Source organism: Variovorax sp. MHTC-1, from assembly GCF_003984645.1.
GTDB lineage: Bacteria > Pseudomonadota > Gammaproteobacteria > Burkholderiales > Burkholderiaceae_C > Variovorax.
Genome location: NZ_RWKI01000005.1, coordinates 219831 through 332724 on the forward strand (window position 1 = coordinate 219831; position 112894 = coordinate 332724).

Consider the following 112894-nt stretch of genomic DNA (forward strand, 5'->3'; position numbering starts at 1 on the left):
GAAGTGCGCGAAGCCTGGGGGTGAGTCATCTACAGGCCGAGAATCATCTTGGAGATGATGTTCTTCTGGATTTCATTGGAACCGCCGAAGATCGACAGCTTGCGGTTGTTGAAGTACTTGGCTGCCGCGGGCGCCGCGTAGTCGGGGCCGATTGCTACGCCGTCGAAGCCTTCTTCGAGCGCCTCGGCGACGAAGGGCCGCGCATAGGGGCCCATTGCGCGCCGGATCAGCGACGAGATCTCCTGCCGGATCTCGGTGCCGCGGATCTTGAGCATCGAGCTCTCGGCGCCCGGCACGCCGCCGCCGGCCACGGCTGCGATCACGCGCAGGTTGGTGGTCAACATGTTCTCCAGGTCGATCTCGACGCGGGCCATGCGCGCGGCGAAGGCCGGGTCTTCGGCGAGCGGCCGGCCGTTCTTCGTTTGCTTCGCGGCAATGGCCTTGAGCTGTTCCAGCGCCGCCACCGAGAAGCCCACGCCTGCGATGTTGGTGCGCTCGTAGGTCAAGAGGTACTTGGCGCAGGTCCAGCCCTTGTCTTCCTCGCCCACCAGGTTCTCGGCCGGCACGCGCACGTCGGAGAAGAACACTTCGTTGACCTCATGCTCGCCGTCGAGCGTGATGATCGGCCGCACCTCGACGCCGGGCGACTTCATGTCGATCAGGAGGAAGCTGATGCCTTCCTGCTTCTTGGCCTCGCGGTTGGTGCGCACCAGGCAGAAGATCATGTTGGCATGCTGGCCCAGCGTGGTCCAGGTCTTCTGGCCGTTGACGATGTAGTGATCGCCCTGCGCATCGCTGCCGCGCACTGCGGAAGTCTTGACCGAAGCGAGGTCCGAGCCCGCGCCCGGCTCCGAGTAGCCCTGGCACCACCAGTCGGAGCCGTCGAGGATGCGCGGCAGCCAGTAGCGCTTCTGCGCCTCGCTGCCGTACTTGATCAGCACCGGCCCCAGCATGTTGACGCCGAAGGGCACGATGCGCGGCGCGTGGGCGAGCGCGCATTCGTTCTCGAAAATGAACTTCTCGACCGCGGTCCAGCCCGGGCCGCCGTACTCTTCGGGCCAGTGGTTGGCCAACCAGCCGCGCGCATTCAGGATGGCATGCCATTCCTCCATGTCGGCCTTGCCCAGGTGCTTGCCGCTCGCCACCTTGTCGGAGAGGCGCCGGGGCAGCTTCTCGGCGAGGAAGCTGCGTACCTCGTCGCGAAAGGCTTCTTCTTCGGAGGTGAAGTTGAGGTCCATGCTCATGCCTCCCGACGAGCCGCCTCTAGGGAGGCATGCGCCCCCTTGGGGGGCAGTGAACGAATGTGAACTTTGGGGGTCATGATCATCCTCAGAAGATTTCGAACAGCCCCGCGGCGCCCATGCCGCCGGCGATGCACATCGTGACCACGGCGTACTTCGCGCCGCGCCGCCTGCCTTCGATCAGCACATGGCCCGTGAGCCGCGCGCCCGTCATGCCGAAGGGGTGGCCGATCGAGATCGCGCCGCCGTCGACATTGAGCCGCTCGGCCGGAATGCCCAGCTTCTGCTGGCAGTAGATGGACTGCGAAGCAAAGGCTTCGTTGAGTTCCCAGAGATCGATATCGTCGACCTTCAGGCCGTTGCGCGCCAGCAGTTTCGGCACCGCGAACACCGGGCCGATGCCCATCTCGTCGGGCTCGCAGCCCGCGATCGCGAGGCCGCGGAAGGCGCCCAGCGGCTGCAGGTTGGCGCGCTCGGCCTCCTTGGCTTCCATCAGCACGCAGGCCGAGGCGCCGTCGGAGAGCTGGGAGGCATTGCCGGCGGTGACGAACTTGTCGGCGCCCATCACCGGCTGCAGCTTGGCCAGCGCCTCGTAGGTGGTGCCGCGGCGGTTGCAGGTGTCGACGTCGATCGTCACTTCGCGTTGGCTCACTTCCTTCGTGTCCTTGTCGGTCACGGCCATGGTCGTGGTGCAAGCCACGATCTCTTCCTTGTAGCGGCCGGCGAGCTGCGCCTCCTCGGTCTTGCGCTGGCTGTCGGCGGAGAAGCGGTCCTGCGCCTCGCGGCTGATGCCATAGCGCTTGGCGACGATGTCGGCGGTCTCGATCATCGCCATGTAGAGCGCGGGCTTGTGTTCGACGATCCACGGGTCCATGCCGCTGTCACCGCTGTCGGTGGCGCTGCGGGTGCGGATCTGCGAAATGCTCTCCACGCCGCCCGCGATCATGGCCGGCGCGCCTTCCACCACGATGCGGCCCGCGGCCATCGCGATCGCCTGCAGGCCCGAGGCGCAGAAGCGGTTGACCGTGGTGCCGGCGATGCTGATCGGGAGGCCTGCGCGCACGATGCTCTGGCGCGCGACGTTGCGGCCGGTCGTGCCCTCTGGGTAGCCGCAGCCGAGGATCGCGTCCTCGATCAGCGCCGGGTCCAGCCCCGAGCGCTCGACCGCGGCGCGCACCGCGAAGGCGGCTAGCGTCGGGCCGGGCGTGATGTTGAACTCGCCGCGGTGCGCCTTGGTGAGCGGCGTGCGGGCGGTGGAAACGATGACGGCTTCGCGCATGGCGTGTCTCCTTACTCGGATTGATTGAGGCTGGCGAAATCGGCGCCGCGTTCGACCAGCTCCACCAGGAGCGGCGAGGGCTGCCAGAACAGCGGGTCTTCCTTGGCGAATTCGCGGATATCGGCCAGCACTTTCGCGAGGCCCACCGTGTCGGCGTACTTCATCGGCCCGCCGCGATGGCGCGGGAAGCCGTAGCCGTAGAGAAAGGTCACGTCGACGTCGAGCGGGCGCAGCGCGATGCGCTGGTGCACGACGTTGGCGCCCTCGTTGATCATCGCGGCCATGTAGCGGCGCATGATTTCCTCGTCGCTGAACCTGCGCGGCGCGACGCCGGCGCGCCGGCGCTCGGCATCGATGATGGCCTCGACTTCCGGGTCCGGCGTGCCGGTACGCGCGCCCTCGGGATAGAGGTAGTAGCCGCGGCCGGTCTTCTGGCCGAACCAGCCGCGCTCGCAGATGCGGTCGGCGATCTGCACGTAGCGCGCCTTCGGGTCGCGGGTGGCGGCCTTGCGCTTGCGCGTGGCCCAGCCGATGTCGCCGCCGGCCAGGTCCGACGCCTGGAACGGGCCCATCGGGTAGCCGAAGTCGCGCACCGCCTTGTCGATCTGGTAGGGCGAGGCGCCGTCTTCCATCATGTGGTCGGCCGCCTGGCGGTAGACCGCGAGGATGCGGTTGCCGATGAAGCCGTCGCACACGCCCGCGCGCACCGGCGTCTTCTTCAGCTTCTTCGCGAGTTCGAAGCCGGTGGCGACCACGTCGGCGCCGACCTTCGCCGGCACCACGATCTCCAGGAGCTTCATGATGTTGGCCGGCGAGAAGAAGTGCAGGCCCAGCACGTCGGCCGGACGCGAGATGCTGGCAGCGATCTCGTCGATGTCGAGGTAGGAGGTGTTAGTGGCCAGCACCGCCCCCTTCTTGCAGACGCGGTCGAGCTCGGCGAAGACGGCCTTCTTGACCGCCATGTCCTCGAACACGGCCTCGACCACCAGGTCGACATCGGCGAGCGCGTCGTAGGCCGTCGAGGCCGAGAAGCGCGCCATCACCGCGGCCTTTGCCTCGGCCGTCATGCGGCCCTTGCCGATCAGGCCGTCGTACACCTTCTCGACGTGGGCGCGGCCGCGCGCGAGGCTCGGCTCGTCGCGCTCGATCATGGTCACCGGCAGGCCGGCATCGAGCATCGCCACCGCGATGCCGGCGCCCATGGTGCCGCCGCCGACGATGCCGCAGGATTCGATGGCGCGCGGTTTCGCGGCCTTGGTTTCGGGTGCCTTCAGCACTTCGCGCTCGGCGAAAAAGGCGTGGATCAGGCCGGCGCGCTGCGGGCTGTCGATGCACTGCAGGAAAAGCTTGCGTTCCAGCGCCAGGCCTTCGTCGAAGGGCTGCGTGAGCGCGGCCTCCACGGCTTCGACGATCTTCATCGGCGAGAAGAGGCCGCGGCTTTTCTTCGCGGTTTCTGCGCGCGCGGCTTCGAGCGCGGCGCGCTGCGTCTCCGGCTCGGCCAGCGCATTCGCGTCGCGCGTACGGCGTACCGGCGCCTTGGCCGAGACCAGTTCTTTCGCATAGGCCAGGCCTTCGGGCAGCGCGTCGGCGCCTTCGCCCAGGCGATCGATCAGGCCCAGGGCCAGCGCTTCCTTGGCTGCCGCATGGCGGCCGCTCAGCATCAGGTCCAGCGCGGCCTTGACGCCGACGAGACGCGGCGCGCGCTGCGTACCGCCCGAGCCGGGCATCAGGCCGAGCTGCACTTCCGGCAGGCCCAGCTTGGCGGAAGGCACGGCCAGGCGGTAGTGCGCCGACAGGGCGATCTCCAGGCCGCCGCCGAGTGCGGCGCCGTGGATCGCGGCCAGCACCGGCTTGCTGCAGTTCTCGATGCGGCTGCACACCTCGGGCAGCGAGGGCGGCAGCGGCGGCTTGCCGAATTCGCGGATGTCTGCGCCGGCAATGAAATTGCGGCCGGCGCCCACGATCAGCACCGCGGCCACGGCGCCATCGGCTTCGGCCGCATCGATCGCGGCGACCAGGCCGCGGCGCACATCCACGCCCAGGGCGTTGACCGGCGGGTTGGCGATGGTGACGACCAGCACATCGGCCTGGCGCCGGAAGCTGACGGGATCGGACGCAGGAAGGGTGTCGGTGGTGGCCATGGTCTTTGTCTCCGGGTGAACCCAGCATTCTTCGCCCGGCTCGCCGCTTTGACAATTGCATGGACGATTGACAGACTGTCAAAGAATATTTGACACAATGCGCGCCTCATCATGGATTTGCAATCGCTGACCCTGCTGGTCGAGATCCTCGATGCCGGCAACCTGAGCGCGGCCGCGCGCCGGCTCAAGATGAGCCGCGCCAACGTGAGCTACCACCTGAACCAGCTCGAGCGCTCGGTCGGCGCGCAGCTCGTGCGGCGCACCACGCGGCGCGCCGAAGCCACGGAGATCGGCCAGCGCCTCTACCAGCACGGCCTCGCGATCCAGAGCGAGCTGCAGGCCGCGCGCGAGTCTGCGTCCGCGCTGGGCCAGGGGCTGGTCGGCCGTGTGCGGCTCAGCGTGCCCAGCGGCTATGGGCAACTGGTCATGTCCGACTGGCTGATCGAGTTCAAGCGCCAGTACCCGGGCATCGTGCTCGACGTGCTGTTCGAGAACCGCATCGAGGACCTGCTGCGCGACGAGGTCGACATCGCGGTCCGCGTGATCCCCGAGCCGCCGCAGAACCTGGTGGCGCGCGAACTCGGGCCGGTGCGCTATGTCGCCTGTGCTTCGCGGGCATATGCCGAGGCGCATGCGCTGCCCACGCAGCTCGACGAGCTGGCGAGCGCGCCGGTGGTCACCGCGGCCGTGGTCGGCCGCCAACTGCGCATGTCGGCCTACCAGGGCGAGGAGCGGCGCGAGGTGATCCTGGAACCGACGCTGATCTCCGAGAACTTCCTGTTCCTGCGCCAGGCCATCCTGGCCGGCCTCGGCATCGGGCTGGTGCCCGACTACGTGGTGCAGGAAGACGTGCGGCGCGGCGAAGTCTTGACCGCGCTGGACGACTGGCGGCTCAGCATCTTCGGTACCAGGATGTTCATGCTCTACATGCCGAACCGGCAGCACACGCGGGCGACGCGGACCTTCATCGACTTCATCCTGGAGCGGGCGCGGGGCACGGCGGCCGCGCAGGCGCCGGACCCTCAGGCCTGACCGCGTGCGAAGCGCCTATCTCGAGGTTGCGTTGGCGGGCTGCGCGCTGAACACTTCGCGCAATGCTTGAGCCGCTTCGATAGCGCGCGGAAAGCCTGCCGTAACGGTCGTCAAGTAGACGATTTCCTTGAGTTCGTCCGGCTTGACGCCCAATTTCAGCGCGTAGCCAGCGTGAATCTTCAAGACTTGAATGTTGCCTGTGGCTGCGAATGCCGCCACTGCGGTGAGCTGTCGCGTGCGGTCGTCGAGGCCCGGCCTGGCCCACACATCTCCCAGGGAGTAGTCCACGATTGCGTCGGCGAGAAAGGGAAAGTCCTGGCGCATGGCATTCAGAACAGGCTGACCCGCGCCGCCGGACAGCTTTGACATCGTGGCCTCTCCCTGAGCGCGCCGCGGGCTCTTGTCGGCTTGGGCGTGAGACATCGAGCCGACAAGCGAAAGCGCGACGGCGAAAGAGAGAGATAAAGCATGCTTCATTCGAGGCTCCGGAAAGTTGGAAAAAAAGGCCTGAGCTGGTCGATCACTTGAATCGATGCCGCTGCGTCCTGAACGCCTGCGATCACTTTAGGGATCCGCTCACTCCGAGCGCTAACCCGTTTCCGCAAAGTTCTTGCCTATACGTCCAGAGGCATCCGCAGCGGCCGCGTGTCGGCCGGCGTTGGATCCCGGGCATGCTTTCTGCTGTACTCCCGGCATGAACGACTTTGCGACCTCACCCATGGCCCTTGCGGCCGGCAGCCCCGCCAAGCTCTCGATCGACTCGCAGCGCCTCTGGGATTCGCTGATGCAGCTCGCGCAGATCGGCGCCACCGACAAGGGCGGCGTGTGCCGGCTCGCGTTGACCGATCTCGACCGCCAGGGCCGCGAGCTCTTCGTGCGCTGGATGAAGGAAGCGGGCTGCAGCGTGCGCGTCGATGCCATCGGCAACCTGTTCGCGCGCCGCGAAGGGCAGGACGCGAGCCTGCCGGCCGTGGCCACCGGCAGCCACATCGACACCCAGCCGACCGGCGGCAAGTTCGACGGCAACTACGGCGTGCTCGCAGGCCTGGAAGTGCTGCGCACCTTGAACGATGCCGGCATCCGCACCGTGGCACCGCTCGAAGTCTGCGTCTGGACCAATGAGGAAGGGTCGCGCTTCGTGCCGGTGATGATGGGCTCGGGCGTCTATGCCGGCGCCTTCACCCTGGCGCACGCGCTCGCCGCCACCGACCGCGAAGGCGTGACGGTCGCGGACGCCCTGAACGCGATCGGCTTCGCGGGCGATGCGCCGGCCGCAGTGGACGACGGCGCGCCCCGCTTCGGCGCGTATTTCGAAGCCCACATCGAGCAGGGCCCGGTGCTGGAAGAGGCCGACATTCCGCTCGGCGTGGTCACCGGCGCGCTGGGCCAGCGCTGGTACGACGTGGTCGTGACCGGCCAGGAAGCGCATGCCGGCCCGACGCCGATGCAGCTGCGCCGCGACGCGCTGCAGGGCGCCACCGGCCTCATGCAGACCGTGCAGCAGATTGCGATGGGCGAGCAGCCCAACGCCCGCGGCACCGTCGGCTATGTGCAGGTGCATCCCAACTCGCGCAACGTGATTCCCGGCCGCGTGACCTTCACGGTCGACCTGCGCCATGCGGACGACGAGGGCCTCGCCCGCATGGACGCGCGCCTGCGCGCGGCTTGCGCGGCCGTGCAGGCGCAGGGCGGTCTCACGGTCGAGCTCGAGCAGACCGTCTACTTCCCGCCGGCCCGCTTCGCCGAGCCGCTGGTGCGCGCGGTACGCGACGGCGCCGAACGAGCCGGGCTCGCGCACCTCGACATCGTGAGCGGCGCCGGGCATGACGCGGTGTACGTCGCGCGTACCGCGCCGACCGCGATGATCTTCGTGCCCTGCAAGGACGGCATCTCGCACAACGAGATCGAGGATGCCAAGCCCGAGCACCTCGCGGCCGGCGCCAACGTGCTGCTGCACGCCATGCTGGACCGCGCAGGGATCGCGCAGTGATGCTGCTTGCGCAGCCGCTCACCGCAGAAGCCTTTGCGCCCTACGGCACCGTGCTCGCGGCACCTGCGGGCGCGGGGTGCCTCATCAACGGCGGCAACGCCGAGCGCTTCGATCTCGTCGACGACCTGCAGCTCGGCGCCGACGGCGGCCGGCCGATGTTGGCGCTGTTCCGCGCGCAGGCGCGCAGCTTTCCGCATGCAGTGACGGAGCTGGAGCGGCACGCGCTGGGCAGCCAAAGCTTCGTGCCGCTCGGCGAGCGCCGCTTCGTGATCGTGGTCGCGGCCGCAGGTGCCGCGCCTGCGGCCGAGTCGCTCGCCGCCTTCGTCACCGACGGCCGCCAGGGCGTGACGCTCGCGCCCGGCACCTGGCATCACGCCCTGCTGGCGGTGGACACGGGCGACTTCGTGGTGGTGGAGCGGGCCGGCGCAGCGGTCGACTGCGACACCGTGGCATTGGCAGCGCCGGCAGATATCGGGCTCATGCCACGTTGACTACCTCTGCGGCGAGGCGATCGAGGTTCTGCTCGTTCGCCTCGACCACGACCTTGGCAATGCGCTGCCGTTCAGCCTCGGTGTCCAGCACCTGGCGCCATCCGACCAGTGTCTTGGCTCCTCGCGCCTCGAACGTGATGGTCAACTGGAAGTGATGCTCGGATATGTGCTCGAAGACGATTCGCTCCGGCTCGACGACTTCGACGAAGACGCTTTCGTTCGGGTAGTTCGCTCCGTCGGGTCCGTGCATGACGAAGCGCCAGGCGCCACCGGGACGCAGGTCGAACTCGTCGAACGTGCTGCTGAATCCGTTCGGACCCCACCAGCGTGCCAGGTGAGCGGGATCGCTGAAGGCCTTGAAGACGCGCTCGCGCGGCGCGTCGATCAAGCGCGCGTGGACGAACGCTCGGTCCGCGGTGGATTCTTCATCGGCAGTGGGCTTTTCGCTCATGTGCAAATCCTCAGAAAGCGCGGCAACGTGTCGTCGATGCCCTCTTGTGCGCTGTTGCGTTCAAAATCCAGGGCCATTCCCCACATCGAGGTTTCCCATGACCCGCACTGTCGCCGAAAAACGCGCCATTTTTCGCGCCCTCCACACCGAAGGCTGCTTCGTGCTGCCGAATCCCTGGGATGTGGGCAGCGCGCGCTTCCTGCAAGGCCTGGGCTTCAAGGCGCTGGCCACCACGAGTTCGGGCTTCGCCTGGTCGCGGGGGCATGCCGACGGCGCCCTCTCGCGGGAGACGATCCTCGCTCATCTGCGCGAGATGGTGGTTGCGACCGATCTGCCGGTGAACGCGGACTTCGAGAGCGGCTTCGCGCCCGATCCGCAAGGCGTTGCAGAAAGCGTGCGGATGGCCATCGAGGCCGGGGTGGCGGGGCTGTCGATCGAGGATTCGACGGGCGACCCGGCGAATCCGCTGCATGCCATCGATGTCGCGGTCGCGCGGCTGCGTGCGGCACGCCGGGCGATCGACGAGGCGGGCGGCGACACCCTGCTGGTAGGACGCGCGGAGAACTTCTTTCAAGGCCGGCCGGACCTCGACGACACGATCGCCAGGCTCAAGGCCTATGCAGCGGCCGGCGCCGACTGCCTCTACGCGCCGGGCATCCGCACGCGCGAGCAGATCGCGGCCGTGGTGGCGGCCGTCGCGCCCAAGCCGGTCAACCTGCTTGTCGGATCGACCAGCGAGCTCACGCTGCAGGACATCGCCGAGCTCGGCGTGCGACGCGTCAGCGTCGGCGGCGCGCTGGCGCGCGCGGCCTGGGGCGGATTCATGCGTGCGGCCCGCACGCTGTCGGAACAGGGCCGTTTCGACGGCTTCGCGGACGCCGCCTCGGGCGTGGAACTCAACGCCTTTTTTGCAAGGTCGTCCTAGACATCATGGTCGCTCACTTGCCTAGCGAGCGACCATGATGTCTAGCCCGCTTGCTGCGCCCGTGTCAGGACCGTTCGCACGGCGTAGCCGTCGCGGTACACGCCCTCGATCGTTCCCATGACCGGGTCGTTCGGGGCCGCCGTCACGAACTTCTCGTCGTCGGTCCTGTAGACGACGATGGTGCGCGCCGAACGCGCACTCAGTGTGCGGGCGACGCCGGTGGCTTGATTCAACGTGCGATAGGTATTCATGCAAGTCCCCTTTGGCGCGCGAATGCTAACGCGAAGGTACTCATGCAGGGCTGTGCCGAAGATCGGGCGCGGTCCAATACGGCAAAAGGCCACACTTTTCGCGACTAAGTGAGCCGGACGCTACCTCGCCATGCCCTCCGCCAGCGCGATCAAGGACCGATCCGTCCCCGCCGGCCCCAGCAGCGAAATGCCCAGAGGCGCGCCACCGCGCTGCGCCAGCGGCATCGACAGCTGCGGAAAACCGCTGAGCCCGGCCACGCACAGCATGCGGATCGCGCGGTTGCGGTAGTCCTCGAGGCTGTCGTCGGCGGCATCGCGCCGCGGCGCGATGTCCGGCATGGTGGGCATCAGCAGGACGCCGTCGGTGCCGAGCAGTTCCGCGAGCTGCGTTCGGAAAGCGACGCGGAAGGCGCGCGCAGCGTTGACCTGATCGTCCGTCACGTCGCGCGACCAGGCGAAGCGCTCGGCGACGCCGGGGCCGAGCGGCGGCGCATGGCGCTCGATCAGCGGGCCGTCGGTGAGCCATGACTCGCGCCCCTGCAGGTAGCGGAAGTTCCAGTACATCGCGTCCCAGGATTCCAGCGCGACCTCGACCGGCGACGCCTTGCCGAGCAGCGACTGCACGCGCTCGGCCGCGCCGTCGAGCGCCTCCTTGACCGGCGCCTCCAGCATCGCCCACAGGTCCGTCGGCCACAAGAGCCGGGGCGTGGCCGGCAGCGGCAAGGCATCGGCTCCGAGCAGCACGTCGGCCACGCGCGCGAAGGTGCCGGCATCGCGCGCGAACCAGCCGCAGGTGTCGAGGCTGGGCGCGAGGTCGAGTGCGCCTTCGAGGCTGACGCGGCCGTGCGTGGGGCGCAGGCCGTACAGGCCGCAGTGGTTGGCCGGCGCGCGCACCGAGCCGCCGGTATCGGTGCCGAGCGCGAAGTCGCACAGGCCCGAGGACACGGCGGAGGCCGAGCCCGAGGACGATCCACCCGTGATCCGGTCCCTGGCCGCACCGTTGATCGGCGCGCCGAAGTGCGCGTTGTTGCCGTTCATCGAGAACGCGAGCTCGTCGGTCACGGTCTTGCCGGCGAAGCGGGCGCCGGCATCGAGCAGCTTCTGCACCGTCGGCGCGGTGTGCGTCTTGATGCCAGACATCGCGAGCACGATCGGACTGCCGCCGCCGGTCGGGTAGCCAGCCACGTCGAACAAGTCCTTGACGCCGAAGCGCAGGTCGGCCAGCGGTCCGGTCGGCGCGCTGCGGACGGGCACGTCGGGGTAGGGGACGAAGGCGTGGGCGGGATCGTGCAATGGCATGGTGAAGTGCTGAAGTGAGGTTCAGGCGACCACCACCGGCGCGATGGCCGCGGCGGCGCCGGTATGGATGCAGCGCGCGCGGTGGCCGGGTGCGAGTTCGACCACCGGCGGCTGCGCTGCGCGGCAGGCCTCGCTCGCGAGCGCGCAGCGCTCGGCAAAGGCGCAGCCCGGCGGCAGCGCCGACAGGTCGGGCGGCGCGCCGCCGATCGTTTCGAGGCGGCTGCCGCGCGCCAGCGCACCATGGGCTCGGCTCTTCAAGAGCGCGATCGTGTACGGATGGCGCGGCGAACGGATCAGCTCGCGCGCCGTGCCTTCCTCGACGATGCGCCCGGCATACATCACTGCGATGCGGTCGGCCACCTCGACGGCGGCGCCGATGTCGTGCGTGACGAAGACCACCGAGAGGCCCAGGTCGCGCTGCAGCTCGCGCAGGAGCAGCAGGATCTGGATCTGCACCGTGGCGTCGAGCGCGGTGGTGGGTTCGTCGGCCAGAAGCAGCTGCGGCCGGCAGGCCAGGGCCAGCGCGATCATCGCGCGCTGCCGCATGCCGCCCGACATCTCGTGCGGATAGGCCGCAAGACGGCGCTCGGGGCTCGGGATGCGCACGCGTTCGAACAGTTCCAGCGCGCGTTGCCGTGCCTCGGCCGCGGACACGGGCTCGTGCCGGCGGATCGATTCGACGATCTGCGCGCCGACCGAATAGACCGGGTCCAGCGCCAAGAGCGGCTCCTGGAAGATCATCGAGGCCACCTTGCCGCGGAAATCCACGAGCTCGGCCTGCGTCATCGCCAGCACGTCGCGGCCGGCGACGCGAACCTGGCCGCCGATGCGCGTGCGGCGCTCCGGATGCAGGCGCAGCAGGGTGCGCAGGGTCACGCTCTTGCCGGAGCCCGATTCGCCGATCAGCGCAACCACTTCACCGCGCTGCACCTCGAGGCTCACGCCGCTCACGGCATGCACGGGCTTGCGGCCGCCTGCGAAGCTGACGCTGAGCTCGCGCAGGCTCACCATGGGTTCGGGGTACGAGAGGGATGCATCCATTGCGTTCGATCAAGAGGAGGCCGGGTGCCCGCTGCCCGGCTCGTGGATCAGGCAGCTCACGGCCTGCTGGGCGCCGGCGGCCACGCGCGCAGGCACGCGCTGGCTGCACACCGGTGCGGCCAGCGCACAGCGCGGATGGAAGCGGCAACCCGAGGGTGGATCGATCGGGTTCGGCGGATCGCCGGCCAGCGCCGCTTCCTCGGTGCGGTGGTCGGGGTCCATCGAGGGCATCGACGACAGCAAGGCGCGCGTGTAGGGATGCGCCGGCGCCTCGTAGAGCGCGTTCGAGGGACCGATCTCGGCCACCTGGCCCAGGTACATCACCATCACGCGGTCGCTCATGTAGCGCACCACGTTCAGGTCGTGGCTGATGAAGAGGTAGGTGAGGCCGAACTCGGCCTTCAGATCCAGGAGCAGGTTGATGACCTGCGCCTCGACCGACTTGTCGAGCGCCGACACGGCCTCGTCGAGGATCACCATGCGCGGCTGCAGGGCCAGTGCGCGCGCGATGTTGACGCGCTGGCGCTGGCCGCCGGAGAGCTCGTGCGGGTAGCGCTCGGCGAAGCGCTGCGGCTCCAGGCCCACGCGCGCGAGCAGATCGCGCGCGCGGTGCACCGCCTCGCTGCGCGCCACGCCGTGCACCTGCGGCCCGAAGGCGACCGAGTCCTCGATCGTGAGGCGCGGGTTCAGCGAGGCATAGCTGTCCTGGAACACCATCTGCACCTGGCGGCGGAATTCCTTCAGCGGCAGGTCGCGGCTGCCCACGGCGCGGCCGTCGAAGATCACCTCGCCGGCGGTCGGCGCGATGAGCTGCATCAGGAGCCGCGCGGTGGTCGACTTGCCGCAGCCCGATTCGCCGACCACGCCGAGCGTCTCGCCCTTCAGCACCTCGAAATCCACGCCGTCGACCGCGCGCACCACGCCGCCGCCGCGGCCCAGCGGGTCTTTCTTGAGCGGGAAGTGCTTCTGCAGCCCGCGGATCGTGAGCAGGGGTTGCGCGGGGCCGCCGATGTCGTTGGTTGCGTCCATCGGATCAGCTCTTGTTGTCCATCGCCGAGCGCAGCCCGTCGGAGAGGAGGTTGAAGGAAATCGAGGTGATGAAGATCATCGCGCCCGGCAGGGCAGCCACCCAAGGCTGCACGTAGATCGCGGTGCGCAGGGTGTTGAGCATCAGGCCCCACTCGGGCTCCGGCGGCTTCACGCCCAGGCCCAGGAAGGAGAGGCCCGAGGCCAGGATCATCGAGACCGCGATCAGGCTGGTGGCGTAGACGAAGATGGGCCCCAGCACATTGCCCAGCACGTGCACGCGCACGATGGTGAAGGCGCTGGCCCCCGAGGCCCGTGCGGCCTCCACGTAGTCGCGGCCGCGCACCTGCGTGGTCACGCTCTCGGCCACGCGCGCGATCTGCGGGATGAACACGATGGTCAGCGAGATCAGCGAATTGACCACGCCCGCGCCGAGCACGCCCGACAGCGCGATCGCCAGCAGCACCGAGGGGAAGGCATAGAACACGTCGATGGTGCGCATGATCGCGGTGTTGACGATGCCGCCCGCGTAGCCCGCGAGGATGCCGATCGCCGCGCCGAGCACGAAGGCGCAGACGACCGGCGTGATGCCGATGAAGAGCGAGAGCCGCGCGCCGACGATCAGGCGCGAGAGCATGTCGCGCCCCAGCTCGTCGCTGCCCAGCGGCAGGCCCTCGGTGCCGATCGGCTTGAGCCGCTTCAGCATAGACGACTGGTACGGATCGGCCGGCGCGAGCCACGGGCCGAACACGGCCAGCGCGATCAAGAGCAGCACGACCAGCGCTGCGCCCATCGCGACCGGGTCGCGCGTGAAGCGCAGCATGGCAGAGGTCCAGTAGCCGCGCGAGCGCTGCATGGGCAGCGCTTGCGCCGCGGCGGAGGGAATGGCGGGAATGATGGCGGACATCGGTTCAATCGGCTGGGGCGCGGCGAGCGAAGCAAAGCCCGTTCGGGGAACACCGCGGAACCGGCTTTGCTGGGCCGCCGGTGTTGCCCCCTTGAGGGCGGATTCGGCTACACGAAGTGAGCAAGAAACGGGGGTGGGTCATCTCAGGCGCGCGCTATGCGGGGATCGAGCAGCGTTTGCAGCACGTCGACCACCAGGTTCAGCAGCACGAAGAACAGCGCCAGCACGAGAATCGTGCCCTGCAAGAGCGGCAGGTCGCGCTGGAAGATCGCAGAGTTCAAGAGGAAGCCGGTGCCGGGCCAGGAGAACACGGTCTCGATCAGGATCGAGCCGCCGAGCAGGTAGCCCAGCTGCAGGCCCATCACCGCCAGCGCGGTGGGCGCCGCGTTCTTCACCATGTGGCGGAACACGCCGAAGTGCGTGAGGCCCTTGGCGCGCAGTCCGACGATGAACTCCTGCTCGAGGATCTCGGCCACCAGCGCGCGCACCGTGCGCGCGATGATGCCCATCGGGATCACCGACATCGTGAGCGCAGGCAGCACGAGGAACTGCAGGTGTTCCCAGTCCCAGGCCCAATCGCTCGAGCCGCCGGGGCCGGCGCCGGTGGCGGGCAGCCACATGAGCTGCGAGGAGAACACGATCACCATCACCATGCCCAGCCAGTAGTGCGGCACGCTCACGCCCAGCACCGACAGCATGGAGGCCGCGCGGTCGAGCCAGGAGTTGCGGAAATAGCCGGCGACGAAGCCGAACAGGCAGCCGAGCACGAAGCCGATCGCGGTTGCCACCACCGCCAGGCGCAGCGTGTTGCCGACCGCGGTCAGCACCTCGCCCGCCACCGCGCGGTTGCTCGCGATGGAGACGCCCAGGTCGCCGTGCATCGCGCGCCACACCCACAGCGCGAACTGCTCGGGCAGCGTGCGGTTGAAGCCGTAGAGCTCGCGCAGCTGCGCCTGCAGGTCGGCCGAGGCATCGGGCGGCAGGATCGACACCAGCGGATCGCCCGGCGCCAGGTGCACGAGCGCGAAGCACACGAAGGCCACGCCGATCATGATCGGAATGGCGTAGAAGACGCGGCGCAACAGGTAGGCGAGCATGAAGCGGGCGGGGGATCAGTCCATGGACATGGTCGCGATATCGATGAACCAGCTCTTCGGCTGCACCACGTTCTTGACCTTGGCCGACAGCGCGCGCGGCCCGACGTCGTGCGCGATCCAGACGAAGGGCGCGTCGTCCACGATGTACGCATGCAGCTTGGCCAGCGCGGCGTCGCGCGCCTTGTCGTCGAAGCTGGTGCGGGCGTCGGCCACCAGCTTGTCGACCTCGGGGCTGCCGTAGTAGCCCCAGTTGTTCGACACCGGCGGAAACGCCTTGGTGCTCACGAAGCGCACCATCGCGAAGAAGGGGTCCATCGCGGCGAAGCTCACGTTGGTGGCGTTGGCGCCGTTGGCCGACGCGTCCTTGGCGCCCTTGCGCCAGTTGGTGAACAGCGTGTTCCATTCGATCACGTCGAACTGCACGTCGAAGAAGCATTGCTTCAGCGACTGCTGCACGAACTCGTTCATCGGCAGCGGCTGCATCTGGCCCGAGCCCGAGGCCGAGATCTGCACCTTGACCTTCACCGGCTTGGCGGCCGAGAAGCCGGCCTGCGTCATGAGCGCCTGCGCGGCCTTTACGTCGTACTTCATGTCGAACTTGGGATTGCCCCACCACGGATGGCCCGGCGCCACCGTGCCCTTGGGCTCGGCCATCATGCCGCCCAGCAATTGCTTCAGGCCGCCGCGGTCGACGCAGAGGTTGGCCGCCTGGCGCACGCGCTTGTCGAGCCAGGGCGAGCCTTCGACGAAGGACAGCTGCCAGGGCCACACGTGCGGCTGCGCGTTCGAGTAGATCTTGAAGCCGCGCTGCGTGATCTGCGGCATCGCATCCGGCGCGGGCGCCTCGATCCAGTCGACCTGGCCGCCCAGCAGCGCGGCCGTGCGCGCATTGGCCTCGGGCATCGGCAGCATCACGACCTTGTCGATCTTCGGCACGCGCTTGGCATCCCAGTAAGTCTTGTTGGCCGCCAGCTCCAGGCGCTCGCGCGCGACGAAGCGCGTGACCTTGAAGGGCCCCGAGCCCGCCGGGTCGGCCGCGAAGGCGGTCCATGCGGCCTTGGAGCGCTCGGCCGGCACCGTCACGCTGGCCGGCACTGCCTTCAGCTTGGCGTCCCACTGGGCCGGCGAGGCCATGAACAGGTTGGTGAGGTTGATCGGCAGGAAGGCGTCGGGCTCGCTGGTCGTGAGCTCGATCGTCAGGTCGTCGATCTTGCGGGCGCTCTTGAGCGTGGGCATGCGCGAGGCCGTCACGCCGACCTGGCTGGGGTCGAACTGGGGCGCTTCCTTGTCGAGCACCTTGGCCACGTTCCAGGCCACCGCGTCGGCGTTGAGGGCCGAGCCGTCATGGAACTTGACGCCGGGGCGCAGCTTGAAGACCCACTTGGTCTTGTCCTTCGCGTCCACCGCCCAGGAAGTGGCCAGCGCGGGGATCACCACGCTGGGCGCTTCGGCCTTGGAGAGGTCCCATTGCGTGAGCGAGTCGTAGATCGGGATGCCGGTGAATCGGTTGCCCTCGAAGCCCTGGTCGGGCTGGCCCAGCGTGCGTGGAATGTCGGCAGCGGTCATCGCGATGCGCAGCGTTTTTTCCTGCGCAGAGGCGGCGGGGTGCGCCAGAGCCAGCGTCAGCAGGGCGGCGCAGGCGGCCAGGGGTTTCAGGGGCAGTTGGACAATCGCACGCTTCACGTAGAACTCCTGTTGAGGGCAAAAACGAATTCATGAGGAGTCATGCACGAGCCGTGCCAGCGCGGGTTTCCGCGGGTGACAATCCCCCTCATGAAAAGCCCTGCCGATACCCTCACCATCACCCGCCCCGACGACTGGCATCTGCACGTGCGCGACGGCGCCGCGCTCGAGGCCGTGGTGCCGCATTCGGCGCGCCAGTTCGGGCGGGCGCTGATCATGCCCAATCTGCGGCCGCCGGTGACGAACGCCGACCAGGCCATCGCCTACCGCGACCGCATCCGCGCCGCCGTGCCGGAGGGCCTGAGCTTCGAGCCGGTCATGTCGCTGTACCTGACCGACAAGCTGCCGCCCGAGGAAATCGCACGCGCCGCCGCGGCCGGCGTGTGCGCCCTCAAGCTCTACCCGGCCGGCGCCACCACCAACAGCGATGCCGGCGTGACCGACATCCGCAACACCTACAAGACGCTCGAAGCGATGCAGAAGCACGACCTGCTGCTGCTGGTGCACGGCGAGGTGACGGACCCGGCGGTCGACCTTTTCGACCGCGAGGCCGTGTTCATCGACCGCGTCATGATTCCACTGCGCCGCGACTTCCCGGAGCTCAAGGTGGTGTTCGAGCACCTGACGACCAAGGAGGGCGCCCACTACGTGCGCGATGCCGGCCGCTTCACGGCCGCCACCATCACCGCCCACCACCTGCTCTACAACCGCAACGCCATCTTCACCGGCGGCATTCGGCCGCACTACTACTGCCTGCCGGTGCTCAAGCGCGAGACGCACCGCGTCGCGCTGGTCGAGGCCGCCACCAGCGGCAGCGACCGCTTCTTCCTCGGCACCGACAGCGCGCCGCATCCGGCGCACCTCAAGGAACATGCGCTGGGCTGCGCCGGCTGCTACACCGCGCTGACTGCGCTCGAGCTCTATGCCGAAGCCTTCGACCATGCCGGCGCGCTCGACAAGCTCGAAGGCTTCGCGAGCTTCCACGGCCCCGACTTCTACGGCCTGCCGCGCAACACCGACACCGTGACGCTGAAGCGCGAAAGCTGGACCGTGCCGGAAGCGGTGCCCTACGGCGATGCCACCTTGAAACCCTTGCGCGGCGGCGAAACCGTCGCCTGGAGACTCGCATGAACCCCTCGTCGCCGCGCGTGATGCTCCTGATCGACGCCGACAATGTTTCGTCCGACGTGATCGAGCAGGCCGTGCAGCGCACGATGGCCGAGCACGGCGCCATCCACGTGCGGCGCGCCTACTGCAACGCCGAGACTGCGCTCAAGCAGCAGGCGATGTTCAAGCGGCTCTCGGTGCGGCCGATGGTCAACCTGTCGGCCGGCAAGAACAGCACCGACATCGCGCTCGCGGTCGATGCCATGGATCTGGCGGTGGCCGAGCGTCCCGACATCGTGGTGCTGGTTTCCTCCGATTCCGACTTCGCGCCGCTGGTGATCCGGCTGCGCGAAAAAGGGTGCCGCGTCTGCGGCATCGGCCAGCAGGGCAAGACCGGCGACGAGACCGTCGCGGTCTACGACAGTTTCATCGACCTCCAGCACCATCAGTCCGACCGGGCTGCCGCCGCCAAGCCGGCGGCCAAGCGGGCGCCGCGCGCACCGCGCCGCGCCAAGGCAACGCCGGCGCCCGCGGTGGCGCGCGTGCCCGTGCTGCCGGAGGACGTGCTGCGCATCCTCGACGCCGTGCCCGAACTCGGTGCAGGCGGCAAGATCGAACTCAACCACGCGGCCGAGCGGCTGCGCGGCGCCAAGCTGCTGGGCAAGAGCGCGAGCTCGCCCAAGCTGTTCAAGAAATACCCCGAGCTGTTCGCGCTGACGCCGGAGAAGACGCCCAACAAGGTGCAGTACGTCGGCCCGCTGGCGTCGTGAACCCTGCCTGGCCGCTCGATATGGCGCGGCCATGGCTCGCGCCCTATGCACGGCGCGCGGCCGTTGCCGGCGCGGCGGTGGCCCAGGGCCTCGGCGTGGCAGAGGCGCTGTCGAGCGAACCCGCGCCCATCGAGCTGCCGGCCGGCCCCCTGCGCTTCGTGCCCGCACATGCGGCGCCGGACGACGAGGCCTACGAAGCCTTCATCTTCCGCACCGCGCAGGTGCCCACGCGCGACAACCTGCACGACTTCTTCAACGGCCTCGTGTGGCTGCATTTCCCCGCGGCCAAACGGCGCCTCAACGCGCTGCAAGCGGCCGAGATTGCGCGCGCCGGCGTCGGCGCCGTGCGCGGGCCGCTGCGCGATGCGCTCACGCTATTCGACGAGAACGGCGCCGTGCTCGATGCGCCGCCTGCCTTGTGGGAAGCCTTGCTCGCGCGCGACTGGCAGCGGCTCTTCGTGGCCGAGCGGGTCTTGTGGCGCGAGGCGCGGCTGCTGGTCTTCGGCCATGCGCTGCTCGAAAAACTGAGCTCGCCGCGCAAGCCGATGACGGCGCATGTGCTCTGTGCGCCGGGCGCCAGCCGATCGATCGCGATCGACGATGCGGCGATCGCAGCAGCGCTGGACGCTGCCCATCTCGCGAGCAAGCCCTTCGCTGCGCTGCCCGTGCTCGGCGTGCCCGGCTGGTGGGCGCCGAACGAGGCACCCGGTTTCTATGACGATACCGAGGTCTTCAGGCCACCGCGGCCGGCGGGCCGGCTTTACCCGGAGTGAGCGTGGTGGCGTGCACTTGACGCCGAACTTTTGCTCCTATCATCACTCTGTACGCCTGAGCCGCATGGGGCTCCACAACCAAGAACAACTGCCCGCCCCGACCGTCCACCGCTTGAAACCAGGGTGGCGGCCCTCATTTGCTCGCCACGGCGAGCCATCGTCTGCACCCACGGAGAAATCAACTTGAAACGCATCCTTCTGTTTGTCCTGACCAACGTCCTGGTGGTCGCGGTGCTCGGCGTCGTCGCCAGCCTGCTCGGCGTCAACCGCTACCTCACGGCCAACGGACTCAATCTCACCGCCCTGTTGGGCTTTTCGCTGGTCATCGGCTTCGGCGGCGCGATCATCTCGCTCTTGATCAGCAAGCCGATGGCCAAGTGGAGCGCCGGCGTGCGCATCATCAACGAGCCGCAGTCGCCCGACGAGGCCTGGATCGTGCAGACCGTGCGCAAGTTCGCCGACAAGGCCGGCATCGGCATGCCCGAGGTCGGCATCTTCGAGGGCGACCCCAATGCCTTCGCCACCGGCGCGTTCAAGAACTCCTCGCTGGTCGCGGTGTCGACGGGCCTCCTGGCCAACATGACGCGCGAAGAAGTCGAGGCCGTGATCGGCCACGAAGTGGCGCACGTGGCCAACGGCGACATGGTCACCATGACGCTGATCCAGGGCGTGATGAACACCTTCGTCGTGTTCCTCTCGCGCGTGATCGGCTATGTGGTCGACGGCTTCCTGCGCCGCGGCAGCGACAGCACCGGCCCGGGCATCGGCTACATGATCACCACGCTGGTGCTCGACATCGTGCTCGGTTTCGCCGCCGCGATCGTGGTGGCCTGGTTCTCGCGCCAGCGCGAATTCCGCGCCGACGCCGGCGCGGCCCAGTTGATGGGCCGCAAGCAGCCGATGATGAACGCGCTCGCGCGCCTCGGCGGCCTGCCGCCCGGCGAGTTGCCGAAGGCGGTCGAGGCCATGGGCATCACGGGCAGCATCGGCAAGCTCTTTGCGACGCACCCGCCGATCGAAGAGCGCATCGCGGCGCTGCAGAGCGCGCCGGGCTGATCCGCCGCGCGATCACTGAAAAAGCCGCCCTCAGGCGGCTTTTTTCATGGGCGCCGCGAGCTCGCGCGCGACCGCTTCCGCCACCTTGATGCCGTCGACGCCGGCCGAGAGGATGCCGCCCGCATAGCTCGCGCCTTCGCCGGCCGGATAGAGGCCGCGCACGTTGAGGCTCTGGAAATCGTCGCCGCGCGTGATCCTGATCGGCGAGGAGGTGCGCGTCTCGACGCCGGTCAGCACCGCGTCGTGCAGGTCGAAGCCCTTGATCTTTCGGCCGAAGGCTGGGAAGGCCTCGCGCATCGCCTCGATCGCATAGCCGGGCAGGGCGGCATGCAGGTCGCCCGGCGTCACGCCCGGCTTGTACGAGGGCTCGACGCTGCCCAGCGCGGCGGAGGGCTTGCCGGCCACGAAATCGCCGACCAGCTGGCCCGGCGCGCGGTAGTCGCCGCCGCCGAGCACGAAGGCATTGGATTCGAGTTCGCGCTGCAGCGCGATGCCCGCGAGCGCGTCGCCGGGGAAGTCGCGCGGGTCGATGCCCACCACGATGCCCGCGTTCGCGTTGCGCTCGTTGCGCGAGTACTGGCTCATGCCGTTGGTCACCACGCGGCCCGGCTCGCTGGTGGCGGCCACCACCGTGCCGCCCGGACACATGCAGAAGCTGTACACCGAGCGGCCGTTGCTCGCGTGGTGCACCAGCTTGTAGTCGGCCGCGCCCAGGAGCGGATGGCCGGCATGCCGGCCCCAGCGCGCGCGGTCGATCAAACCCTGCGGGTGCTCGACGCGAAATCCGATCGAGAAGGGCTTGGCCTCGATGTGCACGCCGCGCGCATGCAGCATCTCGAAGGTGTCGCGCGAACTGTGGCCGAGCGCCATCACCACGTGGTCGGCGCGCAGCTCGCTCTGCTCGCCGGTGCGCTGGTCGAGCACGCTCAGGCCGCGGAGCTGCCCGTCCTCGATCAGCACGTCGGTCACGCGCTGCTCGAAGCGGATCTCGCCGCCCAGGGCTGTGATCTGCTCGCGCATGTGCTCCACCACCTTCACCAGCTTGAAGGTGCCGATGTGCGGATGCGCGACGTAGAGGATCTCGGGCGGCGCGCCGGCCTTGACGAACTCCTCCATCACCTTGCGGCCGAGGAAGCGCGGGTCCTTGATCTGGCTGTAGAGCTTGCCGTCCGAGAAGGTGCCGGCGCCGCCCTCGCCGAACTGCACGTTCGACTCGGGGTTCAGCACGCTCTTGCGCCACAGGCCCCAGGTGTCCTTGGTGCGCTCGCGCACGGTCTTGCCGCGCTCCAGCACGATGGGTTTGAAGCCCATCTGCGCCAACATCAGCGCGCAGAAGATGCCGCAGGGGCCGAAGCCGACGACCACGGGGCGCAGCGGTAGTCCGGCCGGTGCCTGGACCGGTGCGCGCCACACCATGTCGGGCGAAGGGCCGATGTGGGGATGCCCGGCGAACTTCGCGAGCAGCGCGGCTTCGAGCGCCGGACCCGCGATCGTCGCGTCGACGATGTAGACCTGAAAGAGCTGCGGTTTGCGCGCATCGAAACTGCGCTTGAAGACCTTGAAGCCGGCGATCGCGGCCACAGGCGTGCCGAGGGCGGTTGCGACGGCTTGGGGAAGGGCCGCATCGTCGTGGTCGAGCGGCAGTTTGATTTCGGAGATTCTCAGCATGTCGTGGGCTTGTGTTTATCAAGCAGGAACACCGATTATCGACAATGCGCCGGTCTTGCCGGCGTGCACTCAGGCCGGCAGGAAGCCGTCGACCGACAGATAGCGCTCGCCGGTGTCGTAGTTGAAGCCCAGCACCACCGCATCGGGCGCCAGTTCCGGCAGTTTCTGCGCAATCGCGGTGAGCGTGGCGCCCGAGGAGATGCCGACCAGCATGCCCTCTTCGGCGGCGCAGCGGCGCGCCATCTCGCGCGCCGGTTCGGCATCGACCAGGATCACGCCGTCGAGCAGTTCGGTGTCGAGGTTCTTCGGAATGAAGCCGGCGCCGATGCCCTGGATCGGGTGCGGCGAAGGCGCGCCGCCCGAGATCACTGGCGAGGCCACGGGCTCGACCGCAAACACCTTGAGCTGGGGCCACTTCTTCTTGAGCACCCGTGCGCAGCCCGTGATGTGGCCGCCGGTGCCGACGCCGGTGATCAGCACATCCAGCCCATCGGGAAAGTCGGCCGCGATCTCCTCTGCCGTGGTGCGCGCATGCACCTCGACGTTGGCCGGGTTGTTGAACTGCTGCGGCATCCAGGCGCCGGGCGTGCCGGCGACGATCTCCTCGGCACGTGCGATCGATCCCTTCATGCCCTTCTCGCGCGGTGTCAGGTCGAAGATTGCGCCGTAAGCCAGCATGAGGCGGCGGCGCTCGAGCGACATGCTGTCGGGCATCACGAGAACGAGCTTGTAGCCCTTGACGGCTGCGACCATCGCGAGCCCGATGCCGGTATTGCCCGAAGTCGGCTCGACGATGGTGCCGCCGGGCTTGAGCGCGCCGGACTTCTCGGCATCCTCGACCATCGCGAGCGCGATGCGGTCCTTGATCGAGCCGCCGGGATTGGCGCGCTCGGACTTGATCCACACCTGCTGCGTCGCCCGGCCGAACAGCCGCTGGATGCGGATGTGCGGCGTGTTGCCGATGGTCTGCAGGATGTTCTGGGCTTTCATGCGGGATTCCTTCGTGTAGCGCCAAGGGGCCGCCATTGTCGCGATAATCGCCATGTGAAGCACGCCAGACCGCCGCTGGTGCAAGTCTCGAAAGAGCGCACTGGAGGAAGGTCCGGACTGCACAGGACAGCGCAGGAGCTAACGGCTCTCCACCGCGAGGTGAGGATCAGAGCAACAGAGACGAGTCGGCCGAGGGCAACTTCGGCCGGGTGAAACGGGCAATCTCTGCGCGCAGCAACACCAAGTAGGCCGACGTCGATGTGGTTCCGCAGAGTCGGCGGGTAGGTGGCACCGAGCCGTTTGGCGACAAACGGCCCAGAGTAATGGCGGTCACGTTGGGGGCAACCTCAATGCACAGAATCCGGCCTAACGGCGCGCTTCACACTTTTTTCGGCGTCGGCTTCTTGCGGCCGATCGCCACCAGCAGCGCGGCGACCAGCGAGAAGCCGATCAGCACGGCCACCGCATTGAGCGCGGTGCGGCCATAGCCCAGCGCACCCGCGTCGATGAATGGGTAGGGGTAGACGCCAGCGATCGCGCCGCGCACCAGTGCATAAGCCAGATAGCCCAACGGATAGATCCACCAGTGCGGGAGGTCGCGCCAGCGCAAGCCTCGCGCGGGCACCGCGATCCACCAATAGGCGAGAAAAAGCACCGGCATCAGGTAGTGCAGCAGCACGTCGGCCAGCCACAGCAGGCCCTCTGGATTCCAGATGTGGCGCAGCACGAAGAAGTAGACGAGGCCCACCACGGCGATGTTGGCGCCGATTGCGCTCGCCACGCCAGGCCTTCGGAAGAAACGCTGCAACGTGCCCTGCGCGGCGCTCGCCGCGGCCGTCAGCGCCAGCGCCGCAAGCAGGTTGGTCAGGATGGTGAAGTAGCCGAGGTACATGAAGACGCCCCAGCCGGCCGTTCGCCCGCCGGCCGTGGCCAGCCCGATCGACAGCGCCAGCTGCAGCGCGAGCGCGGCCCAACCGATGAGTGCAGCGGCGGCGGCAAACAGGCGCACGGGCGTCAGAAGCGCTCGTTGGGCAGCAGGTAGCGCCACTGTCCGGGCAGCAGGCCCGCCAGCGGCACGCGGCCGATGCGGATGCGCTTCATCGCGAGGATGCGCAGGCCCGCCTCGTCGCACAGGTGGGCGATCTGCCCCGGCCGCGGCCCTTTGATCGCAAAGCGCAGGCCGGTGTGGCCCTCGGCCTGCTGGCCGATGCTAACGCGTGCTGCGGAGGCGCGTTCGAGGCGCGCGAGCACGTCGGGCCCGACCGGGCCGGCGACGTCGACCATCACTTCGTTCTCGAGGATGCCCGCGTCTTCCTGCAGCTTGCGCTCGATGCGCCACTCCTGCGTGAAGACCACCAGCCCGCTGGCGCCGGTTTCGAGCGGCGTCATGCAGCGCTGCGCCGCCACGTGGCGCGGCAGGAAGCGCAGGCCCGCGCGCTCGGGCTCGTGGTGGTTGGCGGGCACCAGCAGGCGATGCGCGTTGTCGGTCGGGGTGCCGGCCGGCTTGTGCAGCAGCAGCGTGACCGGCACCACCGGCTCGGGCCGCGCGCCGGCTTCGATCTCGACCTGCTGGTGCGCCTGCACGCGCGTCTGCGGCAGCAGCGCCGGTTCGCCGTCGATGCGCACTGCGCCGTTCTCGATCAGCAGCTCGGCTTCGCGCCGCGAGCAGCCGGCCATCGCGGCCACGCGCTTGGCCAGGCGGATGCCTTCTTCGGTGTCGGTCATGGCGCCGCCTTTTGCCGGATGCGCTCCACGTGCGCGGCCAGCGAGCGTGCCGCCACCGGCCACATGCGTTCGGGTACGTCGTCGTAGGCGAGCGGCAGCCAGTCCTCGGGCGTGCCCTGCGGCAGGCGCTGCATCGCGGCGGCGATCCTGGCCTCGCGTTTCAGGCGGTGTGCCTTCAGGTAGGCGATCGCGGCGCGCGCCTCGCCGAGCACGTAGCCGTGCGCCGGCAGGATGAAGCGGACGTCGCCTTCGGCGCAGACCGCGTCGAGCCGGTCGAGCGAGTCGAGATACGCATTCATGTTGCCGTCCGGCGGGTCGACCACCGTGGTGCTGCCGTTGAGCACATGGTCGCCGGAGAACAAGAGGCCGTCCTCCTCCAGCACCAGGCAGAGGTGGTTGGCCGCGTGGCCGGGGGTGTGGACGGCGCGCAGCGTGTGCGTGGTGCCGTCCGGGCCTGCCAGCACGAGGCGCTCCTGGTCCTGCAGCGTGCGGTCGGGCGAGAAGCGCGCCGAGGCGCGCGCGGTCGGCGCCGAGGGCAGGCCGAGGATCGGCGGCCTCGATGCCGTGCACAGCGCCTGCAGCGGCGCCGCGCCCGGCGAATGATCGGCATGCGAATGGGTACACACGATCATGCGGATGTCGCCGCCGGTGGCGCGGTGCAGGCGCTCGAGGTGGCTCGCCTCGTTCGGCCCGGGATCGATCACGATGTAGCCGCTGGCCGCATCGCCCACGATGTAGCTGTTGGTGCCCGGCCCGGTCATTGCACCGGGGTTCGGCGCGGTCAGCCGGTGCACGTTCTTCAGGAGCGCCACCGGAGACTCGCTCTGCCAGTCGAGCGCATGCACGATCTGGCCGTCGGGGCAGACCAGCGCCAGCTCGCCGTAGGGCGAGTCGTGCTCCATGTAGCGCGCCTCCCGGCCGCGCAGCAGGCCGGCGCGCGGACAGCTGGTGAACAGCGGGCCTTCGCCGCCCGCGCGGTTCGCGCATGCATCGAGCAGGGCATCGACCGACTCGTAGGCGGCCATGCGCTCCAGCGTGCGCAGGGTCGGGAAGATCATGAAAAAGCCGCCCGCCTGGTGCCGCGCCAGCGCATCGGCCGGCCGCACCCAGCAGGGCTCGAACTGCTCGGTCTCGTCGGCGGTCGGCGTCTGGCCCACGGGCATGCGCGCCACCAGGAAGGGGACGTCGAAGCGCTTGGGCAGGTCGCGGTCGGTGATCCAGTGCGCGAAGGTGAAGACTTCGTCGGTCGCAAGCCGCAGTCCGCGCGCCGCGCACTGGTCGGCCAGGGCGACGGCGCTCGCGGCCGTGCTGCGGTCCATCGCGGCCACGTCTTCGGCGCTCACGGGGCGGCCGTCCTCGTGGCGCGCGAGCAGCACGCCGAGCTCCTCGAAGCTTTCACGCACCGCGGCCACGGCCTGCGTGAGCTGCACCTCGGCTTGCGTGGGCCGACGCAAAGCGATGCGGTGCGCGGCGCGGTCGCCTTCGTCGATGCGCCCGCCGGGAAACACATAGGCGCCGGGCGCAAAGCTCGCGCCGGAGGAGCGGCGCGTCATCAGGACTTCGATGCCTGCGGGCGTGTCGCGCAGCAGAAGCACGGTGGCGGCGGCGAAGAGCGGCGCCGGTTCGCGCGGGGGATGGATTTGTTGGGTGGGGCGGACCATGGGCGCAATGTAGAGGGATCGATTCAGCCGGCCGTCCGGCATAAGCTTCGACACGGTTTCGCATGAGCCTCGCGCCACAATCGGCGCTTGCTCCATCCGCTTCGAAGGACAGTCATGCCCGATTCTCTCTCCAGCCGCTCGCGCCGTCTGCTCGCCGCCGCCGGTCTTGCCCTCGGCGCCTGCGCCGCGCCTTCCGCCTTCGCGCAGGCCGAGTGGCCGCGGCAGCCCGTCACGCTGATCATGGGCTTCCCGGCCGGCTCGGGCGTCGACGTGGTGGCGCGCACGATCCAGGAACCCTTGCAGCAGAAGCTCGGCCAGACGGTGGTGATCGACTACAAGTCCGGCGCCGCCGGCAACATCGCGAGCGAGTACGTGGCGCGCGCCAGGCCCGACGGCTACACGCTCGCCTTCGGCACCGCCGCCACGCATGGCAGCAACGCGGCGCTCTACAAAAAGCTGCCCTTCGACGTGGAGGCCGACTTCGTGCCCGTGGCGCCGGTGCTCGACGTCTCCAACGTGCTCACCATCAATCCGGAGGTGATCAACGTCAAGACGCTCAAAGAGTTCGTCGAGCTGGTGAAGGCCAATCCCGGCAAGTACAACTACGCCTCTACCGGCAACGGCGCCGGCACCCACATGGCTTTTGCCGAGCTGAACTCGCGCCTCGGCCTGCAGATGGTGCATGTGCCCTACAAGGGCGGGCCGGAGGCCATCGCCTCGGTGGTGCGCGGAGAGACCTGCTGCATCATGAACCAAGTGCAGACCGTGCTGCCGCACTACAAGGCGGGCAAGGTGCGGCTCCTGGGCGTCACCACCGCCAAGCCGGTGGCGGCGGTGAAGGAAGTGCCGACCATCGCGTCCAGCGGCATCGCCGGCACCCAGGGCTTCGACAGCTCGATCTGGTTCGGCGTCTTCGCGCCCAAGGGCACGGATGCGCGCATCGTCGACAAGCTCAACGCGGCGATCAGGTCCGTGCTCGAGCAGTCCGAGATCCGCGAGAAGTTCGAAGGCCAGGGCAACACAGTGCGCATCGAGACGCCCGCGCAGTTCAAGGCCACCGTTCACGCCAACCGCGTGAAGTGGGCCGAGGTGGCGAAGGCGGCGAACATCAGTATCGACTGAGGGCGGCGGCCGCCCCGGGAGGGTCGCCGGGCCTTGCGGGTGCTCGGCGGTTGCGCAGTCGCGCGCTTTGCCGGCTGCGCAGCGGCCTGAAATTCGCTAGGCTTTGTCTTGCGAGCGATCCCATCGAGCGCGGAGACAACGCGATGAGCCAGGGCGCACCTCTTCGTCTGCATGTGCCGGAGCCCACCGGGCGTCCGGGCCGCGAGACCGATTTTTCCTACCTGCACATTTCGCGCGCCGGCGAGGTGCGGCGTCCCCCGCTGGAGGCCTCGCCGGCCGACACCGCCGACCTCGCCTACACGCTGGTGCGCGTGCTCGACGACGAGGGCCGTGCCGTCGGTCCGTGGGTGCCCGAGGCGGATGCGGCCTTGCTGCGCCGCGGCCTCGTCGCGATGATGAAGACGCGGGCCTTCGACGCCCGCATGCTGATCGCGCAGCGGCAGAAGAAGATCTCCTTCTACATGCAGTGCCTGGGCGAGGAGGCCATCGCCACCGGCCACGCGCTGGCGCTGCAGCAGGGCGACATGTGCTTTCCCACCTACCGCCAGCAGGGCCTGCTGCTGGCGCGCGACGACGTGTCGATGGTGGGCATGATCTGCGAGCTGATGTCCAACGAGCGCGACCCGCTCAAGGGGCGGCAGTTGCCCGTGTGCTATTCGATGAAGCGCGCCGGCTTCTTCTCGGTCTCGGGCAACCTGGCCACGCAATTCATCCAGGCCGTGGGCTGGGGCATGGCCTCGGCGATCAAGGGCGACACGCGCATCGCCTCGGGATGGATCGGCGACGGCGCCACCGCCGAATCCGACTTCCACACGGCGCTGACCTTCGCCCACGTGTACCGCGCGCCGGTGATCCTCAACGTGGTCAACAACCAGTGGGCGATCTCGACCTTCCAGGCCATCGCCGGCGGCGAGGCCACCACCTTCGCGGCGCGCGGCGTCGGGTGCGGCATCGCCTCGCTGCGCGTCGACGGCAACGACTTCCTTGCCGTGCTGGCCGCCTCGCGCTGGGCTGCTGCGCGCGCCCGCGGCAACCTCGGGCCGACGCTGATCGAATGGGTCACCTACCGCGCCGGCGCGCATTCGACCTCGGACGATCCCTCGCGCTACCGGCCGGCCGACGACTGGGCGCACTTTCCGCTCGGCGATCCGATCCCGCGGCTGGCGCAGCATCTCATCGGCATCGGCGCCTGGTCGCAGCAGGAGCACGAAGAGACGCAGGCGAAACTGGAGGCCGAGGTCAATGCCGCGCTGAAGGAAGCCGAGCGCTACGGCTCGCTGGCCGACGGCCATCTCGCGGGCGCGGCGACGATGTTCGAGGACGTCTACAAGGACATGCCGGCGCATTTGAAGCGGCAGCGCGAACAGATGCAGGCCGGAGTGGTTTCATGAGCGCCGCCCGGCCGCCCCGAAGGCGCTCGCACCGAAGTGCGCAGCACGGAGGTTGCTGAATGACCGCCATGACCATGATCCAGGCCCTGCGTTCGGCGATGGACGTGATGCTCGAGCGCGACGACAACGTCGTCATCTACGGCCAGGACGTCGGCTACTTCGGCGGCGTGTTCCGCTGCACCGAGGGCCTGCAGGCCAAGTACGGCCGCTCGCGCGTGTTCGACGCGCCGATCTCCGAAGGCGGCATCGTCGGCTCGGCCATCGGCATGGGCGCCTACGGCCTGCGCCCGGTGGTCGAGGTGCAGTTCGCCGACTACTTCTATCCCGCCTACGACCAGATCGTTTCCGAAGCGGCGCGGCTGCGCTTTCGCTCGGCCGGCGACTTCAGCGCGCCGATCACCATCCGCATGCCCTGCGGCGGCGGCATCTACGGCGGCCAGACGCACAGCCAGAGCCCGGAGGCGCTGTTCACGCACGTCTGCGGCGTGCGCACGGTGATGCCTTCCAATCCGCGCGACGCCAAGGGCCTCTTGATCGCCTCGATCGAGAACGACGATCCGGTGATCTTCCTGGAGCCCAAGCGCCTCTACAACGGCCCCTTCGACGGCCACCACGACCGGCCGCTAATCTCCTGGTCGGCCCATCCGCTGGGCGAGGTGCCCGAGGGCTACTACACGGTGCCGCTCGAATCGGCCAAGGTGTTCCGCCCTGGCGCCGACCTCACGGTTATCAGCTACGGCACCATGGTCTTCGTCTCGGAAGCGGCCGCGCAGGAGACCGGCATCGACGCCGAGATCATCGACCTGCGCAGCCTGTGGCCGCTGGACCTGGAGACGCTCGTCGCCTCGGTCAGGAAGACCGGCCGCTGCGTGATCGTGCACGAGGCCACGCGCACCAGCGGCTTCGGCGCCGAGCTGACGGCGCTGGTGCAGGAGCACTGCTTCCATCACCTCGAGGCGCCGATCGAGCGCGTGACCGGCTGGGACACGCCCTATCCGCACGCGCAGGAGTGGGCCTACTTTCCGGGCCCGGCGCGCGTGGGCGCGGCCTTCCGGCGCGTCATGGAGAACTGAATGGGCACGCATGCCATCAAGGTGCCGGACATCGGCGAAGGCATCGCCGAGGTGGAGCTGGTGGCATGGCGCGTGCAGCCCGGCGACTCGGTGGCCGAAGACCAGGTGCTGGCCGACGTGATGACCGACAAGGCGACGGTCGAGATCCCGTCGCCGGTCGCGGGCAAGGTGCTCGCGCTCGGCGGCGAGGTGGGGCAGCAGATCGCGGTGGGCGCGGAGCTGATCCGCATCGATGTGGGGGACGGCGGCGGCGAGGCGCAGGCGGTGTCGGCCGCGCCCGCACGCGCGGCGGCGCAGGTGGCGGCGCCTGCACCGACATCGGCACCGACGTCGACACCGGCACCGGCACCGGCACCGGCGGAGCACGCGCGCCCATCGGCCGGCAACAAGCCGCTCGCCTCGCCTGCGGTGCGCCATCGGGCCGCGGCCCTCGGCATCGATTTGCAGCAGGTGCCGGGCAGCGGCGCGGACGGCCGCATCCTGCACGAGGACCTCGACGCCTGGCTGGTCCGGCGGCCCGGTCCGCAGGCGCCTAGCGCGGCGCGCTACGCAGAGCGCAACGACGAGGAGGCCGTGCCCGTGACCGGCGTGCGCCGCCGCATCGCGCAACGCATGCAGGATGCGATGCGCCGCATCCCGCACTTCACCTACGTCGAGGAGATCGACGTGACCGACCTGGAGCTGCTGCGGGCGCGGCTCAACGAAAGCTGGGGCAGCGAGCGGGCGCACCTGACGCTGCTGCCGCTGCTGGTGCGTGCGGTCGTGCTGGCGGTGCCGCGCTTCCCGCAGATCAATGCCCGCTTCGACGACGAGGCTGGCGTGCTCACCCGTCACGGCGCGGTGCATGTCGGCATCGCGACCCAGACCGCGGCCGGCCTCATGGTGCCGGTGCTGCGCCACGCGGAAGCGCGCGACCTCTGGTCCAGCGCGACAGAGATCGCGCGCCTGGCCGATGCCGCGCGCGCGGGCCGGGCCACGCGCGACGAACTGAGCGGCTCGACCATCACCGTCACCAGCCTCGGCGCGCTGGGCGGCATCGCCTCCACGCCGATCATCAACGCGCCCGAGGTGGCGATCGTCGGCGTCAACCGCATCGTGCAGCGTCCGGTGCTGCAGGGCGGCGCGGTGGTCGCGCGCCGCATGATGAACCTGTCCTCCTCCTTCGACCACCGCGTGGTCGACGGCCAGCTCGCGGCCGAGTTCGTGCAGGCCCTGCGGGCTTCGCTCGAATGCCCGGCCCTGCTTTTCGTCGAGTAGCCCGTGTGTGACACGGACGCCCGCGACTCCTAGAATCATCCGCATCATGAGGTCCGCCGGAACATGGTTGATGGGACTGGTCCTCCTGGCTCATGCGGCAGCGGCGGCCAGCGCTGAAGCCGTGTCTGCCGCTGCACCCGCAAGCCCCGAGGCGCCCCGCATCGTGGTCCTCATGCAGATCGACGGCGCCATCGGGCCCGCTGCCGCAGACTATGTGCGCCGCGGCCTTGCACTGGCTGCCAAGAAGGAAGCGCGGCTCGCCGTGCTGCAGCTCGACACGCCCGGCGGGCTCGACGCCTCGATGCGCAACATCATCAAGGACATCCTCGCTTCGCCCGTGCCGGTGGCGACCTTCGTGGCACCCAGCGGCGCCCGCGCCGCGAGTGCGGGTACCTACATCCTCTACGCGAGCCATATCGCCGCCATGGCGCCGGCCTCCAACCTCGGCGCAGCGACGCCGGTGGCCATCGGCATGCCGGCGCCCGGCCGGCCGGAGCCGAAACCGCCGCCCTCTTCCGGGAAGCCCTCCGAGAAGGGTGCGGAGTCCGCTCCCGATGCGATGAACGCCAAGCGGCTGGCTGATGCGTCGGCCTACATCCGCAGCCTGGCGCAGCTGCGCAGTCGCAATGCCGATTGGGCCGAGCAGGCGGTGCGCGAATCCGTGAGCCTGTCGGCGCAGGACGCGCTGCAGAAGCGGGTGATCGACCTGGTCGCGCGCGACGTGGCCGACCTGCTGATGCAGGTGAACGGACGCGAGGTGGCCATGGAGGGCGGCACCGTGCGGCTCGCCACCCAGCGCGCGCAGTTGCTCGCCTTCGACGCCGATTGGCGGACCCGGCTGCTGTCGGTGATCACCGAGCCCAGCCTGGCGCTGATCCTGCTGATGGTCGGCATCTACGGCTTGTTGTTCGAGTTCTCCAACCCCGGCTTCGTGCTGCCCGGCGTGGTAGGGGCCATCTGCCTGACGCTGGCGATGTTCGGCCTGCAGATGCTGCCGGTCAACTACGCGGGGCTGGCGCTGATCCTGCTGGGCGTGGCTTTCCTCATCGCCGAGGCCTTTCTGCCGAGCTTCGGCGTGCTCGGGCTGGGCGGCATCGCGGCCTTCGCGATCGGCGCGGTGCTCCTGATCGACAACGACGCGCCGGGTTTCGGCGTGCCGCTGTGGGTGGTCGCAGCCACGAGCGCCGCCTCGGCCCTGTTCATCCTCGTGGTGGCCGGCATGGCCGCAAAGGCGCGCCGGCAGCCGGTGACCACCGGCATCTCGACCCTCGTGGGCACCACCGGCGAGCTGGTCGAGTTCGCAGACGGCGAGGGCTGGGCGCAAATCCAGGGCGACTACTGGCGCGTGACCGGCGTCGGCGACCTGCATGCGGGCCGCAAGGTCCGGGTGAGCGGCGTGCAAGGCGTCGTGCTGCAGGTGGCGCCGGACGGCCAGTGACCATGTTCTTCAATTTCAGCGTCACGCTCGTGGGCCTCTTGGTCGTGCTGGCGGTGATGCTCGCCGCGGCATCGCTGCGCATCCTGCGCGAGTACGAGCGCGGGGTGGTGTTCCAGCTCGGGCGCTTCTGGAAGGTCAAGGGGCCGGGGCTGGTGATCCTGATCCCCGGCATCCAGCAGATGGTGCGCGTGGGGCTGCGCGTGATGGTGCTCGACATCCCGAGCCAGGACGTGATCACGCGCGACAACGTGTCGGTGAAGGTGAACGCGGTGCTCTACTTCCGCGTGATCGATGCGGAGAAAGCGATCATCCAGGTCGAGAAATACCTCGAGGCCACCAGCCAGCTCGCCCAGACCACGCTGCGCGCCGTGCTCGGCAAGCACGAGCTCGACGACCTCTTGGCCGAGCGCGAGCGCCTCAACCTCGACATCCAGAAGACGCTGGAAGCGCAGACCGACACCTGGGGCATCAAGGTGACCAACGTCGAGATCAAGCACGTGGACCTCAACGACAACATGGTGCGCGCCATCGCGCGCCAGGCCGAGGCCGAGCGCGAACGGCGCGCCAAGGTGATCCATGCCGAAGGCGAGCTGCAGGCTTCGGTCAAGCTGGCCGAGGCGGCCGAGATCCTCGGCAAGCAGCCGCAGGCGCTGCAACTGCGCTATCTGGAGACGCTAACCGTGATTGCGGCCGACAAGAACTCGACCATCGTGTTTCCGCTGCCGCTGGACATCGTCGGGCCGCTGCTGCAGGCGCTGGGCAAGAAGCCCTGAGCGTTTCCCTTGGAGGCTTCACGCGCTTGCGACGCCGGCTCCGCGTGGCAAGATGCCCCGTCTTCTCCACTGACCCGGCGCCCGCATGCTCATCAACTGCGTTGTCTACGAAGACGGCACCAAGCTGGCCGACATTCCCGTTTCCGAGATCAGCGAGTACGCATCGCAGCCGCGTTGCTTCGTCTGGGTGGCGCTGCACGACGCCACGCCCCAGGAGCTGGCCGAAGTGCAGGCCGAGTTCGGCCTCCATCCGCTGGCCGTGGAGGATGCGCACAACGGCCATCAGCGGCCGAAGGTGGAGGAGTACGCCGATTCGCTTTTCGTCGTCATGCATCTGCTCGAAGCGGGCGCCGACGGGATCGCCACGCTTACCGTCGGCGAGCTCGATGTCTTCGTCGGGCGCAATTACGTGGTGTCGGTGCGCAACCGCAGCGATCACGGCTTCACCGAAGTGCGCGAGCGCTGCGAGCGCGAGCCCGAACTGCTCAGGAACGGACCGGGCTTCGTGCTCTACGCGCTGATGGATGCCGTGGTCGACCGCTACTTCCCCGTCATCGATGCCTTCGAGGTCGAGCTCGAAACCATCGAAGAGCGCATCTTCACCAAGGGCGCCGCGCGCGAGAGCATCAAGCGCCTCTACGAGCTGAAGCAGCGCCTGACGCTGCTCAAGCATGCCGTCGCACCCCTGCTCGAAGGCACCGGCAAGCTGCACGGCGGCCGCGTGCCCCAGATGTGCGCCGGCACGCAGGACTACTTCCGCGACGTGGTCGACCACCTCGGCCGCATCAACAACACCATCGATTCGATCCGCGACACCATCGGCACCGCGATCCACGTCAACCTCTCGATGGTCACGATCGAAGACGGCGAGGTGACCAAGCGCCTCGCGGCCTGGGCCGCCATCTTTGCGGTGTGCACCGCCTTCGCCGGCATCTGGGGCATGAACTTCGAGCACATGCCCGAGCTGAAATGGCGCTACGGCTATGCGGCCGCGCTGGCGCTCATCGCGAGCCTTTGCGCCTACCTGTACTACCGCTTCCGGCGCGCGGGCTGGGTGTGAGTGGAGCGGGTGCGAGCCCCACCGTGGGCCACCTGGGCATGGAACTGCTCAAGACCCGCACCAGCATCGGGCCGCAGCACGTGCCCTTCAACGGCAATCCGCAGGTCATCGCCGCCATGCTCGCGGGAAAGATCCAGATGGCGCTGCTGCCGCCAGGCCTCGCGAAGCCTCATGTGGCCTCGGGCAAGTTCAAGGCCCTCGGCGTCACCTCGCCCCTGCGCAGTCCGCTGTTCAGCGAGCTGCCCACGCTGCGCGAAGCCGACGTGCGCGGCGCCGACCTCGAGATCTGGACCGCGCTCGCCGCCCCGGCCAGCCTGCCGAAGCCGGCGGTGGCCAGGCTCAATGCGGCGCTGAGCGACGTGCTTCGTTCCGCCGAGGTGCAGCGGCAACTGCTGAAGGCGGGCTGGCAGGCGCAGGCCGGCACGCCGCAAGCGCTGGCCTATCGGATGCGCTCGGACACCTCGCAACTGGGTGGCGTCATCTTGATGCGGGGCATTCGTTCGGACGCTTAAGCTCTCCCCAGGCGCGCCCACTTCGCGTGGCCGCCCATCCCCTCACCGGGGGCAACGCCGACGGCCCGGCAACGCCGCTCCCGTGGTGTTCCTGGAAGGGATCTTGAGGACGGGCCCGGTCGACGGCAGCCGGCGCTCGAGCGCCGACCATCCAGCAAGCAGCGGCGAAGCGGACTTCGGCTCCGTGCACATAGGGATCGAAGGCGGTGCGGACGGTGTCGATGACTCGCGCGCGCGTCTGCTCGTCCGCCTCCTGAAGGATCAGACCGACGGGACCGAGCCGGGTGAAGTAGCCGACCAACTCCTTCTCGGGCAGCGTGCATTCGACATCGATCGGCCGGATGTCGATCTCGGCCCAGCCGCTCTCTTCCAGGATGGACGAGACGCGGTTCCGGTCTGCGAAGGCGAACTGTCCCGGCGCGCCCGGCTGGCGCGCGGGCAGGTTCGCCAGCAGCGGTGCCGCCGCGCGCTCGGCGGTCGTCATGAACGGGTTTTCCGCCCCACTCCGCCAGGCGATGAAGCGGAGCCTGGCATCGTCCCGCGCGGCGCGCCGCAGGTTCGCGAAGGCCGCGACCGGGTGGTCGAAGAACATGACGCCGAAGCGCGACATGATCACATCGAAGCTGGCGGGCTCGAAGGCGTGGACCTGTGCGTCGGCACGGATGAAGCTGGCCGGCGCATCTTCCCCTTCGGCGCGCGCCCGGGCGGCGGCGATCAGCGGATCCGAGATGTCGACGCCGACGCAGTGGCCCGTCGCGCCGAGCAGCCGCGCAACGGCGAGCGTCGTGCTCCCGGTGCCGCAGCCGACGTCGAGCACCCGCTGCCCAGGTCCGGCGCAGACCGCTTCGACGAGCAGGTCCTGGAACGGCTCGAGCACCTGATCGATCACCTCCTGGGCCTCGATCCAGGCACGGCCGGCGCGGCCGTTCCAAAGCGCCGTCTGCTCGCTGTTGTCGGTGTGTTGCGTGACATCCATGGTCGTTTTCCTTGACTTGCCCTCATCTAGACTGTGCAACTTCAAGTCGACTTGAGGTCAAGAGAATGATGCACCTGGACATCGCCGAGGTGGCGCAGCGATCCGGCGTTCCCGCATCGACGCTGCGCTTCTATGACGAAAAGGGGCTGATCGCCTCCACCGGCAGGCGCGGCCTGCGCCGCCTGTTCGATCACGGCGTGCTGGAACGGCTGGCGCTGATCGCGCTCGGGCGCTCGGCTGGCTTCTCGCTCGACGAGATCGCGCTTCTGTTCACGCGCGAGGCGCAGCCGCGCATCGACCGGCAGATGCTCGCGGCCAAGGCGCAGGAGCTGGACAAGACGATCCGCAAACTGAGCGCCATGCGCGACGGCCTGCTGCACGCCGCTGCCTGCCCCGCACCGAGCCACATGGAATGCCCCACCTTCCGTCGCATCCTGCAGGCCGCCGCGACCGGCGCTGTTGGAGCACGAAGGAGGAGAGCTTCGAAGCCACCGCGGAGCTAGGGCTCGTCATTCAGGCAACGCGCCAGGAACTCCACCGTCGCGCGCACGCCCGGGAGCTGGCCGCGGCGGTGCGGCATTAGGATCGTGGTGGTGACGCTGCCGGCATGCCAGTCCGGAAGCACCTGCGTCAACTGCTTCGCCTTCAGCGCGGCCCGGCAGAAGCGCTCGGGCAGGCAGGTGATGCCGAGGCCGGCGATCGCCGCGTTCAGCAGCACCATCGATTCGTTGGCCGTGAGCCGCGGAACGGGCGCGACCTCGGCCTTCTCGCCGGTCTTGCCGCAGAGCAGCCATGTTCTCGCCGCCATGCCGGTCAAGAGGCCGTCGTGGCGTTGCAGGGCCTCCGGCGACACCAGCGGACCGCGTTCTTTCAGGTAGCCGGGCGCGGCCACCAGGATGATCCGTTCGACCATGAGCTGCCGCTGGACCAACCCTGAATCGGGCAGGGGCGCGAAGTGGCTGCGCACGGCGATGTCGTAGCCCTCCTGGACCACGTCGACGAATCGATCGGATACGTCGAGCTGCACATGCAGCCGCGGATAGGTGCGCGCGAGCTCCGGCAGATGCGCGGAGAGATACAGCTGGGCGGTCGGGACGGAGGCCGTCATCCGCACCGCGCCGCTGGGCTCGGCGACGCGCCGGCGCACCACTTGCTCGGCGGATTCGGCTTCGATCAGCGCCGCGTGCGCGTGCTCGTAGAAATCGCGCCCGACCTCGGTGAGCGCGAAGCTGCGCGAGCTGCGCTGGATGAGCCGCACGTCGAGCTGGTTCTCGAGTTCGGCGACGCGCTTGCTGATCGTCGACTTGGGAAGACCCAGCTGGCGCGAGGCGGCCGAGAAGCCGCCGTGCTCCACCGCTGCGGCGAAGAAATGAAGGTCGTTGAGATTGAGCATGGTTGGCCCCCAGCGTGCACAAGTGTGGACGATAAGTCCAAATCTTGCCGACTATTCAATCAAAGTCCACGCCGATACATTGATCGCATGGACAAACACATGAACCCCACCCCCATCCTTTTCTACGGCGTGCCCTCCGGCTGCTCCTTCGGCTCCATCGTTGCGCTCGAATGGCTCGCGCAGCCCTACCGGCTCTGCCGCATCGAGATGCCGGCGGTCGTCTCGAGCGAGAGCTACAGGCGCATCAACCCGGTCGGCGAGACGCCGTCGCTGTTGACTGCCAAGGGCGAACTGCTCAGCGAGAGCATGGCCATCCTCAACCACCTCGGCGCCTTGGGCATCGACAGGAAGCTCGGCTTCACCCAGGGCAGCCGCGACTTCGACCGTCTGAACCAGATGCTGGGCTTTCTCAACACCACCTTCTTCAGCGCCTTCAGTCCGCTGTGGCACGCGCTGGAGCATGGCAGCGCGGGCGAGGAAAAAAAGGCGCTTACCGCTTTCGGCCGAGCCAATGTCCGGAAGGCGCATGCGCAGCTGGAGGCGCTGCTCGGCGGCCAGCCATGGCTGCTGGGCCAGGAGCGCAGCCTCGCGGACGCGTATTTCATCGGCATTGCGCGCTGGACGAAGTACCACGAGGTGGTCGACCGCCGCGACTATCCCGCGTTGCAGCGACTCTTCGAGAAGCTGGAGGCCGACCCGGCGGTGAAGTTCGCGCACGCGATCGAGGCGCAGCAACCGGCCCTGGGTGCCGGCGGCTTCGTCGGCCACATCGCGCTGGAGGAGGTGCTGGCGCTCCCATAAGTCGCGCTTATGTAAAAGCAACGCAGAACGGCGTTCTCTTCCGGACGGTGCGTGTCGATACTTGCCGCAGCAACGCTTGCGGCACCCTCACTACACGACCCGGAGACATCGCCATGCATCTTTCTTCCCGACTCGTCCTGCTCGCCGGACTGGCCGCAAGGCCGCGGGCATGAGGGACGAATGAAGACGAACATGCACCCAGGTACCCTGCTGCGGCAGAGGGTCGAAGCCAGGCGCGGCCTGCTGGTGCCCGGCGCGGGCAATGCGCTGGCTGCCCGCGTGATCGAGGAGCTCGGCTTCGAGGCCGTGTACCTGAGCGGCGCCGGGCTCACCAACACCCTCTACGGCATGCCCGACCTCGGCTTCGTCCATCTCGGCGATCTGGCGCAGCACACGGCCGCGTTGCGCGATGCGGTGAAGCTGCCCCTCATCGTCGACGCCGACACCGGCTTCGGCAGCGCGCTCAACGTGCAGCACACAGTCCGCACGCTGGAGCGCGCCGGCGCCAATGCGATCCAGCTCGAAGACCAGGTGAGCCCCAAGAAGTGCGGGCACTTCGAGGGCAAGGGCGTGATCGCGCGCGGCGAGATGCTGGGCAAGGTCAAGGCGGCGGTCGATGCCCGGCTGCATGCCGACTTCCTCGTGATCGCGCGCACCGACGCCGCCGCGGTCGAAGGCATCGATGCCGCGATCGCGCGCGCCGCGGCCTATGCCGAGGCCGGCGCCGACATCACCTTCGTCGAGGCGCCCGAGTCGCTGGAGGCGCTGCGCCGCATTCCGCGCGAGCTGGCCTGTCCGCAGGTGGTCAACGTGGTGATCGGCGGCAAGACGCCGACGCTCGACGCGGCCGACTTCGGCGCCATGGGCTTCGGCCTGGTGCTCTATGCCAACGCTGCGCTGCAGGGCGCGGTGCGCGGCATGACGCTGGCGCTGCAGGCCTTGCGCGACGGCGGCCGGCTGGACGAGGCAAGCGGCCTGGTCGCGACTTTTGCCGAGCGCCAGGCGCTGGTGCGCAAGAAGGAATTCGATGAGCTCGATGCGCGCTACGCCTGAGCCGATCACCGGGATCGACGGGCACGCCCACGTGTTCCAATGCGGCCTGCCGCTGGCGCCGGTGCATCGCCATGCGCCCGACTACGACGCGCTGCTGGCCGACTACCTCGCGCTGCTCGACGCGCATGCGGTGTCGCATGCGGTGCTGGTGCAGCCGAGCTTCCTGGGTACCGACAACCACTTCCTGCTCGACGCGCTGCGCGCGTGTCCAGAGCGGCTGCGCGGGGTCGTGATGGCAGAGCCGAGCATCGGCGAAGACGAACTGGCGGCGCTGGACCGGCAGGGCGTCTGCGGCATCCGGCTCAACCTCGTCGGGCTGGTCATTCCCGAATTCGCGCATGCCGAATGGCAGCGCCTGTTCGCTCGTGTGCGCGCGCTCGACTGGCATGTAGAGCTGCATCGCGAATCGCGCGACCTGCCGCTGGCGGGTCAGGCGGTCCTCGATGCCGGCTGCAAGCTGGTGGTGGACCACTTCGGCCGGCCCGGCCCGGCGCCCGGCGACGACGAAGGCTTCGCCTGGCTGTTGCGCAGCGCTTCGACGGGGCGCGTGTGGGTCAAGCTCTCCGCGGCCTACCGCAGCTGGCCCGACCAGCACGGCGATGCGCCCCGCACCGCCGCGCAGGCCCTGCTGCAGGCGCTCGGCGCCGGCCGCCTGCTGTGGGGCAGCGACTGGCCGCACACGCAGCACCAGGATCTGGCCGACTACGGATCAACCCAGGCGGCGCTGGCCGAGTGGGTGCCCGATGCGTCGGCGCGCCGGCGCATCCTGGTCGACACGCCCGCAGCGCTGTTCCGTTTCGCCTGATTCATCCACGGAAAAGAGGCGCCGGCATCGGCGCCAGAAGGAGACAAAGATGTTCCATCCCTCGCGCCTCGTGCGCGCCCTCATCCGTGCCGCCGGCGGCACGGCGCTGCTGCTCGCAGCCCTCGGCACCCAGGCGCAAGCCACTTCGACAGGCTCAGGACAGGCCTGGCCGGCCAAGCCCGTGCGCCTGGTCGTGACCTATCCGCCGGGCGGCACGGTCGATGCGGTGGCGCGCATCATCGCGCCCAAGCTCTCGGCCCGGCTCGGCCAGCCGGTGGTGATCGACAACCGCGGCGGCGCCGGCGGCGCGATCGGCGGCGACATCGTCGCCAAGAGCGCGGCCGACGGCTACACCGTGATGCTCGACGCCTCCAACCATGCGCAGAACCCGGCGCTGCGCAGCAAGATGCCCTTCGACACGCTGCGCGACTTCGCGCCGGTCTCCTTGCTGGTCAAGGTGCCCAACATCCTCGTGGTGCATCCGGGTGCGCCGATCGCGAGCGTCAAGGACCTGATCGCGAAGGCCTCGGCGCGGCCGGGCGAGATCAATTACGCCTCTTCGGGCAACGGCTCCTCGCCGCATCTGGCGGCCGAGCTCTTCGACTCGATGGCGAAGACGCGCATGACGCACGTCGCCTACAAGGGCGGCGGCCCGGCGCTCACCGACGTCATGGCGGGCCAGGTGCCGGTGTTCTTCGCCAGCCTGGGCTCGGGCATGCCCTACATCCAGAGCGGCAAGTTGCGGCCGCTCGCGATCGGCGGCAAGGCGCGCTCGCCGCTGCTGCCCGAGGTGCCGACCCTCGCGGAATCGGGCCTGCCGGGCTATGAGATGTACGAGTGGAACGCGGTGTTCGTACCGACGGGCACGCCGTCCGCCGTGATCGCCCGGCTGTCGAAGGAGATCGCCGCCACGCTCAAGGACGCGGAAGTGCGCCAGCGGCTGGAGGCCGTGGGCGCCGAGGTGATCGGCTCCGATCCGGTCGAGCTCGACGCGTTCCGCCGCGCCGAGCTCGCGAAGTGGAGCCGGATCGCGAAGGAGAACAAGCTTCAGCTCGATTGAGGTACGGGCGCCAGCAATTCCGCGAACGCATCGGCAAAGGTTGGCCGCGAACGCGCCAGCCACATCGCCGAGAGTTCGAAGGCGGGCAGGTCCGCGCCGTCGCGCACCTCGGCATAGCGCACGCCTTCATGGCGCAGCGCGCGCACCGAGTGCGGCAGCAGCGACCATCCCAGGCCGGCGGCCACGCAGGCCAGCACGGTCAGCGTGCGGTTGGCGTCCTGCACCACCTGCCCCTGGTGGCCGGCGCGGCGGATCGCGCCCAGCAGCTGGCTGCGCAGCGCGGGAATCTGCTGCTCGGGAAACCAGACCAGCCCATGCTGCGCGATCTCGGCCAGCGATACGCGGCCGTCCTGCGCCACCTCGTAGGCGGCCGGCAGCGCGGCCACCATCGGCTCCTCGCCCAGGCGCAGCTCGTTCACCTTGGCATCGAGCGAGACCGGCGGATGCAAGAGCGCGATGTCGATGCGGCCGCCCGCGAGCGCATCGGCCTGCTCGGCATTGCTCATCTCGCGCAGCACCACGTCGAGCTGCGGATGCGCGGCGCGCAGCAGGCGCAGCGCGCGCGGCAGCACTTGGTAGATGGCATGCGTCACGAAGCCGATGGTGAGCCGGCCAGCGCGGCCCGCAGCCATGGCCTGCGCCCGATCGGCTGCTGCGTCGGCGTGGGCGAGGCTGGCGCGCACATCCTCCACGATCGCGAGGCCGGCCTCGGTCAGCGTCGCGCCGCGCCGCGTGCGCGCGAAGAGCGGCGTGCCGATCTCGCGCTCGAGCCGGTTCAGCGTCTGCGTGAGCGCCGGCTGCGCGAGGCCCAATTGCTCGGCCGCGCGCGTGAGGCTGCCGGCCTCGCTGATCGCGAGGATGCATCGCATCTGGCGGGTGTCCATCAGTCTCGCCGGTCCGGCGCGTACCAGCGGGTCGCGATCAGTTCCGGCTCCTCGTGCGCCAACAGCCGTGCCCAGTGGCGGTCGGCGTCTTCCACGAACAGGTCGCGCGCAATCGCGTGGGCCAGACGCGTCGCGCCGATCGCGAGGCCGGGGATGTCGCCGGCCAGCGCGCCGTGGCTCATGGTTGCGCCCCAGTTGAAGAGGCGCATGCGCGAGAGCGCCTCGGCCTCGGTGCTGCCCGCGACGCCCGCACGGCCGCGCAGCTCGAAGCCCGCGCCCAGATAGGGGAAGCGCGCGGGCTCGGGATAGCGCTGCGCCTCCTCGGGCATCACGTGTTGGGCCCAGGTGTCCACGAGCGGCGTGTAGCGCGCGATCTCGGGCCTGTCGAGCAGGTCGACGTCGAAGCCGGTGCCGAAGATGACGGCGTCGAAGCGTTCGCTGCCGCCGTTCGGCGTGCTGACCTCCACGCCTTCCGCGTCGGGCGCCACGTCCAGCCAGGGCGTGCCGAGGAACAGCGTGAAGGCCGCATGCGCATCGCAGCGGCGCACCGTTTCCCAGGGCGGCGGCACCTGCTCGTCGAAGATGTAGGTGTAGACGCGCCACTTGCGGGCATCGTCCAGGCCCTCGAAACCGCGCAGGAAGCCGTGGCTCGACGCGGCCTTGCTCTTGTTGACCTGGGGCAGTTGCGGCCGGCGCGCAAACAGCACGACCTCCGCGGCGCCTGCCTCCAGCGCGCAGGCCGCGTTGTCGAAGGCCGAGGCCCCGGCGCCCAGCACGCCGATGCGCTTGCCCGCCAGCGCGGCGAAGTCGATGGCATCGGCCGAATGGAACACGCGGCCGGCCGCGTGCGGGTCGTCGCGCCGCAAGGATGGAAAAGACGGCCAGCGCGGCGCGCCGCTGCCGTCGCGGCCCAGCGCCAGCACCAGCTGCCGCGTGCGCACGGTCTCGCGCCGGCCCTGCGGGTTCGTGAGTTCGACCACGAGCAGGCGCCCGTCGTCGCTGTGCGACACGGAGCGCAGCGCGACGCCGTTGTCCACCGGCAGGCCGACGGTGTCGCGCACCCACAGCAGGTAGTCGCGCCAGTCGATGCGGCCGATCTTGTGCAGGGCCTCCCAGCCAGCGCTGCCGTGCTGCGCCTCGTACCAGGCGCGGAAGGAGAGCGTGGGCACGCCGAGTTCCGGGCCGCCGACCTGCTTGGGGCTGCGCAGCGTCAGCATGCGCGCATAGGTGCCCCACGGGCCTTCGTCGCCGCGCGCGGCGCGGTCGATCACGCGGATGTTGGTAATGCCCTCGCGACGCAGGGCGAAGGCAGCGGTCTGGCCGCACATGCCGGCGCCGGCCACCAGCACGTCGAGCACCGGCATGCCGGCGCCGGCCGATTCGGCCGGCAGCACCCAGGCGGGTGGCGGCAGGTTGATGCGTTCGAGATCGGCGCGCGCTTGGCGCGCCAGCTTCTCGAGCGCTGCCGCGTCACGCGGGCTCGCGGTGAACTGATGCGGCACCGGCGGCAGGGTGTCGGAAGAGAGGTCGTCAGGCATCGTCTGAAGATAATCCAGAACATGATCGAACTCGACTGCTACTACAGCCTCTCTTCGCCTTGGGCGTATCTCGGCGGCCCGCAACTGCAGGACATCGTGCGCCGCCACCATGTGCGGCTCGTGCTCAAGCCCTACGATTTCCAGGCCGTGGTGCCGCAGACCGGCGGCATTCCGCTCAAGACGCGGCCCGAGCCGCGCCGCAGCTACCACGCGCTCGAACTCGCGCGTTGGTGCGAGTATCTGGGCATGCCGCTCAACCTGGAGCCGAAGCACTATCCCAAGGGTGCGCTGGGCGATCCGAACTGGAACAAGTACCCGGGCTGGATGGTGATCGCCGCCCAGCTGCAGGGGCTCGACGCACAGCCGCTCTCGCATGCGCTCCTGCGCGCGCTGTGGGCCGAGGAGCGCGACACCTCGGATGCCGCGGTGCGCATCGCGGTCGCCGACGAGAACGGCTACGACGGCGCCACGCTGCAGGCGCTGGAGCAGGGGCCCGAAACCCAGGCGGTCTACCGCGCCAACAGCGCCGAAGCGGTGGAGAAGGGCGTGTTCGGCGCGCCGACCTTCATCTTGGAGGGCGAGCGTTTCTGGGGGCAGGACCGGCTGGCCTTCCTCGACAGGGCGCTCGACCGGATCAGGACCGGCCGCGGCGGATAATCCCTCGATGCGAATCCGCTTCACCAAGATGCAGGGGGCCGGCAACGACTTCGTCGTGCTGGACGAAACCCGCGGCGCGCTGGGCCTGAGTGCGGCGCAGTACCGCTTCCTGGCCGACCGCCACTTCGGCGTCGGCGCCGACCAGATCCTCACCGTGCGGCCCTCGCCGGCGGCGGGCATCGACTTCCAATACCTGATCCACAACGCCGACGGCGGCGAGGTCGAGCAGTGCGGCAACGGCGCGCGCTGCTTCATGCGCTTCGTGCGCGAGCACGGCCTGACCGCGAAAGACAGCGTTCGCGTGGAGACGCTCTCGGGCGTGATCGAGCCGCGCATGGGCGCCGACGGCCGCGTGACGGTCGACATGGGCGCGCCGATCTTCGAGCCGCAGCGCGTGCCCTTCGATACCGCCGGCCTCGATCCGCAGCACGACAACGGCTGGCACACCTGGCATCTCACCCTGGGCACGCATGCCGACAGCGCCAAGGTGTCGGTGGCCGTGCTGTCGATGGGCAATCCGCACGCGGTGCAGATCGTGCCCGACGTCGATACGGCGCCGGTGGCCAGCCAGGGCCCGGCGATCGAGCACCATCCGCGCTTCCCGCAACGCGTGAACGCCGGCTTCATGCAGATCGTCGACCGCACGCAGGTGCGCCTGCGCGTGTTCGAGCGCGGCGCCGGCGAAACGCTGGCCTGCGGCACCGGCGCCTGCGCCGCGGTGGTCGCGGGCATCCGTCTGGGCCGGCTCGACGCGCGGGTCGACGTGCAGACCCGCGGCGGGCTGCTCACCATCGAATGGGCGGGCGACGGCGCTCCGGTGCTGATGACCGGACCCGCCGTGACCGTCTTCGAAGGCGAAATCGAAGTGCCATGAACAAATTCAACTCCAATGCCATGAACCCGATCACCGAAGACGACATCGCCGACTACCTCTCGAACACGCCGGACTTCTTCGAACGCCATGCGCAGCTGCTGGGGCAGGTGCAGCTCACCAGCCCGCACGGCAACCGCGCCGTGAGCCTGCAGGAGCGCCAGGCCGAGATGCTGCGCGAGAAGATCAAGGCGCTGGAGCACCGCGTGATGGACATGGTGCGTCACGGCACCGAGAACGTGGTCACGGCCGACCGGCTGCAGCGCTGGACGCGCGGTCTCCTGACCACGCGCGACCCGCGCGGGCTGCCGACCCAGATCGCGGAGCAGCTGCAAACGTTGTTCCTGGTGCCGCAGACCGCGATCAAGATCTGGGACTGCGACAGCAGCTACGTCAACGAGCCGTACGCGCAATGGGTCAGCGACGACGTGAAGGCGCTGGCCACCTCGCTGACGGCGCCTTACTGCGGCCTGAACGCCGGCTTCGAAGCCGCCAACTGGCTGGCCGAGCCGCGTGCCGCGGTGTCGATCGCGCTGATCCCGCTGCGGCCAGACGCCGAGGCGCCGGCCTTCGGCCTGCTGGTGCTGGCATCGCCCGACGCGCAGCGCTTCAACGCCGAAATGGGCACCGACTTCCTGGAGCGCATCGCCGAGCTGGCCTCGGGCGCGCTGTCGCGGTTGAGGCCTTGATCAAGCGCACGGTGCTCGGCGCGCTGGGCGTTCTGCTGCTCGGCTACCTGGCCATCGCGATCACGATCTGGCTGCATGCACTCGACCTGCTGGGCCATCCGCCGCAGCGCGCGGCCGATGCGGCGCTGATCCTCGGCAACCGGGCGTATCGCGACGGCAAGCCCAATCCCTGCCTGACCGGCCGCGTCGACACCGGCATCTCGCTGGCGAAGGAGGGCGGCGTGCGTCAGCTCGTGCTGTCGGGCGGCATCGACCGCGAAGACGGGCGCGTCGAGGCCGAGGTGATGCAGCAGCATGCGCGCGACGCCGGCTATACGGGCACGGTGCTGCTGGAGCCCGTGTCGTCGACGACACGCGAGAACCTCTCGATGTCGCTCGCCGTGCTGCAAACGGCGGGCGTGAAGAGCGTGATCATCGTTTCCGAGCCCTACCACCTGTGGCGCGTGGAGCGGCTGGCGCGCGCCGCCGGCTTCGACCGGCTGTTCGACGTGCAGTACGCCGCGGCGCCGACCTCCTGCTGGCGCCGCTGGGGCATGCTCTTCAAGGGCGCATTGCGCGAGCCTCTGGCCATCGTGAACAATGCCGCCAATGGTTACTTCTAGGCCACCCCCAGGCTTCGCGCACTTCGTGTCGCTCCGCCAACCCCCTCGCCGGGGGCAACACCAGCGGCTCGGCAAAGCCGGTTCCGCGGTGTTCCTGGAAGGAGCGGCGCTTTGAACACGGATTGGATCGAAAGGTACCTCGAGCACGTGCGCGTGGAGCGCCGGCTCGCGGCGCGCACCGTCGAGCTCTACGCCATTCATTTGAAGACGCTGGCCGAGAAGGCCCATGCGGCCGGTCTCGCGCTCGACAAGGTCCAGGCCGCCCACGTGCGGCGCTGGATGGCGCAGCTGCACGGCGCCGGTCGCGAATCGCGCGGCATCGCGCTGGTGCTCTCGTGCTGGCGCAGCTTCTACCGCTGGCTCGGCAACGAGGGGCTGGTGGGCTCGAACCCGGTGCAGGACGTTCATGCGCCCAAGGCAGCCCGGCCCCTGCCGAAGGCGCTGGCGGTCGACGAGGCCGTGCAGCTGGCCGATCTGCACGACACCGATGCCGACCCTTGGGCCGAGGCGCGCGATAGGGCGATCGTCGAACTGCTCTACGGCTGCGGCCTGCGCGTCGGCGAACTGACCGGCCTGGACGTGCGCGCCAGCAACACGGCGCGGGGCTGGGTCGACCTCGATGCACAGGAAGCCAGCGTGCTCGGCAAGGGCAGCAAGCGCCGCATCGTGCCGGTGGGCGCCAAGGCCGCCGAGGCGCTCGCGGCTTGGCTCGCGGTGCGCGACGAGTGCAGCGCGCTGGAGGCAGCGCTCCTGCGCGATCCGGCGAGCGCCGCCGCGCTCTTCATCGGCCGCAACGGCCTGCGCTTCTCTTCTCAGTCGGTCTGGAAGCAGCTGCGTGCACGAAGCCTCAAGGCCGGCCTGGCCGCGCCGGTGCATCCGCACATGCTGCGCCATTCCTTCGCCAGCCACGTGCTGCAGTCCAGCAGCGACCTGCGCGCGGTGCAGGAATTGCTGGGCCACGCCAACATCACGACCACGCAGGTCTACACGCGGCTGGATTTCCAGCATCTGGCCAAGGCCTACGACGCGGCGCATCCGCGCGCCAAGGCGCGCGATGAGGGCGCAACGGCGCGCGCCCATAAAAGCAAGAACAAACCATGAAACTTCTGCGTCTCCGACCGGGCAAGGAGCGTTCGCTGCAGCGCCGCCATCCATGGGTCTTCGAATCCGCGATCGCCAAGGGCGGCGGCGATGCCGGTGAAACGGTGCGCATCGAATCGGACGAGGGCAAGTTCCTTGCCTGGGCCGCCTTCAGCCCGCATTCGAAGATTCGCGCCCGCGCCTGGAGCTTCGACGAGAAGCAGCGCATCGACGCGGCCTTCTTCGCGGCGCGGGTTGCCAGCGCGGTGGCGGCGCGGCAACTCTTCGACCTGCAGAGTGACGGCGTGCGATTGATCCACGGCGAGGCCGACGGCCTGCCGGGCCTGATCGTCGACCGCTACGGCGACACGCTGGTGGCGCAATTCCTGTCGGCCGGCGTGGAGCGCTGGAAAGAGGTGCTGGCCGATGCCTTGCTGGCGGCCACCGGTCTTGCAAAGCTTTACGAGCGCTCCGACGCGAGCGGGCGCGAGCGCGAGGGCCTCGCGCCGTTGACCGGCTGGCTGCGCGGCAGCGGCCCCACGGAGATCACGATCCGCGAGCACGATTGGCAGCTCACGCTCGACATCGCGGCCGGCCACAAGACCGGCTTCTACCTGGACCAGCGCGACAGCCGCCGGCGCTTTGCCGAACTCGCCCGTCACCGACGGTTTCAAAGCGTGCTCAACTGCTTCTGCTACACCGGCGGCTTCACGGTCGCGGCGCTCGCGGGCCTGAAGGCGGCCGGCGCGGTCGAGGGCGCCGAGCTGGTGTCCATCGATTCCTCGCTGCCGGCGCTGGAGCGTGCGCGCGCGCATGTCGCCTTGAACGGCTTCGAAGGCGCGCGCACCGAGTTCCTCGACGCCGACGTCAATGCCGCGCTGCGCCGCTTCATCGAGGAGGGCCGGGTGTTCGACGCCATCGTGCTCGATCCGCCCAAGTTCGCGCCCACCGTCGCCCACGCCGAGCGCGCCGCGCGGGCCTACAAGGACATCAACCGGCTGGCGCTCAAGCTGCTGGCGCCGGGCGGCGTGCTCTTGACCTTCTCGTGCTCGGGCGGCATCGGCGCCGACCTGTTCCACAAGATCGTGGCCGGCGCCGGCATCGATGCCGGGGTCGACGGCTACATCAGCGAGCGTCTGGGCGCCGCGCCGGACCATCCGATGACCATCGAGTTCCCCGAGGGCGAATACCTGAAGGGCCTGGTGGTGGTGCGCAAGTAGCTTTTGCCCTTGCCGGAGCGCGGCCCGGAAGGCGTCGCTAAACTTTCCGCCTTTCCCGATTCCATTCCCCTGGAGCACTTCATGGCCCTCATTCCCGCCACCATCCTGACCGGCTTCCTCGGCTCGGGCAAGACGACCTTGCTCAAGCGCATCCTGAACGAAGCGCACGGGCAGAAGATCGCGGTGATCGAGAACGAATTCGGCGAAGAGAACATCGACACCGACATCCTGGTCACCGAGTCGAAGGAGCAGATCGTGCAGATGAGCAACGGCTGCATCTGCTGCACCATCCGCGAGGACCTGCGCGAGGCGCTGCAGCTGCTGGCGGCCAAGAAGCGCAAGGGGCTGCTAGATTTCGACCGCGTGGTGATCGAGACCACCGGCCTGGCCGACCCCGGCCCCGTGGCCCAGACCTTCTTCATGGACGACGAGATCGCCGAGAGCTACCTGCTCGACTCGATCCTCACCCTGGTGGACGCCAAGCACGCGCCGCAGCAGCTCAACGACCGCCAGGAGGCGCGCCGCCAGGTCGGCTTTGCCGACCAGATCTTCATCAGCAAGAGCGACCTGGTCGCTGCCGACGAGACCGAGGCGCTGATCCACCGGCTGAAGCACATGAACCCGCGCGCGCCGCAGCAGAAGGTGCATTTCGGCGAGGTACCGCTGAAAGACGTGTTCGACCTGCGCGGCTTCAACCTCAACGCCAAGCTGGACATCGACCCGGACTTTCTCAAGGAAGACGAGCACGAGCACCACGACCACGAACACGGCGAGGATTGCGATCATCCCTCGCACGCGCACGACGGCCACGGCCACCACCATCACCATGACGACGACGTGAAAAGCTTCGTCTACCGCGCCGACCGGCCCTTCGACCCGGCGCGGCTGGAGGACTTCCTGGGCGCCATCGTCAACATCTACGGCCCGCGCATGCTGCGCTACAAGGGCGTGCTCCACATGCAGGGCACCGAGCGCAAGGTGATCTTCCAGGGCGTGCACCAGCTGATGGGAAGCGACCTCGGTCCCGCCTGGGGCGCGGACGAAAAACGCAACAGCCGCATGGTGTTCATCGGCATCGATCTGCCACGTGAAATCCTGGAGCAGGGCCTGGAGCAGTGCCTGGTCTGATCCGGGACGGCGAGGGCGGCCACCGCCGGGCCGCCCCAAGGCGGCCGCGCCGCCCCCTCGGGGGTGGAGTTACACGCAGCGAAGCGAAGTGAAAAGCCAGGGGGCAACATTCTTTCTCTATACAATCGCGCGCCTGTTCCGGGACCGCGCGCTCGTCTTCTTTGGGCGATGTGTGACTTTCGGCATAGGACTGCGCACGTTTCTGGCCTGCTTTCGGGGGTATAACCCCGGGGTTCGCCACCGGCGAGCACCCTGACAACGTTCGTCGAAGGAGCCAGTCACCGTGAAGAAACCTGTCGCCAAAGCCAAGCCCGTGACCAAGCCGGCGGTCAAGAAGACACCGGCTGCCAAGAAGGCTGTGCCCGCGGCGAAGAAGGTCTCCCCGGTCAAGCCAGTCAAGTCTGCCGCGCCGTCGAAGGCCCCTGCCAAGAGCAAGACCACGACGGCAAGCGCAGGCGCTTCGTCAACCAAGGCGGCCGGCTCTCGTGCCACCGCACATGCTGCATCACCGACTCCCGTGAAAAAAGCGGCTGCCGCCTCCACCCCCGCCACGGCGACACCTTCCATGACCACTCCGACCACCCCCCCCAACACCCCTGCCGCCACGCCTGCCCCCGCACGCGGCGGACGCGTTTCGCGGCTGTCGCAGCTGACCGTGCCCTCCATGCCCCAGTCGGTGGCTTCCACCGCAGCCAAATCGAGCTTCGTCCAGATCACGACGAACCCGCTGGTGCCGCCGCCGCCCATCGCCGTCAAGAAGGATCCGAAGCTGGCCAACAACTGGAAGGCCAAGGCGGCCGACGAACTCACCGATGCCGAGGTGATCGCGATGCCGGATTCGGAGTACATGAACGAGAAGCAGATGGCGTTCTTCCGCCTCAAGCTGCAGGAGCTCAAGCGCGGCATTCTCGAAAATGCCGGCGAGACGACAGAGCATCTGCGCGAGGACACGGTGGTCGTGCCCGACCCGGCCGACCGCGCCACCATCGAGGAAGAGCATGCGCTCGAGCTGCGCACCCGCGACCGCGAGCGCAAGCTGCTCAAGAAGATCGAGCAGTCGATCCAGCGCATCGACGCAGGCGACTACGGCTATTGCGACGAGACCGGCGAGCCGATCGGCGTCGGCCGCCTGCTGGCCCGCCCCACCGCGACGCTGTCGCTGGAGGCGCAGCAGCGCCGTGAACTGAAGCAGAAGATGTTCGGCGACTGACATGGCCCCCCGGCTTGCCACTTCGTGTGCTTCGCCACCCCCCGAGGGGGAGGCGCGGCCGCCTTGGCGGCCCGGCGGCGGCCGCATTCCCTTGGTAAGTTGATTTGCTGTTGTGATCTAGAGATATGGCCAAGGAAGATTCCGGTCGCTTGCTGTCGAAGGTCGCGAAGTTCGTTCGCAATCCGCTCAAGGATTGGTCCGAGCTCGATGCGGAGGAGTCGTCGCAGCTCGAGAACGGCTACAGCCGCGAAATGCTCAAGGAGATGATCGAGCGGCGCCAGCGCAACGACTTCGTGCGTCGCCGCGAGTTCGACATGCTGCGCAAGCTGCGCCAGCGCGAGGCGGCCGGCGGCCATGCCGCGGCCACGCCGTCCTCCTTCAACGTCAGCAGCACCTCGGGCAAGACCGAGGGCCGGGCGCTCACGCTCAAGAAGATCGACGAGATCGAAGAGCAGATGTCGCAGCAATGGTGGAAGAACCGCGGGCCCGGCGGCGCAGCCGGTGCCAACGGCGCGGCTTCCCCCGATATGGCCGCCCAGCATGCGCGCGCCTATGCCGACACCGAGCCCGGCGTGCCGCCGCCCCCTGGGGCGGCAGGGCAGCAGGGCGCACGCTCCCTTTACGACGGCAGCATCGAGGAAGCCGCCATCCGCTTCGCCCACGGCGACGATGCCGGTGCCGAAGCCATCCTGCTGCAGACGCTCGCGCCGGACAGCCCGAGCGTCGGACACGACGACACCTGGCTCGCCTTGCTCGACCTCTATCGAGCCACCGGCGATGCCGACAAGTTCGCGGCTGCCGGCGTTCGCTATGCGCAGCACATGATGCGCCCTGCGCCCGAATGGATTTCGCTGCAGGCACTGGCGCGCAATGTCCAGGCTTCGGCGGCTGCCGAAAGCGAATCGGCACCGAGGGCGGCTCCGGTCGGCGGCGCCGACTGGGCGAGTCCGCCCACGCTGACGCGCGAAAGCCTGCTCGGCCTCACCCGTGCGCTCGCCGCGGCCGGCGCGTCGTGGAAGCTCGACTGGAATGCGCTCGACGCCATCGAAGCCGATGCGGCCGGACCGCTGCGCGCATTGTTCAACCATTGGGCCGACTCGGCGGTGCAACTGCGCTTTGCCGGCAGTGATCGCCTGCTGATCGTGCTCACCGAGGCCACGCCCGTCAACGACCGCCAGGTCGATGCGGTCTGGTGGCAGCTGCACATGGCCGCCTTGCGGGTCATGCACCGGGCCGACGAATTCGAACTTCTGGCGCTCAACTACTGCATCACCTACGAGGTGTCGCCGCCGCCCTGGGAAGACCCGAAGGGCGATTTCGGCGAGCTCGAGGCACAGCCGCAAGGGCCGGGCCCGGAGGCCTCCGGATTCGCGATCTCGGCCATCGACGACGAGCCCGGCGACGACCTGCCGCCAGCCGACCCCGTTGGGCACGCTGCGCTGGCGGGGGAGCTCGTGGGCGAGTCGCTTTCGACCTGGGAGCGACTCGATGCGGAACTGGCTGGCGCGCCGACCTTGTCGGTGTCATGCGCGGCGCTGGTGCGCATCGATTTCGTGGCGGCCGGGACACTCCTGAACTGGGTCACGGCCCGCGATGCGCGCGAACAGCGCGTAGCCTTCGTGGATGCACACCGCCTGATCGCGGCCTTCTTCGGCGTGATCGGCATTGCCGACCACGCGGAAGTTGCAGTCAGAACTAGCTGACGGACTGAGCCCCCCGGCTTTTCACTTCGCTGCACTGCGTGTAATTCGCCACCCCCCGAGGGGGAGGCGTGGACCGCTTTGGGGCGTCCGCCAGCGGCGCTATCCTCACGTAAGGCTTGCATTCGCGCGAGCTGTCGCCATATTGCTTCGATGGAACAATTTCACGGAACCACGATCATCAGCGTGCGCCGCAAGGCCCCGAACGGCGACCAGGTCGCGATCGGCGGCGACGGCCAAGTCACTCTCGGCAACATCGTCATCAAGGGCAGTGCGCGCAAGGTGCGCCGGCTTTATCACGGCAAGGTGCTCGCCGGTTTCGCCGGCGCGACCGCCGATGCCTTCACCCTCTTCGAGCGCTTCGAGGCCAAGCTCGAAAAGCATCAGGGCCACCTGGCGCGCGCCGCCATCGAACTCACCAAGGACTGGCGCACCGACCGCGTGCTGCGCCGCCTCGAGGCGATGCTGGCGGTGGCCGACGCCACCACCTCGCTGATCATCACCGGCAACGGCGACGTGCTGGAGCCCGAGAACGGCATCATCGCGATCGGCTCCGGCGGCGCGTACGCGCAGGCAGCGGCCAAGGCGCTGGTCGACCACACCGAGATGGGTGCCGCCGACATCGTCAAGAAATCGCTCGAAATCGCGGGCGAACTCTGCATCTACACCAACATGCATCACACGGTCGAAAGCCTGTGAAGCCGCGCCGAGTCCATCCATGTCCATGACCCCCCAGGAAATCGTTTCCGAGCTCGACCACCACATCGTCGGCCAGCCCGACGCCAAGCGCGCGGTGGCGATCGCGCTGCGCAACCGCTGGCGCCGTCAGCAGGTCGAGGAGAAGCTGCGCGCCGAGATCACGCCCAAGAACATCCTCATGATCGGCCCCACCGGCGTGGGCAAGACCGAGATCGCGCGCCGGCTGGCGCGCCTGGCGGATGCGCCCTTCATCAAGGTCGAGGCGACCAAGTTCACCGAGGTCGGCTACGTCGGCAAGGACGTCGATTCGATCATCCGCGACCTGGCCGAAATCGCCGTCAAGCAGACGCGCGAGAGCGAGAGCGCCAAGGTACGCATGCGCGCCGAAGACGGCGCCGAAGAGCGCATCCTCGACGTACTGCTGCCGCCGGCGCGCGCGCCCGAAGGCGTCGCCCCGGACAACAGCGGCAACGCCACGCGGCAAGCCTTCCGCAAGAAGCTGCGCGAGCACCAGCTCGACGACAAGGAGATCGAGATCGACTTGGCCGAGCAGCGCGCGCCGCTCGAGATCATGGGCCCCGCGGGCATGGAGGATATGACCGAGCAGCTGCGCGGCATGTTCGGCCAGCTGAGCCAGGGCAAGCGCAAGACGCGCAAGCTCAAGGTTGGCGAGGCGATGCGTTTGCTGATTGACGAGGAGGCGGCCAAGCTGGTCAACGAGGACGAGATCCGCACGCAGGCGATCCACAACGCCGAGCAGAACGGCATCGTCTTCATCGACGAGATCGACAAGGTCGCCACGCGTACCGATGCCCAGGGCGCCGACGTCTCGCGCCAGGGCGTGCAGCGCGACCTGCTGCCGCTGGTCGAAGGCACGACGGTGAGCACCAAGTACGGCGTAGTGCGCACCGACCACATCCTGTTCATCGCCAGCGGCGCCTTCCACCTGAGCAAGCCCAGCGACCTGATCCCCGAACTGCAGGGCCGCTTCCCGATCCGCGTCGAGCTGCAGTCGCTGTCGGTGTCGGATTTCGAGAGCATCCTGACCCAGACCCAGGCTTCACTGGTGAAGCAGTACCAGGCGCTGCTGGCGACCGAGGGCGTGACGCTGGAGTTCGCGCCCGACAGCATCACGCGGCTGGCGAGCATCGCCTACGACGTCAACGAGCGCACCGAAAACATCGGCGCGCGGCGCCTGGCGACCGTCATGGAGCGGCTGCTCGACGAAGTGAGCTTCGACGCCACCAAGCTCGAAGGCCAGTCGATCCGGATCGACGCCGCCTACGTGGACGCGCGCCTTGCGGCACTAAGTCACGACGAAGACCTCTCTCGATTCATCCTCTGATCGGCGCTTTTCAGTTGTACGGTTCACGCATCACATTCATTGCGTGAGCTAAGTGCTTCATCTGCAACGAAAATCGGTGTCTTTGAAGTTGCAAAAACACCGCTAAGTCGTTGATTCCATTACAAAAAATACCAGCGACCGCCCGTTGCGCGCTAAGCGTTTCCTGCTACAGTGCAAAAAAGTGCAGTTAAGTGGGAAAAAGTGTCGAGCGATGCCTCTTTCAGGTGCGCGACGCCTCCCACCACAGGGGTTCGTGGTCGTGTTTCAAGGCGCTTCATCGCTCAGTCTGGATGCCAAGGGGCGGCTCTCCGTGCCGACCCGGCATCGTGACGTCCTGAGCGCGACCGCCGCCGGCCAGCTCACGATCACCAAGCATCCGCACGGATGCCTGATGCTGTTCCCTCGTCCCGAGTGGGAGAAATTCCGCGAGCGCATCGCTGCGCTGCCGATGTCGGCACAGTGGTGGAAGCGAGTCTTCCTGGGCAATGCGATGGACGTCGAAATGGATGGCACCGGCCGCGTGCTGATCTCGCCCGAGCTGCGCTCGGCTGCCGGCATCACGCGCGACGTCCTGCTGCTCGGGATGGGCAACAACTTCGAGCTCTGGGACAAGGCCACCTACGACGCCAAGGAGGCCGAAGCCACCCAGGGCGAGATGCCCGATGTTTTCCAGGACTTTTCGTTCTGAGGCCGGCAGTGGAACAGGCATGGACCCATACGACCGTGTTGTTGAAGGAGGCGGTGGAAGCCCTCCTTCCCGATGCGTCGCGGGCCTCCGGCACCTACGTGGATGCCACCTTCGGGCGCGGCGGCCATTCGCGCGCCATCCTCGAGAGGCTGGCGCCGGCCGGCCGGCTGATCGCGTACGACAAGGACGCGGAAGCGGTGGCGGAAGCAGCGCGCATCGAGGATGCGCGTTTTTCCATCAGGCACCAGGGTTTCAAGGACGTGGGGGAACTGCCGCCGGCGAGTGTGGCCGGCCTGCTGATGGACCTCGGCATCAGCTCCCCCCAGATCGACAACCCCGCACGGGGTTTTTCTTTTCGTTTCGACGGCCCGCTCGACATGCGCATGGACACCACGCGCGGCGAGAGCGTGGCCGAATGGCTGGCAACGGCCGAACCACAGCAGATTGCGGAGGTGATTCGTGACTATGGCGAGGAACGGTTTGCTGTTCAGATTGCAAAGGCGATTGCAGCTCGCCGACAAGAACGGGGCCCAATTTCAACCACCGCCGAGCTGGCCGAGCTCGTGGCTGGCGCGGTCAAAACCCGCGAGCCGGGCCAGAACCCTGCAACGCGCACATTTCAGGCTCTTCGGATTTTCATCAACGCCGAGCTTGAAGAGCTGCAACAGGCGCTAGAAGCGAGCCTTAGCGTGCTGCAACCCCAAGGCCGGCTTGCGGTGATCAGCTTCCACTCGCTGGAAGACCGCATCGTGAAGCAGTTCATCGCCAAGCATTCGCGCGAGGTCTACGACCGCCGCGCGCCCTTTGCTGCACCGAAGGCGATGAAGCTCAAGGCCCTGGGGCGCGTCAAGCCGTCGAAGGCCGAGGTGGACGGCAATCCGCGCGCCCGCAGCGCGATCCTGCGCGTCGCCGAGCGCACGCAAGCGTGAAATGAACAGCCCCCACGCTCATCACTTCGTGTATCGCTGCCCCCCGAGGGGGCGCTCAGTGCCCTTCGGGCGGCCGGGCGGGCACTGACATGACGCGCCTCAACCTGCTCCTGCTCATGGCCGTGCTGGCCTCGGCGATCTACCTGGTGCACACGCAGTACCTGTCGCGCCAGCTGTTCACCGAGCTGCATCGCACGCAGAGCGAGGCGCGCCGGCTCGAGCTCGAGCACGACCGGCTGCAGGTCGAGAAGCGTGCGCAGGCGACGCCGCTGCGGGTCGAGAAGCTGGCCAAGGAGCAGCTCAAGATGCGCACCACGACGCCGGCCATCACGCAGTACGTGCGGCAGGACGGCACGGTGATCCCGGCGGTCGTTGCACCGGAACCTGCGCCGGCCGCATCGCCGCCGCGCGCGGCTGCCCGCAGGAGCGCCCAATGAGCCGGCGCAGCGTGCAATACACGACCAGCCCGCTGCTTGCGAGCAAGACCCCGGTCTGGCGCAGCAAGTTCATCGTGGCCGGCATCGCCCTCGGCTTTCTGGTGCTGGCTGGCCGCGCGGCCTACGTTCAGGTGATCGGCAACGACTTCTTCCGGCGCCAGGGCGAGGTGCGCTTCACGCGTACGCTGGAGCTGCCGGCCAACCGCGGCCGCATTCTCGATCGCAACGGGCTGTTGCTCGCCTCCAGCGTGGTGGCGCCCAGCATCTGGGCGATTCCCGAAGACGTCGAGCGCGACGACCCCGAAGTCAAGGCCAAGCTCAGGCAGGTTGCGAAGCTGCTCGAGATGACGCAGAAGGACTTCGACAAGAAGCTGGAGGACGAGGACAAGACCTTCGTCTGGATCAAGCGCCAGGTCGACGAGCCCATCGCCAAGCGCATCGCCGAGCTCGACATCAAGGGCATCTACCAGCGCAAGGAATACAAGCGCCAGTACCCCGAGGGCGAGGCTGCCGCGCACGTGGTCGGCTTCACCAACGTCGAGGACAACGGACAGGAAGGCATCGAGCTGGCGTTCAACAAGGAGCTGGCCGGCAAGGCGGGCGCGCGCCGCGTGATCAAGGACCGGCTCGGCCGCGTGGTCGAGGGCGTGGGCGAGCAGATCCCGCCGGTCGACGGCCGCGACATCCAGCTCAGCGTCGACAGCAAGGTGCAGTTCTTCGCCTACCAGAAGCTGCGCGACGCGGTGACGGCCAACAAGGCAAAGGCCGGCAGCGTGGTGGTGCTCGACGCCATCACCGGCGAAGTGCTGGCGCTGGCCAACTACCCGAGCTACGTGCCCGACAAGCGGCAGAACCTCACCGGCGAGCAGCTGCGCAATCGCGCGCTCACCGACACCTTCGAGCCCGGCTCGACGATGAAGCCGATCACCGTGGCGATGGCGCTCGAGGCCGGCCGCATCAAGCCGCAGACGCTGATCGAAACCGGGCCCGGGCGCTTCAGCATCGGCGGCTTCACCATCAGCGACACCCACAACTACGGCACGCTCACGGTCGAAGGCGTGATTCAGAAGTCGAGCAACGTCGGCGCGCTCAAGATTGCGCAGAAGATGAGCCCGCACGAGATGTGGGACACCTACACGGCGCTCGGCTACGGCCAGAAGCCGCAGTTGCAGTTTCCTGGCGCGGTGACGGGGCGGCTGCGTCCGTGGAAGAGCTGGAAGCCGGTCGAGCAGGCCACCATGTCCTACGGCTACGGGCTGTCGGCTTCGCTGTTCCAGATGGCGCATTCGTACACCTCATTCGCGCACGACGGACAGCTCATCCCGGCGACGATCCTCAAGAGCCCCGATCCGGCAGTTGGCGTGAAGGTGTTCTCGCCGCAGAACGCGCTCGCGGTGCGCAAGATGCTGCAGATGGCGGCCGGCCCCGGCGGCACCGGCCAGCGCGCGCAGACCATCGGCTACTCGGTGGGCGGCAAGTCCGGCACCGCGCACAAGCAGGTCGGCAAGGGCTATGCAAGCAACAAGTACCGCTCGTGGTTCACCGGTATGGCGCCGATCGAGAAGCCGCGCATCATCGTGGCGGTGATGATCGACGAGCCGAGCGCCGGCCAGTATTTCGGCGGCCTGGTGGCGGCGCCGGTGTTCAGCGAGGTGGTGCAGCAGACGCTGCGCATGATGAACGTCCCGCCCGACATGGCAGTCAAACCACTGGTCGTGACCAACGGCGTGGAAGAGAGCTTCTGATGCTGACGCTCCACACCCCCCTCGAAGCAGCGGGCTGGCTCAAGGCCCGCGTGCGCGGCGTGCTGCATGCCGACAGCCGGCCGGTGGGCGCGGGCGACGGTTTCGTGGCCTGGCCCGGCGCGGCCACCGACGGCCGGGGCCATGTCGCGGCCGCGCTGGCACAGGGCGCCGCGGCCTGCCTGGTCGAGGCCGACGGCGTCGAGGCCTTCGGCTTCGAGGGCGATGCCATCGCGTGCTACGCCGGCCTCAAGGCAGCGACCGGACCGATCGCTGCGGCCTATTACGACGATCCTTCCAACCGGCTCGATGTGCTCGCAGTCACCGGCACCAACGGCAAGACCTCCACCGCTTGGTGGCTGGCGCAGGCGCTCGCAGGGCGCTCGCCCTGCGCCGTGATGGGAACCCTCGGCATCGGCGTGCCGCCGGACCTGAGCTACACCGGCCTGACCACGCCGGACCCGGTGATGCTGCAACGCGAACTGCGCGGCTATGCGGACCGCGGCTTCGGCGCCTGCGCGATCGAGGCCTCCTCGATCGGCATCGCGGAACGCCGGCTCGACGGCACGCGAATCGCGGTCGCGGTGTTCACCAACTTCACGCAAGACCATCTCGACTACCACCGCAGCATGGATGCCTACTGGCAGGCCAAGGCCGAGCTGTTCCGCTGGCCGGGCCTGCGCTCCGCGGTGGTCAACATCGACGACGTGCACGGCGCCAGCCTGGTCGCGAACCTGGTCGAGCGCGGCGTCGGCGCGCTCGATGTGTGGACCGTGTCGGCCGCCGGCGCGCCGGCCCGCCTGCGGGCCACGGAGATCGGCTACGACGCGCAGGGCCTGCAATTCTCGGTGCTCGAGCAAGGCGTGCCGGCCGAGCACCTCAAGACGCAGCTGATCGGCCAGTACAACGTCGCGAACCTGCTGGGCGTGCTGGGCACGCTGCGCGCGCTCGGCCTGTCGCTGAAGGATGCAGTGGCGGCCTGTAGCAGGCTCGACAGCGTGCCGGGCCGCATGGAGCGCGTCGCAGTCGCCGGCCAGCCGCTGGCGGTGGTCGACTACGCCCACACGCCCGATGCGCTCGACAAGGCGCTCGCCGGCCTGCGTCCGCTGGCGCGCCAGCGCGGCGGGCAGCTCTGGTGCATGTTCGGCTGCGGCGGCGATCGCGACACCGCCAAGCGGCCCATGATGGCCGCGGTGGCCGAGAAGCAGGCCGACCGCCTGGTCGTGACCAGCGACAACCCGCGCAGCGAGAAGCCCAGCGCCATCATCAGCCAGATCCTCCTGGGCCTGGCGCGTCCCGAGGCGGCGCAGGTCGAACCCGACCGCGCGAAGGCGATCCGCGAGACGCTGGCCCAGGCCGCGCCCGAGGACGTGGTGCTCTTGGCCGGCCGCGGCCACGAAGCCTGGCAGGAGATCGCAGGCGAGCGCATCGCGTTTTCCGATCGAACGCATGCGATCGAGGCCTTGACGTTGAGGAGTGGCGCATGAGCGAGTCTCATCGGCCGGGAGCACCCATGATGACCCTGGGCCAGGCGCTGGCCTGGATTCCGGGCGCGCGCCTGGTCGGCGATCCCGCCACGCCCATCTCGCGCGTGCACACCGACACGCGCACGCTCGCGGCCGGCGATCTGTTCGTGGCCCTGAAAGGCGAACGCTTCGATGCCAACGACTTCTTGACCGATGCGCGCGCGCGCGGCGCTGTCGCCGCGATCGCGCACCGCGGGCTCGCAGCCGCGGGGCTTCCAGGGCTCGAAGTGCCCGACACGCTGGCCGCGCTGGGCACCCTGGCTGCGGGCTGGCGCGCGCAGTTCGAGCTGCCGCTGGTCGCCGTCACAGGCAGCAACGGCAAGACCACCGTCACGCAGATGATCGCGTCGATCATGCGCGCCACCGGCGAAGGGCGCGCGCTCGCTACCGCCGGCAACTACAACAACGAGATCGGCGTGCCGCTGACGCTGCTGCGCCTGCGCGAACGGCACCAGCTCGCGGTGGTCGAGCTGGGCATGAACCACCCGGGCGAGATCGCTCGGCTGGCCGCGATCGCGCGCCCCACCATCGCGCTGGTCAACAACGCACAGCGCGAGCACCTGGAATTCATGTCCAGCGTCGACGCGGTGGCGCACGAGAACGGCGCCGCGATCAGCGCGCTGCCGGACAGCGGTACCGCCGTGTTCCCCTATGGCGACGCCTTCACTGCGCTGTGGAACGAAATGGCGCACGAGGGCGCATCGCGCCGCTGCCTGACCTTCGGCGAGCGCCCCGATGCGGACATCGCGCTGGCCGACGCGCAATGGCAGGGCGGGGCCTGGCGCTTCGAGGCGCGCACGCCGCTCGGCGACATCAAGTCCACGCTGCGGATCGCCGGCCGGCACAACGTGGTCAATGCGCTCGCGGCCGTGGCCTGCTCGCTCGCCAGCGGCGTGTCGCTCGAGAAGATCGCCGAGGGGCTGGCCGCGTTCGAGCCGGTCAAGGGGCGCTCGAAGGCCGCCGAACTGCGCTTCGCGGGCCGGCACGCGCTCACGCTGGTCGACGACAGCTACAACGCCAACCCCGACTCGGTGCGCGCCGCGATCGATGTGCTCGGCGGCCTGCCGGGCCCGCGCCTGCTGGTGCTGGGCGACATGGGCGAGGTGGGCGACCAGGGACCGGAGTTCCACGCCGAGGTCGGTGCCTGGGCGAGCCGGCGCGGCATCGAGACCCTTTTTGCGCTCGGCCGCGAATCGGCGCACGGCGTCGCGGCCTTCAAGGCGGCCGGCGGCGCCGAGGCCCGGCATTTCGAGGACATCGCGGCACTCAACACGGCGGTGCTCGCGCAGTTGCCGCACACGGCCAGCATGCTGGTCAAAGGCTCGCGCTTCATGCAGATGGAGCGCGTGGTGCAGGCCGTCTCGGCGGCTGCCGAAGAACAACAAGACAAGGAGGGCAGCCAATGAACGCGGCCTGCGCATCATGCTAGTGAGCCTCGCCCTGTGGCTGCAGACGCTCTCGCCGGAGTTCGGCTTCCTGCGCGTCTTCCAGTACCTGACCTTCCGCGCGCTGATGGCGGCACTGACTGCGCTGCTGGTCGGCCTCCTGGCCGGGCCCTACGTGATCCGCCGCCTTGCCGCGCTCAAGATCGGCCAGCCGGTGCGCGGCTACGGCATGGAGACGCACCTGAGCAAGAGCGGCACGCCCACCATGGGCGGCGTGCTGGTGCTGTTCTCGATCGCCTTCGCGACGCTGATGTGGTTCGATCTGTCGAACCGCTTCGTCTGGATCGTGCTGTGGGTCACGCTGGGCTTCGGCGCCATCGGCTGGGTCGACGATTGGCGCAAGGTGGTGCGCAAGGACCCGGAAGGCATGCGCTCGCGCGAGAAGTACTTCTGGCAATCCGTGGTCGGGCTGGTGGCGGGCGTCTACCTGCTGTTCAGCATCTCCGAAAGCTCGAACTGGCGCGTGCTCGAGCTGTTTTACAGTTGGGTCGGTTCGGGCTTCGACCTCGACTTCCCGCCCAAGATCAACCTGCTGGTGCCCTTCTTCAAGGAAGTGAGCTATCCGCTCGGCGGCATCGGCTTCGTGATCCTGACCTACCTGGTGATCGTCGGCGCCAGCAACGCGGTGAACCTGACCGACGGCCTCGACGGCCTGGCGATCATGCCGGTGGTGATGGTCGGCTCCGCCCTGGGCGTGTTCGCCTACGTGACCGGCAGCGCCGTCTATTCCAAGTACCTGCTGTTCCCGCACATTCCGGGCTCGGGTGAACTGCTGGTGTTCTGCTCGGCCATGGCCGGCGCGGGGCTCGCCTTCCTCTGGTTCAACACCCACCCGGCGCAGGTCTTCATGGGCGACGTGGGCGCGCTCGCGCTGGGCGGCGCGCTCGGCACCATCGCGGTCATCGTGCGCCAGGAGATCGTGTTCTTCGTCATGGGCGGCATCTTCGTGGTCGAGGCGATCTCGGTGATGGCGCAGGTGACCTACTTCAAGTACACCAAGAAGCGCTTCGGCGAAGGCCGCCGCGTGCTCAAGATGGCGCCCTTGCACCACCACTTCGAGAAGAGCGGCTGGCGCGAGACGCAGGTCGTGGTGCGTTTCTGGATCATCACCATGCTGTTGTGCCTGGTGGGCCTTTCCACCTTGAAGCTGCGGTAGGACACATGCGGCATCTTCAAGACCAACACGTTCTGATCCTGGGCCTCGGCGCCTCGGGCCTGGCGATGGCGCGCTGGTGCGCGCGCCACGGCGCCACGCTGACCGTGGCCGACACGCGCGAGGCGCCGCCGCGGCTCGAGGCGCTGCGCGCGGAGCTGCCCGAAGCGGTCTTCGTCGGCGGGCCGTTCTCGGCCGCACTGGTCGAAGGCACCTCGGTGCGTGCGGTCTATCGCTCGCCCGGACTGTCGCCGGCTTCGATCGCGGTGGTGGTCGATGCGGCGCGTGCCATGGGCCTGCCGGTGGGTGGCGAGCTCGATCTGTTCGCACGTGCGCTGGCGGACCTGCGCACGGTCGAGACCGCTGAAGAAGTCGTCGACGTGCCGGTCGAGGCGGCGGCGCCGCGGCAGGATGTCCAGCCCGTCGAGGAAGCCCCGCCTGCTCCCGTCGAGGAGGAGGACGACGACGACGCCGAAGCGCCGACCCCGATCCTCGTGCCCGTTCCGCCGGCGCCCAAGGGCTACACCCCGGCCCTGCTGGCCGTGACCGGCACCAACGGCAAGACCACGGTCACCGCGCTCGCGGGCCAGCTGGTGGAGCGCGCCGGCAAGACGGTCGCGGTGGCCGGCAACATCGGCCCCACCTTGCTCGACACGCTGGCCGCGCACATCGATGCCGGCACGCTGCCCGAGGTGTGGGTGCTCGAGCTCTCGAGCTTCCAGCTCGACGGCGTGCAGGGCTTCGAGCCGACCGCGGCCGCGGTGCTCAACGTGTCGCAGGACCACCTCGACTGGCACGGCGACATGGCTTCTTACGCCGCGGCCAAGGCGCGCATCTTCGGCGCCAACGGCACGATGGTGCTCAACCGCGAGGACGACGCCGTGATGGCGATGAGCGGCGCCGGGCCGTCCCAAGCCGCGAAGGCCCCCTCGGGGGGCAGCGACGATGCGCCAGCGCGGAGCGTGGGGGCACGTCGCCCGGCGCCGGTCAAGCTGGCGAAGGGCCAGGCGCCGCGCAGCATCGTCACCTTCGGCGCCGGCATGCCGCTGCGTCCCGGAGACTACGGGCTCGAGCTGCTGAATGGCATGGCCTGGCTGGTGCGCGCGCTGGAAGCCGACGAGACGCAGAAGCGCAAGCGCGGCGCCGCGGCCGAAGAGGAAGAGATCCACATCCAGCGCCTGATGCCGGCCAACGCGCTGCGCATCCGAGGCCGGCACAACGCCCTCAACGCGCTGGCGGCGCTCGCGCTCGCCACCGCGGCGGGTTGCCAGCTCGCGCCCATGCTCTACGGCCTGCGCGAATACCGCGGCGAGCCGCACCGGGTCGAGCCGGTCGCGATCGTCGATGAGGTCGAGTACTTCGACGACAGCAAGGGCACCAACGTGGGCGCGACGGTCGCAGCCCTGATCGGGCTGGGCGAAGAGCGCCGTCTGGTCGTGATCCTCGGCGGCGAGGGCAAGGGCCAGGACTTCACGCCGCTGGCGGCGCCGGTGCGCCAGTACGCGCGCGCCGTGGTGCTGATCGGCCGCGACGCGCCGCTGATCGAGGCCGCGCTGGCATCGACCGGCGTGCCGCTGCTCGCGGCCGCCTCGCTGCCCGAGGCCGTGAAGCTGGCCGCCGGCCGCGCGCATCCCGGCGATGCGGTGCTGCTGTCGCCGGCCTGCGCGAGCTTCGACATGTTCAAGGACTACGCGCACCGCGCGGCGGTGTTCTGCGACGCGGTGCAGGAACTCGCCGAGTCGCCGCGCGGCACGGATGGCGGGGAGCCGGTATGAGCACGTCCGCTGCAGCCACGCCCAACAAGACCAGCCGCTTCGCCGGCTGGTTCGGCCGCGCCAGGAGCGGCATCGACGCGCTGCCCATGCACCTGCCGGTGCGCCTCGGCAATGCCGGCATGACCCAGACCAAGGCGGCGCCGGTGCGCGTGCTGGGCTTCGACCAGGCGCTGGTCTGGGTCACGGTCGCCTTGCTGGCCTGGGGCCTCGTGATGGTCTATTCGGCCTCCATTGCGTTGCCGGACAACCCGCGCTTCGCGCGCCAGGGTTACGGCCCCGCCTTCTTCCTCACGCGCCACGCGGCCTCGGTGGCGATTGCCTTCATCGCCGCGCTGCTGGCCTTCCAGATCCCGATGGCGACCTGGGAGCGCGCGGCGCCCTGGCTCTTCGTGGCCTCGCTGCTGCTGCTCGTCGCGGTGCTGATTCCGCACATCGGCATCAGCGTCAACGGCGCGCGCCGCTGGCTGCCGATGGGCTTCATGCGCTTCCAGCCTTCGGAACTGGCCAAGCTCGCGATGATCCTCTACGCCGCCAGCTACATGGTGCGCAAGATGGAGATCAAGGAACGCTTCTTCCGCGCCGTGCTGCCGATGGGCATCGCGGTGGTGGTGGTCGGCATGCTGGTAATGGCGGAGCCCGACATGGGCGCCTTCATGGTGATCGCGGTGATCGCGATGGGCATCCTGTTCCTCGGCGGCGTCAATGCGCGCATGTTCTTCGTGATCGCCGCGCTGGTGGTCGTCGCCTTCGGCGCCATCGTGGCCACCAGCCCGTGGCGGCGCGAGCGCATCTTCGCCTATCTCGATCCGTGGAGCGAAGAGCACGCGCTGGGCAAGGGCTACCAGCTGTCGCACTCGCTGATCGCGATCGGCCGCGGCGAGATCTTCGGCGTCGGCCTGGGCGGCAGCGTCGAGAAGCTGCACTGGCTGCCCGAGGCGCACACCGACTTCCTGCTCGCGGTGATCGGCGAGGAGTTCGGCCTGGTCGGCGTGCTGCTGGCGATCGGGCTCTTCCTCTGGCTCACGCGCCGCATCATGCACATCGGCCGCCAGGCGATCGCGCTCGACCGCGTGTTCTCCGGCCTGGTGGCGCAGGGCGTCGGCATCTGGATCGGCTTCCAGGCCTTCATCAACATGGGCGTGAACCTGGGCGCGCTGCCGACCAAGGGACTGACCTTGCCGCTGATGAGCTTCGGCGGCTCGGCCATCCTGATGAACGTGGTGGCGCTCGCGATCGTGCTGCGCATCGACTACGAGAACCGTGTGCTGATGCGGGGAGGGCGGGTATGAGCCGCACCGCATTGGTCATGGCCGGCGGCACGGGCGGTCATATCTTCCCCGGCCTGGCCGTGGCCGAGGCCCTCCGCGAGCGCGGCTGGCGCGTGCACTGGCTGGGCGCGCCCGGCAGCATGGAAGAGAAGCTGGTGCCGCCGCGCGGCTTCGCTTTCGAGCCGGTGCAGTTCGGCGGCGTGCGCGGCAAGGGCCCGATCACGCTGTTCCTGCTGCCGCTGCGCCTCCTGCGCGCCTTCCTGCAAAGCATCGCCGTCGTTCGCCGCGTCAAGCCCGATGTGGTCGTCGGCCTCGGCGGCTACATCACCTTTCCCGGCGGCATGATGAGCGTGCTGCTCAACAAGCCGCTGGTGCTGCACGAACAGAACTCGGTCGCCGGGCTGGCCAACAAGGTGCTTGCCAGCGTCGCGGATCGCGTCTTCACCGCTTTCCCGAACGTGATGAAGAAGGCCCAGTGGATCGGCAACCCGCTGCGCGCGGCGTTCACCTCGCAGCCGGATCCGGCCGTGCGTTTCAACGGCCGCAGCGGTCCGCTCAAGCTGCTGGTCGTGGGCGGCAGCCTGGGCGCGAAGGCGCTCAACGCCGTGGTGCCGAAGGCGCTCGCGCGCATCGCACCCGAGCAGCGTCCGACGGTCACGCACCAGAGCGGCGCCAAGCAGATCGACGAGCTGCGCGCCAACTATGCGGCGGCCGGCGTCGAAGGCGAGCTCACGCCGTTCATCGAAGACACCGCCAGCGCCTATGCCGATGCCGACCTCATCGTCGCGCGCGCCGGTGCGAGCACCGTCACCGAAATCGCGGCCGTCGGCGCGGCTGCGCTGTTCGTGCCTTTTCCATCCGCCGTGGACGACCATCAGACCACCAATGCCCGCTTCCTGGTCGACGCGGGCGGCGGCTGGCTCGTTCAACAAACCGAACTGACTCCCGAATTGCTGGCCGATTTGCTACAGAAAACCGGGCGCTCTGCGCTCATGGAACGCGCCGTGAAGGCCAAAGCGATGCAGAAGACCGAAGCCGTCGACCTGGTTGTCCGCGCCTGCGAGGAGCTTGCCAAATGAGGCCCACCCCCGTTGCTTGCTCACTTCGTGTAGCCGCCTCCCCCCTCGAGGGGGCGACACCAGCGGCCCGGCAGAGCCGGTTCCGCGGTGTCTCCCGAACGGGCTTCGCTCTGCTCGCCGAAGGCATCAAATCGTTGGCGAAGGAGGGCTGCGCATGAAGCACGCAATCCGTCATATCCACTTCGTCGGCATCGGCGGCTCGGGCATGAGCGGCATCGCCGAGGTGCTGTTCAACCTGGGCTACAGCATCACCGGCTCCGACCTGGCCGACAGCGCGACGCTCAAGCGGCTCGCCGGGCTGGGCATCGCCACCTTCGTGGGCCACGACGCGGCGAACATCGGAGGCGCCGACGCGGTCGTGACTTCCACCGCCGTGCATGCCGACAACCCCGAGGTCGTCGCCGCGCGCGAGAAACGCATCCCGGTCGTGCCGCGCGCGCTGATGCTGGCCGAGCTGATGCGGCTCAAGCAGGGCATCGCGATCGCCGGCACGCACGGCAAGACCACGACGACCAGCCTGGTCGCGAGCGTTCTCGCGGCGGCCGGGCTCGATCCCACCTTCGTCATCGGCGGCCGGCTCAACAGCGCGGGCGCCAATGCGCAGCTCGGCAGCGGCGACTACATCGTGGTCGAGGCCGACGAGTCGGACGCCTCCTTCCTGAACCTGCTGCCGGTGATGGCGGTGGTCACGAACATCGATGCCGACCACATGGAGACATACGGGCACGATTTCGCGAGGCTCAAGAAGGCTTTCGTCGATTTCCTGCACCGCATGCCTTTCTACGGCACGGCGATCCTCTGCACCGACGATCCCGCAGTGCGCGAGATCGTGACTGAGGTGTCCTGCCCGGTCACCAGCTACGGCTTCGGCGAGGACGCCCAGGTGCGCGCGGTCAACGTGCGAGCGGTCGGCGCGCAGATGCACTTCACCGCGCAGCGGCGCAACGGCGTCACGCTGCCGGACCTGGACATCGTGCTGAACCTGCCCGGCGAGCACAACGTGCGCAATGCGCTCGCGGTGATCGCGGTCGCGGTCGAGCTCAACGTGCCCGACGAGGCGGTGAAGCGAGGCCTGGCCGACTTCAAGGGCGTGGGCCGGCGCTTCCAGCGCTATGGCGATGTCAAGCTGCCGCGCGCGCACGGGCCCGGCAGCTTCACGCTGATCGACGACTACGGCCACCATCCGGTAGAGATGGCGGCCACCATCGCGGCCGCTCGCGGCGCCTTCCCGGGGCGGCGCCTGGTGCTGGCTTTCCAGCCGCACCGCTTCACCCGCACGCGCGATTGCTTCGAGGATTTCATCAAGGTCATCGGTGCGGCCGACGCGGTGCTGCTGAGCGAGGTCTATGCGGCCGGCGAAGCGCCGATCGTGGCCGCCGACGGCCGCTCGCTGACACGCGCCCTGCGCGTGGCTGGCAAGGTGGAGCCGGTGTTCGTCGACGAGATCGCAGCGATGCCGCAGGCGATCCTCGACAACGCGCACGAGGGCGACGTGGTGATCTGCATGGGTGCGGGCTCGATCGGCGCCGTGCCCGCCAAGGTGGTCGAGCTCGGCGGCGCGGCCTCTTCCAAGAAATCGGAGCGCTTCACGCGCGAAGGGAGGGCACTGTGAACCCGCAAGACTTCGGCAAGGTGGCCGTGCTCTATGGTGGCACGTCGGCCGAACGTGAAATTTCCATCATGTCGGGCACCGGTGTGCTCGAGGCGCTGCGCTCGCGCGGCGTCGACGCCCATGCCTTCGACCCGGCCGAGCGCGAGCTGGTCGAGCTCAAGCACGAAGGCTTCGCGCGCTGCTTCGTCGTCCTGCATGGCCGACATGGCGAGGACGGCACGGTGCAGGGCGCGCTGGAACTGCTGGGCATTCCCTACACCGGCTCCGGCGTCATGGCCTCGAGCGTGGCGATGGACAAGGTCATGACCAAACGCATCTGGCAGGCCGACGGTCTGCCGACGCCGCGCTACGTGCGTCTTGCCTTCGACCAGCAGAGCCGCGAGCAGGTGATGGCCGTGCCCGACGTGCTGGGCCTGCCGCTGATCGTGAAGCCGCCGCGCGAGGGCTCCTCGATCGGCGTGACCAAGGTCGAGGGTTACTCGCAGATGCAGGACGCGGTGACGCTGGCGGTCGGCTACGACACCGACGTGCTCTGCGAGGAGTTCATCGAAGGCGAGGAAGTCACCTGCGCCGTGCTCGGCGGCGGCCTTGGCGCCGAGGCGCTGCCGGTGGTGCGCATCGCCGCGCCCGAGGGCGCCTACGACTACCAGAACAAGTACTTCACCGACGACGTGAAGTACCACTGCCCGAGCGGCCTGCCCGACGCGGAAGAGCAGGAGATCCGGCGCATCACGCTGGCGGCCTACCACCAGCTCGGCTGCCGCGGCTGGGGCCGCGCCGACCTGATGATCCGCGCCAGCGACCGCAAGCCCTTCCTGCTCGAGATGAACACCTCGCCCGGCATGACCACCCATTCGCTGGTGCCCATGTCGGCACGCGCGGCCGGCATCTCCTACGAAGACCTGTGCCTGCGCGTGCTGGCATCGGCCACCCTCGACTCGAAAGCGGAGATGTGATGAGCACTGCACGGCCGCCCGAAAGTGCTCGCCCCCTCGCTTGCGAGGGGGGTGGCGGAGCCGCGCTGCGGCGCAGCCTGGGGGAGATCTGAATGGCCTCCAGCATTCCCGTGCCCTTCGACGTCAAGCTCATGAACGTGACCGCGACCCTGGTGTACGCGTTGTTCGCGCTCGTGCTGCTGGCGGCGGGCGCATGGTGGGTGCTGCGCCAACCCTTCTTCCCGCTGGCCGGCATCAAGGTCGACGGCGAGGTCACGCACAACAACGCGGTCACGCTGCGCGCCAACGTGGCGCCGCAGCTGGCCGGCAATTTCTTCACGGTCGACCTGGCGCGGGCTCGCGCCGCCTTCGAGACCGTGCCCTGGGTGCGCAAGGCGGTGGTGCGGCGCGAGTTCCCGAACAAGCTGCGCGCCACGCTCACGGAGCATGTGCCGGTGGCGCATTGGGGCGACGAGGCGCAATCGCGCCTCATCAATGGCTTCGGCGAAGTGTTCGAGGCCAACGTGGCCGAGGTCGACGACAGCCTGCCGCGGTTGGACGGCCCGACCCAGCAGGCCGGCCAGGTGCTGGGCATGTACCGCGTGCTGCAGCCGCTGTTTGCGCCCTACGAGCTGTCGCTCGAGGCGCTGACGCTGTCGAGACGCGGCAGCTGGCGGGCGGTGCTGGACACCGGCGCCGCGATCGAGCTCGGCCGCGGGCAGAGCGAGGAAGTGGCGGCGCGCACTCAGCGCTTTCTGGTTACGGTGGCGCCGGTCGCACGGCAGTACGGGCGCACCCTCGCTTCGGTCGAAGGTGCCGACCTGCGGCACAACGAGGGCTACGCGCTGCGCTTGCGTGGTGTCACCACGGTCGTCACCGACCCCAAGAAGAAATAGGAACTGAGGAAACTTCATGTCCAAGGAATACAAAGACCTGGTCGTCGGACTCGACATCGGCACCGCCAAGGTGATGGCGGTGGTGGCCGAGGTGCTGTCCAACGGCGAGCTCAAGCTGGCCGGGCTCGGCATCGCGCCGAGCAACGGGCTCAAGCGCGGCGTGGTGGTGAACATCGACGCCACCGTGCAAAGCATCCAGCAGGCGCTCAAGGAAGCCGAGCTGATGGCCGACTGCAAGATCAGCCGCGTCTACACCGGCATCACCGGCAGCCACATCCGCGGCATCAACTCGAGCGGCATGGTCGCGGTCAAGGACAAGGAAGTCACGCAGGCAGACGTGGCCCGCGTGGTAGAGACAGCGCGCGCGATCAACATCTCGAGCGACCAGCGCCTGCTCCTGGTGGAGCCGCAGGAGTTCGTGATCGACGGCCAGGACGTGAAGGAGCCGATCGGCATGAGCGGCATGCGCCTCGAAGCCAAGGTGCACATCGTCACCGGCGCCCAGAGCGCGGCCGAGAACATCATCAAGTGCGTGCGCCGCTGCGGACTGGAGGTCGACCAGCTGATGCTGAATCCGCTGGCCTCCAGCCAGGCGGTGCTGACCGAGGACGAGCGCGAGCTCGGCGTGGTGCTGGTCGATATCGGCGCCGGCACCACCGACGTCGCGATCTTCACCAACGGCGCGATCCGCCATACGGCGGTGATCCCGATCGCCGGCGACCTGATCACGAGCGACATCGCGATGGCGCTGCGCACGCCGACCAAGGACGCCGAGGACATCAAGGTCGAGAACGGCTACGCCAAGCAGCTGCTGGCCGATCCGGACACGCAGGTCGAGGTGCCCGGCCTCGGCGATCGCGGGCCGCGCATGCTGAGCAAGCAGGCGCTGGCCGGCGTGATCGAGCCGCGGGTGGAAGAGATCTTCTCGCTGGTACAGCAGGTGGTGCGCGAATCGGGCTACGAAGAGGTGCTCTCCTCGGGCGTGGTGCTGACCGGCGGCAGCGCCGTGATGCCCGGCATGGTCGAGCTCGGCGAAGACATCTTCCTGAAGCCGGTGCGGCGCGGCATCCCGAAGTATTCGAGTGCGCTGTCCGACATGGTCGCGCAGCCGCGCGCAGCGACCGTCATGGGCCTGCTCGAAGAGGCGCGCTATGCGCGGCTGCGCGGCTTCAAGGTGGCGCAGAAGAACGGCTCCGTCAAGACGGCCTTCGGACGCTTCAAGGACTTCATCGTGGGGAACTTCTGATCATGAACGCCACACCACTCTGGCTTGCGCGCGGAAGTCCACCTCGGCATTTCAACGAGCGATGGCGACGAACCGGCCCACCGCTCGACCGCTGCTGACGGTTCCCATAAAAAAATCCATTCATACACACGGCAACTGCAAATATTCAAGGAGTCAGAAATGGCCATCGAAATGATCGAAATCGAAGAGTTCAACCAAGGCACGCAGATCAAGGTGATCGGCGTCGGCGGCGGCGGCGGCAATGCGGTCGCCCACATGATGGAGCGCGGCGTGCAGGGCGTTCAGTTCGTCTGCGCCAACACCGATGCGCAGGCGCTCTCGCGCAGCAACGCGCACAAGACCATCCAGCTGGGCACCAACGGCCTGGGCGCCGGCAGCAAGCCCGAGAAGGGACGCGACGCCGCCGAGGCCGCGATCGACGACATCCGCGAAGCCATCGCCGGCGCGCACATGCTGTTCATTACGGCCGGCATGGGCGGCGGCACCGGCACCGGCGCAGCGCCGGTGATCGCGCGCGTGGCCAAGGAGATGGGCATTCTCACGGTCGGGGTGGTGACGAAGCCCTTCGACTGGGAAGGCGGCCGCCGCATGACCAACGCCGATGCCGGCCTGGCCGAGCTCGAGGCGAATGTCGATTCGCTGATCGTGGTGCTGAACGAGAAGCTGCTCGACGTGCTGGGCGAGGACGTCACGCAGGACGAGGCCTTCGCGCATGCCAACGACGTGCTGAAGAACGCGGTCGGCGGCATCTCGGAAATCATCAACGAGTACGGCGGCGTGAACGTCGACTTCGAGGACGTGCGCACCGTGATGGGCGAGCCGGGCAAGGCCATGATGGGCACCGCCGCGGCCGCCGGCCCGGACCGCGCGCGCATCGCCGCCGAACAGGCCGTGGCCTGCCCGCTGCTCGAAGGCATCGACCTCTCGGGCGCCAAGGGCGTGCTGGTGCTGGTGACGGCGTCGAAGTCCTCGCTCAAGCTCTCCGAATCGAAGCTCGCGATGAACACCATCCGCGCCTACGCTTCGCCGGACGCGCATGTGATCTACGGCGCCGCCTACGACGACAACCTGGGCGACGAGATGCGCGTGACCGTGGTCGCGACCGGCCTGTCGCGCGCGGATGCGCGCCGCCAGGCGCCGACGCTGGAAGTGATCCGCACCGGCACCGACAACATCCCGTTCAATGTGCCGACGCTCGGCGGCGCGGGCCACGGGCATGCGAGCGGCCAGCCCAACTACGACGGCATGGCGGTTCCCAGCGTGTGGCGCACCAACCGTACGATGGCCGCGGCCAAGGTGGATGCGCTGTCGTCTGGCGGGATGGACGACTTCGAAATCCCGGCCTTCCTGCGCCGCCAGGCGGATTGATGGTGCGCAAAGCTACTGCGCGGCCCGATCTTGCGACTGCGGTGCTCGCCGTACCTGGGTACGGCTGCGCTCCTCCTCGCAACCTCGGGCCGCTCGCTACGCTTTTCGCACCATCGATCGAGTCTGCCCAAAAATGACAGCTATTGCAGACATAGCGAGGCGCACGGCACGCCGGGCGCCTCGCCCTCCTAAAATCGCTGCCGTGCTCCAACAACGTACCCTCAAATCCATCACCCGCGCCGTCGGCGTGGGGCTGCACAGCGGGCAGCGCGTGGAACTCACGCTCAGGCCGGCGCCCATCGATGCCGGCATCGTGTTCCGCCGTGTCGATCTGCCGGAGCCGGTCGAGATCGCGATGACGGCCGAGGCCGTGACCGACACGCGGCTCGCATCCACCGTGTCGTCCAAGGGCGCCAAGGTCCAGACCGTCGAGCACCTGATGTCGGCCTGCGCCGGCCTGGGCATCGACAACCTCCTGATCGACATCACGGCCGACGAGGTGCCGATCCTCGATGGTTCGGCATCGTCCTTCGTGTTCCTGCTGCAAAGCGCGGGCATCGAACTGCAGAAGGCGCCGCGCCGCTTCATCCGCGTCACCCGACCGGTCGAGGTGCGCGAGGGCGAGGGAGCCGAGACCAAGTGGGCGCGGCTTTCGCCGTACCACGGCTACAAGCTCAGCTTCGAGATCGACTTCGATCACCGCGTGGTCAATTCGACCGGGCAACGCGTCGAGTTCGACCTGGGCTCGGGCTCGTACAGCCGCGACATCGCGCGCGCGCGCACCTTCGGCTTTACCAAGGAGGTCGAATACATGCGCTCCAAGGGCCTGGCGCTCGGCGGCGGGCTAGACAACGCGATCGTGATGGACGACACCAAGGTGCTCAATGCGGGCGGCCTGCGCTACGACGACGAGTTCGTCAAGCACAAGATCCTCGACGCCATGGGCGACCTCTACGTCATCGGCCGGCCGCTGCTCGCGGCCTACAGCGCCTTCCGTTCGGGCCATGCGCTCAACAACAAGCTGCTGCGCGAACTGCTCGCGCACGAGGACGCCTACGAGATCGTCACTTTCGACGACCAGAGCCACGCGCCGGCCGGCTTCGCCGAAGTCGCCCGCGCCTGGTAGCCCCGAGCGCCCGAACCGATGCTGTTGTTCCGCTGGGCCATCCTGCTGCTCCTGCTGGTAGCCGGCGTCTCCTTCGCCTTCTATGCCGCCACCGGCCAGCCCAAGTACAAGCACTTCGGGTGGATCGTGCTCAAGTGGACGCTGCTGGCGGCCTTCGGGTTCTTTGCGGTGCTGATCGCCGAGCGCGTGGTTTGACTCCCGCCGCCTTGGGGCGGCCCGCCGACGGCCGACGACGGCCTAGCGCGTCCGCCCCTGCCGATACATCCCGCTCGTACTGCGCGCGAGCACCGCGGCCTGGCCGAGCCGGGCCATCGAGCTGCCGACATGGGCATGCGTGATCGCGATGCCGAGCGCATCGGCCGCGTCGCTGCCGGGTAAGCCGGGAAGATGCAGCAGGCGCTTGACCATCTCCTGCACCTGCGCCTTCGCGGCCTTGCCATGGCCCGCGACGGCCTGCTTCATCTGCAGCGCGGTGTACTCGGCGACCGACAAGTTGCTGGTGACCAGCGCCGTGAGGCACGCGCCGCGCGCCTGCCCGAGCAGCAGCGTCGATTGTGGATTGACGTTGACGAACACGATCTCCACCGCCGCCGCATCGGGCTTGTAGCGCTCGACGACTTCGCCGATGCCGTCGAACAGCACCTTGAGTCGGGCCGGCAGCTCGCCCTGCGTCACGCGCTTGGTGCTGATGGTGCCGCTCGCGACGTAGCGCAGCACATGGCCGTCCATGTCCACCACGCCGAAGCCGGTGGTCTGCAGGCCGGGGTCGATGCCGAGGATTCTCATGAGTCGGCCGCCGCCGCGCCGCCCCATGGCGGCCGAGTCTCTACCTCGGCGTGTGGCGAAGCCCACGAAGTGGCAAGCCGGGGGACTGTCATAGATTGAAGTACCAGCGGACGGAATGGAAAAACACCGGTGCCGCGAAGCACAGCGCATCGACGCGGTCCAGCAGCCCGTTGGCGCCGGTCACGCCGACGCCGCGCTGGCCCCAGTTGGGAATGCCGCGGTCGCGCTTGAGCGCCTTCATCACGAGATGGCCCATCGAGCCGGCGACGCAGGCGATCAGCGACACCGCGAGCGCCTGGCCGAACTTGAAGGGCGTGATGAAGGAGAACAGCGCGCCGACCAGGCTCGCGATGGCCATGCCGATCGCCCAGCTCGTCCAGTTGAAGCTGCGGCTCACATGCGGCGCGACCGGCTCCTGCCGGAACAGCCAGCGCCCGAGCTTGCCGAGCCAGCCCGTGGGCTGCTCTTCGGATGCCGGCGCTGAGGCATCCGCGGGCATGGTGCTGCGCCGCGAGATCAGGTGCTGCGTCAGCACGCAGGTCTGCACCACGAACACCAGGAAGAACACGAGGAAGGCGCTCTTGCCCTCGTAGCCGGGAAAGGAAAGCAGCAACAGCGCCGGCACGTGGCTCATGCCGTAGACGCAGACCATGATGCCCCACTGCAGCTTGGCGTTGCGTTCCAGGAAATGATGGGGATCGTCGGCCAGCGCGCTCACCACGGGAATCGCGATGAACACGTAGACCGGAATGAACACGGTGAACAGGTCGAAGTGCGCGGTCGCGACCAGCCAGAACTGGATCGGCAGCACGACGAAGAAGGCCAGGATCAGGCTGCGGTGGTCGCCGCGCCGCGTCGGCGACAGCGTGATGAACTCGCGCAGCGCGAAGAATGAGATCAGCGCGAACAGCACGGTGGCCATCGTCTCGCCCAGTGCCCAGCTGATCCAGAAGACCACCGCCATGATCCAGGTGGTGCGCAGCAGGGCGAGGAAGTGCAGCAGCTCGCGCTGCCAGGTTTCGTCGTGCACCGGGTTGCGGCGCTCCCTGAAGGTGAGCAGGAAGGCCACCGTGCTCACGATGACGAGCAGCCCGAAGACGATCAGGAACAGGGCCGCGACTTGGTGGTTCGGCGCGAGATGGCGGAGGTATTCGTTCATACGTAGCGCAGCGCGACGACCGCCTCGCGCGCCCGGTCGAGGAAAGGCCGGCGCTCTTCGCCTTCCTCGAGGCGAACCGGCTCGCCGAAGGTGACCGAACAAAGAATGGGCACCGGCACGACCTCGCCCTTGGGCATCACGCGCTGCACGTTGTCGATCCAGGCCGGCACCAGCACCACCTCGGGGAACATCTGGGCCAGCGTGAAGAGGCCCGACTTGAACTTCTGCGGCTCGCCCGTGTGGCCGCGCGTGCCCTCGGGGAAGATGATGATCGAATCGCCGCTTTGCAGCGCCTCGATCAGGGGCTGGAGCGGCGCCAGGGCTTCGGCGCTGCCGGGCACCACCGGCGCTGTTGGTTCCATGGTTTCGACCACGGGCGGCGAAAGCGGCAATTCGGTTTGCACGACGGCGTCGAACGAGGGCTCGATGCGCTCCTCGGACGGTGCGGGCGCCGCTGCGGGCGGTGGAACCGGCGCACTGCCGCCACGCTCCACGTAGATCGCGTTGAACACCTCGGTCGTGATCCAGCGCTTGAAGGGCGACGTGGCCCAGTAGTCGCGCGCCGCGATCGGCCGCGTGATGCTGCGCAGTTCCTCGGGCAGCGCGGCCCAGATCATCACCAGGTCGAGATGGCTCTGGTGGTTGGCGAAATAGATGCGCTGCTCGGCCTTGGGCGGGCAGCCCCACCAGCGCGCCTGGGCGCCGGTGAGGAGCCGGATCACGACCAGTAGGGCCCACCCCGTGAACTTTGCAAGCATGGCGGCGATGATACGGGCCCGAGTCGAAGAGTCGAATGGCTGCGAGGCTTCGACGAGCTCAGCCCGAACGGTGTGGGGAACTCAGGGCAGTTCCGCCGACTGCATGCGCGCCGCGATCGTGGCCGCGCGGCCTGTGAGGTAGGCCGAGCCGGCCCGGCGTTCGTAGAGCTTGGGGCTGGGCAGCATCACCGCGAGCCGCGCCGCTTCGCCGGCGCCGAGCCGCGAGGCCGGTTTCCTGAAGTAGTGCTGCGCGGCCGCCTCGGCGCCGAACACGCCTTCACCCCATTCCACGCTGTTGAGGTAGATCTCGAGGATGCGCTCCTTGTCGAGCAGCAGCTCCAGCGCGGTGGCCAGCACCAGCTCCTGGCCCTTGCGCAGCAGCGTGCGCTCGCCGGAGAGGAGCAGGTTCTTCGCGAGCTGCTGTGTGATGGTCGAGCCGCCGCGCAGCTGGGGCGGTCGCGGCTCCTTGCCGCGCGCGCGCATCTTGGCCGCGCGCCGGGCGGCGAGCTGCTCGGCCTTGGCATTGCGCTGCCACGCACGCTCGATGGCCTCCCACTCGACGCCCTGGTGGTAGATGAACTGATCGTCCTCGCTCGCGATCACGGCGCGCTTGAGCGTGTCGGAGATCTGGGAGTACGGCACCCAGCGCTGCTTCCAGTCCCGTTCCCCGTTTCTGCGCCCCGCGGTCGCGAGCTGCCAGGCCTCGGAGCGCTGGAAGGCGGTGGACTGCGGATCGATCGCTGCCATCGCGGCGATGCGCGCGACGAAGAAGACTTCGAGCGCGAAGCCCGCGACGATCAGGCACAACGCCCAGCGCAGAATCGCCTTCACGTCCGGTCGACGATGGCGCGCAGCTCGGCCAGCACCTGTGCCGCCGGCGGGCGCACGCCGCGCCAGAGAGCGAAGGCCTCGGCCGCCTGTTCGACCAGCATGCCGAGGCCGTCGCGCGCAACAGCGCCGTGGTCGTGCGCCCAGTTCATGAAGCCCGCCGCAGCCGGGCCGTACATCATGTCGATCGCCAAAGCGCCGGGCTTCAGCACGCTCGCCGCGACCGGCACCTCGCCGCCCGCCAGGCTCGAGGCCGTGGCGTTCACCACGATGTCGAAGTTGCCGGGCACCGCATGCAGCTCCTGCGCTTCCAGCGTGACGTGGTGCGCCAACGCGAGCGCCGCATGGCGCTGCACCAGCGCGATCGCCTTGGCCAGCGTGCGATTGGCCACCACCACGCGGCGCGGGCCGGCTTCCAGCAGCGGGCCCAGCACGCCGGCCGCGGCGCCGCCGGCGCCGAGCAGCAGCAGCTCGCTGCCGGCGATCGCCACGCCCGCATGCACCGTGATGTCGTTCACGAGGCCGGCGCCGTCGCTGTTGTCGCCATGAATGCCGTCCTCCTCGAAGCGGAGCACATTGACGGCGCGCGCCAGCGCGGCGCGTGGGCTCAGGTGCTGGGCCAGCGCCGCAGCGTCGAACTTGAAGGGCACGGTGATGTTGCAGCCGCGCGCGGTGCCGGCCGGGTCGGCGCGAAAGGCCGCCACCGCTTCGTCGAAGCCGTCGATCGGCACCAGCCGGCGGCCGTAGTCCAGCGTCTGGCCGGTCAGTTCGGCAAAGCGCGCATGGATCCACGGTGAGCGGCTGTGCTCGACCGGATTGCCCATCACGCAGTACAGGTCCATGCTCATTGCCTCGATGAGGAAGACATCTGGGTTTCGAGCGTCTCGTCGCGGGTGAACTTGAAGCGCGAGGGCAGCACGATCTGGTCGGTCTGCCGGCGCATCGCGTCGGTGAACTTGCCGAAGCTGCCGATGCTGCGCACGATCGCCTGCGCGCGCCGGTCCAGGGTCTGGTTGCCCGAACCTTCGATGACCTCGGTGCCGAGGATCGAGCCGTCGAAGTTGACGGTCACCATCATCGTGAGCTCGCCGTACAGCTTCTTGCCGGCGAGCTCGGGGAAGTTCTCGGTGCCGCGCTGCTCGATGCGCCGGCGCAGCGCGTCGACGTAGACGGCATAGGTGGCTTCGCGGGTCGCCGGACTCAGATAGCGCTTCTTGGGCCGCGCGTTCTCTTCGTTCACGCGGCGTTCGATCTCCGCCAGCATCTTGATCAACTGGCGGCGCTTTTCCTCGCGTGCCGCGTTCTCGCTCGGGCTGCCCTGGTTGCGCGGGTCGGGCATCGGCATGGCGGCGAGCTGCTGCTTGATCTGCGCCAAAAGCAGCATCTGCTGCGCCTGCATCGCCTCCACCTGGCGCTGCGCGTCTTCCATCGAGTCGCCGACGGCGGTGAAGGTTGAGGGCGGCAGCGGGCTGGTGGCGCGGCCGCGTTCGAGATCGCCGCCGCCGGCCAGCGAGGTCTGGGCGATGGCCCGGGCCTTGTCGGGGCGCTCGTTGGTCTTGGCGTTGACCAGGATGACTTCGAGCGGCGTTTCGGTGAACACGCGGTTGAAAGTCTCGGGGTCGGCAAAGCGCAGCCCGAGCAGCAACGCGTGCGCCGCGACCGACAGGCCGAGCGCGATCTGCAGGCTGCTCAGGTCGCGCAGGTTCATACTGGCACGTTCTCCGGGGCGGCTTCGCTGTCCGCGAGGTCGACCGCAATGGCGATCGGCCCGGCCACTTCTTCCTCGTCTTCGCCGCTCTCCTCTTCCGCGGCGGCTTCGGCCGGCGCCGCATCGAGGCGCTCGATGACGGTGCCGTGCACGTCGAGCGCAATCTCGTCGATCTCACCGAGCCTGACGCGCACGCGCGCGCCGCGCATCAAGCCTTGCGTGCCGGTAACCTGGAACACCAGCGGCAACGTGTCGGCGCGCACCAAGGCGCCGTTGCCCACGTCTTTGATCAGGGTCGCGTCGAGTTCGGCGATGCCCTGCTGCTGAAGGTGCTTGAGCGTCCAGAAGCGTTCCATGCCGCCCTGGTGCGCGTTGTAGGCGGCGTAGGCCGCGTCGAAACCCGAGAGGATCGAGAACAGGTCGGCGTCCTTCGGCTTGAAGGGAGCCGCAAGCGCCGCGGTCTTGCCGTGGCGCGCGGCCGCGATGATCTGCCACTGGTTCACGAGGTCGGTGTAGCGGCGCAGCGGCGAGGTGCTCCAGGCGTAGCTCTTCACGCCCAGGCCGGCATGCGGCAGGGCTCGCGTGCCCATGCGCACCTTGATGCCGGGCGCCAGGCTGGCCTGGCTGCGGTAGAGGCCGGGCACGCCGAGCTCGCCGAGCCAGCCGCCCCAGCTGCTGTTGGCCAGGATCATGGCCTCGGAGACGATCAGGTCGAGCGGCGCGCCGCGCTGGCGGGTGCCGATCTGCACCTGCTCGTTGCCGGTGGGCTCTCCGTCGTTGCCGATCAGGCGGAAGTTGTAGTCGGGCCGGTTGAAGCTCTCGGGCTTGCCGCGCACCACTTCGCGCTGCGCCTTCAGCTGCTTCGCGAGGCGGAACAGGAAGGACAGCGGCGCCCGCGCGCGTTTCGCGACCTCGGGCGTGTTTTCGCCGTCCACCGAGGCATCTTCGAGCCAGGTCTGCGTGACGACGCCGTCGAGCTGGTCATGGCGCAGGTTGGCGACGATCGGCACGCGTTCGAGCTTGGTCTCGGTGCCTTTCAGTTCCAGCGTCGCTTCATCGAAGCTGGCATAGAGCGAGACGGCCGGGCAGTCGCGCCCTTCCTGCAGCGTGTAGGCCTCCACCACGTCGTCGGGCAGCATGGTGATCTTGTGGCCCGGCATGTAGACGGTCGACATGCGGGCGCGCGCCACCTGGTCGATCGGGCTGCCCGGCACAAGGGCCAGGCCGGGCGCCGCGATGTGGATACCGACCTGCACCGTGCCGCTGCCGAGGCCCGCGACCGAGAGCGCGTCGTCGATCTCGGTGGTCTGCGAATCGTCGATCGAGAAAGCCTGCACGTCCGCGAGCGGCAGTTCGTCGGTGATGGCGGGCGCTTGCAGCGCCGGGAAGCCGGTGCCCTTGGGAAAGTTCTCGAATAGAAAGCGGCGCCAGTGGAACTGGTAGGGCGAATCGATGGCGCCGGCCCCTTTGAGCAGTTCGAGCGGCGGCCGTTGCGTGGCGCGCGCGGCTTCGACCACGGCCTTGTACTCCGGCGCGTTCTTGTCGGGCCGGAAGAGGATCTTGAAAAGCTGCTCGCGCACCGGCGCCGGGCAAACGCCTTCGGCCAGCTGCGTGGACCATTCGGCGATCTGCGCCTGCACTGCCTTCTTTTTCTCGATGGCGGCCAGCGCCTGCTGCACGATCTCGGCCGGCGCCTTCTTGAAGCGGCCCTTGCCCGCGCGGCGGAAATAGTGCGGCGCCTCGAACAGCGCCAACAGCGCGGCGGCCTGCTGCGCCAACGTCGGATGCGCCTGGAAGTAATCGACAGCGAGCTCGGTGAAGGCGAACTCGCCCTCGGGCGCGAATTCCCAGGCCAGGTCGAGGTCCATGCCGGCGGCCAGGGTGCGCGCCTCGGCCAGCAATTCGGGCGGGGCCGGCTTCTCGAAGCGCAGCACGATGTTGGCGCCTTTGACCTTGACGCGCTTGCCGGACTCGAGCTCGACCTGCGCCGAGGCCTCGGCCTCCGACAACACACGGCCGCCGAGGTACTTGCCGGCTTCTTCGAACAAAACAAACATGGCGCGGATTGTCCCATGCGCGGCGATGAACGCCGGCCGCGGACTGCGTTCAGGCCGGGTCGATGAAGGCCATCACCTCGTCCAGGTGATGGCGCTCGAAATCGGACAGCGCATGGTCCCCGTCCTCCATCAGCTTGATGCGGCTTCCGGGGTAGCGGGCCGACATCTCGCGCCAGTCCAGGAGCTCGTCGCCCTTGGCGATGATGGCGAAGATCTGCTCGGGCCGCGCCGGCGGCCCGAGTTCGAGTGCACGCAGCTCGTCGATGTACTCGGGCCGGAAATAGAAGTGCTCGGCCGGGTCGTGCCAGGCGGTCTGCTCGCCGATGTAGTTCGAAAGGTCGCGTGCCGGATGGACTGCGGGATTCAGCAGCACGGCGCGGCAGCCCGTCATGCCGGTCACATGGGTGGCATAGAAGCCGCCGAGCGAAGAACCCACCACCGCCATCGAACTGCGCGGCCATTGCGCGATGCCGTTCATCACGAACTCGATGGCCTCGCGCGGGGAGGGCGGCAGCTGCGGGCACCACCACTGCAATTGCGGATGCCGCTCGGCCACCCGCTGCGCCATCTGCCGCGCCTTGGTCGACTGCGGCGAGGAGCGAAAGCCATGGAGATACAACAAATGGGTGGTGGGCAGCGGATTCATGCTGCTGGATTGTTACGGAAGCGCGCCGGGCGCGGATAATCCGCGCCCATGTCCGCCGTGTTCCACCAGCCGTCGCTCGCGCGCCGCATCGCCCCCGTGTTCCAGGGCTTCGACGGCTTTCTCGCTTTCGCCGTGCTGCTGCTGGCTTGCGCCGGCATGCTGACCATGTATTCCTCGGGCTTCGACCACGGCACACGGTTCGCGGACCACGGCCGCAACATGCTCCTGGCGGGCTTCATCATGTTCGTGGTGGCGCAGGTGCCGCCGCAGCGCCTGATGTTCTTTGCCGTGCCGCTTTACGCCTTGGGCGTGGGGCTGCTGATCGCGGTGGCGCTGTTCGGCATCACCAAGAAGGGCGCCACGCGCTGGATCAACGTCGGCATGGTGATCCAACCGAGCGAAATCCTGAAGATCGCGACGCCGCTGATGCTGGCCTGGTGGTTCCAGCGCCGCGAGGGCCAGTTGCGCACGCTCGACTTCGTGGTTGCCACCGTGCTCTTGGCGGTACCGGTCGGCCTGATCATGAAGCAGCCCGACCTCGGCACCTCGCTGCTGGTGCTCGCGGCCGGCCTGTCGGTGATCTTCTTCGCCGGTCTCTCGTGGAAGCTGATCATCCCGCCGGTGGTGATCGGTGTGATCGCGGTGGCGATGATCGTGGGATTCGAATCGCAGCTGTGCGCCGACGGCGTCGACTGGCGCGTGCTGCACAACTACCAGAAGCAGCGCGTCTGCACGCTGCTCGACCCCACCAAGGACCCGCTGGGCAAAGGCTTCCACATCATCCAGGGCATGATTGCGATCGGCTCCGGCGGCGTCGGCGGCAAGGGTTTCATGCAGGGCACGCAGACGCACCTGGAGTTCATTCCCGAGCGCACCACCGACTTCATCTTCGCGGCCTATTCCGAGGAATTCGGCCTGGTGGGCAACCTGGCGCTGATCGCGGCCTTCATCTTCCTGATTTTCCGCGGCCTCGCGATCGCTCTGGATGCGCCGACGCTCTTCTCGCGCCTGTTGGCCGGCGCGATGACGATGATCTTCTTCACCTACGCCTTCGTGAATATGGGCATGGTGAGCGGCATCCTGCCCGTGGTCGGCGTGCCTTTGCCCTTCATCAGCTATGGCGGCACCGCGATGGTGACGCTGGGCCTGGGGCTGGGCATCCTGATGTCCATTTCGCGCGCCAAGCGGCTGATGCAGTCCTGAGCGCCATTCGAGGTGCGAGCCTAGAATCCCTTGATGATTTCACGCGAACCCACCATCGAGCGCCTCGCCACGGCGCAGCAGCTCCTGCTCACGCCCTTCGGCCTCGACGAGTCGCACCTGTCGCGTGCCCTGGCCGAAATCACCGCCCACAAGGTGGACGACGCCGATCTCTACTTCCAGTACACGCGCAGCGAGGGCTGGAGCCTGGAGGAAGGCATCGTCAAGACCGGCAGCTTCAGCATCGACCAGGGTGTCGGCGTTCGCGCGGTCAGCGGCGAGAAGACCGCGTTCGCCTATTCGGACGACATCTCCGAAGCCTCGCTGCTCGATGCGGCCCGCACGGTGCGCACCATTTCAGCCGCCGGGCGCAATGGACGAGTGAAGGCCCCGGTGCGCAAGGTCGCGACCAGCCGTTCGCTCTACGGAGGCGTGGACCCGATCTCGACGCTCGACAGCACTGCCAAGGTCGAGCTGCTCGGCAAGGTCGAGAAGCTGGCGCGTTCGAGGGATCCGCGGGTGGCGCAGGTCATGGCCGGCCTCGCGAGCGAGTACGACGTGGTGCTGGTCGCGCGCGCCGACGGCACGCTGGCGGCCGACGTGCGGCCGCTGGTGCGGCTGTCGGTCACGGTGATCGCCGAGCAGAACGGCCGACGCGAGATGGGCTCTGGCGGCGGCGGCGGCCGCTTCGGCCTCGCCTACTTCGACGATGCGCAGATTGCCGAGTACGTCGACCAGGCCGTCCAGCAGGCGCTCACCAATCTGGAATCGCGTCCCGCGCCGGCCGGCGAGATGACCGTGGTGCTCGGCCCGGGCTGGCCCGGCATCCTGTTGCACGAGGCCATCGGCCACGGACTTGAAGGCGACTTCAACCGCAAGGGCTCGAGCGCCTTCTCGGGCCGCATCGGCGAGCGCGTGGCGGCCAAGGGCGTGACCGTGCTGGACGACGGCACCATCGCCGATCGCCGCGGCTCGCTCAACGTCGACGACGAAGGCAACGCGACGCAGCGCAACGTGCTGATCGAAGACGGCATCCTGAAAGGCTACATCCAGGACTCGCTCAACGCGCGCCTGATGAAGGTTCCGCCCACCGGCAACGGCCGCCGCGAGAGCTACGCGCATGTGCCGATGCCGCGCATGACCAATACCTACATGTTGGGCGGCGACCGGGTACCGGAAGAAATCGTCGCCAGCATCAAGAAGGGCCTCTATGCCACCAACTTCGGCGGCGGCCAGGTCGACATCACGAGCGGCAAGTTCGTGTTCTCGGCCAGCGAGGCCTACTGGGTGGAGAACGGCAAGATCCAGTATCCGGTGAAGGGCGCGACCCTGGTCGGCAACGGCCCCGATGCGCTGACGCGCGTGACGATGATCGGCAACGACATGGCGCTCGATTCGGGCGTCGGCACCTGCGGCAAGGAAGGCCAGAGCGTGCCGGTCGGCGTGGGCCAGCCCACGCTGCGCATCGACGGCCTGACAGTCGGCGGCACCGCCTGACGCCCGCAAACAACAGCCCGGCCCAAAACCCTGTGCTACATTCGGCCCCTATGTCTTCGCGCGTCGCGTTTTTCTTTTCGTACTTTTGGTTCCCGGTTTCCGGCGGACGAGAGGCGAGCGCGTAAAGCACACAGAAACACCCTCCCAAAACCGCCGGCGCCTCGAGCCCCGGCGGTTTTTTTATGCCCCGATGATTTTCAAAGTGAAGGAAGAAGCGATGAGCACGAGCACTGCCCCGGCCACCGAGAACTGGTATGCGAGCGTCGAGAAAACCAGCCGAACCGACGACGAACGCATCAAGGACATCACCGTGCTGCCCCCTCCCGAACATCTGATCCGCTTCTTCCCGATCCGCGGCACGCCGGTCGAATCGCTGATCACGGGTACCCGCCGCACCATCCACAACATCATGGCTGGCAAGGATGACCGGCTGCTGGTCGTGATGGGGCCGTGCTCCATCCACGACCCGGCTGCCGCGCTCGACTACGCACGGCGCCTGAAGGCCGAGCGCGAAAAATACGCCGGCACGCTGGAGATCGTGATGCGGGTCTACTTCGAGAAGCCGCGCACGACGGTCGGCTGGAAGGGGCTCATCAACGACCCCTACCTCGACGAGAGCTTCCGCATCGACGAAGGCCTGCGCATCGCGCGTCAGCTGCTCATCGACATCAACCGGCTGGGGCTGCCGGCGGGCAGCGAATTCCTCGACGTGATCTCGCCGCAGTACATCGGCGACCTGATTTCCTGGGGCGCGATCGGCGCCCGCACCACCGAGAGCCAGGTGCATCGCGAGCTGGCTTCGGGCCTGTCGGCTCCGATCGGCTTCAAGAACGGCACCGATGGCAACATCCGCATCGCGACCGACGCCATCCAGGCGGCGGCGCGCGGCCACCACTTCCTCTCGGTGCACAAGAACGGGCAGGTGGCGATCGTGCAGACCAACGGCAACAAGGACTGCCACGTGATCCTGCGCGGCGGCAAGGCGCCCAACTACGACGCCGCGAGCGTGGCCGCCGCCTGCCAGGACCTCGAAGCCGCCAAGCTGCCGCCGACGCTGATGATCGACTGCAGCCATGCCAACAGCAGCAAGCAGCACCAGAAGCAGATCGACGTCGCCATGGACATCGCCGCGCAGATCACGGGCGGCGGCAAGAGCGTGTTCGGCGTCATGGTCGAGAGCCACCTGAGCGCGGGCGCCCAGAAGTTCAGCGCCGGCAAGGACCGCGTGGTCGATCTGGAATATGGCAAGAGCATCACCGATGCCTGCCTGGGCTGGGACGATTCAGTCCGGGTGCTGGAGCTGCTGTCGCGGGCCGTCAAGCACCGCCGGGGTTGAAGCTCAGATCAGCTTCGCCAGCTCCGGCCAGTGATGGCGCATCTGCGAAGCTTCGTCGCCGTCGGGCTGCATGAACGAGAAATCGTTGAAGTCGAAGCCGGGCCCCACGGTGCAGTTGACCAGGGTGTAGTCGGCGCTCCCTGGGCTCACCAGGGGCCTTGCCGCCTGCCAGCGGCCTGCCGTGACGGTGTGCTGGGGATGCGTGCCATGCACGTCGACGGGGCCGAGCCGGATGTAAGCGGGCGGTGTTCGCAAGGCCGCGTCGCTGGTCCATAGCGCCAGCGGTGCGCCTTCGAGATGGACCCAGACTTCGTCGGACAGCACGCGGTGCCAGCGCGAATGCTGATGCGCCTGGAGCAGGAAATAGATGGTGGTGAGCGCTCGCCGGGCAGGCCGCCCGTCGGCCGGCGCCACCTGCGCGCTCGAGCGGAACACCTCGCGAAACCAGCCGCCCTCGGGATGAGGCTGCAGATTCAGGGTGTCGATGAGCTCCTGTGCGCGCATGGGCCTATTTTGCCGCGCCTGTCGCGCGCAAGGCGGCAAGAAGCTTCTCGTGGACGCCGCCGAAACCGCCGTTGCTCATGCAGACGATGTGATCGCCCGGCCGCGCTGCTGCAGCGATCTGCGCCACCAGCGGCTCGACCGCGCCGGCCACCTGCGCCCGGGCGCCCATCGGCGCGAGCGCGGCAGCAGCGTCCCATTCCAGCCCGCCGCTGTGGCAGAAGGCGAGGTCGGCCGCTTCCAGGCACCACGGCAGCTGGGCTGCCATGGTGCCCAGCTTCATGGTGTTGCTGCGCGGCTCGAAGGCGGCCAGGATGCGCTCGCCCTGGTGACCGTCGGCGTCGAGCTTCTTCCGCAGGCCGTCGAGCGTGGTGCGGATCGCCGTCGGGTGGTGCGCGAAGTCGTCGTAGACCGTGATCGCTGCGCCGTCGCGCGTGATTGTGCCGCGCAGCTCCATGCGGCGGCGCACATTGCGGAAGCTCGCCAGGAAGCCGGCCGCTTCGGCGGGCGCAACGCCCACGTGCTCCGCGGCGGCGATCGCTGCGAGCGCATTCATCTGGTTGTGCAGGCCGGACAGCGCCCATTCGACGCGCCCGACCCCCTCGCCTTGGCGCAGCACGTCGAAAGCGTCGTGCGGCCCATGGGCCTGCCATTCGCCGCCGGCGCCGAAGCGGGCCAGCTCGCTCCAGCAGCCCTGGGCCAGCACGCGCTGCAGGCTCTCTTCGGTCGCGTTGACTACCACCCGTCCCGTCCCCGGCACGGTGCGAACGAGGTGGTGGAACTGCCGTTCGATCGCCGCCAAGTCGTCGAAGATATCGGCGTGGTCGAATTCCAGATTGTTAAGGATCGCTGTGCGCGGGCGGTAATGGACGAACTTGCTGCGCTTGTCGAAGAAGGCGGTGTCGTATTCGTCCGCTTCGATCACGAATGTGGCCCCCACGCTTGCCACTTCGTGTGCTGCGCTGCCCCTCGAGGGCGCGCTCGCTTGCTTGAGGCGGCCCGGCGCTGCGCTCGGGCGCCCCATGCTTCCCAGCCGGGCCGAGACGCCGAAGTCGAGCGGCACCCCACCCACCAGGAAACCTGGGGCCAGGCCGGCCCGTTCGAGGATCCAGGCCAGCATCGAAGTGGTGGTGGTCTTGCCGTGCGTGCCGGCGACGGCCATCACGTGGCGGCCCTGAAGCACGTGCTCTGCCAGCCATTGCGGCCCGCTGGTGTAGTTGGCGCCGGCCTCGAGGATGGCTTCCATCAGCGAGAACTTGGGCGTGCCGTCGGCGAGCCGCGCGCGGGACACCACGTTGCCGATCACGAAAATATCGGGCCGCAGCGCCATCTGGTCGGCGCCGTAGCCCTCGATCAGCTCGATGCCGAGCGAACGCAGCTGGTCGCTCATCGGCGGGTAGACGCCGGCATCGCAGCCGGTCACCCGATGGCCGGCTTCGCGCGCCAATGCAGCGACACCGCCCATGAAGGTGCCGCAGATGCCGAGGATGTGAATATGCATCGGTCGATTCTAGGGATGCAAGGCGGCCGGTCTTCTGCCGGTGCCTTACTGCGGGCAAAATGGGCCGATGGACACGTCCAAGCAGGAAATTGCCGCCGCTGCGGCCCGCCTCGTCGTCGAGGAAGGGCTCGAGTACGGCCCCGCCAAGCGCCGCGCGCTGCGCGACCTGGGTCTGCCTGTGCGCACGCCGCTGCCGAACAACGACGAGATCGAGGCCGAGGTGCGGGATTACATCCAGCTCTTTTGCGCGGACACCCAGCCCAAGGAGCTCCATGCGCTGCGCCTGCTGGCGCTCGAATGGATGGAGCGGATGGCGCAGTTCCGGCCTCACATCGGCGGCGCCGTGTGGCACGGCACGGCGACGCGCCTGTCGGACGTCTACATCCAGCTCTTCTGCGATGACCCGAAGTCCGCCGAGATCGCTCTCATCGACCACCATGTCGACTATGAGCCGCGCATGGTTACCGGCTTCCATGGCGAGCAGGTCGAAGCCCTCAGCGTTCATGTGGCGAGCCGGGCGTTGGGCGAAGAGATCGGCGTGCATCTGCTGGTGTACGACCTCGACGATTTGCGCGGCGCACTCAAGCCCGATGCGCAGGGCCGCGTCCCGCGCGGCAACCTGGCCGCGCTCAGGCGGCTGATAGAAAAGGACAGCGGATGACTTCGAGCCCCACGCGCCGGGCCTGGCTTTATGGCGGCGTGGCCGCGGTGGCGGCCGTTGCAGGTCTGGGCGGTGCGCTATGGCATCGCGGGGGCGGGGCGCCCGGCGGAGAGCAATTGGACGCCGCATTCTGGGGGCAGCGATTCGATCGGCCGGAAGGGGGCGAGCTGATGTTCGAGAGCTTGCGCGGAAAGCCGTTGTTGCTCAACTTCTGGGCCACCTGGTGTCCGCCCTGCGTCGAAGAAATGCCCATGCTCGACGCCTTCTTTCGCGAAAATGGCGGCAACGGCTGGCAAGTTGTCGGCTTGGCAATCGATCAACCCAGCGCAGTGCGCAAGTTCCTGACCAAGACGCCGGTCAGCTATCCAATCGGCCTGGCCGGCTTGCAAGGCACGGAACTCGTCAAGAATCTGGGCAACACAGCGGGCGGCCTGCCCTTCACTTTGGTTCTCGATGCCGGTGGCGCAGTTACCGCGCGTAAAATAGGCAAGCTCGAGCTACGTGATCTCCAGGCATGGCGACGGGCCTAGTTCAAGGCTAGAATGCGCTCCCTCAATCGGGAGGTTGAAGGCGGAACGCCGAAGTACATCGATTTTCACCGATTTTCAGGCGAGTTAAATCCCAAATAAGCCGGTAAAGCCGGCGCTGGAGTCCCATGGATCTGCGCAAGCTCAAGACACTGATCGATCTGGTGTCCGAATCGAATATTTCCGAGCTGGAAATCACCGAGACCGAAGGCAAGGTCCGCATCGTCAAGGGCGGCGTGGCCGCCCCCGTTCAATATGTTCAAACCGTCGCCGCCCCGGCCGCCCCGGCCGTCGGCACTGCGGCACCGGCAGGCGCGATCGCCGCGCCCGCCGCCCCGGCGCCGGCCGTCGAAGCCGCACCGGTCGGCCACGCCATCAAGTCGCCGATGGTCGGCACCTTCTATCGTTCCTCGAGCCCCGGGGCGCCGGCATTCGTCGAGATCGGCAGCCAGGTCAAGGAAGGCGACACGGTCTGCATCATCGAGGCGATGAAGATCCTCAACGAGATCGAGGCCGACAAGGCCGGCACCATCACACAGATCCTCGGCGAAAACGGTCAGGCGGTCGAATACGGCCAGCCGCTGTTCATCATCGAGTGACCATGTTCAAGAAGATACTGGTCGCCAACCGCGGCGAAATCGCGCTGCGCATCCAGCGCGCTTGCAGCGAGTTGGGTATCAAGGCCGTGATGGTCTATTCCGAGGCCGATCGCGATGCCAAATATGTGAAGCTGGCCGAGGAGGCGGTTTGCATCGGCCCGGCCCCTTCCTCGCAAAGCTATCTGAACATGCCGGCGATCATCTCGGCGGCCGAAGTGACAGACTCCGAGGCGATCCATCCGGGCTACGGCTTCCTGAGCGAAAACGCCAACTTCGCCGAGCGCGTGGAACAAAGCGGTTTTCAGTTCATCGGTCCCACGCCCGAGTCGATCCGCATCATGGGCGACAAGGTGTCGGCCAAGCAGGCGATGATCAAGGCCGGCGTGCCGTGCGTGCCCGGCTCGGAGGGCGAACTGTCGGACGACCCCGCCACCAACAAGCGCATCGCCCGGGCGATCGGCTATCCGGTCATCATCAAGGCCGCAGGCGGTGGCGGCGGGCGCGGCATGCGCGTGGTGCACACCGAGGCGGCGCTGGTCAATGCGATCCAGATGACCAAGGCGGAAGCCGGCGCGGCCTTCAACAATCCGTCGGTCTATATGGAGAAGTTTCTCCAGAACCCGCGCCACATCGAGATCCAGATCCTCGCCGACAAGCACAAGAACGCGGTCTACCTGGGCGAGCGCGACTGCTCGATGCAGCGGCGCCACCAGAAGGTGATCGAGGAATCGCCCGCACCGGGCGTCCCGCGCAAGTTGATCGAGAAGATCGGCGAGCGCTGCGCGGCCGCCTGCAAGAAGATCGGCTACCGCGGCGCCGGAACCTTCGAATTCCTCTACGAGAACGGCGAGTTCTATTTCATCGAGATGAACACGCGCGTGCAGGTGGAGCATCCGGTCACCGAATTCACGACCGGCATCGACATCGTGAAGACGCAGATCATGGTCGCCGCCGGCGAGAAGCTGCCGTTCACGCAGCGCCAGATCGAGATGCGCGGCCACTCGATCGAGTGCCGCATCAACGCCGAAGACGCCTACAAGTTCACGCCCTCGCCGGGCCGCATCACGATGTGGCATCCGCCGGGCGGGCCGGGGGTGCGCGTGGATTCGCACGTCTACACCAACTACTTCGTGCCGCCGAACTACGACTCGATGGTCGGCAAGATCATCGTGCACGGCGATACCCGCGACCAGGCCTTGGCGCGCATGCGCACTGCGTTGAGCGAAACGGTGATCGAGGGTATTCAAACCAACATCCCGCTGCACCGCGAGTTGATGGTCGATGCCAAGTTCATGAGCGGCGGCACCAATATCCACTACCTCGAAGAGTGGCTCGCGGCCCACAAGCGCTGAGCGGGACCGCAGCACCGTGTTCGAACTCCGCCTGCTCGCGCCGGAAGATCGCGTCGAAACCGTCGGCGATGCGCTCGAGGCGCTCGACGCGCTGAGCGTTTCGGTCGAGGACGCGGATGCCCAGACCGATGCCGAGCAGGCCCTGTTCGGCGAGCCGGGCATGCCACCGCCCAAGGAAGGCTGGCAGCGCTCCCGCGTGATTGCATTGTTCGTCACCGAGGCCCAGGCGCGGGAAGCCGCGGCGGTGCTGGCTGCACAGGACTTCTTCGCGGACTGCCAGGTGCTCGGTCTGGCCGATGTGCCCGAGCAGGACTGGGTGCGGCTGACCCAGTCCCAGTTTGCGCCGGTCGAAATCACCCCTGAGTTCTGGATCGTGCCCACCTGGCACGAGCCGCCGGCGCAGGCGCGCCAGGTGATTCGCCTCGATCCGGGCCTGGCCTTCGGCACCGGCACCCACCCGACCACGCGCATGTGCCTGCGCTGGATCGCATCGCGCGCAAAACCGGCCGGCAAGCGGGTGCTGGACTACGGCTGCGGCTCCGGCATCCTGGCGATCGGCGCGGCCAAGTTCGGCGCAACGGACATCGACGCCGTCGATATCGACGAAGCCGCGGTGGATTCGACGCGGCTCAACGCCGAGGCGAACAAGGTGCAGTTGAAGGCCGGGCTGTCCGACCTGGCGACCGGCCGCTACGACATCGTGCTCGCCAACATCCTCGCCACGCCGCTGAAGGTGCTGGCGCCTTTGCTGTGCGAGCACGTCGCAGCGAACGGTTCGCTGGTGCTGGCCGGAATCCTCGAGCGCCAGGCCGACGAACTGAAGCTCGCCTATGCGCCCTATGCCGCGCTGGAAGTGAGCGACAGCGAGGATGGCTGGATTCTGATGACCGCGGCCCTCTAGATCATCCTCGACGCTGGAGGTCGACCCTACAATCGGCGCCTCATGAGCCTGGTCACTCGCTGCCCCGCCTGCAGCACCACTTTCAAGGTGGTGAAGGACCAGCTTCGCATCTCCGACGGGTGGGTGCGCTGCGGCCGGTGCAGCGAGGTGTTCGACGCGACTGTCGATCTGCATGAAGCACCCGATGCGGCGGCCGGACATGCGGCAGTCGCACCGACGTCGGCGGCTGGTGAAGGCATCAGCGTGCAGCCCGCCGCCGAACCGCCGATCGAAACCGAACCGGAGGAAGCGGCGGAGCCGCCGGGGGACGAGGAACCCGTGCGGAACCTCGAGGAGGCGGACTTCCTCGACGATGAGCAAGAGATCGAACCACCGCTTGCCGAGCCGCCTGTTGCTGCACCGCCACCGCCTGCGCCCAAGACCTCGACATCATCCGATGCGCTGTCGCTCGCCGTCGGCGTCGTTGCCGATGAGCCCTGGCCCCAGCGTTCGCAGCCGACGCGTGCGGCCGAAGCGCAGGTGGTTCCGCCTTATCCCTCGCTCCCGCCATTCCCGAACATCGACCTGAGCTTGCCGGCCGCCCCGCCCATCGGCCGCGAGCCGCCACCGCCCCGGCCGTCGCCGCCACCTCCGCCAGTGGCCGAGGACGACACCGGCAATGCGCAACTGCAGAAGGCACTGCGCCGTGCCCGAGCGAAGTCCGCCAAGATCGCCAGGGCGAAGGCACGCGGAGAAGAGCGGGCGGCGCGCGAATCGGCACCCGTGGTACTGGCTGCCAGCGAGCCTGAGCCTGCTATCGAGCCGGCTCGGCGCAGCGCTCGGTTTTCCGACGGCGCCGAAGGATCGGCATTCTGGCAGCGGCCGGCGGTGCGGCGCTCGCTGATCGCTGCGGCCGTGCTGGCTGCGCTTCTTCTGCTCGTGCAGGTGCTGCATCAGGAGCGCGACCTCATCGCCGCGCGCCAGCCTGCACTGCGTCCCGCGCTCGCTGCGCTGTGCAGCTTGACGGGTTGCGAACTCTCGGCGCTGCGCCAGATCGGCGACATCACGATCGACGGCGCCTCTTTCGCGCGCGAGAAAAGCGGCGACGCCTACCGCCTCAGCTTCACCTTGCGCAATGCCGCCGCCGTGCCGCTCGCGATGCCCGCGGTCGAGCTGTCATTGCTCGACATGCAGGAGCGCGCCGTGATCCGGCGCGTGCTCATGCCGGCCGAGTTCGGCGCGCCGACCGTCCTGCCGGCCCGTGCCGAGCGCGCGGCGTCGTTGCCGCTGGCACTGACCGGGCCCGAAGCCGCGGCCCTGCCGCCGATCGCGGGCTACCGGGTACTGGCCTTCTATCCTTGAGCCGCGCGCTCTTTCCTTTTTCTATCCAACCAGCGGTTCATCCATGGCAGCAGTGATTTGCGGTTCCCTCGCGTTCGACACCATCATGACTTTCGAGGGACGGTTCGCCGACCAGATCCTCCCGGACCAGTTGCACATCCTCAATGTGTCCTTTCTCGTACCCGGCCTCAGGCGCGACTTCGGCGGTTGCGCGGGCAACATCGCCTACAGCCTCAACGCGCTCGGCGGCACCGCGCTGCCGATGGCGACCGTGGGCGGCGACGGCAGCGACTACGTGCAGCGGCTGCGAACGCTGGGCATCAGCACCGAGTTCGTGCGGCAGGTGGACGACAGCTTCACCGCGCAGGCCATGATCATGAACGACCGCGACAACAACCAGATCACGGCCTTTCATCCAGGCGCGATGCAGCAGGCGCACATCACTCGCATCGCGGCGCGCGAGGACATCCGCCTCGGCATCATCGCGCCCGACGGCCGCGAGGCGATGCTGCAGCATGCCGAACAGTTCAAGGCGGCGGACATTCCCTTCGTGTTCGATCCCGGCCAGGGCCTGCCGATGTTCGACGGCAAAGAGCTCGCGCATTTCGTCGACCTGGCCAGCTGGGTGGTGGTCAACGACTACGAAGGAAAGATGCTCTCGCAGCGCACGGGCTGGAGCCTTGCTGAGATTTCGGAGCGTGTGCGCGGACTGGTCGTCACCTTGGCTGCAGATGGCTGCGAAGTGTGGACCGAGGGCGAGCGCGAGCACGTGCCTGGCGTGAAGCCGACGGCCGTGGTCGAGCCGACCGGCTGCGGCGACGCATGGCGCGGTGCGCTGCTGTTCGGATTGGAAGAGGGCTGGCCGCTCTCGCGTTGCGCAGCGTTGGGCAATCGCATCGGCGCGCTCAAGATCGCGCAGCGCGGGCCGCAGAACTACCAGGTGGATCGCAAAGCCCTCGGCCTTTGATGCGGGAATGAAAAAAGCCCGACACCTTTCGGTGCCGGGCTTTTGCCTTCAAGGCCGCTGAACGACTCAGGGCTTGCTGGCCGTCGGAAACGGCCAGGCTGCCTGCGGGTTCAGCGTCGTTTGCGCTGCAGGAGCAGGCGCTACGGCTGCCTTGGCGGGCGCTTTCGCAGCCTTCTTGGCAGCAGGCTTTTTCGCTGCTTTCTTGGCAGCAGGCTTCTTGGCCGCAGCCTTTTTCGCAGGCGCCTTCTTGGCAGGAGCCTTCTTCGCGGCGGCCTTCTTTGCCGGCGCCTTCTTGGCTGCTGCCTTCTTCGCAGGAGCCTTCTTCGCGGCGGCCTTCTTCGCTGGCGCCTTCTTGGCGGCTACCTTCTTCGCAGGAGCCTTCTTCGCAGCGGCCTTCTTCGCCGGTGCCTTCTTGGCGGCTACCTTCTTCGCAGGAGCCTTCTTCGCAGCGACCTTCTTGGCCGGTGCCTTCTTGGCGGCTACCTTCTTAGCCGGAGCCTTCTTTGCGGCGGCTTTCTTGGCCGGCGCTTTCTTTGCAGTTGCCATTTCTATTTCTCCTTGATCAAGTTGAAAAAATCAACCTTTGAAGCGCTCCACGCATGTTGGTAGCGTGAAGCGATTCATGGCGTTGGAGCAAGCCCCAGCACCATGAACACCTGAGCTTTTCACCGCCGCACTCTTCGATGCGTGTTGCCGGCGAAAGCAATTCTTGAATTCACTTTATTTGTCGGAACGATTCAATCCCAGGAGAGCGCACCACCCGACTGATACTCGATCACGCGGGTTTCGAAGAAGTTGCGCTCCTTCTTCAGGTCAATCATTTCGCTCATCCAGGGGAACGGGTTTTCCTCGTTCGGGAAGAGCGTTTCCAGGCCGATCTGCTGCGCGCGCCGGTTGGCGATGTAGCGCAGGTAGCCCTTGAACATGGAGGCATTCATGCCGAGCACGCCGCGAGGCATGGTGTCTTCGGCGTATCGGTACTCGAGCTCGACGGCCTTCAGGAAGAGGGCCTTGATCTCGGCCTTGAACTCCGCGGTCCAGAGGTGCGGGTTCTCGAGTTTCAGCTGGTTGATCAGGTCGATGCCGAAGTTGCAGTGCATCGACTCGTCGCGCAGGATGTACTGGTACTGCTCGGCGGCGCCGGTCATCTTGTTCTGGCGGCCCAGCGCGAGGATCTGGGTGAAGCCGACGTAAAAGAACAGTCCCTCCATCAGGCAGGCAAAGACGATCAGCGACTTGAGCAGCGTCTGATCGTTCTCGTGCGTGCCGGTGTGGAAGTGCGGGTCGCTGATAGCTTCGATGAAGGGGATCAGGAACTGGTCCTTCTCGCGGATCGACGGCACCTCGTTGTAGGCGTTGAAGATCTCGCTCTCGTCCAGGCCGAGCGACTCGACGATGTATTGGTAGGCGTGGGTGTGGATCGCCTCCTCGAAGGCCTGGCGCAGCAGAAACTGGCGGCACTCGGGCGCCGTGATGTGGCGGTAGGTGCCCAGCACGATGTTGTTCGCGGCCAGCGAATCGGCGGTCACGAAGAAGCCGAGATTGCGCTTGACGATGCGGCGCTCGTCTTCGGTCAGGCCGTTGGGGTCTTTCCAGAGCGCGATGTCGCGCGTCATGTTCACTTCCTGCGGCATCCAATGGTTGGCGCAGGTGGCGAGGTACTTCTCCCAGGCCCACTTGTACTTGAACGGAACCAGCTGGTTGACGTCGGTCTGACCATTGATGATGCGCTTGTCGGCGGCCTTGACGCGGCGCGCGGCCTGCGCTTGCGGCACGGAAGCCGCAGCGGGCCGCAGCGCGGCGCCATCATCGAGTGCGCGGAAGGTCGGGGCGATAGGAGCAGTTTGCGAAGTCGGGAGCTCCGACGAGCGACCGGCGGTCGCGTCGTTGCTTGATGAGTGCCGCAATCCTTGTTGCAGATCCTTTGGCAAGGAGGGCTTGACTTCTTCGTCCCAGGTCAACATAGAAAAATCCAATGCTCAAATTATGTGAGCAACGATGTGAGTTGCAAAGTGCTGCTTCACATCGCGCTCCAATTATGTTGCCGTTATGTTGTTCGCATGCATCGCCATCTGTCAGGCGATGCCGCGAATCACGGCACCTTCACGCTGACATCACTGGCACGCTTCGCAGGTCGGATCGTCGACGCCGCAGAACGCGATGTCGGTCGCGGGCATCGCACTCAACTGCGCTTGCGCTGCGAGTGCGGCCGCTTCGAGCGCGCTCATGCCCGACGAAGATGCGTCGCCACTGCCATTGCCTCCCGAGGACACCGCGTTGAGACGGCCCGATTGCACGGTCGATTTCTCGGCGTGCGTCGCGCTCTGCGTGCGCAGGTAGTAGGTGGTCTTCAGGCCGCGCAGCCAAGCGAGCTTGTAGGTGTCGTCGAGCTTCTTGCCCGATGCGCCGGCCATGTAGATGTTGAGCGACTGCGCCTGGTCGATCCACTTCTGGCGGCGCGCAGCAGCCTCCACCAGCCAGGTGGTCTCGACTTCGAACGCGGTAGCGTAGAGCGCCTTCACGTCCTGCGGCACGCGGTCGATCGGGCGCAGCGAGCCGTCGAAATGCTTGAGGTCCATCACCATCACGTCGTCCCACAGGCCCAGGCGCTTGAGGTCGCGCACCAGGTAGTGGTTGATGACGGTGAACTCGCCCGAGAGGTTCGACTTGACCGAGAGGTTGCCGAAGCAGGGCTCGATCGAGGCGTCGACGCCGATGATGTTCGAGATGGTCGCAGTCGGCGCGATGGCGACGCAGTTCGAATTGCGCATGCCGTCGGCCTTGATCTTCTGGCGCAGCGCGTTCCAGTCGAGCGTGGACGAGCGGTCGACGTCGACGTAGCCGCCGCGCGCCTTCTCCAGCAGGTCGAGCGTGTCGAGCGGCAGGATGCCCTTGTCCCACAGCGAGCCCTTGTAGCTCGAGTACTTGCCGCGCTCGCGCGCCAGCTCGGTCGAGGCCCAGTAGGCGTGGTAGCAGATCGCTTCCATCGATTCGTCGGCGAACTGCACCGCTTCCTGCGAAGCGTAGGGGATGCGCAGCTCGTACAGCGCATCCTGGAAGCCCATCACGCCGAGGCCGACCGGGCGGTGGCGCAGGTTCGAGTCGCGCGCCTTCTTGACCGCGTAGTAGTTAATGTCGATCACGTTGTCCAGCATGCGCATCGCGGTCGCGATCGTGCGCTGGAGCTTCTCCTGGTCGACCTTTCCGTCCTTCAGATGCTGCAGCAGATTGACCGAGCCGAGGTTGCAGACCGCGGTTTCGGTGTCGCTGGTGTTGAGCGTGATCTCGGTGCACAGGTTCGAGGAATGGACCACGCCGGCATGTTGCTGGGGCGAGCGCACGTTGCAGGCGTCCTTGAAGGTGATCCACGGATGCCCGGTCTCGAACAGCATCGTGAGCATCTTGCGCCAGAGGTCGGTGGCCTGGACCGTGCGGGTGGGCTTGATCTCGCCGCGCGCGGCCTTCTCTTCATAGGCGACGTAGGCGGTTTCGAAGTCGGTGCCGAACTTGTCGTGCAGGTCGGGCACGTTGGAGGGAGAGAACAGCGTCCAGCTGCCCTTTTCCATCACGCGGCGCATGAACAGGTCGGGGATCCAGTTCGCCGTGTTCATGTCGTGCGTGCGGCGGCGGTCGTCGCCGGTGTTCTTGCGCAGCTCGAGGAACTCCTCGATGTCGAGGTGCCAGCTTTCCAGGTAGGTGCAGACCGCGCCCTTGCGCTTGCCGCCCTGGTTGACCGCCACCGCGGTGTCGTTCACCACCTTGAGGAAGGGCACCACGCCCTGCGACTCGCCGTTGGTGCCCTTGATGTGGCTGCCGAGTGCGCGCACGCGCGTCCAGTCGTTGCCCAGGCCGCCGGCGAACTTGGAGAGCAGGGCGTTTTCCTTGATCGACTCGTAGATGCCGTCGAGGTCGTCGGGCACGGTGGTCAGGTAGCAGCTCGAGAGCTGCGAACGCAGCGTGCCGCTGTTGAACAGCGTCGGCGTGCTCGACATGAAGTCGAAGGACGACAGCACTTCGTAGAACTCGATCGCGCGGGCTTCGCGATCGATCTCGTTGAGGGCCAGCCCCATCGCCACGCGCATGAAGAAAGCCTGCGGCAGCTCGATGCGCGTCTTGCGCACGTGCAGGAAGTAGCGGTCGTACAGGGTCTGCAGGCCGAGGTAGTCGAACTGCAGGTCGCGCTGTGGCTTGAGCGCGGCGCCCAGGCGGTGCAGGTCGTACTGCAGCAGCTTCTCGTCGAGCAGTTCGTTGTCGACGCCCTTCTTGACGAACTGCGGGAAGTAGTCGGCGTAGGCCTGCGCACGTTCGGCCGGCATCACCTCGCGGCCGATGATCTCCTTGAAGATCGTGTGCAGCAGCAGGCGCGCGGTGGCGAAGGTGTAGTCCGGGTCTTTCTCGATCAGGGTGCGGGCCGCCAGGATCGAAGCCTTGTAGACCTCGTCGAGCGGCACCCCGTCGTAGAGGTTGCGCATCGTTTCGGCCACGATCGGGCCAGCCGTGATGCTGTCGCCCAGGCCTTCGCAGGCGGATTCGATCAGGCCCTTGAGTTCGTTGAGGTCGAGCGCGACGCGCTCGCCGCGGTCCAGCACGTGCAGCGTCGAAACGGCGATCTGCGCGTCCTGCTCGCCCGACTTCGAACGCTCCTGCGAACGGCGTTCGCGGTACAGCACATAGGCACGCGCGATCTCGTGGTGGCCGCCGCGCATCAGGCCGAGTTCGACCTGGTCCTGCACGTCCTCGATGTGGAAGGTGCCGCCGCCTGGACGCGAGCGCACCATCGCGCGCACCACGCCCTGGGTCAGGTTGTCGACCGTCTCGCGAACGCTGGCGGAAGCCGCGCCCTGGGTGCCGTGCACCGCGAGGAAGGCTTTCATCATCGCGATCGCGATCTTGTTCGGCTCGAAGGGGACGACCGCGCCGTTGCGGCGAATGATCTGGTAGTTGGCGAGCGCGTTGCCGGCGTGAGAGCCTGCAACATCATTTTTTTGCGGCGTCGAGGGTACGGCGCGAGGGGTGGCGGGGGTGTTCAGAGCTGTTTGCATTCGATCCTCGGTTGGCAATTCTTGTTGGGGCGGTGGTGCCGCATGCGGCCGGATGCTTGGCGTCAAGCACGGGCAAGGCACACTATATCTAGGGTCTGGCGGGTCTACAACCCACTAGATGTAGTGTTTTACCAGTCATTCAAGGAACAAGTTCACAGCGGCGCTCCTCTGGACAAGGAGCCATGCCGCGCCGTTGCTGACCCACCTTAGCGGGTCCCGCGGCCCATGGGCTCTGCAAGCGCTTTTGGGCCTGAAACGCGCATGGTTGCTACATGCTGCAACGCCGTTGCTGCGCTGCGCCGGCGGCGCATCGCCCGGCGTTGCTCGATTGAAAAATTTCAGCGCACTGCGACGCCGTCGGGGAACATCGCGCGGTCCCAGCCCAGTTGCTCCTGCAGCAGACGCCAGTCGAAGCCGCTGCCCGGGTCCGCCTTGCGGCCCGGCGCAATGTGTTCGTGGCCTGCGATGAACGCGATCGCATGGCGCTGCGCGAGCGCCGGGCAAAGGCTCGCGAGGGTCTCGTATTGGGCGGGCTCGAAGACGTCGCCCTCCAGGCCTTCGAGCTCGATGCCGATCGAGTCGTCATTGCAGTTCGCGCGGCCGCGCCACGATGAAGGGCCGGCATGCCAGGCACGCTCGTCGCAGCTCACGAACTGCCACAGCTCGCCGCTGCGGCGCACATAGAAGTGGGCCGAGACCTCGATGCCGCGGATGGTTGCGAAGTAGGGGTGTGCATCCCAGTCCAGCTGGTTCATGAAAAGCTGCTGGACCTCGTCGCCGCCGTAGCGGCCCGGCGGCAGGCTGATCGAATGCAGCACGATCAGATCGACCTGCGCGCCCTCGGGACGCGGCCCAAAATTCGGCGAGTGCAGCTGCCGGGCAAAGCGGTACCAGCCGGACTGCCAGAGGCCGGCGCTTTCTTCAGTCGTCGGCACCGTTGCCATTCGCCTCGTCGCCGCTGGGCGTCGCGATGCCCAGGCGCGCGATCCTGTAGCGGATTTGCCTGAGGCTCAGGCCGAGCCGCGCCGCAGCCGCGGTCCGGTTGAAGCCGCTTTCCTGCAGCGCACGCACAAGGATCTCGCGCTCCTGCTGATCGAGATAGCTTTGCAGGTCGCTCGGCACCGCGGGTGCCGGCTTTGCTTCGGGAATCGCTGCTGCCGTGCTGGCGGCCGGCTGCAGCTCCGGCGCCGCGGATGCGGGGGCCAATGGCAGCGTCATGCTGCTGCTGCCGGCGAAATCGAGATGAAGCATGTCGCCATCGCTCAAGGCCACGGCGCGATGCAAGAGGTTTTCGAGCTCGCGCACGTTGCCGTGCAGCGGGTGCTCCGCGAGGCTTTGCAGCACCTCGGGCGAAAGGACGGGCACCGGCATGCCGGCGTCGCGCGCGATGCGTGCGAGCAGGGCCGCGCAGAGCGCAGGCAGGTCCTCGCGGCGTTCGCGCAAGGCCGGCACCGCGATCTCGATCACGTTGAGGCGATAGAACAGGTCCTGGCGGAAGCGGCCGGCCTGCACCTCGGCCTGCAGGTCCTTGTGCGTCGCGCTCACGATGCGCACGTCGACCGCGTCTTCCTGGGTCGAACCGATGGGGCGCACACTGCGTTCCTGGATTGCGCGCAGCAGCTTGGATTGCATCGGAAGCGGCAGGTCGCCGATCTCGTCGAGGAACAGCGTGCCGCCGCGGGCGGCCTGGAAGTAGCCGTCGCGGTCCTGGGAGGAGCCGGTGTAGGAACCTTTTCTCGCGCCGAAGAACTCGGCCTCGAGCAGGTTCTCGGGAATCGCGCCGCAGTTGACGGCGACGAAGGCACCGTCGCTGCGCTGGCTGCAGGCATGCACCGCGCGGGCCGCCAGTTCTTTGCCGGTGCCGGACTCGCCGCGCACCAGCACCGGCGCCATGCCGCGCGCCACCTTGGCGATGCGCGACTTGACGACGCGCATCGGTTCGGAGGCGCCGACCAGCCGTTCGAGCGCGGCCAGGCCGGCATTGCTGGTGGTCGCCGCGATCTTGCTGCCGCTGTCGTCGGCCTGGCGCACGGGCCGCGCGGGCGCGGCCTGGGCCTGCACGGCAGAGGCCACCACGGCGCGGAACTGCTTGAGGTCCACCGGCTTGGTGAGGTAGTCGAAGGCACCGGCCTTGAGGGCCTCGACCGCGTTCTCGGCCGAGCCGTAGGCAGTCATCACGACGCAGCGCTCGCTGCGCTGGTCCTGCTGGATGCGCTGCAGGATCTCCATGCCGAGCCCGTCTGGCAGGCGCATGTCGGTGATCACGGCATCGAAGCGGCCCGCATCCAAGTGCTCGCGGGCTTCCGACACGCTGCCGGCCGCCTCGACGCGGTAGCCTTCGCGCAGCAGCGTGAGCTCGTAGAGCGTGCGCAGGTCGGGCTCGTCGTCGACGACCAGGATCTGGGCGGGAGGCCGGGGTGCTGAGGAGGTGGGGGTGCTCACGGCGCTATTGTGTCAGTCGGGTCTCGCCCGCAGCGAACGAGACGAAGAATTCGTTGCCCTCCGGCCCCCCTTCGGAAAGAGCGCGGCGCTCGTAGCCGATCGTCGCGCCGTGCCGCTCGCACAGCTCCCGGCAGAGAAACAGGCCGAGGCCGCTGGAGCGGCTTTCGGAAGAGAAGAAGGGCTCGAACAGGTGGCGCTGCACCGCAGGTTCGAGCGGCGCGCCGTCGCTCCATACCTGCAGGCTGGCGCGGCCGGCCACATTCCGGCGCGTTGTCACCTGGATCGAGCCATCGCGGTTGCCCGCATAGCGCGCGGCGTTGTCGAGCAGGTTCACAAGGATGCGCCGCAGGTGTTCGATGTCGAAGCGCACCACGCTGCCGGCGGCCTCGAGCACCAGCAGCACACCCTGGCGCTGCGAGTGCCGCACCCATTCCTCGGCGAGCGTACGCACGGTCGAATCGAGCGCGAGCTGCTCGCCCAGCGGCAGCACCCGCTGCTGGCGAGCCCGTGCGACATCGAGGACTTCGTCGACGATGCGCGAGAGGCGCTGCGCGTTCTGCTGCACCATCGTCGTCAGCTGGCGGTGCGCCGGGTCGACCAGGTCCTCGCTAAGCAGCGCGCTGGCCTGGGTGATGGCGGCCAGCGGATTGCGAATCTCGTGCGCGACGGCCGCCGACATGCGGCCCATCGCCGCCAGCTTCTCGGTGCGGATGCGTGCTTCGAGTTCGCGCAGGTCTTGCAGGAACATCACGCACAGGCTCTCGGTGCGACGGTCGGTGCCCGGCGTGAGCCGCGTGCGCACCCGCACTTCGCGTGGCGCGCCCTGCGCCTGCGCGACCGGAATTTCCTTCGATTGCGGCGTGCGCCGCGCGAAGGTCTGGCGCGCGATCGCGGCCAGCGCTGCCCAGGCCGGATAGGTGCTCAGCGCGAAGGGCAGTGCGAGTCCGGCCAGTCCCTGCCCGAGAATCGCGTCGGCCGCGGGGTTGGCGGCATGCACCTGCCCTCGCTCGTCGACGACGAGCACGCCTTCGCTGAGCGTCTCGATCACGAGGTCGTTCACCAGCGCGTGCATCTGGGCGGTGCTTCGATTGCGCTGCGCCAGCGCTTCTTCGCGCGCGAGCCGGCGCGCCAGCTCGTGCGCGAGCAGGGCCACTACGAACAGGCCGGTGCCGGTCAGTGCCGCCTGCACGAAACGCGGCGACGCGTCGCCCGGCTGCTGCAGCCAGTACCAGCCCGCGTGCACCAGCAGCAGCAGCGTGACCATGGCCGTGGTGCCCAGGCCCACCATGCCCGTGCCCAGCACCGCGCCCATCAGCACCGGCAAGGCAAAGAGCGGCGTGTAGTTGATGCTGCCGATCTGCAGCAGTTGCAGCGCGGTGAAGGTGACCAAGTCCACGCCGATGGTCGAAAGCCAGGCGGTGCCGAAGCCGCGCACCGGCGGCTGGAAGAGCGCATAGCGTGCCGCCAGCAAGGCTGCGGCGAGGTAGCCGAGCGACAGCGCGATGGCCACCGGCTGCAGCGGCTGCCCGAGCGCGAAGGTCACCGCCTGCAACAGCAGCAGCACGACGGCGACGAAGCAGCGTGCGGTCATGAAGCCGCGCCACAGGCGCAGCAGCGCCGAGCTTTCGCGGCGGAACTGATCGAGCGGGCTCCAGTCCGTCGCCGGCTCGCCACGCGACCAGAGGAAGGTGCTCATCAGCCCACCCCCAGGCTTGCTCGCTTCGCCCAGCCGCACACCCCCTTCGAGGGGGCGCTCCCAGCGGGCCGGCGAAGCCGGTTCCGCGAGAGCTCACGAACGGCAGCACGCTGCGCGCGGCCACGCGAAGTGGAGGGCACGGCGAAGTCGCTCATCCCGACCCGGCTTGCCGGTGCGCCGCGCTGCAATAGACGGCGCCGTCGGGTCCGCTGATGGCATCCGCCGCCGGCAGGTGCAGCCCGCAATGGGCGCAGCGCACCATGGCCTGCGGTGCGCCGACCGCCGGCGTGGCGCGCGGCGGCGGCGGGCGCGAGCGCATCTCGTCGCGCCGACTCTTGCGCCAGAGCCAGATCGCGACGAAGACCACGGCAAGGACGAGCAAGTATTTCATGGTGTCGTGCGCGCCAGCACCACTTCGAGCACGAAACGCGACCCGACGTAGGCCAGCAGCAGCAGGGCGGAGCCGGCATAGAGCACGCGCCGGGCCGTGCGGCCGCGCCAGCCGAAGCGCGCGCGTCCGATCAAGAGCACCGCGAAACTGAGCCAGGCCAGCACTGAGAACACGGTCTTGTGGTCCCATTTCCAGGCGCGCGCGCTGGCGCCGTACAGGGTCTCGCTGAACAGCAGGCCGGCAAGCAGCGTGGCCGACAGCAGCACGAAGCCGGCGGTGACGAAGCGGAACGTGAGGCGCTCCATCGTCAGGAGCGGCACGCCGCCCTGCGGCTCGGCCGCAAGCCGGATCTGCTTCTCGGCGCGGGTCATGAGCCAGGCATGTACTACCGCCGCGGCGAACAGGCCGTACGAGGCGATGCCGAGCGCGAGGTGCAGCGGCAACCAGGGCGAGGCCGACACATGCAGCGGCGTGCCGGGGAACAGTACGGCCAGCAGCACGGCGGCCGCGCCCAGCGCCGCGAGCACGCGCCGCACCTTGAGCTGCGGGTACATGCGGCTTTCGATCGCGTAGACCGTCAGCACCAGCCAGGCCGTGACCGACAGCGCCGGCGCGAAGCCGAAGCGCGGATCGCCGCCGACCAGCCCGACGCCCAAAGCGCAGGCATGCAGCAGCCAGGCCAGCCCGAGCAGCCATTGCATGGAGGGGCGGCCCAGCCAGGAGGAGGCGGCGGCGGTCGTGCCGTAGGCGGCGGCAGTGGCGATGCCCAGCGCCACGCCGAGTGGGGAGGGGATCGCTAAAATCATCGGTCGGAGTTTACAGATGTGCTCTCCCCCAGGCTTCGCGCACTGCGTGTCGCTTCGCCAACCCCCTCACCGGGGGCGACACCAGCGGACCGGCGGAGCCGGATCCACGGTGTCCCTGGCATGGAGGGGCGTTCATCCCTCGCTCGGTTACTCGATCTTTCGTCATCCCGCTACAGCGGGAACAAGGCATCCCTTCATGGCCACCGCCCTCACCGAAAAATTCTCCCGCCTCGTCAAGCAGGTCAGCGGCCAGGCCCGCATCACCGAAAGCAATGTGCAGGACATGCTGCGCGAAGTGCGCATGGCCTTGCTCGAAGCCGACGTCGCCTTGCCGGTGGTGCGCGATTTCGTCGCCCGCGTGAAGGAAAAAGCGCTCGGCCAGGAAGTGCTCGGCTCGCTGAAACCCGGCCAGGCGCTGATCGGCATCGTCAACCGCGAACTGGCGGCGACCATGGGCGAAGGGGTGGCCGACATCAACCTGGTGGCCCAGCCGCCGGCCGTGATCCTGATGGCTGGCCTGCAGGGCGCCGGCAAGACCACCACCACCGCCAAGCTGGCCAAGCACCTGATCGAGAAGCGCAAGAAGAAGGTGCTGACCGTGTCGGGCGACGTCTACCGTCCGGCCGCCATCGAGCAGCTCAAGACAGTCACGAAGCAGGCCGGGGCCGAATGGTTCCCGAGCACGCCCGAGCAGAAGCCGCTCGACATCGCACGCGCCGCGCTCGACCATGCCAAGCGCCACTTCTTCGACGTGCTGCTGGTCGACACGGCCGGCCGTCTCGCGATCGACGAGGTGCTGATGACCGAGATCCAGCAGCTGCACACGGTGCTGAACCCGGTCGAAACCCTGTTCGTGGTCGATGCGATGCAGGGCCAGGACGCGATCAATACCGCCCGTGCCTTCAAGGAAGCGCTGCCGCTGACCGGCATCATCCTGACCAAGACCGACGGCGACTCGCGCGGCGGCGCGGCGCTGTCGGTGCGCCAGGTGACGGGCGTGCCGATCAAGTTCGCCGGCGTCAGCGAGAAGATCGACGGGCTGGAGGTGTTCGACGCCGAGCGCCATGCCGGGCGCATTCTGGGCATGGGCGACATCGTCGCGCTGGTCGAGCAGGTCACCGCCGGCGTCGACGTCGCGGCCGCGCAGAAGCTGGCGGCCAAGGTCAAGAGCGGCGCCGGATTCGACCTCAACGACTTCCTTGGCCAACTGCAGCAGATGAAGCAGATGGGCGGCCTCTCCAGCATCATGGACAAGTTGCCCGCTCAGATGGCGGCCAAGGCCACCGAAGCCGACATGACCCGCGCCGAGCGCGACATTCGCCGCAAGGAAGGCATCATCAACAGCATGACGCCGCTGGAGCGCCGCAAGCCCGAACTGCTCAAGGCCACGCGCAAGCGCCGCATCGCAGCCGGCGCCGGCGTGCAGGTTCAGGAAGTGAACCGGCTGCTCAACGAATTCGAGCAGATGCAGGGGATGATGAAGAAGATGAAGGGCGGCGGTCTCATGAAGATGATGAAACGCATGGGCGGCATGAAGGGAATGCCCGGGATGGGCGGGGGCGGGGGCGGCGGCGGCATGCCGCGCTTCTGACGACCCAAAGAAAAAGCCCGCTGACCGCGGGCTTTTTCGTGGACTGCTCAGAGCGTCAGACGCGTGCCAGACGCACCGCGTGCATCCATGCGCGGCGCAGCACGGCAGGCGAGCGCGACTCTTCGGGAATCACCAGGAAGCCGCGGTCGCGCAGCGAGTTGCCCAGCGCGATCTGGCTGGTCAGCACGGTGAGCGGGATCGCCAGCAGCAGCGGCAGGCCGACCGGCATCAGCCAGGCCAGCGCGCCGGCGTCGATCAACGCGATGCCGACGGCCAGCGCCGCGATCACCAGCGTCATCGGCGCCAGCTGACCGGCGGCGATGCGCCACGGCACGGCGGCCGCTTCGCGCGGAGGCGACTTCCATTCGAGCTTGAGGCCGGTGAGCGCCACGATGACGAACAGCGAATGGGCCAGCATGCGGACCGGCGCTTGCACGATGGCCAGCGCGCTTTCGAGCGCGGCGCTCTTGAGCAGGCCGCCGACACCGCCGTACTGGCGCTGCTCGCCGCGCATCAGCACGGCCGCGATGCCCAGGATGCGCGGCAGGAACAACAGGCACAGCGTCCAGAGCCAGAGGCCGGCCAGTTCCATCGGCATCACCAGCCAGTGGGCGACCACGCTGGAGCCAGTGAGCCACAGCGCCGTGCCCAGCGTCAGGAAGGCGAGCCACAGCGGCGCCGAGACGTAGGCCATGGTGCCGGTGACGAACATCGCGCGGTGCACGGAATGCAGGCCGGGTTCGGCCATCAGGCGCGCGTTCTGCAGGTTGCCCTGGCACCAGCGGCGATCGCGCTGGAGTTCGGCCAGCAGGTCCGGCGGCTGCTGTTCGTAGCTGCCCACCAGGTCGGCCACCAGCCATACCTGGTAGCCGGCGCGGCGCATCAGCGCGGCCTCGACGAAGTCGTGCGACATGATGCCGCCCGACATGCCGCCGGTGCCCTTGATCGGCGCCAGTGCGCAGTGCTCCATGAAGGGCTCGACGCGGATGATCGCGTTGTGGCCCCAGTAGTGCGATTCGCCGAGCTGCCAGAACTGCATGCCGAGCGTGAACAGGCGGCCCGTCATCCGCGATGCGAACTGCTGGGCGCGGGCATGCAGCGTGACATGGCCGATGGCCTGTGTCGCGGTCTGGATGATGCCGGCCGTGGGGTTGGCTTCCATCAGCTTGACCATCGCGGTCAGGCAGTCGCCGCTCATCACGCTGTCGGCATCGAGCACCACCATGTAGCGGTAGTCCTTGCCCCAGCGGCGGCAGAAGTCGGCCACGTTGCCGGCCTTGCGATGGGTCCGGCGCTTGCGCAGGCGGTAGTACACCTCGACCTGCGGCTGGTTCGGGCTCTCGGCCAGTGCGGCGCGCAGCTCTTCCCAGGCGGCGCGTTCGGCGGCGGCGACTTCGGGCGTGTAGCTGTCGGACAGCACGAACACGTCGAACTGCTGGGCATGGCCGGTCGCGGCCACCGATTCGCAGGTCGCGCGCAGGCCGGCGAATACCGTGGCCACGTCCTCGTTGCAGATCGGCATGATGATCGCCGTGCGCGCTTCCGGATTCATCGGATGGTCGGCCACCTGTTTGGCCGAGAGCGCATGCTTGTCGCCGCGCACCGAGACATAGAAGCCCATCAGCGCGGTCACGAAACCGGTCACGACCCAGCCGGAGAGCAGGCCATAGAGGGCGATCTGGCTGTATTCGAGCCAGAGGTTGTCGTAGTCGGGCTGCACGCGGGCGAACAGCGTCGAGGCGATCAGCGTGCTGAACACGGTGAGGGCCATGAACGCCAGGCGCCGCTGCGTGGCGGCACGCTGCCAGGGCTGCTTGGCCGCCGCAGCGGGCGCTGCATTGCAGGCCGCCTTGGCTGCGCCGCTGCCGGCGCCGAGCTTGACCAGGAGCGCCGTGCCGATGCTATTCCAGAAGCCGCGCCAGGGGCGGGGCGCCATCGAACCGCGATTGATGGGGGGCGCCGTCACCGAATTGGGATGGCGCTCTTCGCGGATCGGGCTGCGGTGCGAAAAATCCGCGGCCGTCAGTACCTTCAGTTGGGAGAAGTCGGTGGGCTTCATATGCGACTCACCACCGTTGCTTCTGGACGGATGGCGTGTCGCCGATTGCCGGAAAGCGCTTGAACACGCAATCCGGTGCGGCGCCGCCGGCGTTGGCCAGTGCGCCCGCCGAATGTCCCGCGGCCCGGGGCCGCGAGAGGGAAAACTGCTTTTGACGCAGGCCGTCGCGCTGCGGACGCAGTGCGAAAGATGGGCTGTTGAGTGCTGTCATGCCTTTACAGGGGCAAACCCTGTGCCAGCATGGAAAAACGCTTTCAGATCAAGCGCTTAGGTCGCCTTGGTGGTCTTTCGACTGACTGCGAAGCCCGCCGGGGCTCCAAAACCCCCGAATTTGTCGCCGAATCCCGACAAGCCCTCGATCCGTCCCGGGGATGTCCAATCGAATCAACGACTTAGCTGCGTCGCTCGTCGGCGACAGGATCGCCGCCTGGCGACGCCGCATCGGCCTTGAAGTGGCCCGGCGTGAGTTCGTGCTTCTGCAGCAGCCGGTAGAACTCGGTACGGTTGCGGTCCGCCAGGCGCGCCGCGTCGGCCACGTTGCCGTCGGTCAGCTTGAGCAGGCCGACCAGGTAATCGCGCTCGAAACGCTGCTTGGCTTCGGCGTAGGTCTGGACTTCGACGCTGGGCACGCGCAGTGCGCGCTGCACCAGCGCCAGCGGGATCAGCGGCGAGCTCGAAAGCGCGCAGACCTGTTCGACCACGTTGAACAGCTGCCGCACGTTGCCCGGCCAGGAGGCGGTGGTCAGCGCCTTCAGCGCCTCCGGCGCGAAGCCGGAGAGGCGCTTGCCGTACTTGGTCGAGAGCCGCTGGAGGAAATGGTTGGCCAGAAGCGGAATGTCTTCGCGCCGCGCCGCGAGCGTCGGCAGGTTCAGCGTGACCACGTTGAGCCGGTAATAGAGATCTTCCCGGAACTGCCCTGCTTCCATGGCCGCATCGAGATCGCGGTGGGTGGCGGAGATGATCCGCACGTCGACCGTGATCGACTGGGTTGCGCCCACCGGCCGCACCGCGCGCTCCTGCAGCACCCGCAGCAGCTTGACCTGCAGGGCGGGCGGCATGTCGCCGATCTCGTCGAGCAGCAGCGTGCCGCCGTCGGCCTGCTGGAACAGGCCCTTGTGGTTGGCGACCGCGTCGGTGAAGGCGCCCTTCATGTGGCCGAAGAGTTCCGACTCCAGCAGCGCCTCGGGGATGGCGCCGCAATTGACCGCCACGAAGGGCTTGCCGGCACGCGCGCTGGCGCGGTGGATGGCGCGCGCCAGCAGTTCCTTGCCGGCGCCGCTGTCGCCGCGCAGCAGCACGCTGGCGTCCGATTTGGCCACCATGCGCGCCTCGGCCAAGAGCTCGGACATGCGGTTGCTCCGGCTCACGATCTCCGAGCGCCAGCTCTCGTCGCCGCCCTTGCCGCCGCCGGTCGTCGGCGCGCCGAGCGCCAGCGCCTGGGCGATCTTGTCGAGCAGCTCGCGCGCGTCGTAGGGCTTGGTCAGGTAGGTGAAGACGCCGCGCGCCGTGGCTTCGACCGCGTCGGGAATGGTGCCGTGCGCGGTCAGCAGGATCACCGGCAGCGTCGGATGGCGCTTGCGGATCTCGTCGAACAGCGCCAGGCCGTCGCGGCCCGGCAGCCGCACATCGCTCAGGACCAGCTGCGGATGCTCTATCTCGAGTTGCGTCAGCGCCGATTCCGCCGAGGTCACGGCCGTGACCTGGTAGCCGGCTCCGGTGAGCCGCATCGACAGCAGGCGCAGCATGTCCGCGTCGTCGTCGACAACGAGAAGGCGGGCGCCGCTGCTGCTGTTGCTCATGGTGTCGGCTTCGTGCCGCCAGGCGTGGGCGCTGGCGGCGCAGGAGGAGGGTTGTTGGGCCGCGCGAAGCTGCGCTCGATCGCGCGCAGCGCCTCGATGCGGTCGTTCAACTGTTCGATGCGCCGCTGGCTGTCGCGCAGCTGCTGGGCCTGCCGTTCGCGGTCGTCCTCGATGCGGCGCTGCTCCTGGTAGCGCGCAGCGAGCGCGCGGGCCAGCGGCTGCAAGGGCTGGGCATCGGCCGAAGGGTTGGCGGCCACGCGCTGCATCAGGCCGATGGCGCGTACGAGGTCGGCCGGAACGCGGGTTTGCGCCAGGACCAGCGCGACCTGCATCTGCGACAGGGGTGCGTCGCCGGGGTCGCCGAGGCGCGCGAGTTCGGCCGCGAGTTCGTTGCCGCCGAGCGGCCGCACCCTGTCGGCGTAGGCGAGCAGGGCGGCCACCGGGCCTTGCGTGAGCTGGGTGAACACCAGGGCCGGCTGCGTCGCCGGTGCCATCGGCTCGGCTTCGACGGGCATGACGGGCGGGGGCGGCGGCGGCGCCGGCACCACGGCGACGGCTTCGGGCGGCGGCTTGGGAGGTGCGCTGCACGCAGCGAGCAGCATCGGCACGACGATCGTCGTGACGAAAGCGGATCTGCGGACGATCTGAGAAAAAAGCATGGGTCGGAAGTAGCGCGTGGAGCGGCGGAGTTCAGGCGGAGCGCGGCAGTTCGATGCGGAAGCGTGCGCCGGGCCCCTCCGGCAGCAGCGTGATGCGGCCGCCATGAGCCGCAATGTACTCCTGCACGATCGACAGCCCGATGCCGGTGCCCTTGACCGAATGCTTGGGTTGCCGCTCGCCGCGGAAGAAAGGCTCGAAGATGCGGTCGCGATCGCCCTCGGCGATGCCTGGGCCGGCATCCTCGATATCGATGCGCGCGGTGTCGGCAGTGCTCGAGACGGCGATCGCGATGGTGCCGCCGCGGGTCGAAAAACGGATCGCGTTCGACAGCAGGTTGGCCAGCGCGGTGCCCAGCTTCACCGGGTCCACCACCACCGCGATCGGCTCCCCCTCGGCGCGCACCGTGAGGCCGTTGGCTTGCCACTGCAGGCGCTGGGCCTCGATCTGTTCCTCGATCAGCGGCAGCAGCGGCGTGCGCTGGCGGCGCAGTTCGCGTGCCTCGAAGGCTGCCGCATTGAAACGCAGCAAGGCCTCGATCTGTCCCTGCAGCGCAATGGTGTTCTGCTGCAGGATCTGCGCGACCTCACGCTGTGCCGGGTTGAGGGCGCCGGTCACGCCGTCTTCCAGCAGCGAGACGCCTTCGCGCAGCGCGGCCAGCGGAGTTTTGAGCTCATGCGACACGTGACGCAGGAAGCGTGCCTTGTCGGCATCCAGCTCGGTGAGCCGCAGCCGCAGCCATTCGAGCTGCTGCGATACGCGGCGCACGTCGGCAGGGCCGCGGATATCGATCGGCTCGTCGAGCCGGTTCTCCCCCAGCCCGACGATGGCGCGCTCCAGCCGCTTGAAGGGCCGCGCCAGCCAGATGCCGAAGGCGAGCGCGAGCGACACCGCCAGCGCGCTGGCGGCCAGCACCTCGCGCATCAGGCGCCGGCGCGCGTTCTCGATGCGCTGCGCGAGCGCGTTGTTCTGCGTCTCGATCAGGAACTGGACCTGCTGCGCGATGTTGGTGTTCAGTGCATCGAGGTCGCGAAACTGCATCGCCATCGAACTCTCGCGCGCGAGCGCGGTTTCGGGCGCACCGCTCATCAGCCCGTCGATCACGCTCATCTGCGCCCGCCACTGGTCGGGGCCGGCGGACGGCAGCCCGTTGCCGCCGAGGCGGTCGAGCACGTGCCGGGCGTCGCGCGCGGCCTCGTCGAAGCGGCGGCGCAGCACCGCATCGTTGAGCACCAGCGACTGGCGCCCGGCGCGCTCCATGGCGGCGCTGCGCTCGGCCAGCGACTGCGCCGCACCCGACAGCGTGAGGGCGCGCGCCGCGGCGTCACGGCTTTGGGTCATCAGCGCGTCGTACTGGAACACCGAACGCAGCGCGACGCCCACCAGCAGCGCCGTGATCAGCAGGAACGCGAACAGCAGCAGCTGCCGGAACGAGCCGCGCGCCGACGTCAGTTTCGCCATCAGGCTGCCGGCACCGCGGCTTCGCGGGCCGATGCCAGCGACGACTCGGCGGTCGGGACCTCGCCGCGCAGCGTGTAGGCCAGCGAGCGCGTGATGCGCACGTCGACCATGCGGCCGACCAGCCGCGCATCGCCTTCGAAATTGACCACGCGGTTGCACTCGGTACGGCCCATGAGCTCGTGGGCGTCCTTGCGCGAGGGGCCCTCGACCAGCACGCGCTGCACGGTGCCGACGCGGCTTTCGCCGAAGCGCCTGACGTTGCCGTCGATCGCGGCCTGCAGCCGCTGCAGCCGCGCGAGCTTGACCGCATGCGGCGTGTCGTCCGGCAGGGCGGCCGCCGGCGTGCCCGGGCGCGGGCTGAAGATGAAGCTGAAGCTGTTGTCGAACTCGAGATCGTCGATCAGCTTCATCATCTTGTCGAAGTCGGCGTCGGTCTCGCCCGGAAAGCCGACGATGAAATCGCTGCTGAGCGAAAGGCCG

General features: G+C 68.2%; 105 protein-coding genes and 1 other RNA gene (1 of these 106 running past the window's edge). 61 read left to right on the top strand and 45 right to left on the bottom strand.

What is annotated here, in order from left to right:
- Positions 1–29 precede the first annotated feature (29 nt).
- From EJI01_RS10975 to EJI01_RS10985, 3 genes are all read right to left on the bottom strand, one after another.
- Positions 30–1238, bottom strand: a complete 1209-nt coding sequence (locus tag EJI01_RS10975; protein WP_126837141.1) for an acyl-CoA dehydrogenase family protein — start codon at positions 1236–1238, stop codon at positions 30–32.
- 91 nt (positions 1239–1329) lie between these two features.
- On the bottom strand, positions 1330–2520 hold the full coding sequence (locus EJI01_RS10980) for an acetyl-CoA C-acyltransferase (protein ID WP_126837142.1): 1191 nt from the start codon (positions 2518–2520) through the stop codon (positions 1330–1332).
- A gap of 11 nt (positions 2521–2531) precedes the next feature.
- Positions 2532–4661 carry a 3-hydroxyacyl-CoA dehydrogenase NAD-binding domain-containing protein gene (locus EJI01_RS10985; protein WP_126837143.1) on the bottom strand — a complete coding sequence of 710 codons (2130 nt, stop codon included), beginning with the start codon at positions 4659–4661 and terminating at the stop codon, positions 2532–2534.
- Positions 4662–4772: 111 nt separating this feature from the next.
- Here EJI01_RS10985 and EJI01_RS10990 point away from each other — a divergent pair, with 111 nt between their 5' ends.
- On the top strand, positions 4773–5693 hold the full coding sequence (locus EJI01_RS10990) for a LysR family transcriptional regulator (RefSeq protein ID WP_126837144.1): 921 nt from the start codon (positions 4773–4775) through the stop codon (positions 5691–5693).
- Between the two features lie 15 nt (positions 5694–5708).
- Here the strand turns inward: EJI01_RS10990 and EJI01_RS10995 are convergent, their stop codons facing one another.
- Entirely contained in the window at positions 5709–6170 is a 462-nt protein-coding gene (locus EJI01_RS10995; RefSeq protein ID WP_126837145.1) for a carboxymuconolactone decarboxylase family protein, read from the bottom strand.
- Between the two features lie 217 nt (positions 6171–6387).
- Between EJI01_RS10995 and EJI01_RS11000 the strand changes: the two genes are divergently transcribed.
- On the top strand, positions 6388–7683 hold the full coding sequence (locus EJI01_RS11000) for a Zn-dependent hydrolase (protein WP_409513944.1): 1296 nt from the start codon (positions 6388–6390) through the stop codon (positions 7681–7683).
- Positions 7683–8174: an ureidoglycolate lyase gene (locus EJI01_RS11005; RefSeq protein ID WP_126837146.1), complete on the top strand. Its 492-nt coding sequence runs from the start codon at positions 7683–7685 to the stop codon at positions 8172–8174. Before EJI01_RS11000 ends, EJI01_RS11005 begins: the two co-directional genes overlap by 1 nt.
- Here the strand turns inward: EJI01_RS11005 and EJI01_RS11010 are convergent.
- Positions 8161–8625: an SRPBCC family protein gene (locus EJI01_RS11010; RefSeq protein WP_126837147.1), complete on the bottom strand. Its 465-nt coding sequence runs from the start codon at positions 8623–8625 to the stop codon at positions 8161–8163. The genes EJI01_RS11005 and EJI01_RS11010 overlap by 14 nt on opposite strands.
- Before the next feature lie 97 nt (positions 8626–8722).
- Here EJI01_RS11010 and EJI01_RS11015 point away from each other — a divergent pair, with 97 nt between their 5' ends.
- Positions 8723–9550 (top strand): oxaloacetate decarboxylase, encoded by an 828-nt coding sequence (locus EJI01_RS11015; protein WP_126837148.1) that lies wholly within the window; start codon positions 8723–8725, stop codon positions 9548–9550.
- 41 nt (positions 9551–9591) lie between these two features.
- Here the strand turns inward: EJI01_RS11015 and EJI01_RS11020 are convergent, their stop codons facing one another.
- The 7 genes from EJI01_RS11020 to EJI01_RS11050 form a co-directional block, all read right to left on the bottom strand.
- The gene (locus EJI01_RS11020; protein ID WP_126837149.1) at positions 9592–9801 is read right to left on the bottom strand and encodes a hypothetical protein; all 210 of its coding nucleotides are present in this window, start codon (positions 9799–9801) and stop codon (positions 9592–9594) included.
- Between the two features lie 120 nt (positions 9802–9921).
- Positions 9922–11100, bottom strand: coding sequence for an amidase (locus EJI01_RS11025; protein WP_126837150.1), 1179 nt, complete (start codon positions 11098–11100; stop codon positions 9922–9924).
- Positions 11101–11121: 21 nt separating this feature from the next.
- Positions 11122–12111 (bottom strand): ABC transporter ATP-binding protein, encoded by a 990-nt coding sequence (locus EJI01_RS11030; protein ID WP_126837303.1) that lies wholly within the window; start codon positions 12109–12111, stop codon positions 11122–11124.
- 39 nt (positions 12112–12150) lie between these two features.
- A complete protein-coding gene (locus tag EJI01_RS11035; protein WP_126837151.1) occupies positions 12151–13170 on the bottom strand; it encodes an ABC transporter ATP-binding protein in 1020 nt (339 codons plus the stop codon).
- Positions 13171–13174: 4 nt separating this feature from the next.
- On the bottom strand, positions 13175–14074 hold the full coding sequence (locus tag EJI01_RS11040) for an ABC transporter permease (protein ID WP_126837152.1): 900 nt from the start codon (positions 14072–14074) through the stop codon (positions 13175–13177).
- Between the two features lie 143 nt (positions 14075–14217).
- A complete protein-coding gene (locus EJI01_RS11045; protein ID WP_126837153.1) occupies positions 14218–15171 on the bottom strand; it encodes an ABC transporter permease in 954 nt (317 codons plus the stop codon).
- Between the two features lie 15 nt (positions 15172–15186).
- Positions 15187–16854, bottom strand: a complete 1668-nt coding sequence (locus EJI01_RS11050; RefSeq protein ID WP_126837154.1) for an ABC transporter substrate-binding protein — start codon at positions 16852–16854, stop codon at positions 15187–15189.
- A gap of 90 nt (positions 16855–16944) precedes the next feature.
- Between EJI01_RS11050 and pyrC the strand changes: the two genes are divergently transcribed.
- From pyrC to htpX, 4 genes are all read left to right on the top strand, one after another.
- Positions 16945–17985, top strand: coding sequence for a dihydroorotase (gene pyrC, locus EJI01_RS11055; protein ID WP_126837155.1), 1041 nt, complete (start codon positions 16945–16947; stop codon positions 17983–17985).
- Positions 17982–18731: an NYN domain-containing protein gene (locus EJI01_RS11060; protein ID WP_126837156.1), complete on the top strand. Its 750-nt coding sequence runs from the start codon at positions 17982–17984 to the stop codon at positions 18729–18731. Before pyrC ends, EJI01_RS11060 begins: the two co-directional genes overlap by 4 nt.
- 20 nt (positions 18732–18751) lie before the next feature.
- The gene (locus EJI01_RS11065) at positions 18752–19504 is read left to right on the top strand and encodes a DUF3025 domain-containing protein (RefSeq protein ID WP_126837304.1); all 753 of its coding nucleotides are present in this window, start codon (positions 18752–18754) and stop codon (positions 19502–19504) included.
- Between the two features lie 183 nt (positions 19505–19687).
- A complete protein-coding gene (gene htpX, locus EJI01_RS11070; RefSeq protein ID WP_126837157.1) occupies positions 19688–20560 on the top strand; it encodes a protease HtpX in 873 nt (290 codons plus the stop codon).
- 30 nt (positions 20561–20590) lie between these two features.
- Here htpX and EJI01_RS11075 read toward each other — a convergent pair whose 3' ends face one another.
- Both EJI01_RS11075 and cysK read right to left on the bottom strand, forming a co-directional pair.
- A complete protein-coding gene (locus EJI01_RS11075; RefSeq protein ID WP_126837158.1) occupies positions 20591–22228 on the bottom strand; it encodes an NAD(P)/FAD-dependent oxidoreductase in 1638 nt (545 codons plus the stop codon).
- A gap of 69 nt (positions 22229–22297) precedes the next feature.
- Positions 22298–23218, bottom strand: a complete 921-nt coding sequence (gene cysK, locus EJI01_RS11080) for a cysteine synthase A (RefSeq protein ID WP_126837159.1) — start codon at positions 23216–23218, stop codon at positions 22298–22300.
- A 56-nt stretch (positions 23219–23274) separates the two neighbouring features.
- On the opposite strand from cysK, the gene rnpB reads away from it, so the two are divergent.
- An RNA gene (gene rnpB / locus EJI01_RS11085) (RNase P RNA component class A) lies at positions 23275–23603 on the top strand.
- Here the strand turns inward: rnpB and EJI01_RS11090 are convergent.
- The 3 genes from EJI01_RS11090 to EJI01_RS11100 are packed head-to-tail and all read right to left on the bottom strand — an operon-like array spanning position 23598 to position 26604.
- Positions 23598–24227 (bottom strand): Pr6Pr family membrane protein, encoded by a 630-nt coding sequence (locus tag EJI01_RS11090; protein ID WP_221885664.1) that lies wholly within the window; start codon positions 24225–24227, stop codon positions 23598–23600. The two genes, rnpB and EJI01_RS11090, sit on opposite strands and share 6 nt — an antisense overlap.
- Positions 24228–24232: 5 nt before the next feature.
- Positions 24233–24943, bottom strand: a complete 711-nt coding sequence (locus EJI01_RS11095) for an RNA pseudouridine synthase (RefSeq protein WP_126837160.1) — start codon at positions 24941–24943, stop codon at positions 24233–24235.
- Positions 24940–26604 (bottom strand): MBL fold metallo-hydrolase, encoded by a 1665-nt coding sequence (locus tag EJI01_RS11100; RefSeq protein ID WP_126837161.1) that lies wholly within the window; start codon positions 26602–26604, stop codon positions 24940–24942. The genes EJI01_RS11095 and EJI01_RS11100 overlap by 4 nt, the downstream gene beginning before the upstream one ends.
- Before the next feature lie 114 nt (positions 26605–26718).
- Here EJI01_RS11100 and EJI01_RS11105 point away from each other — a divergent pair, with 114 nt between their 5' ends.
- The 8 genes from EJI01_RS11105 (at position 26719) to EJI01_RS11140 (ending at position 35230) form a co-directional block, all read left to right on the top strand.
- A complete protein-coding gene (locus EJI01_RS11105; protein WP_126837162.1) occupies positions 26719–27726 on the top strand; it encodes a Bug family tripartite tricarboxylate transporter substrate binding protein in 1008 nt (335 codons plus the stop codon).
- A gap of 143 nt (positions 27727–27869) precedes the next feature.
- Entirely contained in the window at positions 27870–29117 is a 1248-nt protein-coding gene (locus EJI01_RS11110) for a 3-methyl-2-oxobutanoate dehydrogenase (2-methylpropanoyl-transferring) subunit alpha (protein ID WP_126837163.1), read from the top strand.
- A 59-nt stretch (positions 29118–29176) separates the two neighbouring features.
- The gene (locus EJI01_RS11115; RefSeq protein ID WP_126837164.1) at positions 29177–30190 is read left to right on the top strand and encodes an alpha-ketoacid dehydrogenase subunit beta; all 1014 of its coding nucleotides are present in this window, start codon (positions 29177–29179) and stop codon (positions 30188–30190) included.
- Positions 30191–31447, top strand: a complete 1257-nt coding sequence (locus EJI01_RS11120; RefSeq protein ID WP_126837165.1) for a dihydrolipoamide acetyltransferase family protein — start codon at positions 30191–30193, stop codon at positions 31445–31447.
- A gap of 70 nt (positions 31448–31517) precedes the next feature.
- Positions 31518–32885, top strand: coding sequence for a nodulation protein NfeD (locus tag EJI01_RS11125; protein WP_260602410.1), 1368 nt, complete (start codon positions 31518–31520; stop codon positions 32883–32885).
- Positions 32886–32887: 2 nt separating this feature from the next.
- Positions 32888–33658 (top strand): slipin family protein, encoded by a 771-nt coding sequence (locus tag EJI01_RS11130; RefSeq protein WP_126837167.1) that lies wholly within the window; start codon positions 32888–32890, stop codon positions 33656–33658.
- Positions 33659–33743: 85 nt separating this feature from the next.
- The gene (locus EJI01_RS11135; protein ID WP_126837168.1) at positions 33744–34718 is read left to right on the top strand and encodes a magnesium and cobalt transport protein CorA; all 975 of its coding nucleotides are present in this window, start codon (positions 33744–33746) and stop codon (positions 34716–34718) included.
- 38 nt (positions 34719–34756) lie between these two features.
- Positions 34757–35230: a tripartite tricarboxylate transporter substrate-binding protein gene (locus EJI01_RS11140; RefSeq protein WP_260602411.1), complete on the top strand. Its 474-nt coding sequence runs from the start codon at positions 34757–34759 to the stop codon at positions 35228–35230.
- On the opposite strand, the gene EJI01_RS11145 is transcribed toward EJI01_RS11140, so the two are convergent.
- A complete protein-coding gene (locus tag EJI01_RS11145; RefSeq protein WP_126837170.1) occupies positions 35196–36206 on the bottom strand; it encodes a class I SAM-dependent methyltransferase in 1011 nt (336 codons plus the stop codon). The genes EJI01_RS11140 and EJI01_RS11145 overlap by 35 nt on opposite strands.
- A gap of 65 nt (positions 36207–36271) precedes the next feature.
- On the opposite strand from EJI01_RS11145, the gene EJI01_RS11150 reads away from it, so the two are divergent.
- The gene (locus EJI01_RS11150) at positions 36272–36709 is read left to right on the top strand and encodes a helix-turn-helix domain-containing protein (RefSeq protein ID WP_126837171.1); all 438 of its coding nucleotides are present in this window, start codon (positions 36272–36274) and stop codon (positions 36707–36709) included.
- Here the strand turns inward: EJI01_RS11150 and EJI01_RS11155 are convergent.
- Positions 36706–37599 (bottom strand): LysR substrate-binding domain-containing protein, encoded by an 894-nt coding sequence (locus tag EJI01_RS11155; RefSeq protein WP_126837172.1) that lies wholly within the window; start codon positions 37597–37599, stop codon positions 36706–36708. The genes EJI01_RS11150 and EJI01_RS11155 overlap by 4 nt on opposite strands.
- A 99-nt stretch (positions 37600–37698) precedes the next feature.
- Here EJI01_RS11155 and EJI01_RS11160 point away from each other — a divergent pair, with 99 nt between their 5' ends.
- The 4 genes from EJI01_RS11160 to EJI01_RS11175 all read left to right on the top strand — a co-directional run bounded on the left by EJI01_RS11160 (position 37699) and on the right by EJI01_RS11175 (position 41318).
- A complete protein-coding gene (locus tag EJI01_RS11160) occupies positions 37699–38400 on the top strand; it encodes a glutathione S-transferase family protein (protein WP_126837173.1) in 702 nt (233 codons plus the stop codon).
- 192 nt (positions 38401–38592) lie between these two features.
- On the top strand, positions 38593–39453 hold the full coding sequence (locus EJI01_RS11165) for an oxaloacetate decarboxylase (protein WP_260602412.1): 861 nt from the start codon (positions 38593–38595) through the stop codon (positions 39451–39453).
- A complete protein-coding gene (locus tag EJI01_RS11170) occupies positions 39428–40258 on the top strand; it encodes an amidohydrolase family protein (protein ID WP_126837175.1) in 831 nt (276 codons plus the stop codon). Before EJI01_RS11165 ends, EJI01_RS11170 begins: the two co-directional genes overlap by 26 nt.
- Before the next feature lie 49 nt (positions 40259–40307).
- On the top strand, positions 40308–41318 hold the full coding sequence (locus EJI01_RS11175) for a tripartite tricarboxylate transporter substrate binding protein (protein ID WP_126837176.1): 1011 nt from the start codon (positions 40308–40310) through the stop codon (positions 41316–41318).
- On the opposite strand, the gene EJI01_RS11180 is transcribed toward EJI01_RS11175, so the two are convergent.
- Together EJI01_RS11180 and EJI01_RS11185 are read right to left on the bottom strand one after the other, a co-directional pair.
- Positions 41306–42202, bottom strand: coding sequence for a LysR family transcriptional regulator (locus EJI01_RS11180; protein WP_126837177.1), 897 nt, complete (start codon positions 42200–42202; stop codon positions 41306–41308). The two genes, EJI01_RS11175 and EJI01_RS11180, sit on opposite strands and share 13 nt — an antisense overlap.
- Positions 42202–43740, bottom strand: a complete 1539-nt coding sequence (locus tag EJI01_RS11185; RefSeq protein ID WP_126837178.1) for a SidA/IucD/PvdA family monooxygenase — start codon at positions 43738–43740, stop codon at positions 42202–42204. Before EJI01_RS11185 ends, EJI01_RS11180 begins: the two co-directional genes overlap by 1 nt.
- A gap of 21 nt (positions 43741–43761) precedes the next feature.
- On the opposite strand from EJI01_RS11185, the gene EJI01_RS11190 reads away from it, so the two are divergent.
- From EJI01_RS11190 to EJI01_RS28760, 28 genes are all read left to right on the top strand, one after another.
- Positions 43762–44397 carry a 2-hydroxychromene-2-carboxylate isomerase gene (locus EJI01_RS11190; protein ID WP_126837179.1) on the top strand — a complete coding sequence of 212 codons (636 nt, stop codon included), beginning with the start codon at positions 43762–43764 and terminating at the stop codon, positions 44395–44397.
- Between the two features lie 7 nt (positions 44398–44404).
- Positions 44405–45271, top strand: a complete 867-nt coding sequence (dapF, locus tag EJI01_RS11195) for a diaminopimelate epimerase (RefSeq protein ID WP_126837180.1) — start codon at positions 44405–44407, stop codon at positions 45269–45271.
- Positions 45268–45957 (top strand): DUF484 family protein, encoded by a 690-nt coding sequence (locus EJI01_RS11200; RefSeq protein WP_126837181.1) that lies wholly within the window; start codon positions 45268–45270, stop codon positions 45955–45957. The genes dapF and EJI01_RS11200 overlap by 4 nt, the downstream gene beginning before the upstream one ends.
- Positions 45954–46559 (top strand): YdcF family protein, encoded by a 606-nt coding sequence (locus EJI01_RS11205; protein ID WP_260602413.1) that lies wholly within the window; start codon positions 45954–45956, stop codon positions 46557–46559. The genes EJI01_RS11200 and EJI01_RS11205 overlap by 4 nt, the downstream gene beginning before the upstream one ends.
- 111 nt (positions 46560–46670) lie before the next feature.
- A complete protein-coding gene (locus tag EJI01_RS11215; RefSeq protein WP_126837182.1) occupies positions 46671–47660 on the top strand; it encodes a tyrosine-type recombinase/integrase in 990 nt (329 codons plus the stop codon).
- Entirely contained in the window at positions 47657–48859 is a 1203-nt protein-coding gene (locus tag EJI01_RS11220; RefSeq protein ID WP_126837183.1) for a class I SAM-dependent rRNA methyltransferase, read from the top strand. Before EJI01_RS11215 ends, EJI01_RS11220 begins: the two co-directional genes overlap by 4 nt.
- Positions 48860–48940: 81 nt before the next feature.
- Positions 48941–49987 (top strand): CobW family GTP-binding protein, encoded by a 1047-nt coding sequence (locus tag EJI01_RS11225; protein ID WP_126837184.1) that lies wholly within the window; start codon positions 48941–48943, stop codon positions 49985–49987.
- A 283-nt stretch (positions 49988–50270) separates the two neighbouring features.
- The gene (gene dksA / locus EJI01_RS11230) at positions 50271–51197 is read left to right on the top strand and encodes an RNA polymerase-binding protein DksA (RefSeq protein WP_260602414.1); all 927 of its coding nucleotides are present in this window, start codon (positions 50271–50273) and stop codon (positions 51195–51197) included.
- A 125-nt stretch (positions 51198–51322) separates the two neighbouring features.
- Positions 51323–52900: an STAS domain-containing protein gene (locus EJI01_RS11235; RefSeq protein ID WP_126837186.1), complete on the top strand. Its 1578-nt coding sequence runs from the start codon at positions 51323–51325 to the stop codon at positions 52898–52900.
- 150 nt (positions 52901–53050) lie between these two features.
- Positions 53051–53596 carry an ATP-dependent protease subunit HslV gene (hslV, locus tag EJI01_RS11240; RefSeq protein ID WP_126837187.1) on the top strand — a complete coding sequence of 182 codons (546 nt, stop codon included), beginning with the start codon at positions 53051–53053 and terminating at the stop codon, positions 53594–53596.
- A 19-nt stretch (positions 53597–53615) separates the two neighbouring features.
- On the top strand, positions 53616–54941 hold the full coding sequence (gene hslU / locus EJI01_RS11245) for an ATP-dependent protease ATPase subunit HslU (protein ID WP_126837188.1): 1326 nt from the start codon (positions 53616–53618) through the stop codon (positions 54939–54941).
- Between the two features lie 259 nt (positions 54942–55200).
- The gene (gene mraZ / locus EJI01_RS11250) at positions 55201–55629 is read left to right on the top strand and encodes a division/cell wall cluster transcriptional repressor MraZ (protein WP_093104177.1); all 429 of its coding nucleotides are present in this window, start codon (positions 55201–55203) and stop codon (positions 55627–55629) included.
- A gap of 8 nt (positions 55630–55637) precedes the next feature.
- Positions 55638–56558 carry a 16S rRNA (cytosine(1402)-N(4))-methyltransferase RsmH gene (rsmH, locus tag EJI01_RS11255; protein ID WP_126837189.1) on the top strand — a complete coding sequence of 307 codons (921 nt, stop codon included), beginning with the start codon at positions 55638–55640 and terminating at the stop codon, positions 56556–56558.
- An 89-nt stretch (positions 56559–56647) separates the two neighbouring features.
- Positions 56648–56995 carry a cell division protein FtsL gene (ftsL, locus tag EJI01_RS11260; RefSeq protein ID WP_126837190.1) on the top strand — a complete coding sequence of 116 codons (348 nt, stop codon included), beginning with the start codon at positions 56648–56650 and terminating at the stop codon, positions 56993–56995.
- Complete coding sequence (locus EJI01_RS11265; protein ID WP_126837191.1) at positions 56992–58740, top strand: peptidoglycan D,D-transpeptidase FtsI family protein; 1749 nt, start codon at positions 56992–56994, stop codon at positions 58738–58740. The genes ftsL and EJI01_RS11265 overlap by 4 nt, the downstream gene beginning before the upstream one ends.
- Positions 58740–60224: a UDP-N-acetylmuramoyl-L-alanyl-D-glutamate--2,6-diaminopimelate ligase gene (locus tag EJI01_RS11270; protein WP_126837192.1), complete on the top strand. Its 1485-nt coding sequence runs from the start codon at positions 58740–58742 to the stop codon at positions 60222–60224. The genes EJI01_RS11265 and EJI01_RS11270 overlap by 1 nt, the downstream gene beginning before the upstream one ends.
- The gene (gene murF / locus EJI01_RS11275) at positions 60221–61669 is read left to right on the top strand and encodes a UDP-N-acetylmuramoyl-tripeptide--D-alanyl-D-alanine ligase (protein WP_126837193.1); all 1449 of its coding nucleotides are present in this window, start codon (positions 60221–60223) and stop codon (positions 61667–61669) included. Before EJI01_RS11270 ends, murF begins: the two co-directional genes overlap by 4 nt.
- Before the next feature lie 16 nt (positions 61670–61685).
- Entirely contained in the window at positions 61686–62864 is a 1179-nt protein-coding gene (gene mraY, locus EJI01_RS11280; RefSeq protein WP_126837194.1) for a phospho-N-acetylmuramoyl-pentapeptide-transferase, read from the top strand.
- Positions 62865–62869: 5 nt separating this feature from the next.
- A complete protein-coding gene (gene murD / locus EJI01_RS11285; RefSeq protein WP_126837195.1) occupies positions 62870–64636 on the top strand; it encodes a Mur ligase family protein in 1767 nt (588 codons plus the stop codon).
- On the top strand, positions 64633–65925 hold the full coding sequence (gene ftsW, locus EJI01_RS11290) for a putative lipid II flippase FtsW (protein WP_126837196.1): 1293 nt from the start codon (positions 64633–64635) through the stop codon (positions 65923–65925). The genes murD and ftsW overlap by 4 nt, the downstream gene beginning before the upstream one ends.
- Positions 65922–66983, top strand: a complete 1062-nt coding sequence (gene murG / locus EJI01_RS11295; protein ID WP_126837197.1) for an undecaprenyldiphospho-muramoylpentapeptide beta-N-acetylglucosaminyltransferase — start codon at positions 65922–65924, stop codon at positions 66981–66983. Before ftsW ends, murG begins: the two co-directional genes overlap by 4 nt.
- 154 nt (positions 66984–67137) lie before the next feature.
- A complete protein-coding gene (gene murC, locus EJI01_RS11300; protein WP_126837198.1) occupies positions 67138–68595 on the top strand; it encodes a UDP-N-acetylmuramate--L-alanine ligase in 1458 nt (485 codons plus the stop codon).
- Positions 68592–69551 carry a D-alanine--D-alanine ligase gene (locus EJI01_RS11305; protein WP_126837199.1) on the top strand — a complete coding sequence of 320 codons (960 nt, stop codon included), beginning with the start codon at positions 68592–68594 and terminating at the stop codon, positions 69549–69551. The genes murC and EJI01_RS11305 overlap by 4 nt, the downstream gene beginning before the upstream one ends.
- A gap of 92 nt (positions 69552–69643) precedes the next feature.
- On the top strand, positions 69644–70426 hold the full coding sequence (locus EJI01_RS11310; protein ID WP_126837200.1) for a cell division protein FtsQ/DivIB: 783 nt from the start codon (positions 69644–69646) through the stop codon (positions 70424–70426).
- A 16-nt stretch (positions 70427–70442) separates the two neighbouring features.
- Positions 70443–71672, top strand: a complete 1230-nt coding sequence (gene ftsA, locus EJI01_RS11315) for a cell division protein FtsA (RefSeq protein WP_126837201.1) — start codon at positions 70443–70445, stop codon at positions 71670–71672.
- 159 nt (positions 71673–71831) lie between these two features.
- A complete protein-coding gene (gene ftsZ, locus EJI01_RS11320) occupies positions 71832–73040 on the top strand; it encodes a cell division protein FtsZ (RefSeq protein ID WP_126837202.1) in 1209 nt (402 codons plus the stop codon).
- Positions 73041–73242: 202 nt separating this feature from the next.
- Positions 73243–74166, top strand: a complete 924-nt coding sequence (lpxC, locus tag EJI01_RS11325) for a UDP-3-O-acyl-N-acetylglucosamine deacetylase (RefSeq protein WP_126837203.1) — start codon at positions 73243–73245, stop codon at positions 74164–74166.
- Positions 74167–74184: 18 nt separating this feature from the next.
- Positions 74185–74361, top strand: coding sequence for a hypothetical protein (locus EJI01_RS28760; protein ID WP_185878902.1), 177 nt, complete (start codon positions 74185–74187; stop codon positions 74359–74361).
- Between the two features lie 42 nt (positions 74362–74403).
- On the opposite strand, the gene ruvC is transcribed toward EJI01_RS28760, so the two are convergent.
- The 8 genes from ruvC to EJI01_RS11365 all read right to left on the bottom strand — a co-directional run bounded on the left by ruvC (position 74404) and on the right by EJI01_RS11365 (position 82108).
- Positions 74404–74952: a crossover junction endodeoxyribonuclease RuvC gene (gene ruvC / locus EJI01_RS11330; RefSeq protein WP_126837204.1), complete on the bottom strand. Its 549-nt coding sequence runs from the start codon at positions 74950–74952 to the stop codon at positions 74404–74406.
- Between the two features lie 88 nt (positions 74953–75040).
- Positions 75041–76111 (bottom strand): phosphatidate cytidylyltransferase, encoded by a 1071-nt coding sequence (locus EJI01_RS11335; RefSeq protein ID WP_126837205.1) that lies wholly within the window; start codon positions 76109–76111, stop codon positions 75041–75043.
- A complete protein-coding gene (locus EJI01_RS11340) occupies positions 76108–76869 on the bottom strand; it encodes a lysophospholipid acyltransferase family protein (protein WP_126837206.1) in 762 nt (253 codons plus the stop codon). Before EJI01_RS11340 ends, EJI01_RS11335 begins: the two co-directional genes overlap by 4 nt.
- Before the next feature lie 81 nt (positions 76870–76950).
- Positions 76951–77700, bottom strand: a complete 750-nt coding sequence (locus EJI01_RS11345; RefSeq protein WP_126837207.1) for a transglycosylase domain-containing protein — start codon at positions 77698–77700, stop codon at positions 76951–76953.
- The gene (gene aroE, locus EJI01_RS11350; protein ID WP_126837307.1) at positions 77697–78539 is read right to left on the bottom strand and encodes a shikimate dehydrogenase; all 843 of its coding nucleotides are present in this window, start codon (positions 78537–78539) and stop codon (positions 77697–77699) included. Before aroE ends, EJI01_RS11345 begins: the two co-directional genes overlap by 4 nt.
- 2 nt (positions 78540–78541) lie before the next feature.
- Positions 78542–79405 (bottom strand): energy transducer TonB, encoded by an 864-nt coding sequence (locus EJI01_RS11355; protein ID WP_126837208.1) that lies wholly within the window; start codon positions 79403–79405, stop codon positions 78542–78544.
- The gene (locus EJI01_RS11360) at positions 79402–81462 is read right to left on the bottom strand and encodes a ribonuclease catalytic domain-containing protein (protein ID WP_126837209.1); all 2061 of its coding nucleotides are present in this window, start codon (positions 81460–81462) and stop codon (positions 79402–79404) included. The genes EJI01_RS11355 and EJI01_RS11360 overlap by 4 nt, the downstream gene beginning before the upstream one ends.
- A 49-nt stretch (positions 81463–81511) precedes the next feature.
- Positions 81512–82108, bottom strand: a complete 597-nt coding sequence (locus EJI01_RS11365) for a YqiA/YcfP family alpha/beta fold hydrolase (RefSeq protein ID WP_126837210.1) — start codon at positions 82106–82108, stop codon at positions 81512–81514.
- Positions 82109–82156: 48 nt separating this feature from the next.
- Between EJI01_RS11365 and rodA the strand changes: the two genes are divergently transcribed.
- The 3 genes from rodA to EJI01_RS11380 all read left to right on the top strand — a co-directional run bounded on the left by rodA (position 82157) and on the right by EJI01_RS11380 (position 86141).
- Positions 82157–83311, top strand: coding sequence for a rod shape-determining protein RodA (gene rodA, locus EJI01_RS11370; RefSeq protein ID WP_126837211.1), 1155 nt, complete (start codon positions 82157–82159; stop codon positions 83309–83311).
- Between the two features lie 33 nt (positions 83312–83344).
- The gene (gene tldD, locus EJI01_RS11375; RefSeq protein WP_126837212.1) at positions 83345–84805 is read left to right on the top strand and encodes a metalloprotease TldD; all 1461 of its coding nucleotides are present in this window, start codon (positions 83345–83347) and stop codon (positions 84803–84805) included.
- Positions 84806–85022: 217 nt separating this feature from the next.
- Positions 85023–86141, top strand: a complete 1119-nt coding sequence (locus EJI01_RS11380; RefSeq protein ID WP_126837213.1) for a 3-deoxy-7-phosphoheptulonate synthase — start codon at positions 85023–85025, stop codon at positions 86139–86141.
- 3 nt (positions 86142–86144) lie between these two features.
- Here the strand turns inward: EJI01_RS11380 and EJI01_RS11385 are convergent, their stop codons facing one another.
- Both EJI01_RS11385 and mpl read right to left on the bottom strand, forming a co-directional pair.
- Positions 86145–86645, bottom strand: coding sequence for a cupin domain-containing protein (locus tag EJI01_RS11385; protein ID WP_126837214.1), 501 nt, complete (start codon positions 86643–86645; stop codon positions 86145–86147).
- A 4-nt stretch (positions 86646–86649) separates the two neighbouring features.
- Positions 86650–88143: a UDP-N-acetylmuramate:L-alanyl-gamma-D-glutamyl-meso-diaminopimelate ligase gene (mpl, locus tag EJI01_RS11390; protein WP_126837215.1), complete on the bottom strand. Its 1494-nt coding sequence runs from the start codon at positions 88141–88143 to the stop codon at positions 86650–86652.
- Between the two features lie 67 nt (positions 88144–88210).
- Between mpl and EJI01_RS11395 the strand changes: the two genes are divergently transcribed.
- The 7 genes from EJI01_RS11395 to EJI01_RS11425 all read left to right on the top strand — a co-directional run bounded on the left by EJI01_RS11395 (position 88211) and on the right by EJI01_RS11425 (position 94470).
- Complete coding sequence (locus EJI01_RS11395; protein ID WP_126837216.1) at positions 88211–88804, top strand: hypothetical protein; 594 nt, start codon at positions 88211–88213, stop codon at positions 88802–88804.
- Positions 88801–89334, top strand: a complete 534-nt coding sequence (locus EJI01_RS11400) for a TlpA family protein disulfide reductase (protein ID WP_126837217.1) — start codon at positions 88801–88803, stop codon at positions 89332–89334. Before EJI01_RS11395 ends, EJI01_RS11400 begins: the two co-directional genes overlap by 4 nt.
- A gap of 125 nt (positions 89335–89459) precedes the next feature.
- Positions 89460–89930 carry an acetyl-CoA carboxylase biotin carboxyl carrier protein gene (accB, locus tag EJI01_RS11405; RefSeq protein WP_126837218.1) on the top strand — a complete coding sequence of 157 codons (471 nt, stop codon included), beginning with the start codon at positions 89460–89462 and terminating at the stop codon, positions 89928–89930.
- A 2-nt stretch (positions 89931–89932) separates the two neighbouring features.
- On the top strand, positions 89933–91282 hold the full coding sequence (gene accC, locus EJI01_RS11410; protein ID WP_126837219.1) for an acetyl-CoA carboxylase biotin carboxylase subunit: 1350 nt from the start codon (positions 89933–89935) through the stop codon (positions 91280–91282).
- 16 nt (positions 91283–91298) lie between these two features.
- A complete protein-coding gene (gene prmA, locus EJI01_RS11415) occupies positions 91299–92183 on the top strand; it encodes a 50S ribosomal protein L11 methyltransferase (protein ID WP_126837220.1) in 885 nt (294 codons plus the stop codon).
- A gap of 42 nt (positions 92184–92225) precedes the next feature.
- On the top strand, positions 92226–93524 hold the full coding sequence (locus EJI01_RS11420) for a zinc-ribbon and DUF3426 domain-containing protein (protein ID WP_126837221.1): 1299 nt from the start codon (positions 92226–92228) through the stop codon (positions 93522–93524).
- Positions 93525–93567: 43 nt separating this feature from the next.
- Positions 93568–94470 carry a carbohydrate kinase family protein gene (locus tag EJI01_RS11425; RefSeq protein WP_126837222.1) on the top strand — a complete coding sequence of 301 codons (903 nt, stop codon included), beginning with the start codon at positions 93568–93570 and terminating at the stop codon, positions 94468–94470.
- A 66-nt stretch (positions 94471–94536) separates the two neighbouring features.
- Here the strand turns inward: EJI01_RS11425 and EJI01_RS11430 are convergent, their stop codons facing one another.
- The 8 genes from EJI01_RS11430 to EJI01_RS11465 all read right to left on the bottom strand — a co-directional run bounded on the left by EJI01_RS11430 (position 94537) and on the right by EJI01_RS11465 (position 104847).
- The gene (locus EJI01_RS11430; RefSeq protein WP_126837223.1) at positions 94537–95016 is read right to left on the bottom strand and encodes a histone H1-like DNA-binding protein; all 480 of its coding nucleotides are present in this window, start codon (positions 95014–95016) and stop codon (positions 94537–94539) included.
- A 191-nt stretch (positions 95017–95207) separates the two neighbouring features.
- Positions 95208–96434, bottom strand: a complete 1227-nt coding sequence (locus EJI01_RS11435; protein WP_126837224.1) for a ribonucleotide-diphosphate reductase subunit beta — start codon at positions 96432–96434, stop codon at positions 95208–95210.
- A gap of 150 nt (positions 96435–96584) precedes the next feature.
- Positions 96585–99512, bottom strand: coding sequence for a ribonucleoside-diphosphate reductase subunit alpha (locus EJI01_RS11440; RefSeq protein WP_126837225.1), 2928 nt, complete (start codon positions 99510–99512; stop codon positions 96585–96587).
- A gap of 338 nt (positions 99513–99850) precedes the next feature.
- Positions 99851–100447, bottom strand: coding sequence for a 1,6-anhydro-N-acetylmuramyl-L-alanine amidase AmpD (gene ampD / locus EJI01_RS11445; protein WP_260602416.1), 597 nt, complete (start codon positions 100445–100447; stop codon positions 99851–99853).
- Positions 100434–101954, bottom strand: coding sequence for a sigma-54-dependent transcriptional regulator (locus EJI01_RS11450; protein ID WP_126837227.1), 1521 nt, complete (start codon positions 101952–101954; stop codon positions 100434–100436). Before EJI01_RS11450 ends, ampD begins: the two co-directional genes overlap by 14 nt.
- Before the next feature lie 4 nt (positions 101955–101958).
- Positions 101959–103650, bottom strand: a complete 1692-nt coding sequence (locus tag EJI01_RS11455; protein WP_126837228.1) for a two-component system sensor histidine kinase NtrB — start codon at positions 103648–103650, stop codon at positions 101959–101961.
- Positions 103651–103801: 151 nt separating this feature from the next.
- Positions 103802–104041 carry a PP0621 family protein gene (locus EJI01_RS11460; protein ID WP_126837229.1) on the bottom strand — a complete coding sequence of 80 codons (240 nt, stop codon included), beginning with the start codon at positions 104039–104041 and terminating at the stop codon, positions 103802–103804.
- On the bottom strand, positions 104038–104847 hold the full coding sequence (locus EJI01_RS11465; protein WP_126837230.1) for an inner membrane protein YpjD: 810 nt from the start codon (positions 104845–104847) through the stop codon (positions 104038–104040). Before EJI01_RS11465 ends, EJI01_RS11460 begins: the two co-directional genes overlap by 4 nt.
- A 196-nt stretch (positions 104848–105043) precedes the next feature.
- Between EJI01_RS11465 and ffh the strand changes: the two genes are divergently transcribed.
- Positions 105044–106438: a signal recognition particle protein gene (gene ffh, locus EJI01_RS11470; protein ID WP_126837231.1), complete on the top strand. Its 1395-nt coding sequence runs from the start codon at positions 105044–105046 to the stop codon at positions 106436–106438.
- 55 nt (positions 106439–106493) lie between these two features.
- Here the strand turns inward: ffh and mdoH are convergent, their stop codons facing one another.
- The 6 genes from mdoH to miaB all read right to left on the bottom strand — a co-directional run.
- Entirely contained in the window at positions 106494–108497 is a 2004-nt protein-coding gene (gene mdoH, locus EJI01_RS11475) for a glucans biosynthesis glucosyltransferase MdoH (protein WP_126837232.1), read from the bottom strand.
- A 7-nt stretch (positions 108498–108504) separates the two neighbouring features.
- A complete protein-coding gene (locus EJI01_RS11480) occupies positions 108505–108708 on the bottom strand; it encodes a hypothetical protein (protein ID WP_126837233.1) in 204 nt (67 codons plus the stop codon).
- 181 nt (positions 108709–108889) lie between these two features.
- Positions 108890–110296, bottom strand: coding sequence for a sigma 54-interacting transcriptional regulator (locus EJI01_RS11485; RefSeq protein WP_126837234.1), 1407 nt, complete (start codon positions 110294–110296; stop codon positions 108890–108892).
- Positions 110293–110955: a hypothetical protein gene (locus EJI01_RS11490; protein WP_126837235.1), complete on the bottom strand. Its 663-nt coding sequence runs from the start codon at positions 110953–110955 to the stop codon at positions 110293–110295. Before EJI01_RS11490 ends, EJI01_RS11485 begins: the two co-directional genes overlap by 4 nt.
- Positions 110956–110986: 31 nt before the next feature.
- Entirely contained in the window at positions 110987–112414 is a 1428-nt protein-coding gene (locus EJI01_RS11495; protein WP_126837236.1) for a sensor histidine kinase, read from the bottom strand.
- A protein-coding gene (gene miaB, locus EJI01_RS11500; protein ID WP_126837237.1) for a tRNA (N6-isopentenyl adenosine(37)-C2)-methylthiotransferase MiaB crosses the window boundary here: on the bottom strand, positions 112414–112894 show its final stretch. Its footprint extends 893 nt past the window's final position; 481 of the gene's 1374 nt are visible here — the last part of the coding sequence; its start codon lies beyond the right edge, outside the window — the gene reads right to left on this strand; it ends in the stop codon at positions 112414–112416. Before miaB ends, EJI01_RS11495 begins: the two co-directional genes overlap by 1 nt.

Bases quoted from the DNA above. Each gene is read 5' to 3' on its own strand.
- EJI01_RS10975 (WP_126837141.1), bottom strand. From the start codon at position 1,238: ATGGACCTCAACTTCACCTCCGAAGAAGAAGCCTTTCGCGACGAGGTA.
- EJI01_RS10980 (WP_126837142.1), bottom strand. From the start codon at position 2,520: ATGCGCGAAGCCGTCATCGTTTCCACCGCCCGCACGCCGCTCACCAAG.
- EJI01_RS10985 (WP_126837143.1), bottom strand. From the start codon at position 4,661: ATGGCCACCACCGACACCCTTCCTGCGTCCGATCCCGTCAGCTTCCGG.
- EJI01_RS10990 (WP_126837144.1), top strand. From the start codon at position 4,773: ATGGATTTGCAATCGCTGACCCTGCTGGTCGAGATCCTCGATGCCGGC.
- EJI01_RS10995 (WP_126837145.1), bottom strand. From the start codon at position 6,170: ATGAAGCATGCTTTATCTCTCTCTTTCGCCGTCGCGCTTTCGCTTGTC.
- EJI01_RS11000 (WP_409513944.1), top strand. From the start codon at position 6,388: ATGAACGACTTTGCGACCTCACCCATGGCCCTTGCGGCCGGCAGCCCC.
- EJI01_RS11005 (WP_126837146.1), top strand. From the start codon at position 7,683: ATGCTGCTTGCGCAGCCGCTCACCGCAGAAGCCTTTGCGCCCTACGGC.
- EJI01_RS11010 (WP_126837147.1), bottom strand. From the start codon at position 8,625: ATGAGCGAAAAGCCCACTGCCGATGAAGAATCCACCGCGGACCGAGCG.
- EJI01_RS11015 (WP_126837148.1), top strand. From the start codon at position 8,723: ATGACCCGCACTGTCGCCGAAAAACGCGCCATTTTTCGCGCCCTCCAC.
- EJI01_RS11020 (WP_126837149.1), bottom strand. From the start codon at position 9,801: ATGAATACCTATCGCACGTTGAATCAAGCCACCGGCGTCGCCCGCACA.
- EJI01_RS11025 (WP_126837150.1), bottom strand. From the start codon at position 11,100: ATGCCATTGCACGATCCCGCCCACGCCTTCGTCCCCTACCCCGACGTG.
- EJI01_RS11030 (WP_126837303.1), bottom strand. From the start codon at position 12,111: ATGGTGAGCCTGCGCGAGCTCAGCGTCAGCTTCGCAGGCGGCCGCAAG.
- EJI01_RS11035 (WP_126837151.1), bottom strand. From the start codon at position 13,170: ATGGACGCAACCAACGACATCGGCGGCCCCGCGCAACCCCTGCTCACG.
- EJI01_RS11040 (WP_126837152.1), bottom strand. From the start codon at position 14,074: ATGTCCGCCATCATTCCCGCCATTCCCTCCGCCGCGGCGCAAGCGCTG.
- EJI01_RS11045 (WP_126837153.1), bottom strand. From the start codon at position 15,171: ATGCTCGCCTACCTGTTGCGCCGCGTCTTCTACGCCATTCCGATCATG.
- pyrC (WP_126837155.1), top strand. From the start codon at position 16,945: ATGAAAAGCCCTGCCGATACCCTCACCATCACCCGCCCCGACGACTGG.
- EJI01_RS11060 (WP_126837156.1), top strand. From the start codon at position 17,982: ATGAACCCCTCGTCGCCGCGCGTGATGCTCCTGATCGACGCCGACAAT.
- EJI01_RS11065 (WP_126837304.1), top strand. From the start codon at position 18,752: ATGGCGCGGCCATGGCTCGCGCCCTATGCACGGCGCGCGGCCGTTGCC.
- EJI01_RS11075 (WP_126837158.1), bottom strand. From the start codon at position 22,228: ATGCTGAGAATCTCCGAAATCAAACTGCCGCTCGACCACGACGATGCG.
- cysK (WP_126837159.1), bottom strand. From the start codon at position 23,218: ATGAAAGCCCAGAACATCCTGCAGACCATCGGCAACACGCCGCACATC.
- EJI01_RS11095 (WP_126837160.1), bottom strand. From the start codon at position 24,943: ATGACCGACACCGAAGAAGGCATCCGCCTGGCCAAGCGCGTGGCCGCG.
- EJI01_RS11100 (WP_126837161.1), bottom strand. From the start codon at position 26,604: ATGGTCCGCCCCACCCAACAAATCCATCCCCCGCGCGAACCGGCGCCG.
- EJI01_RS11105 (WP_126837162.1), top strand. From the start codon at position 26,719: ATGCCCGATTCTCTCTCCAGCCGCTCGCGCCGTCTGCTCGCCGCCGCC.
- EJI01_RS11110 (WP_126837163.1), top strand. From the start codon at position 27,870: ATGAGCCAGGGCGCACCTCTTCGTCTGCATGTGCCGGAGCCCACCGGG.
- EJI01_RS11115 (WP_126837164.1), top strand. From the start codon at position 29,177: ATGACCGCCATGACCATGATCCAGGCCCTGCGTTCGGCGATGGACGTG.
- EJI01_RS11120 (WP_126837165.1), top strand. From the start codon at position 30,191: ATGGGCACGCATGCCATCAAGGTGCCGGACATCGGCGAAGGCATCGCC.
- EJI01_RS11125 (WP_260602410.1), top strand. From the start codon at position 31,518: ATGGGACTGGTCCTCCTGGCTCATGCGGCAGCGGCGGCCAGCGCTGAA.
- EJI01_RS11130 (WP_126837167.1), top strand. From the start codon at position 32,888: ATGTTCTTCAATTTCAGCGTCACGCTCGTGGGCCTCTTGGTCGTGCTG.
- EJI01_RS11135 (WP_126837168.1), top strand. From the start codon at position 33,744: ATGCTCATCAACTGCGTTGTCTACGAAGACGGCACCAAGCTGGCCGAC.
- EJI01_RS11140 (WP_260602411.1), top strand. From the start codon at position 34,757: ATGGAACTGCTCAAGACCCGCACCAGCATCGGGCCGCAGCACGTGCCC.
- EJI01_RS11145 (WP_126837170.1), bottom strand. From the start codon at position 36,206: ATGGATGTCACGCAACACACCGACAACAGCGAGCAGACGGCGCTTTGG.
- EJI01_RS11150 (WP_126837171.1), top strand. From the start codon at position 36,272: ATGATGCACCTGGACATCGCCGAGGTGGCGCAGCGATCCGGCGTTCCC.
- EJI01_RS11155 (WP_126837172.1), bottom strand. From the start codon at position 37,599: ATGCTCAATCTCAACGACCTTCATTTCTTCGCCGCAGCGGTGGAGCAC.
- EJI01_RS11160 (WP_126837173.1), top strand. From the start codon at position 37,699: ATGAACCCCACCCCCATCCTTTTCTACGGCGTGCCCTCCGGCTGCTCC.
- EJI01_RS11165 (WP_260602412.1), top strand. From the start codon at position 38,593: ATGCACCCAGGTACCCTGCTGCGGCAGAGGGTCGAAGCCAGGCGCGGC.
- EJI01_RS11170 (WP_126837175.1), top strand. From the start codon at position 39,428: ATGAGCTCGATGCGCGCTACGCCTGAGCCGATCACCGGGATCGACGGG.
- EJI01_RS11175 (WP_126837176.1), top strand. From the start codon at position 40,308: ATGTTCCATCCCTCGCGCCTCGTGCGCGCCCTCATCCGTGCCGCCGGC.
- EJI01_RS11180 (WP_126837177.1), bottom strand. From the start codon at position 42,202: ATGGACACCCGCCAGATGCGATGCATCCTCGCGATCAGCGAGGCCGGC.
- EJI01_RS11185 (WP_126837178.1), bottom strand. From the start codon at position 43,740: ATGCCTGACGACCTCTCTTCCGACACCCTGCCGCCGGTGCCGCATCAG.
- EJI01_RS11190 (WP_126837179.1), top strand. From the start codon at position 43,762: ATGATCGAACTCGACTGCTACTACAGCCTCTCTTCGCCTTGGGCGTAT.
- dapF (WP_126837180.1), top strand. From the start codon at position 44,405: ATGCGAATCCGCTTCACCAAGATGCAGGGGGCCGGCAACGACTTCGTC.
- EJI01_RS11200 (WP_126837181.1), top strand. From the start codon at position 45,268: ATGAACAAATTCAACTCCAATGCCATGAACCCGATCACCGAAGACGAC.
- EJI01_RS11220 (WP_126837183.1), top strand. From the start codon at position 47,657: ATGAAACTTCTGCGTCTCCGACCGGGCAAGGAGCGTTCGCTGCAGCGC.
- EJI01_RS11225 (WP_126837184.1), top strand. From the start codon at position 48,941: ATGGCCCTCATTCCCGCCACCATCCTGACCGGCTTCCTCGGCTCGGGC.
- EJI01_RS11235 (WP_126837186.1), top strand. From the start codon at position 51,323: ATGGCCAAGGAAGATTCCGGTCGCTTGCTGTCGAAGGTCGCGAAGTTC.
- hslV (WP_126837187.1), top strand. From the start codon at position 53,051: ATGGAACAATTTCACGGAACCACGATCATCAGCGTGCGCCGCAAGGCC.
- hslU (WP_126837188.1), top strand. From the start codon at position 53,616: ATGTCCATGACCCCCCAGGAAATCGTTTCCGAGCTCGACCACCACATC.
- ftsL (WP_126837190.1), top strand. From the start codon at position 56,648: ATGACGCGCCTCAACCTGCTCCTGCTCATGGCCGTGCTGGCCTCGGCG.
- EJI01_RS11265 (WP_126837191.1), top strand. From the start codon at position 56,992: ATGAGCCGGCGCAGCGTGCAATACACGACCAGCCCGCTGCTTGCGAGC.
- EJI01_RS11270 (WP_126837192.1), top strand. From the start codon at position 58,740: ATGCTGACGCTCCACACCCCCCTCGAAGCAGCGGGCTGGCTCAAGGCC.
- murF (WP_126837193.1), top strand. From the start codon at position 60,221: ATGAGCGAGTCTCATCGGCCGGGAGCACCCATGATGACCCTGGGCCAG.
- mraY (WP_126837194.1), top strand. From the start codon at position 61,686: ATGCTAGTGAGCCTCGCCCTGTGGCTGCAGACGCTCTCGCCGGAGTTC.
- murD (WP_126837195.1), top strand. From the start codon at position 62,870: ATGCGGCATCTTCAAGACCAACACGTTCTGATCCTGGGCCTCGGCGCC.
- ftsW (WP_126837196.1), top strand. From the start codon at position 64,633: ATGAGCACGTCCGCTGCAGCCACGCCCAACAAGACCAGCCGCTTCGCC.
- murG (WP_126837197.1), top strand. From the start codon at position 65,922: ATGAGCCGCACCGCATTGGTCATGGCCGGCGGCACGGGCGGTCATATC.
- murC (WP_126837198.1), top strand. From the start codon at position 67,138: ATGAAGCACGCAATCCGTCATATCCACTTCGTCGGCATCGGCGGCTCG.
- EJI01_RS11310 (WP_126837200.1), top strand. From the start codon at position 69,644: ATGGCCTCCAGCATTCCCGTGCCCTTCGACGTCAAGCTCATGAACGTG.
- ftsA (WP_126837201.1), top strand. From the start codon at position 70,443: ATGTCCAAGGAATACAAAGACCTGGTCGTCGGACTCGACATCGGCACC.
- ftsZ (WP_126837202.1), top strand. From the start codon at position 71,832: ATGGCCATCGAAATGATCGAAATCGAAGAGTTCAACCAAGGCACGCAG.
- EJI01_RS28760 (WP_185878902.1), top strand. From the start codon at position 74,185: ATGCTGTTGTTCCGCTGGGCCATCCTGCTGCTCCTGCTGGTAGCCGGC.
- ruvC (WP_126837204.1), bottom strand. From the start codon at position 74,952: ATGAGAATCCTCGGCATCGACCCCGGCCTGCAGACCACCGGCTTCGGC.
- EJI01_RS11335 (WP_126837205.1), bottom strand. From the start codon at position 76,111: ATGAACGAATACCTCCGCCATCTCGCGCCGAACCACCAAGTCGCGGCC.
- EJI01_RS11340 (WP_126837206.1), bottom strand. From the start codon at position 76,869: ATGCTTGCAAAGTTCACGGGGTGGGCCCTACTGGTCGTGATCCGGCTC.
- aroE (WP_126837307.1), bottom strand. From the start codon at position 78,539: ATGGACCTGTACTGCGTGATGGGCAATCCGGTCGAGCACAGCCGCTCA.
- EJI01_RS11355 (WP_126837208.1), bottom strand. From the start codon at position 79,405: ATGAACCTGCGCGACCTGAGCAGCCTGCAGATCGCGCTCGGCCTGTCG.
- EJI01_RS11360 (WP_126837209.1), bottom strand. From the start codon at position 81,462: ATGTTTGTTTTGTTCGAAGAAGCCGGCAAGTACCTCGGCGGCCGTGTG.
- EJI01_RS11365 (WP_126837210.1), bottom strand. From the start codon at position 82,108: ATGAATCCGCTGCCCACCACCCATTTGTTGTATCTCCATGGCTTTCGC.
- rodA (WP_126837211.1), top strand. From the start codon at position 82,157: ATGTCCGCCGTGTTCCACCAGCCGTCGCTCGCGCGCCGCATCGCCCCC.
- tldD (WP_126837212.1), top strand. From the start codon at position 83,345: ATGATTTCACGCGAACCCACCATCGAGCGCCTCGCCACGGCGCAGCAG.
- EJI01_RS11380 (WP_126837213.1), top strand. From the start codon at position 85,023: ATGAGCACGAGCACTGCCCCGGCCACCGAGAACTGGTATGCGAGCGTC.
- EJI01_RS11385 (WP_126837214.1), bottom strand. From the start codon at position 86,645: ATGCGCGCACAGGAGCTCATCGACACCCTGAATCTGCAGCCTCATCCC.
- mpl (WP_126837215.1), bottom strand. From the start codon at position 88,143: ATGCATATTCACATCCTCGGCATCTGCGGCACCTTCATGGGCGGTGTC.
- EJI01_RS11395 (WP_126837216.1), top strand. From the start codon at position 88,211: ATGGACACGTCCAAGCAGGAAATTGCCGCCGCTGCGGCCCGCCTCGTC.
- EJI01_RS11400 (WP_126837217.1), top strand. From the start codon at position 88,801: ATGACTTCGAGCCCCACGCGCCGGGCCTGGCTTTATGGCGGCGTGGCC.
- accB (WP_126837218.1), top strand. From the start codon at position 89,460: ATGGATCTGCGCAAGCTCAAGACACTGATCGATCTGGTGTCCGAATCG.
- accC (WP_126837219.1), top strand. From the start codon at position 89,933: ATGTTCAAGAAGATACTGGTCGCCAACCGCGGCGAAATCGCGCTGCGC.
- EJI01_RS11420 (WP_126837221.1), top strand. From the start codon at position 92,226: ATGAGCCTGGTCACTCGCTGCCCCGCCTGCAGCACCACTTTCAAGGTG.
- EJI01_RS11425 (WP_126837222.1), top strand. From the start codon at position 93,568: ATGGCAGCAGTGATTTGCGGTTCCCTCGCGTTCGACACCATCATGACT.
- EJI01_RS11430 (WP_126837223.1), bottom strand. From the start codon at position 95,016: ATGGCAACTGCAAAGAAAGCGCCGGCCAAGAAAGCCGCCGCAAAGAAG.
- EJI01_RS11435 (WP_126837224.1), bottom strand. From the start codon at position 96,434: ATGTTGACCTGGGACGAAGAAGTCAAGCCCTCCTTGCCAAAGGATCTG.
- EJI01_RS11440 (WP_126837225.1), bottom strand. From the start codon at position 99,512: ATGCAAACAGCTCTGAACACCCCCGCCACCCCTCGCGCCGTACCCTCG.
- EJI01_RS11455 (WP_126837228.1), bottom strand. From the start codon at position 103,650: ATGAGCACCTTCCTCTGGTCGCGTGGCGAGCCGGCGACGGACTGGAGC.
- EJI01_RS11460 (WP_126837229.1), bottom strand. From the start codon at position 104,041: ATGAAATACTTGCTCGTCCTTGCCGTGGTCTTCGTCGCGATCTGGCTC.
- EJI01_RS11465 (WP_126837230.1), bottom strand. From the start codon at position 104,847: ATGATTTTAGCGATCCCCTCCCCACTCGGCGTGGCGCTGGGCATCGCC.
- ffh (WP_126837231.1), top strand. From the start codon at position 105,044: ATGGCCACCGCCCTCACCGAAAAATTCTCCCGCCTCGTCAAGCAGGTC.
- mdoH (WP_126837232.1), bottom strand. From the start codon at position 108,497: ATGAAGCCCACCGACTTCTCCCAACTGAAGGTACTGACGGCCGCGGAT.
- EJI01_RS11480 (WP_126837233.1), bottom strand. From the start codon at position 108,708: ATGACAGCACTCAACAGCCCATCTTTCGCACTGCGTCCGCAGCGCGAC.
- EJI01_RS11485 (WP_126837234.1), bottom strand. From the start codon at position 110,296: ATGAGCAACAGCAGCAGCGGCGCCCGCCTTCTCGTTGTCGACGACGAC.
- EJI01_RS11490 (WP_126837235.1), bottom strand. From the start codon at position 110,955: ATGCTTTTTTCTCAGATCGTCCGCAGATCCGCTTTCGTCACGACGATC.
- EJI01_RS11495 (WP_126837236.1), bottom strand. From the start codon at position 112,414: ATGGCGAAACTGACGTCGGCGCGCGGCTCGTTCCGGCAGCTGCTGCTG.